The sequence below is a fragment of the Psychrosphaera aquimarina genome, assembly GCF_032461525.1.
Taxonomy (GTDB): Bacteria; Pseudomonadota; Gammaproteobacteria; order Enterobacterales; family Alteromonadaceae; genus Psychrosphaera; species Psychrosphaera aquimarina.
Genome location: NZ_JAWCUA010000001.1, coordinates 1 through 115,343 on the forward strand (window position 1 = coordinate 1; position 115,343 = coordinate 115,343).

A 115,343-nucleotide genomic window follows, 5' to 3' on the forward strand; every position below is an offset into this window, starting at 1 on the left:
GAGTGTAACGTATCATTTCATCGTCAAAGCGAACATTGTTATACCCAACACAGGTTGTATTAGCTTTACTGATCTCTTGATGAATTCGTTTAATAAACTCAGGCTCTATTAAGCCTTCTTGCAGTGTTTTTTGCGGTGTAATACCTGTGACTAATGCAGCTTCAGGATGAGGTATATAATCGTTAGGGATCTGACAATATTCTACTAAAGGTTCACCAATTATATTTAGGTCTAAGTCGGTTCTTATCCCCGCAAATTGTGATGGTTTGTCTTTTTTAGGGCTTGTCCCCCAAGATTCGAAGTCGTACCAATATAAAGTAGATGAAGGATCAGTCATGATGTTTAGGTCTGCAAAATATACAAAGTACATGACTTTAAAGGGTTACAGTCGGTTATGTCAAAGTGATTCTGGAGATAGTTTAACAAAAGCCCAAATTTACAGCACTAAAGGCATTAGTTAGCAGATTTACATTTATTACAGCTCGTTTCAAAAGGGTTTTTGCTTAATGATTCCGCTTCTATAGGCAACTTACATGTCTGACAATACCCAAAACTACCGTGTTCTATTTCATCAATTATTTTTTTAACTTCATGCAATTCAATCTTGGTTTGATGAGCAACCGTGAAAAGTACATCGTCTACTGGGGATTCTGCACAAAAATCCTGCTGTATATTGGTTAGACGTGCACTGAGTTCGTCGCGTTTATACTTCATTAATTGATATATCTCTTGGTGCATCATAGTTCAGTAATTTGGTTATTAGTGATATTGATAGCATAAACCTTCGTTATTTTTATTACTTGATCTAAGACAACTTAGTTGTAATTCAAATGTTTCAGATTAAGCGAATTCATTTTGAAGTGAAGATTTAATTAATTGAAAAAAGTTTAATAAAAACAAGGCAAAGTTAGGATTTTACTTCTAGTCTTACAGTAAGGGATATTCATCACTTCAACATTATTCATATCATTGAATTAGAAGACTATTAAGGTATTCATCTTGTTGATATACCAGAATAGAAATAACGTTGTATTGAGTAACCTTTAAAAAATCCAAATAAAAAGAATAACTGCAGGGGAATTGGATGGAATCACTAAAAATCGAAGACTATATGAATCACCGACCGGTCTTTTTTAAAGGCTCAGAAAGCGTAGTAGAAGCCGTTGAACGCTTACTGCAGTCCCAAACCACAGGTGGGCCAGTAATTGACATTAATCGTAATATTATAGGGTTTATTTCCGAACAAGATTGCATCAAAGCTATGTTGTCCTCTTCTTACCATAGCGGTGAATCTTCAAAAAATGTCGCTGACGTAATGAAAACGGACGTACTAACCAAAAAGCCATATGAGAGTATTTTAGAGTTAGCGGATGAAATGTCTGGCACTAAACCGAAAACGTATCCTGTGGTTGATGATGATAACCGACTCATAGGTTGTATCAATCGTATTAACGTTCTAAAAGCATTAGATATGCACTTACATTCAATATATGAACAAGGTACTCGGTTTGTGTAAACACGTTTATATTATTGAAGCCTCAATCTACTCTAGTTTGGGGCTTTTTTGTATGTGCGTAAAAGTGGTAGAATACAAGTAATTACACTCCAATCTTGTTACCTACTGTGTCTGAATTAAAAGTGCCTGAAATTAAAACATCAAATATTAAACAAGTGTTAAAACAAGATCTTCATTTGTTATCGAGTCGTTTACGTCGAATTCAAAAAATTCAAGATCTTGATAAACAAGCTAAAGCATTAGATAAATTACAAATTGAAATAGACAAGTCTATTGCTCTTAGACAACAGAGAATAGACGGTTTACCTAAGATAGAATACCCGGAACAATTACCGGTTAGTCAAAAGCATTTAGAGATCAAAAAAGCCATTAGTGAAAATCAAGTGGTGATCATTGCGGGTGAAACGGGTTCAGGTAAAACAACTCAAATACCAAAAATGTGTATGGAGTTGGGCAGAGGTATTGAAGGTAAGATTGGCCATACACAACCTAGACGTTTAGCTGCCCGAAGTGTGGCAACACGTATATGTGATGAGCTCGGTTGTGAAATGGGCACGGCTGTTGGTTACAAAGTCAGATTTTCGGATCATGTGGGTGACAATACCTATGTGAAGTTAATGACTGATGGTGTGTTGTTAGCAGAAATGCAACACGACAGATATTTAAATCAATACGATACCATCATCATAGATGAAGCCCATGAACGCAGTTTAAACATCGATTTTATTTTGGGTTATTTACGTGAGCTGTTACCCAAACGTCCAGATTTAAAAGTTATTATTACGTCTGCAACCATAGACCCACAAAGCTTTAGTAAACATTTTAATGGTGCGCCAATTATTGAAGTAACGGGCAGAACCTTTCCGGTTGAAGTGCGCTATAGACCTTTAGATGAAATGTCATCAGAATATTTAAACGACGATTCGCGTAATAATTCAGATAATGACAGCGATCAAATGAATGCGATCTTTGCCGCGGTTGATGAATTGGGCCGCGAAAGTAACGGTGATATTCTGTTATTTATGAATGGTGAACGTGAGATCAGAGATACCGCGGATGCACTATCCAAACGTAAAATTGGTAACACTGAAATACTGCCGTTGTATGCTCGACTATCTGCAACGGAGCAGAACCGCATATTTGCGCCACACCACAACAGACGAATCATATTGGCAACCAACGTGGCAGAAACCTCGTTAACCGTGCCAGGTATTAAATACGTCATAGATACTGGTACTGCACGTATCTCTCGATACAGTTATAAATCTAAAGTACAACGTTTACCGATTGAAGCAATATCACAAGCCAGTGCCAATCAAAGAAAAGGACGTTGTGGTCGTACTGAGGCGGGTATATGCATCCGTTTATACAGTGAAGACGACTTCTTATCCCGTCCTGAGTTTACAGCGCCAGAAATATTAAGAACTAATTTAGCGTCTGTTATTTTACAGATGATGTCGCTTAATTTAGGTGATTTAGAGAACTTTCCGTTTATCCAAAAGCCAGATAGTCGATTTATAAATGACGGTATTCGATTGTTAGAAGAACTACAGGCGATTGCGCCTAATAAAGATAAAAATGCTCGTAGCCGTTATAAATTAACACCATCGGGTAAAAGCTTGAGTCGGATACCTGTCGACCCAAGGTTAGCTAAGATGATCTTCACGGCAGGTAATACTAATTGTTTACATGAGATTATCGTCATCGTTGCGGCGTTAAGTATTCAAGATCCAAGAGAGAGACCATCCGATTTTAAACAAAAATCCGATGAACTACACAAACGATTCAAAGACAAAGATTCGGACTTTGTGGCTTACCTTAATCTTTGGGATTATTTAATCGCTAAGAAAAAACAAGTATCTGGTAGCCAGTTTAGGAAACAATGTAAACAAGAATTCCTTAACTACATGCGAATTCGTGAGTGGCAAGATTTAGTTTATCAAATTGAACAAAGTGTGTCTGAGTTAGGGGTTAATGTAAAAGCGGCTAAAGCGCAAGCCATTGCACTGAATAATGCCATCGATGAAGATAATCATGACGACGAATTAAATGACATACCTACCATAGAGCGAGATTACCAAGGCATACATCAAGCCTTGTTATCAGGCTTATTAAGTCATATTGGTCAAAAGAAATAAAAGACGGCGATAAAAAAAGTAAAGAGAAACGTCCCGGTTTACCAGGATTTGAAGGGGCAAGAAACAGTTTGTTCCATATATTTCCAGGGTCGCATTTATTTAAAACGTCAGCCAAGTGGGTAATGGCCGCTGAGTTAGTAGAAACGTCTAAGTTGTTTGCTCGTTATGCAGCTCGCATTCAACCTGAATGGGTTGAGCCACTAGCACAACATGTTATTAACAAAAGTTACTCTGAGCCTCATTGGAGTGCCAAACAAGGCACAGTGCAGGCGTTTGAAAAACAAACTTTATATGGTTTAGTGATTGTCCCTAAACGCCGCGTGGTATTTGGTAATATCGATCCAGTTGCAAGCCGCGAAATATTTATCCGTGATGCGTTAGTTGCTAATGACTTAGGTCAAAAGTTACCGTTTTTAACGCATAACAATGATTTAATGGAAGAGATTCAACGCCTTGAAAACAAAGTTAGGCGCAGAGACTTATTAGTTGATGAAGAAGAATTAATTGCGTTTTATGACAAAAAGTTACCGGCCAATATCGTCAGCAAAGCCGATTTATTAAAATGGATAAAGAACAACGACCAAGAGCTGCTTAAAGCCAAAAAAGAAGACTTTATGTTGTCGGATGGCACTGAGCTATCATCTATCTCGTATCCTGATTATTGGCGACAAGGTAATTTACGTTTACCGATTGATTATGACTTTGAACCGGGTGAAGAGTTTGCCGACGGTATATCGGTACGTATTCCTTTACCGTTATTAAATCAAATAACAGATGTTGAATTTGATTGGCATATCCCTGCTTATCGTCATGAGTTGATCATGGCGTTAATTAAGTCATTACCAAAAACATTAAGGCGTAACTTTGTCCCAGCGCCAAACTACGCTGACGCCTTATTACAAAGATTAAAAGACAAACATGATGATCATACTCTGCCATTTATTGACGTGATCACAGAAGCCTTATTTAGAATGACAGGCGTTAAACTGAATAAAGAAGATTGGGTCTTAGACAACTTACCTAAACATTTAAAAATTAATTTTAGGGTGGTGGATGATAAAGAGAAGATCATAGGTCAAGGTTTCGACTTAGAACAAGTTAAAGCATCGTTACAGCAGCAAGTTAAAAACACCATCAAAGCCGTAGCAACAGACGATATTGAGCAAACGGACGTAACTGATTGGGACTTTGGTGACTTACCAACAAGCTACATGAAAAAGCAGGGGAGTTATCAAATAAAAGCGTTTCCAGCTTTAGTGAAGTCAGGTAACAAAGTGAATGTAGAGTTGCTTGATCATCAAGAAGTGGCAGAAGCCAGTCACTTGTCCGGCATAATAGAGCTGATTTTTAAAACTTTGCCATCACCAATAAAACACTTACAACAGAAGTTACCAAATAAGTCTAAATTGGTGTTGTACTTCAACCCGTTTGGTCAAATAGATCAGCTTATTAATGATTGTATTCGTGCTGTTATCCATAAAGAAGTTGAACAAACTGTGCCGCGTAGCCAAGACGCATTTAACCAATTACGAGATAAAATACGTGCAGAGTTAAACGACACGGTTTTAGACGCGGCACTGCAAGTTGAAAAAATCCTGTTGGTTGGCCACAAAATATCCAAACAATTAAAAGGTAAGGTAAGTTTGGATATGATCCAAGCTAATGCGTACATAAAAGCACATTTAGACTCACTTATTTATAAAGGTTTTGTTGGTGAATGTGGAATTGACCGCCTGTCAGATATATATCGTTATGTATTAGCGCTAGAAAAACGTCTAGAGAAAATCAAAATAGACGCGAACAAAGACAGAATGAACCAAATTGAGTTAGACAAAGTTTATGACTTATACGACAAGCTAACGGATAAATTGCCAAAAGAATTACCAGTACCTTCTGCAATTACAGATATTTACTGGATGATAGAAGAACTTAGAGTCTCCTTGTTCGCTCAAGGTATAGGGACTAAGTATCCAATATCGATTAAACGCATTAAGCAGGCGATTAATGAATTAAGTTAGGATTGTTGTTAGTTGTTGTTTTTAAGTGAAGAAGGAACCTTAGGGTTCCTTTTTTGTTTTTTACTCGCAACTCGCAACTCGTATCTCGTGACTCGTAGGTCTTCTGATACATCGAATTTAGATGCACTCTAAGGTTTCACCTTGACGGCGACCATACCTTTTTTCAACAGCCAAAAAAGGTAGGCGAAAAAGGCCGCTTCCAACAAAATCGAATACTTCATTAAATAGTTATTTTTGTTTATAAAAAAAGGATTGGAAAATCGTCCCTGAAAACCAATCCTTTCTCAGCATCCATGCTTCGAATTTTATAAAAAATAATATTTAACAAAGTGATTTTGTGATGGAGACTTAAAAGCAAAAAGCAAAAAGCAAAAAGCAAAAAGCAAAAGCGCGAACCTATGGTTCGCTGGTACTCAATAAACTTATCTGATTGTGCAAATTAGAGTGGGTGTCCATGTTACTTTTCGGAACCGTCGTTGTAGCTAGGCGGCTTTTTTGACTTTAGGAAGTCAATTACAGCTTCATCAACAGCAATCCGTAACTTTTCAATTAATTTAACTTTTATAAAAATATACAGGTTCTATATAGCTATGCGAATGATCAACATATACGTTCCCTACATATTCCCTTGCTGAAGTTTCCTTATTAAACATTTCAAAATGAACTTTTAATAAATACACTGGTTTAGGAGTGTTATAACAATCAATAATGACCACTAAATAAACGCTTTCTTCATACCTAAAAGTAAATTTACTTTTAAGATTAAAATTACTTGATGTGCTTTCAATGATTTTGTTAGGCAAATTTCCAGATATGTCACATTTTTTTGAGACCCAAGAGTTGTAAAGTAAAGTGTTACCTTTTAATTTTTTTGATGATGCACTCAAAGTAAGTGCAGTGAGAGTGAGGATGAAAAAAAACGAAGCTGTAACTCTCATTGTATTTAATCCCTATATCTACAGTTACCTTATATTTTTAACAAAAAATAAGAAGTTTGGGAAGCCGAATAATAGTGACTACCATCTTAACTTTTTCTGTAAATCCAAAGAATCCCGAATGTGCGGTTCTCTGCTAATCAATTGACTTATCCGATCGTGCAAATTGTAGTGGGTGTCCACGTTAAAGCTTTTTAAGCTTTTTTAACTCGTATCTCGTGACTCGAAGTTTTGCTGATACATCGTATTTACATTAACCGTCTTTTAAATCTTTAAATCTTTAGCAATCATCAATTAAAAATCCCTAATTCAATATAACTAGAAACTATATTAATTTAGAAAACGCTAATATAAGTTATTTATAAAGTAGAAAAATCTAATGTATAGTGAGTGTATTAGAAAATCCTAATGTATGCAAAAGCATATAGTTTATTAATTTTGAATATTGGAGTGATCGTTATGTCTTTAGAAAAAGCGTTAAATGCATTTGCTGGATTTATGGTGTTATTGTCGGTTGTGTTAACCGTAAACGTACATGAAAACTTTATGTGGTTTACTGTGTTTATTGGTGCCAATTTATTTCAGCAAAGTCTCACTGGTTTTTGTCCAGCGTCAATTATTATGAAAAAAGTGTTAGGGTTTAAAACCGAGCGTGAGCTTGCTTTAGAAAAATAATCGTAATAAGGCTACAGCGTACTGGAACGGCCAATACGCTGTAGTTTGTATCTAATTAAATAATACTAATGGCTTTCAAATGCGGCTAGTTTTGCTTGATATAAATTAACCTCGTTCACTTTAATCGGGGCGTTGAGCGCGGCATTTAGCTTTTGTTTAACCAGTTGCGGATTATTTCCTTGTTTAAATATTGCTTTTGCTTGTGCCAAGAACACTTCATCTAGATAAGGTGCTAGTGCTTCTGCTTTTTCAAAATAACTGAGTGCCTCATTATATTTTCCTTTTTTATAAAGCTCATCACCCAGTTCTAACCATTGATACGGATTATCGTCTGTAATATTTTTAATATCATTGCTTATTAATGTCGCTTTCTCTTTATCACCTTTAGCGAGTAAAAAGCTTTTATAATTGCTCATTAAATTTAATGAGGTGATCCCTTTTTGATAACTTTTATCTAATAAATTAATCGCATTATCAAGGCCTTGAAGTCGTCTAAGTACAAGGGCATGTGTATTGATGTTTTCGGCCGAACTCGGAAATAAGAACATGGCGTTAGATGAATATTCATTTGCTAATTCAAAATCTTTATTTGCATAAGCATCAGCCGCAAGATTGGCATAATACATAGAGGCAAATTCATCATGAGCAATTTTTCTGCCGGGTAAGTCTACTTGGTTTTTGTAGTAGTCAATTATTATATGAGTGCGTCCAAAGTAAATAGTATCTTCGTCTATGGGTTCATCTTTTGCGTAAACCTTGGTTCTTATATGTTGCGAAACAACCACATTTTCTCCTTGTTTATAATAAACCGGTGCTGTATTGATAACTTGATAACTAATATCTAAACCTGCAAGTTTTGCCAGTGACGTAGTAACGAGCGCAAGTGACATACAATTGCCTGTTTTTTCAGTTAACGCTTGGTTCGATGATAAAGTTGTATTTTGGTAACTGAAGTTATCAACAAAGCGACTTAGGTATGTATAAAGTCTTTGGTGAGGGGCAATGCCCTCGTTATAAGTTGAATTATAAAAGGTTAAAAAGTGCTGTTCTTGTTCCGGACTTAGTTTTACCGCTTGTTCAAAGCTGAGTTTGCTAAATGGGGTTATATTCCAATCCGCTGGTTGTAGAGAAATTGGCTTTTCTATTTTAACGGGTGTTGTTTCAGTATTTGCACAAGAGCAAAGGCAAGCAGCAAGTAATAAGAACATCGACGTTCTTAATAAAGTAGGTACGTTCATACAGGTCCCATATTATGAGTTCAAATTAAAATTAAGCATCAAAGCCTAAAATATTTTTTCGTTTAGCATAAACAGGTATTCAGTTAGTTGCATTGATTTTATTAGTTTTTTTCATTATGGGGGATAACTAAAGGCAGAGGTTAAAGTGGGTTACTTGTTTAAAATGTTGACTTCCTTTGTGTCGACAAAAAAGCCAGCTTGTATGTATGCTTTTTTTATTCTGCCTTGTTGGCGCAGTATTGCCATGCCTTTTTCAAGCGCTTTTATCGCGCTTTCACCTAAAGGGTGGTGTTTACTCACAACAAAATGCCTTGAACCATTCAGCATGATGGCAATGTTAGGCACAGGAACAAGATGCACTTTATATATTTTATAGTCTTGTTTGGTATCTTGATGGAATGGCATTAACATAAAATCAACCCAGCCTTGGCTGACTAATCTAGCCATACTAATCCACTGGTCTTCTTGAATTAATTCGGCGAGATTAAGACTGGTCATGGTCTCCCAATCGGTACGCCATTTTGGGGTAGAAACGCCGGTTAATTTATGAAAGTCAGTTAATCTCTGTGTCGCTAAGGTTTTAACATTATTGGGGCTGGTATAAACACCGGCAACGTATTCGCCTTGTCTAATAACCGGACTAGAAATATATACATCTTGCTCAATAGCTTTAGCATCGGTTAGCCAATAACTGTCTAAGCTAATAAGCAACTCACCGCTTTGTAACATTTTGGTATTTCGAAAGTTGACGTTACCTGAAGAGATATCGAAATTGTGTTTAAAGCCTCCTAAGTGCAAGCTTTGCAGTGCAATAATGATATCGGCCACATCTCGTCTTGCGTTTTTGCCACTGTAGTCTTCAATATTTATGACATTTCTATCGTTTAAAAACTCTATATAGTCATTAAAAACGTCATTACGAATATAGATTGGAACCTGTGCAGCGTACACCTTACTAAACAAGGTAAAGAGTATGACTGCACAGATGTAATTTAACAATCTGCTTGGACTCATTTGGTTGTTTGGGGTCATATGGAAAAGTACACCGAATACTGAACTAGTTTAAGATTAGTCATAATTCAGTGCTTTCGCCAAAGCTAAACGCTTTTGGCTACTTCCCATGTGTTAAGTGCTTCAGATACGGTAAATTTACCTTCTAACAATGAGCGACCTAATATGACACCACTAGGTGTTGCGTTATCTGTTCCTGAGCCGATTAACGATGGTTTAAGCTGTGCTATGTCATCCAAGCAACTTATGCCGCCAGAGGCTTGCCAGCTGATGGTAGGGAATTGTGCCGCGAGTTCTTTATAAAGCTGTTGATTTGGACCTTGTAACGTACCGTCTTTGTCTATGTCGGTACACAATACATGTCTTAAACCTACTGTTAAAAAGTCGTTTACTAAAGGCTCAAGCTCAACGCCCGAATCTTTTTGCCAACCGTGCGTGGCTATGCACTTTTTACCGTCTTGATTGATGTTAATATCCAGCGCTAACACTATGGCTTCTGAACCGTATGTTTCAATCCAACTTTTAACCAGTTCAGGTTCTTGTACCGCAAGTGAACCAATAACCACACGGCTGACACCAGAGGCTAATAACTGTTTAACATCGTCTTCTGTTCTTACACCGCCACCGGCTTGGAACTTCATACGTTTGCTGTCGGCCATTGCTTTGATTAAAGTAAGCTGACGTTTGCTAGTGTCTTTTGCGCCCGTTAAATCAACGATGTGTAACCACTGTGCGCCTTCGTCTGCGTATTGGTTTACCAGTGTTACAGGATCGACACTGTATTCCGTTTTTTGGGCATAATCACCTTGGTAAAGGCGAACGACTGAGCCGTCAATTAAGTCTATTGCAGGTATGATCATGAATTACATCTCTATGAAATTTTGTAATAAGGTAGAGCCTGCTTCACCACTACGTTCAGGATGAAACTGTACACCGTAAAAGTTTTTGTTATGTATAGCAGCAGAGAAGGGCTGACCGTACTCACAACTTGCTAATGTATAGTCAGACATAGGTGCACAAAAGCTATGGACAAAGTAAAAATAACTACCATCTTCAATCCCTTCAAACAGAGGGTTATTTTTTTCTACTTTAATTTGATTCCAGCCCATGTGTGGTAATACTAATTCGCCGGCATCCATTCGTGTAATTTCGGTAGGGATCAAATCCAAGCAGTCTACATTTTTAGTTTCACTGTCAGCAATGTGGCTACCAGGTACTTCATGGGAGAACTTAGTCATTAACTGCATTCCCAAACAAATACCCAAAACTGGATTGGTGATTTGCTGGATAGTATCAACTAATAACTTTTGATTAATGTTGTTCATGGCCGAAGAGGCAGAGCCAACGCCGGGCAAAAAAACTTTATCAGCACTAAGTATTACACTTGGATCATCAGAGACAATGACCTTTACACCAAGACGTTCAACGGCAAATTTAACCGAAGATATATTGGCACAGCCTGTGTCTATTATGACGATTTTCTGGTTTTTAATCTCAGTTGTACTCAAGGGCATTTATAACGCTCCTTTGGTTGAAGGTAATACATCACCTTCTACTTTAATGGCTTGACGTAAAACTCGTCCAAATACTTTAAACAAACTCTCTACTTGGTGATGTGCATTACCTTTAGACGTGCTTAAGTGCAGAGTAATAGCCATAGTTTGAGTTAACGAATAGAAAAAGTGTTCAACCATTTGAGTCGACATTTCACCTACACGTTCTTGGGTGAATTCCGCATTAAATACTAAGAATGGACGACCTGAAATATCTAATGTTGATTCTGCTTTACACTCATCCATTGGCAGGGAAAAACCAAAACGGCCGATACCACGTTTGTCACCAAGGGCTTGTTTTAACGCTTCACCTAAGGCAAGAGCGGTATCTTCAACTGAGTGATGATCGTCAATGTGTAAGTCGCCGTTGGTGGTTAAGTTTAGGTAGAAACCACCGTGTGTGGCGATTTGATCTATCATGTGATCAAAAAAGCCCATGCCAGTGTTAATAACCGGTTTTTGTGTAGAATCTAAATCTACAAATACATTAATGTCAGTTTCAGAGGTGGTACGTACCACTTTGGCGGTACGGCCTTTTTTGCCAAAGCTTTGTTCTATCTTCAACCAGTTGTTGTCAATTGGGTCGTATTTAATACCAACAATACCCATATTTTCAGCAAGTTGAATGTCTGTTTCACGGTCGCCAATAACAAATGAGTCGGTAAAATCAATTAACCCTTTTTGCAGGTACTCTTTTACTAAACCTAAGTTTGGTTTACGGCAACTGCAGTTTTCGTGATCAAAGTGAGGACAAATCAGTACGTCATCAAAAGTGACACCTTGGGTTTCAAACAATTCCATCATTTTGTTATGTGGGGCATCAAAGTCCGCTTGTGGGAATGCATCTGTGCCAAGACCATCTTGGTTAGAGACCATTACTAATTTATAACCTTTGGCTTGTAAGCGAGTAAGAACTGGGATCACCATAGGTTCAAAAACGAGTTTTTCTAAGGTATCCAATTGCTTATCAATTTTAGGCTCTTCTACTAAGGTGCCGTCACGATCGATAAATAAGATTTTTTGTTTTGTTGTCATAATGTTTGTTCAACCTTTGAAAATATTGAAATGACCTGTTCCATTTGTTGTGGGTTACCAATAGATACTCGTACGGTATTGCCCAACATTAATTGTTTGGATTGATCTCTTAATAATACGTTTTGTTGCTGGAATGTCTGCATAACTGAACTTGCCGTTAAAGGCTGTTTTAGCTTTAACAATACAAAGTTAGTTTGTGATGGATATACATGTTCAACAAAAGACCAAGTGGCCGCAAGTTTGATGAAGTCATCACGTAATTGGTTTAATTCAACAACTTTGTTTTGCATCCATTTAATACCGTCTGCTGACAATGTTTGTGTGGCTATTTGCGCGACAGGCACAGGAATAGGGTAAGGCGCAATCACCTTTTTTAATGCTTGAATGATATTGTCATTGGTTAAGGTAAACCCACAACGTAATCCAGCTAAACCAAAGGCTTTAGACAAAGTACGTAATACCACAACGTTATTGAATTGGTTAATCAGTGACATGCTGGTGGCGTCTGCACAAAACTCAATATAGGCTTCATCTAATACCACAATACAGTCATCAGATACGGACTCGATAATATTAATGATATCCGCATTCTTGGCCAAATCACCCGTTGGGTTATTAGGGCTACAAATGAAGATTAAGTTCGCTTTTTGTTTATTAGCTAAGATACCTTTAACATCTAGTTGCATACCGTCTAACAGTGGGATATCTATAACGCCGCATCCGTGTGTTTTAGCACTGATGGCGTACATACCGTAAGTTGGCGGACATATAATAATGTTGTCGTTTGAGCTACAAAAGGTACGAATTAATAACTCAATACCTTCATCAGCGCCACGTGTGGCTAAGACTTGTTGAGCAGACACACCTGCATAACTCGCATAACCATTTATTAATGGCTCTGGCTGAAAGTCCGGGTAACGATTATACATTGATGGATCAATAGAAACGTTAGGCACATATGGATTTTCATTGGCATTTAACCAAGTGGTTTCCACTTCACTGCTACTGGCCATTGAAAATAGACGGCGAGCAGATTCATAAGGGACTAACGCTTTCAGTTCCGTTCTGATCAATTTATTTACTAAATCAGTCATTGTTGTTCTCTTTAAGTGAAGCTTGTTCTGTTTCTAATTGATCTAACCTGACCTTCACCGCAAGTTTGTGAGCATCTAAACCTTCGGCACTGGCTAAGGTCATAATGGCTGGGCCAATATTTAACATGCCTTGTTTTGATACTTCTTGCACCGTGAACTTACGACTGAAGTCAGCAAGATTAAGTGAACTTAGTACTTTTGAATACCCATACGTTGGTAATACGTGATTAGTACCACTGGCATAATCACCCGCGCTTTCAGGTGTATATGCACCAAGAAATATAGATGCTGCATTATCTAATTCAGGTAATAACGCTCTAGGTTGCTCTGTCTGCACAATTAAATGTTCAGGCGCATATAAATTACTGACCAAAACAGACTCAGCTAAATTATCAGTTAAGATTAATTGGCTGTGGGCTAAGGCTTTTCTGGCAATGTCAGCACGTGGCAACAATGTTAACTGTTGCTCTAATTGCACTTGTACTTGTTCAATAACATCTTGGTTATCACATACCAAAATCACTTGTGAGTCAGGACCATGTTCAGCCTGAGACAATAAGTCAGCAGCAATAAAACTAGGATTAGCAAACTCATCTGCAATAACTAAGACTTCAGATGGACCCGCTGGCATGTCAATAACCGCGCCATAAGGGTCTTGATTGACTTGCTGTTTTGCTTCGGTAACAAAACTGTTGCCAGGTCCAAATATCTTATCGACTGCACTTATAGATTCTGTGCCGTAGGCAAGAGCTGCAATCGCTTGCGCACCACCCACTCGATAAATCTCAGTGATGCCACACAATTTAGCGGCGTATAATATCTCTGCCGTAATACCACCAAAGTTATTTTCAGACGTGTCTGGTGGCGTACATAATACAACTCGTTTACAACCAGCAATTTGAGCGGGGACACCTAACATCAATACAGTAGAAGGCAGTGGCGCACTGCCGCCAGGTATATATAAACCTACTGATGTTATAGGTTTAGTGATTAACTGACATAACACACCGCTGCTCGTTTCTACTTCGATGTCTTTGCTAACTTGTGCTTGGTGAAACTTCAAAATGTTGCTGTAAGCTAATTCAATTGCTTGTTTTGTATCGTCAGTAAGTAAACTAATTGATGTTTCAAATTGCGTTTGTGATAACGCAACTTGGTCAAGTTTAATACCATCAAACTTTTCAGTTAGAGATAACAAAGCGTCATCGCCATTGGTTTTTACTTGCTCAATAAGCGTTGATACTGCCTGCGACAAGTCTTGTTTATTACTCATGGCTGGTCTTGCTAACACTTGTTGTTTTTCTAACTCATTGAGTTGTTGCCAAACAATCATGAGGTTTACCCCATCATTTTTTCAATTGGCATAACAAGTATTGAAGTACAACCAAGTTGTTTTAATTGTTCCATCGTTACCCAGAATAAGTTTTCTTTACTTACAACGTGGATAGCCACTTGGTCGTCATTACCAGATAATGGTAGAACCGTTGGGTTTTCAGCACCCGGTAATAAGTCTTTCACTTGCTCTAGTTTTGCTTTTGGCGCGTGCAACATGATGTATTTAGACTCTTTTGCTTGCATAACACCATTTATTCTAGGAAGTAGGGTATCAACAAGTTCTTGTTTGTTTTCTTCTAATGCACCATCTTTTTGAATTAATACGGCTTTTGATTGGAAGATTTCAATTGCTTCATATAAGCCGTTAGCTTCTAAAGTGGCACCAGTAGAAACTAAGTCACATATTGCATCCGCGATACCTGCTCTTGGTGCAACTTCAACAGAACCGGTTAACATAACCGGAGAGGCATTTACGTTATTTTCTTGTAAGTAACGTTTTAGAAGCTGTGGGTAGGTAGTAGCAATACGTTTGCCTTCAAATGATTCTAAACCTTTATAATCGAACTCATTTGGTACTGCGATTGATAAACGACAACCACCATACTCTAAACGTTTTAATAATTGATATTCTGCAGGTTCATTAGCCGCTTGTCGCTCTAACATTTTTTCTTCTAACTCGTTTTCACCAATGAAACCTAAGTCAGCAATGCCGTCCATTACAAGACCTGGAATGTCATCGTCACGTACTAATAATAAATCAATAGGAAGGTTAGTTGAGTGTGCGATTAATAAACGGTCACGAATAGAAAGTTTTACGCCAATCGCTTTTAATAATTTAAGTGACTCATCACTTAATCTACCTTTCTTTTGTACTGCAATTCTTAGTCTTGTTGAGTCTGTCATTTGATTGTCCAATTTTTTATATGTTTAAAACGAAAAAAACCCCGAAGATTGGCCTCCAGGGTTTTATTTTATTTTTGCGTGGAGGCTTCTAATTTCAAATAGCCACCAGCGAAATAAGCTGAAAACTATCTCGATGGAAAATGATGATGATGCCAGTTCATGTTAGTTTTCATAATGTTTATTTCTTTTGCTTATTTAGAGTTATTATTCAAATTATGCCGAGAACGAAATTATTGCAACCATTTTTTTAGAACTAAACTGAAATATATTAAACCAAATAGTATATTGGTCGATAAATGTACAATAATGCGAGTAAAAGTATACTATCTATAAGATAACAGTTTGATTTGTTTTACACAAAAGTTTGAGAAGAGAGATGGTTGATATTTTATACAATGTAATGGCAAGGCCAATACCTAACGAACCCGACAAAAAAGATGCCTATCATGTCGATAAGGCACCTAAAGATGCAGGGTTAAAACGTGTAGAAGATGACGATCCAAGCTCAGCCAAACAAGAAAGCAAAAATCAAAAGGGCAACGAGCAACAACAAAAGGAAGAGAAAGAAGAGCCAAAAGGAAAAGGTAAATTTAAAGACAAAGATGGCGTAGAGCATCTAGACATCTTTGTCTGATAAAAATTATTACAGAGAGACCCCTGCATCTTTTAATTTATTTGAGATCTGTCCTGTTAAAAAGTCTTTTAACATTACCCAATCCCCAATGAAGCTATAAAACGGGTAAGTGAAAGTTGCAGGTCTATTTTTCTCGATAAAAAAGTGTCCTACCCAAGCAAAGCCATAACCTATAACTGGTAATAGCCATAATAACTTATATTCACTCGTGGTTAGTGCAATATACAGCACTACAAGTACAAGAAAACTACCGATGTAATGAAGCGCTCTGCATACAGGATTACTATGTTCTCTTAAGTACATTGGATAAAATTCGTTAAACGAATTAATTTTAGTATCAGTCATATTATTTATCTCTAAACATTAATGTACCGGTAACTTCACCCACCTTGATGGTATCTAACTTTTTGTAATTATCGTCATTAAATAAAGCCTGGTTCTTTTCTTTAGTGACAAACACAGCAACACCTTCGGTGATAGGATTTTCATCCACAATTGTATCTACCGCTTTAATTAAATAATGGCCTAAACCATGTTGCTGGTGGTCTGGGTGGATCGCGATAAAGGTTAATAAATGATAATGCTCATGTGGAATAGCAGCCGCGACACGCTTTTCTTTTTCAATCATACTCTGGGTGCTTAAGTAACCCGCATTTAACATCATTTTTAAACGCCAGTGCCAAAATCGTTCAGGTTCCAATCCGGTTTGCGGTTCGATTAGACAAGCTACGCCTAATAAATGTTTGCCTGAGAATAAGCCAATCATAGGTTGTTGAGTATTCCAGAATGTGGCCAGTTCTTCTCGAATTGCTCCACGTAATCGTTGATCATAATCGGGTTTGCTATGTTGAAAGATATCTAAAAATACAGGGTCGTCATGATATGAGACAAATAATAGTGATGCAGCTAAATTAATATCTTCAGCGCTAAGCAGTACCGCTTTAATTCCATCAATTTCTGTCATGTTTTGAGTTACATCCATTAATAACCACCTTTTTTTATTGTTATTATTTTAGTAAGTTAACAAGTGCTGAGTAAATATCCAACAAATTATTTATATCTTATGTGTTTTTTGATCACCACAATAAATCGCATTGTTATTTGAGTGACTATTTTATGTGAGGTTTGGTGGTAAATAACGTCATTAAACTTAAAAGAGGTTACTAATATAAGAGGTATAGAAGGTTGATAATATTATTTATAAAAAAGCCGGCTATAACAGCCGGCAAACCAATCGTCTTTGAATCAAGTATTCAAATAGGAGGGACGAGAAGAGGGTTAGTTAACTAACATATTCGTTACGTAATCAATGCCGTTAACTCGTAAAGGTTTAGATAACTCAGAGCGTTTAGCATCTATCAAGCTAATACCTTCAACGATTAAATCATATGCTTTCCATTCACCTGTTTTACTGTTTTTGCGTAACTTGAAGATCATATTAATAGGTTGAGCGTCGTTAGAAACTAATTCAGTTTTAATGTCGATCATACTTTTATCACCCACATTTCTATCTGCTTCGTATCTAACCGTTTGGTTATTGTATTGAGATAATGCAGATGAATAGGTTTTGATAAGGTTAACAGTCATCGCTTCAACAAAACCTTCACGTTGTTCTTTGCTGGTCTTTTTTAACTGTGGGCCCAGAATTTTATATGATGCAAAAGTAACATCAATGTAAGGCATCAAGGTTGATTCTATAATGGCTTGCATTGTTTTTTCATTGATTTGGGCTTTGGCTTTAGCTTCGCCAACGGATTGAAAAACTTGTTCGCCAACACTCTTAATCATTAAATAAGGAGAGCTTGAATCTATCGATACAGCATGACTTGAAGTGGACAATAATGTCGTAGCCGTTAAGCTAAATATGAATGTTAGAGTTTTTAACATGGAGCCTCCTTCGTTAATTTAATTCTGAATTTAAGTGCGTTTTGAAAGTGTGTGGAGTATAAAACCGACCGAGCGGTCTGTAAAGTGTATTATCGATTATATCGTTAAAGAAAATAACCGATTGTGAATATGATTTATCGCTGTAACGTGTATTTTTAAAGGAAGGGCTAGGTTTATAGTTTTATTTGATGGATAATTGCATCAACAGATATTTTCCAATTGGTTATGAATACGATGCAATTAATAGACTCTCATTGTCATTTAGACAGAATAGACCTTGAAAAAGAAAAGATAAATTTTGAACAATTAATCAAAAATGCCGAGCAAGCAGACGTACAACACTTATTATGTGTTGCGATTTCAATGGATCAATTTCCTTCTATGTTTGAAAAAGCACAGGGGTATAATAACGTATCGTTCTCTTGTGGGGTTCACCCATTACATGTTGGTGAAGATAAAGAATACACACTCGAGCAATTAAAAACGTTAGCAGACCAACCTAGAGTGGTAGCTATTGGTGAAACTGGTTTGGATTATTATTATTCAAAAGACAGCATTAAAGAGCAACAAGCTTCTTTTGAACACCACATAGATGTAGCGAATCAGTTAGATAAGCCGCTCATTGTTCATACTCGAGATGCCCGCAAAGACACAATAGATATTTTAAAAAGTAATCATGCAGATAAGTGCCAAGGCGTTTTGCATTGTTTTACTGAAAACTGGGAAATGGCAAAAGCCGCATTAGATATTAATTTTTATATATCTATTTCTGGCATTGTGACGTTTAAAAATGCAGTAGAACTACAAGATGTAGTGAAAAAAATCCCACTGGATAGATTATTAATTGAAACTGACTCGCCTTATTTAGCGCCTGCGCCGCACCGTGGTAAACAAAATCAACCTGCCTATGTGAAACATGTAGCTGAGTTTATTGCTGGGTTAAAAGGTGTCTCTGTAGAGGAAGTGGCTGAAGTGACGACCAATAACTTTAAACAGTTATTTAAAACCGCTCAGGTTTAACTTTAATTGTTTGTATGAAATAGCCTACATAAATAAACAAGTAGGCTATTCCATATAAAACCTCAATACTTTACAGGCTTATAGCTCAAACCTTAAAGCCTTCAAACTATCTCGGTTGCATACGAATAGCGCCATCGAGTCTAATCGCTTCGCCATTTATATAAGCATTACTTGCAATATGTACCACAAGATCACCAAACTCTTTTGGTAAGCCCATACGTTTAGGGAATTGTATGTTTGAAACTAAACTTTCTTGAACATTATCAGGCATGCCTAACAACATTGGCGTTCCCATTATTCCAGGTGCAATCGCATTGACTCGAATCCCGGTTTTAGCGAGATCACGCGCCATAGGTAAACTTAAAGATATAATGCCACCTTTACTTGCAGCATAGGCCGCTTGACCCATTTGACCTTCATAACCAGCAACAGACGCTGTATTGATAATAACCCCACGTTCGAGTGCTTCACCCATTACTTCATTTTTAGCCATGTAAAATGCAGCAAGACGAGCAACATTAAAGGTGCCAATCAAATTAATGTTAATGGCTTGTGCAAATTTTGATAATGGCATAGGGTCGCCATCACGGTTTAATACTTTAGCTGCGGGGGCAATACCTGCACAATTCACACAAATGTGAATAGCTTGATAATGTGCTATTACCTTTTCAAAAGCTTGTTCAGTCGATGTTTCGTCGGTGACATCCACAATTTGATACATCGCATTGTTTTCACCTAATTCGGCAACCGCTTGTTTTGCCGCGTCTTCATTTAAGTCAAATATCGCAACTTTAATGCCTTGTGCTACTAATTGATCACAGGTTGCTCTTCCAAGACCTGATGCTCCACCGGTAACAACCGCAACTTTATTTTGTAAATCCATAATTTATCCTATGAGTATTCAATATTTTAATTAGGCAATTTCTTTTAATAATTCTCTAGCGATAACAATACGTTGTATCTCGCTGGTACCTTCATAAATTGAAGTGATTCTGACATCACGAGTTAACCGTTCTAGTGGGTATTCTTTAATATACCCGTAACCACCCAACATTTGTAATGCATCGTAACAGGCGATATTGGCTTTTTCTGATGCAAATAACTTAGCCATGGAAGCTTGTTTAGAAAATGCTTGGCCTTGTTCTTTCAGGCAAGCAGCATTCATTAACAATAATCTTGCCGCTTCTAAGTCGGTATAGCGGTCTGCTAATATCCATTGTAACCCTTGGAATTTAGATAATTCTTGGTCGAATTGTTTACGCTGTGAAATATAATCACGGGCATAATCCATCGCAGCCAAACCAATGCCTAAGGCTAAAGAGCCAATTCCAATTCGACCGCCAGCTAATTCGGCAACCGCAACTCTAAAGCCATCGTTTTCTTTACCCATTAACGCGGATGCTGGAATACGACAATCTTCAAAACGTACTTCATTGGTGGCTGATGCCTTTTGTCCCATTTTATGCTCAGCAGGCCCCACGATTAATCCCGGTGTACCATTCTCCACTAAGAAACAAGAAATGCCTTTGCCTTTTTTCGCCGTTGCATCAGTCACTGCCCAGACAACAAATACACCTGCATATTCAGCACTGGTGATAAACATTTTGGAACCATTTAAGATGTATTCGTCACCGTCTTTGATTGCGCTTGTTTTCATGCCAGCAGGGTCGCTTCCGGCTTCTACTTCGGTCAAACAAAAGCCTGCTGCTGGGTATTCACCTGAGCATATTTTGGTGATGTATTTTTGTTTTTGTTCTTCATTACCAACAGCCTGTACTACTTCTGCAACCATGTTTGTTACTGATGTAGTAACCGCAGTCGAAGCACAACCTTTGGCAATTTCAGTGATGGCTAAACTAAATGCAACACTACCAGCTTCAGTGCCACCATACTCGCCATTTATACTTAACCCCATAAACCCTAACTCAGCCAGCTGTTTAAGGTTGTTTAATAAGATATCTTGTCCATCACCTTGATCTAATTTGGCTGCGTTAGGCAGTAATTCATTCTGTGCAAATTGACGAGCCGTGTCTTGGATCATCTGCTGTTCTTCAGTAAGAGCCGTATTCATATATTTTCCTAACGATATTAGAAAGACAAAAAAGAGGCGTAATGTGCATTAAATCACTGGTAAATAAAAGGATAGGGGATTAAATAACGAGTTGCATTATGTATGGATATTTTTACTAATTGTAAATCGTCGTTAGTGCAAAGTACTATTGAATCGGTTGGTTTAGAACACTAATCACAACGCATGAATGTAAAGAATATCATTTACTAATTAGAGTGTAATTGAAATTAGTGGTTGGTTTAAAATAGATGGGCGCTGCTCTTGGATTAGCGGGCTCGAACCATTTCGAATAATGTTTTTTAGAATTTAGAAAGTATTGACTAGTTTGAAAGTGGTGGGGCATGCTGTGTTAGCGTGCTCGAACCAGTAATTCTTGAAGTAATAATATAGTTAGGATGTATTAAGTGAAAGTGGTGGGCGCTGCTTTTGTATTAGCGGCACGAACCATTTCGAATCGTATAAAAATATAATTTTATAATGGGTTAGTTGTATTTTACTTTTTAGAGGTATCGCTTAGTTTGAAAGTGGTGGGCGCTGCTCTTGTATTAGCGGCTCGAACCATTTCGAATCGTATAAAAATATAATTTTAGAATGGGTTAATTGTATTTTACTTTTTAGAGGTATCGCTTAGTTTGAAAGTGGTGGGCGGTACTGGGCTCGAACCAGTGACCCTCGCCTTGTAAGGGCGATGCTCTCCCAGCTGAGCTAACCGCCCACTTTCAGGAGTTCTTTTTAGTTATTTGGGTTAGTGTCTCTTGGGTAGAGGACTAATAGCCAAAACAACTATTTTATTTAGATTGGTGGGCGGTACTGGGCTCGAACCAGTGACCCTCGCCTTGTAAGGGCGATGCTCTCCCAGCTGAGCTAACCGCCCAACCTAAATACTGATGAAGCTGATACAAATTATTCGGGAAAATAATTTGGTGGGCGGTACTGGGCTCGAACCAGTGACCCTCGCCTTGTAAGGGCGATGCTCTCCCAGCTGAGCTAACCGCCCAACTTCATCGATACATAACAACTAACTGCGCTGCTTCTGTGGGGGCGTATTATAGGGAGACCTTAATTAGAGTCAACTATAATTTAAAACTTTTTTACTGTTCGGTTAAATCTTAGACAAAGCGTTTGATATTTATAAAATATGTTTGAAATTTAGACGAGCTTTGCCATTTTCATAATGATATTCCACTCCGCCTCAGTGACAGGTTGAATAGAAAGTCGGCCTCTTTTGACTAAAACCATCTCCTCTAATGCTTTTGTGGCTTTAATTAATGCTAAAGGTACAAACTTAATAAACTCTTGCTGATATTGAATATCCAAACTGACCCAACGTGGCGATTCAGGTTTTGATTTAGGGTCGTAATATTTTGATTCAGGATTAAATTGTAATGGGTCAGGGTAAGGGCTAGATACCACTTTAGCCGTTCCTGCCACTCCAATGTTTTTACAACTAGAGTGATAAAATAATACCTGATCGCCCACTTTTATTTCATCTCTTAATAAGTTTCGAGCCTGATAGTTTCGGATGCCATCCCAACGTACTGTGCTGTTTTTATCATTTTTTAAATCAAGCAAGCTGTAATCGTCAGGCTCAGATTTGAATAACCAGTAGTTCATATTCACCTCATTTATAGAATTTCCTACTGTTTATAGTAGGAAGTTTTCTATAGAATACGCGCAAATTTATATCATTTCATTTTTGTTGGAACATTCTATGTCTGTTGTCACTCGTTTTGCTCCTAGCCCAACTGGTTATTTACATGTTGGTGGTGCTCGTACTGCTTTATATTCTTGGTTATATGCTAAACGCAATAACGGTAAATTTATTTTACGAATAGAAGATACCGATTTGGAACGCTCAACTCCTGAAGCGGTTCAAGCTATTTTAGATGGTATGCAATGGTTAGGAATGGAAGGGGATGGCGAGATCTTTTACCAAACTAAACGTTTTGACTTGTATAAAGAGTATGTACAAACGTTAGTTAACCAAGATAAAGCATATAAATGTTATTGCACTAAAGAACGTTTGGATGCTTTACGTGCAGAACAAGAAAGTAATGGCCAGCGTACAGAGTATGATGGTAAATGTAGCCATGGTGCAGAAGCTCCATCAGCAGATGCACCTTATGTTGTTCGCTTTAGAAATCCAAAAGATGGCTCAGTTAAATGGACTGATGCAATTCGTGGTGAAATGGAAATTTCAAACTCTGAAATGGATGACATGATCATTCTACGAACTGATGGTAGTCCAACCTATAATTTCTGTGTTGTTATTGATGATTGGCAAATGGGTATGAGCCATGTCGTTCGTGGTGAAGATCATTTAATTAATACTGCTAAGCAAATTAATATTTTTGAAGCGTTTGGTGCAACCGTCCCAACTTATGCACATTGTTCTATGATTTTAGGCGATGATGGTAAGAAATTATCAAAACGTCATGGCGCAGTAGGGGTGATGCAATACCGCGATGATGGTTATTTACCTCAAGCGTTAATTAATTATTTAGTTCGCTTAGGCTGGTCTCATGGCGACCAAGAAATATTTACACAAGATGAATTGTTTAATTTGTTTGATATTAAAGATATCAACAAATCAGCATCTGCATTTAATACTGAAAAATTAAATTGGATGAACCAAGAATACATGAAAAACTTGCCAGCTTCTGAAGTAGCAAGTCACCTTGTTTGGCACTTTACTAATCAAGGTGTTGATACAACTAATGGTCCTAAATTAGAGTCTATCGTTGAAATTCAAGCTGAAAGGGTTAAAACCCTAAAAGAAATGGCAGAGATCAGTACCTATTTCTACCAAGACTTTGCACAGTTTGATGAAAAAGCAGCGAAGAAACATTTACGTCCCGTAGCGAAAGATGCGTTAGTATTAGCTCAGCAGAAACTAGAAGCGATTGTTGATTGGACTGCTGATAATATACAAAGTGCAATTAACGCTACCGCAGAGGAACTGGAGGTTGGCATGGGTAAAGTTGGGATGCCACTTAGAGTTGCGGTAACGGGAGGCGGTAACTCACCATCACTTGATGTCACTTTGGTTTTGTTAGATAAAAGTAAAGTGATTAGTCGAATTAGTGATGCATTAGCTTATATAGCGGCACGTGAAGCGGCTCAATAGGAACAAGTTAAATTAATAAATAAAAGCCAGCCTAAAAGCTGGCTTTTGCTATTTAAAGGCATAAATTCACGTATTTAGAATTAATTTTAACCTGTTTGTAAAAAAATAGGCAGTCAGTCCAATAAAATACATTTTTATTAAAATAAGGGTTGACGCATTCATAGTGAATGCATAGAATGCGCCCCGCGTTTGAGGCAATATATTGTTTCAAATGCATATCAAAACAGCGGGGCTATAGCTCAGCTGGGAGAGCGCAACACTGGCAGTGTTGAGGTCAGCGGTTCGATCCCGCTTAGCTCCACCAACGTTTTGATATTTAATAAGTCCATAGTGCTCCCATCGTCTAGAGGCCTAGGACACCGCCCTTTCACGGCGGTAACAGGGGTTCGAATCCCCTTGGGAGTACCATTTCTTATAAAAGTTTTAATTGTCCTGTGCTCCCATCGTCTAGAGGCCTAGGACACCGCCCTTTCACGGCGGTAACAGGGGTTCGAATCCCCTTGGGAGTACCACTTTTAAGAAAAGATGCTTTCGAATCCTTGGGTTCGCAAATACAAATCTGGCCTTGGGAGTACCACTTTTAAGTTAAGAAAATTGCTAACCTTAGGGTCGCTAATTTAATTTTGATGTTAAAAGTGTAATTATTAAAACTAATTTGAAGTACCTAGTGCTCCCATCGTCTAGAGGCCTAGGACACCGCCCTTTCACGGCGGTAACAGGGGTTCGAATCCCCTTGGGAGTACCACTTCAAGTTTCAGATGCTTTCGTACCTACGGGTTACTAATATTAATCTGAACTTGAGAATACAGCTTCAAATGGCCAAGTTCAGTTACTTGCCTTACATAAGTAGGGGAGGTGACAACAAGACGCTCCCATCGTCTAGAGGCCTAGGACACCGCCCTTTCACGGCGGTAACAGGGGTTCGAATCCCCTTGGGAGTACCACATTTAAGTTCAGATATATCGAACCCTAGGGTCCATTCTTATAATCTGGCCTTGGAAGTAACATTAAAGAAACCAGCTTATGCTGGTTTTTTTTCGTTTAAATTTTATGATGTTTTTTTTCTCGGCGGTAACAGGGGGTCACTCTTTCAAACATTGGCCTTGGGAGTACCACATTAAAGAAACCAGCTTATGCTGGTTTTTTTCGTTTAAATTTTATGATGTGTTTTTTCACGGCGGTAACAGGGGTTCACTCTTTCAAACATTGGCCTTGGGAGTACCACATTAAAGAAACCAGCTAATAGCTGTTTTTTTTCGTCTAGAGTTTAGGTTTAAGCTATTAGGTGATTAGTTTTCACGGCGGTAACACGGGTTCACTCTTTCAAACATTGTCTTTGGGAGTACCATATTTAAATTTAGCTTTTTCACCTATATGTCATAAAAAAACCAGCAATTAGCTGGCTCTTCAATTTAACAATAAGATTAACCTTTAAAACCAACGTCATCGATTAATTTACTAGATTCGGCCGCATCTCTGGCTAAATCATCAACAAGTTCATTTTCTGGGTGTCCTGAGTGACCTTTGACCCAATGCCATGAGATCGTATGGCCTTTTACTTGTTCATCAAGCGCTTTCCATAAATCTACATTTTTAACGGGTTGTTTGGCGGCCGTTTTCCAGCCATTTTTTTTCCAATTAATAATCCACTTAGTAATGCCATCTTTAACGTAATTACTGTCTGTTGTGATATCTAATGTACAAGGTTGCTTTAACGCTTCTAAACCTTTAATTACAGCAAGTAACTCCATTCGATTGTTGGTGGTTTTTTTATAGCCTTGGCTGAGTTCTTTTTTACTGCCGTTATAAATTAGCAGGGCACCGTATCCGCCTGGACCTGGGTTGCCTAAACAAGAGCCATCTGTGAAAAGTTGAACTGATTTCATAAGGAAGATTTTCCAAATAGATGATATTCATAAGAAATAGGGGTTATACTCCATAATGAAGTTAAAGAACAATAAAATGAAAAGAAAATGGCAAAACGACAAATAATTTTAGATACAGAAACAACAGGTATTGACCCAAGACAAGGGCACAGAATCATTGAGATCGGTTGTGTAGAAATGATAAACCGTCGTTTAACAGGTAATAACTTTCATGTTTATATTAATCCTAGACGGGCGATAGAAGATGAAGCCATTGGTGTCCATGGTATTACCAATGAATTCCTAAAAGATAAACCATTGTTTAAAGATGTAGCGGATGAGTTTTTTGACTATATCAAAGGCGGAGAGTTAGTGATCCATAATGCACCATTTGATATTGGGCATATGGATAACGAGTTCGGTACTTTGTGGCAAGACTGGACTGGAACTGAAGATTTTTGTCCAGTGGTCGATACATTAGTAATGGCAAGAGAAAAACATCCGGGCCAAAAAAATAGCTTAGATGCATTATGCCGCCGATATGAAATTGACAATACTCACCGCATGTTACATGGAGCACTATTAGACTCGGAAATATTAGCTGATGTTTACCTTCAAATGACAGGTGGACAAGTGGCGATGGATTTGGCTCATCAATTATTAAACGCAAATAATGCGGATAATACCCAGACAATAGTGAAACAAAGAAATTTAAATGTGGTTTACGCAACTGAAAGTGAAATCTTAGATCACGATGCAAGATTAACTTTAATAGAAGAAAATGGTGGAACAAGTTTGTGGCGAAACATTCAATAATTTATGCCTGGTTAATTTTAACGCTTATAGCGGCATTACCTAGTTTCGCTAATAATATCGATCCAGTTAATCCAACCAAAACATTAAATGTACCAAAGCTCGAGTTCCTAAAGAACTATGAGGGCCAAAATGAAATAAAAATATTAAATAACCGCTTTCGTGTGGATTACCACGTTAAAGAGGTTATGTTACTTTTTTTAGAAAACACGGCTCTAAACCTATTGTATTAATCCAACCTGATGGTTCAAAGATATACCCTAAAGATGCCAATGCTAAAACCATAGAATGGCACGCTGATATCAGTTATGACTTAATCAAACTTCAAGACCCAATGCCAGGACCGTGGCAAGCGGTTGGAAGAATCTTAGCGGACAGTAAAATTCTAGTTTTATCAGACATTGAACTTCAAGCTGACTTATTTCCTTCACTCATGTTTCAGCACGAAATCATCAAAGCCGAAGCAAGAGTCATTAATGCCAATGAAATGATAAAAGCAAAAAGTTTTAATGAAGTGATCACCCTTAAAGCAAGTTTATACCCTAGTAAGGACCCTGAAAAAGAAAACTTTGGTTCAGACATATATCAGTTTGGGGAGTTTTTAGATAATGGTAAAGGTCTCGATGAAAGGCCTCGTGATGGTGTATTTACAATAGAATATAAAATTGACACTGGTTATGGTGAGTGGATACCTAATTATCGAGTTAACGCGCAGTTATTTACGCGTGAGTTAGAACAAGAGCCTGTAATAATATTGCCTTCACCAGTGTCCTTTACTGCTATACCAGCTGAAATTAATGAGGAAAGTGGTGAAGTAGGGCGTTATCACTATGTCACCTTTAATGTCGATGATACATATGTGGACAACTTAAGTTTGTTATTTCAAGGGACTATTAAATTTCCGAACGGCGATAAACAAACATTTAGTATTGATGGGTTACAAGAACGTCGTTTAGAAATATTTAATGGTGAGTTTGGTACGTTTAAAGTTGAAATGGATGTGTTTGGGACGACAAAAGATGGCCGTGAAATATATTTAGATTTACCTGAATTTCAATTTGTGACGGTTGAACCTGAAATTGAATATATTGAATTGCCTGAAATGACCGAGATGGATACGGTAGTAAAAAAAGTTGCACCGCCTGAGCCAGATTTTCCATTACCTTTAATTATATTAATGAATGTGTTGATTTTGGCATTTGGTTTCTTAGTGATCTGGTTATTTGTATTAAAAAGAAATATTAAAAATCCATTTGCTGGCTTAATAAAGAAAAAAGAAAAAACGCCAGTTGAGCCAGAAACTGTCGAAAAACCAAAGAAAGAGAAGCCTGAGAAAAAATCGCCAATAGTGGATGAATCTGATGATATTTTAGACTTAAGTCTGCCAGAAGATTAGAAATTGACCACTTGAACAGATATCTGAAAAAAAGGGTTGACGGTATGGACTTCAGACTTTAATATCCGCGCCGTTGTTTAGCAAAGCTAACGACATGTAAGTCAGGGAGCGGTAGTTCAGTTGGTTAGAATACCGGCCTGTCACGCCGGGGGTCGCGAGTTCGAGTCTCGTCCGTTCCGCCACTTATATTGTCATTTGTTAAAAAACACTAAGTTGTGATTAGTAAGAAACATTAAACTGGAGCGGTAGTTCAGTTGGTTAGAATACCGGCCTGTCACGCCGGGGGTCGCGAGTTCGAGTCTCGTCCGTTCCGCCATTTAATGTTAATGCTAAAAGTTTTCAAAAGCTTGAGCGGTAGTTCAGTTGGTTAGACTTTTTATTACGAGCAGCGGCCTGTCAGGTCGGGGTTTCGAGTTAGGGTCATGACTGTTCCACAACTTAATGTTTATGCTAAAAGTGTTCAAAAGCTGGAGCGGTAGTTCAGTTGGTTAGAATACCGGCCTGTCACGCCGGGGGTCGCGAGTTCGAGTCTCGTCCGTTCCGCCACTTTTGAATTAAACTGATGTGTTTAAAAGTTACGAAAAATATGAGTTAGTTTTCAAAGCTAACTCGCGACGAAGTCGCACTTTTTTTGGTAGATCAGGAGTCTCGTCCGTTCCGCCACTTTTGAGACATTATTGAAAACATCTAAAATTGATTAATACCCCTTAATCACATTTTCAACGGATGTAAAACCTACCACTGTGGAGCGGTAGTTCAGTTGGTTCGGCTTTTATGAAGAGCAGCGGCCTGTCAGGTTGGGTTCCGAGTTAGAGTTTCGTTTGTTCCGCCATCTTCAACGGATGTAAAACCTACCACTGCGGAGCGGTAGTTCAGTTGGTTAGAATACCGGCCTGTCACGCCGGGGGTCGCGAGTTCGAGTCTCGTCCGTTCCGCCATCATTTCAAAGTTATCTCCTTGTATTAAATTCACTCTCAAAGCTAACGTTTAAATCAGATCATATATTTCATTCTCAAAAATAAAATCCGTCATCTTTAACAAATGTGAAATCTACCAATGCGGAGCGGTAGTTCAGTTGGTTCGGCTTTTATGAAGAGCAGCGGCCTGTCAGGTCGGGGGTCGCATTCTTTGCGGCTAAGAGTGAGCCTCGTCCGTTCCGCCATCATTTTAAAGTTGCCTCCATAGTTAAACATACTCTCAAAGTATTTAGTTGCGAAAGAACTCGCGACGTAGTCGCACTCTTAATATAAAAAGCCTGAGTCTCGTCCGTTCCGCCATCATTTCAAAGTTACCACCCTGCATTAAATTAACTCTCAAAGCTAACGTTTAAATCAGATCATATATTTCATTCTCAATAATAAAATCCGTCATCTTTAACAAATGTAAAACCTACAACTGCGGAGCGGTAGTTCAGTTGGTTCGTCTTATATCAAGATCATCGGCCTGTCACGCGGGGGCGCGCATTCTTTGCGGCTAGAGTGAGTCTCGTCCGTTCCGCCAAAATTTCAAAGTTACATCCATAAAAATCGTAATATCAAGATTTATCATTGCCATAAATTCGGATAAATTTTATTTAGCCAATTTACTCCTATGAAACCTGCAAACTATCGACATTCTCTTGTAGCTAACGCATATAATTTTAATTATTGTATAACAACAATTTAACCTGCTGTTTTAGTCAGGAATATTATAATAAAAAGAGGATGTCGTTATGCGTAAATTCGCATTAAGTTTCACAGCCATATCATTGGCTGCGCTGTTGTCTGGTTGCTCAGGCAATGAAGCTCAAGATCCACATGTCAGTATCAATAAAAATCCATACCCAAGCACTTATAAACCAATGGAACAATTAACCATATTAATCAAAGGAGCCACAGTATTAACGGGCACCGGAGAAATGTTGTCTAATTCAGACGTATTAATGGTTGATGGTGTGATTAAAGCCGTTGGTTCTAAAATTGAAAACGGCAGCGCCACAGTGATTGACGGGACTGGCAAATTTGTCACTCCAGGTATCATTGATGTGCATTCACATCTAGGTGCATACCCAAGTCCTTCAGTTGAGTCTCATCAAGATGGCAACGAAATGACTAACCCTGTTACGGCAGAAGTGTGGGTAGAGCATTCAATTTGGCCACAAGATCCTGGTTTTGAAGCTGCACGAGCTGGTGGTATTACGACGTTACAAATCTTACCAGGCTCAGGTAACTTAATTGGTGGCCGTGGCGTCACGTTAAAAAATATCCCATCACCAACTATGCAAGGCATGAAATTCCCTGACGCACCGTATGGTTTAAAAATGGCCTGTGGTGAAAACCCTAAACGAGTTTATGGCAGCAGAAAAATAACGCCATCAACTCGTATGGGTAACATGGCGGGTTACCGAAATGCATTTGTTGATGCTACTGAATACAAACGTGAATGGGAAAAATACGAACGTGATTACGCAGCAGGTAAAAACCCGGTTGCGCCAGAACGTAACTTAACCCTGGATACATTAAAAGGGGTTTTAGACGGTGATATAAGAATTCATAATCATTGTTATAAAGCAGAAGAAATGTCGATGATGATGGACTTAGCCAAAGAGTTTAATTATCACGCAGGTACATTCCATCACGCAATTGAGGCGTACAAAATCGCCGATGACTTAGCTAAAAATAATGTGTGTGCGGCAATGTGGCCAGAATGGTGGGGCTTTAAAATGGAAGCCTTTGACATGATCCAAGAGAATGCTGCCGTGGTCGATTCTTACCAAAACTCATGTGCCATCGTTCATTCTGATTCTGACACTACCATTCAACGACTAAATCAAGAAGCGGCAAAAATCATGTATCGTGCGAACGACGCAGGCTTTAAAATTGATGAAGCAAAAGCAATAACTTGGTTAACGTTAAATGCGGCTAAATCATTAGGCATTGATGATAAAACAGGTTCATTAGAAGCCGGTAAACAAGGTGATGTTGTGATCTGGAATCAAAACCCATTCAGTGTTTATGCAAAAGCTGAACAAGTATTTATTGATGGTGCAAAAGTGTTTGATATCAATGACGATGCATATCAAGCTAAAAGTGATTTTTTACTAGGTCAAGACTAAGGAGTATATGATGAAATTATTAAAACCATCTCTAATTGCTTTATCGTTATTAACTTCTTGTTCTGTTTTGGCAGAAAAAATAGCGATCACTAATACCACCATTTATACCGCAGGAAATAGTGGTGTATTAACCAATGCCAGCGTTGTATTTGAAGACGGCAAAATCATTGAACTTAACCCATCATCAATCAAAGCCGATGTGGTTATAAACGCTGAAGGCAAAATTTTAACACCGGGTTTGATCTCAACCATGAATCAATTTGGTTTAGTTGAAGTAGGTGCGGTATCAGGTTCTCGTGATGGCAGTGCTAAAAAAGCGGATATCAACTTTGATCCATTATATGCATACAATGCAGAAACAACCTTAATTCCATTTGCTCGTAAAGGTGGCATCACTCGCAGTTTAATCGCGCCTAGTTCTTGGGACAGTGTATTCCCAGGTCAAGCTTTCACTATATTAATGAACTCTGAGTTTGACAGTGTGATTGATACTAAGACGGCGGTCATTGCTAATTTTGGTGGCGCAAGCAAAGATTCAAGAGCAAGTAGCTTAATTGAATTAATTGAAAAGCTTAAGGGGCAGCAGAAAAAGCTAAAAGACGCAGAACAAGCATCTGCTAAAGAAGAAGGTGATAAACCTGCTAAGGCAAAAGAACCGTCTGATGAAGAAGTGACACTAACGGCATTATTAAACGGTGAAAAACCATTAATTGCATCAGCATCAAGATCGTCAGATTTATTACAGTTGATTAAAATTAAACAACAGTATGGCGTTAACATTCTGATTTCTGGTGGCGAAGATGCAGCCAGAGTGAAATCTGAATTAGCTAACTCTGAAATTCCAGTCATGATCAAAGTGGTCTCTAATTTACCTGGCAGTTTTGATTCGTTACACGCTTCATTAACGACAGCCGGTGAGTTAGAAAAAGCGGGCGTTAAAGTTATCCTGTTTAGCAGCGACAGCCATATGGCTAAAAACTTAAGGCTAGACGCTGGTAATGCCATCTCTTATGGCATGTCTGAACAAGGTGCATTAAAAGCAATGACATCAAATGTTGCAGATGTGTTTAACATGGACGCTGGTGAAATAGCAGTTGGTAAATCCGCTGATTTGGTTTTATGGAGTGCAGATCCATTTGAGATAAGTTCTAAAGTAGAATCGCTATGGATCAATGGTGAACAAGTTTCAACTGAATCAAGACAAGATAAATTACGTGATAGGTATATCTCTAAAGAGAATAAACCTAGAGGGTATATAAAACCTTAAATCATGGTTAAATGATAAATAAAAAAAGCTTCTTTATAGAAGCTTTTTTATTTTCGTTATTAGATTTTATTACTTACTGGTTTTTAACATTTCCCAGTACTTGTTATAAATCTCAATGGCTGGGCCAACGTCCGTCTGGAATTCACCTTGTTCAACAATGCGTTTTGACGGGAATATAGTCGGGTTATTTTGCGTGGCTTGATCTAACAAGGCAATGCCGGCTTTATTTGGTGTAGCGTAACCTATGTACTCAACTGTGCGTTTAGCCACGTCTGGTCGTAACATAAAGTTAATAAACTTATGCGCATTTGATTTATTTTCAGCACCTGTTGGAATAGCAAAACTGTCTACCCATATTGCCGCACCTTCAGTTGGGTAAATGTATTCAATTGCGCTGTCTTCTTCCTGCGCCATGATCACTTCACCATTCCAAATCATACCTAGGTTAACGTCACCAGCTAAATACGGTTCTCTTGGTGCATCAGAGTTAAATACCAATACATTTGGCATAAGTTTGGTTAACAACTCATAAGCTTGTTTGATTTCAGCTTCTGAGGTTGAGTTTGATGAATGACCATTAACTCTTAACGCCATATGAAATACTTCACGTACATCATCGGTTAACAATAAACTGTTTTGCCATTTTTTATCCCATAAGTCTTTCCATGACTTAATGCTTTTTGGATCAACTTCATTAGTATTAATACCTATGCCAGTACTGCCCCAAACATATGGCACACTGTGTTGATTGTTAGGGTCGTAAGACTTGTTTAATAACGCAGGATCTAAATGGGTAAAGTTAGACAGTTGTGCGGTATCAATTTTGGCTAACAAACCTTCTTTCGCCATTTTTGAAATGTAATAGGTAGACGGAATAACAATGTCGTAACCTTTACCGTTTTGCAGCTTTAATTTTGAATACATGACTTCGTTACTTTCGTAAGTATTGTATTCAACCTTAATGCCGGTTTCTTTTGTGAACTCAGCTAATACACCGTCAGGAATGTATTCGGTCCAATTATAAACAACCACTTTTTCAGCGGCGACAACCGAAAAGGTTACCGCAAACAAAACCGATAAACCGGTCGCTAATTTGTTCAGTGTTTTAAATTTCATTATTGTTTCCTTTTAATAAGCAATGAAATTACAGCAATTGCTGATAATGATATAACAAGTAATATTGTTGCTAATGCGTTTACTTCTGGTGATACGCCTACTTTCACCATCGAAAAGACACGTATCGGTAAAATTTCAAACCCAGGTCCAGTGACAAACGAGCTAATGATCACGTCATCTAACGACAAGGTAAAACTTAATAACCAACCGGATAACACCGCAGGTAAAATCATAGGTAAGATAATCACTCTAAATATTTTACCTTCAGACGCCCCTAAGTCTTGCGCGGCCTCCAATATATTATTATCAAAGCCTTTTAGTTGGGCATAAACCGTGATCACCACAAAAGGCAAACAAAACGTAATATGTGCAATTAACAAAGACCAGAAACCAAGTTGAATGCCCAACGCGATAAAAATAATTAAAAACGTAATGGCCAATACAATGTCGGGAGACATCATCAGGATAAACAACATACTGCTGGTGGTGCTTTTTAAGCGGAATTTATAGCGGTGAATCGCCAACGCCATTAACGTTCCCAATAAGGTGGCAATAAAGGCAGTTAATACTGCAATGGTTAACGAGTTAACAAAGGCATCCATCAGTCCTGTGTTGTTCCACAGTTTTTCGTACCACTTCCAAGAAAAACCAGCCCATTTGTGTCCGTATTTAGACTGGTTAAAAGAATTAGTGATCAAAACCAACATTGGCAAATATAAATACACAAACACAGATAAAATAAATAAAGGCTTAAAGATTTTCATCGTCCAAACCTCCTTTGTATTGAATGTAGTTATTGGCTTTATTATAAATAATCAATAAGCCAGCCATAAGTAAAATTAAAAACACACTAAAGGCCGAACCAAACGGCCAATCGCGTACCACCAAAAATTGATTTTTAATGACATTCCCTAACAATAAACTTTTAGCGCCACCTAAAATGTCAGCCACATAAAACATGCCCATAGCAGGTAAAAATACAATTAAACAACCGGCTATTATGCCGGGAGCCGTTAACGGCAATAAGATATGAATAAAACGATAAAACGGCGAGGCACCTAAGTCTTTACCAACTTCAATTAAACTTGTATCTAACTTGGCAAAACTGGCAATCAGAGGTAACACCATAAAAGGCAACAAGATATATACCAAACCAATAATGACGGCAAAGTCGGTATAAATCAGTTGGACAGGACTATCAATGACGTCTGTGAACATTAAGAAACTGTTCACTATGCCTTTTTTACCTAAGATCATTTTAATGGCGTAAATACGAATTAAACTATTGGTCCAAAAGGGCACCACCATTAAAAATAACAACACCACACGCATCGTTGGTGACATGTTGGCTAACAAATACGCAAAGGGATAACCAATCAGTAAACAGACTAACGTAGTAATGCCAGACATTAATAAGCTGTTCCAGAATACCCCTGCGTAAATAGGTTCAAACACCTTTAAATAGTTATCAAAGGTAATCGGCCATATCACTAAGTGTTCAGCATCAGGGGTTAATACGCTGGTCAAAATCACCATCAAATGCGGCAACAGCACAAATAACCCCAACCAAGTTAAGGTTAAAGTGATCACTAATCGGCGAAAATTAAGGGGAGAGGAGTACCTATTCATTTTTTAAGTTCATCAGCCTTAATAACGTGTTCCCAACCATGTACCCAGTTAACCCAGACTTTTTGATTTATCTTATAGTCAAAATCAGGATCGTCTTCGTTAAAAAACTCACTCGCGACTAAGGTATGTCCATTATCAAGTTTGATCACAGAATCTAATGTTTTACCTGTGTAATTACGTTCAATAACTTGACCTAAAAAGCCAGACTCTTGTGGCGCATCTTCAATGTACATAACACGTAAATCTTCAGGGCGTAATATGACATGCACCATATCGTCGATATCAAATTTGTGATCAGCAAATATTTTCCACTCAATACCATGAATTTCAGCCATGTATTGAAAGTCTTCTAAACGTTCTGTGATCCTAGCTTTAAATACATTACTTTCACCAATAAAGCGGGCAACAAATAAGTTAACTGGAGATTCATAAATTTCACGAGGGGTGCCAACTTGTTGCGGCTGTCCGTTATTAATGACCAAGACACGGTCAGACATGGTTAACGCTTCTTCTTGGTCGTGAGTAACGTAAATAAAGGTAATGTTTAATTGGCGTTGGATGCGTTTTAATTCGTTTTGCATTTTTTGACGCAATTTGTGATCAAGGGCACTTAATGACTCGTCTAATAACAAAACTTTAGGGCGATTAACGATGGCGCGGGCAATGGCCACACGTTGCTTTTGACCACCTGAAAGTTGATGTGGCAATCTTTGTTCAAACCCATGTAATTGCACAACCGCCAAGGCATCTTCGACTCGTTGTTTTATTTCGCTTTTTTTACTCCTGACATCTTTAAGCCAAACGCGACATTGTCAAATACCGTCATGTGAGGGAATAAAGCGTAACTTTGGAATACGGTGTTGGTGGGTCTGTGTTCAGCGGACAAATGAGCAATATCTTGCCCGTCTAACACCACTTGACCTTCATCGGGTTTTTCAAAGCCAGCAATTAAACGTAATATCGTGGTTTTACCACAACCTGACGGGCCCAAAATAGTAAAAAATTCACCATCATTAATGGTTAAATCAAATTCACGTAATACATCTTGGTTTTGATAACGTTTAGTGACATTGTCCAAAGACAAAAAAGCGGAATTAGTCAATCATTCAATCTCATTGTTAGCCGAGGGCGTTAACCAATATCTAAGTGAAAAAACTCACTCGTCCTGGTTAATTTATCGACAGCCATAAACAGGCAATATTAATCGCACAATCCAGTCAGTGCAACCATTGTTAAACGCTTATGCATTAAAAAAATTCACTAATTATGCAGATAGTTTTGTTAATGATGGTTAAGGTAATGTAGCATTCGGATATAACGTATTTATCCTCATAAAATTCAATCAACATGCGCTGGTATTAAAAGCCAAATGTTAAGTTAAAAACAAGCGTGTTATTTCGAGTTAAATTAACCATTATGAGTGAAATTAGTAATGAAGGCGGCTATGAATAAAACATCACAATATGATGTGATCATTTCAGGTGGAGGATTATCTGGACTGTTAACAGCGATTGGATTAATTAACGAAACCCCAGAATTATCCATCGCGATAATTGAGCCTGTTAAGCCAATCACTGTAAATTCAACCAATAACACGCAACAGGCTACTAAAAATTTTGACGATAGATGTTTAGCCTTATCTTATGGTTCATTACAACTGCTTAATCATTGGCACGTTTGGCCACAATTAAAGCCTCTAGCTTGGCCAATAAAAACTATTATCACTTCAGACCGTGGTCATATTGGCAAAACCATCATGCGCGCAGCTCAATACGATTTAAACGCGATGGGATATGTGGCAGCCATGAGAAACATGGGGGCAGCGTTTACTCAAAGTTTAAATACGCTAATACAAGACAAAAATAGTAATTTAACTTGGTACACACCCAACAACATCAAACAGGTTTCTCAGCAGCCAGAGCAAATACAGTTAGTATTAGATGATCAACAAACCATAACAGGCAAGTTACTCGTTGTGGCCGAGGGTGGAAATTCCCCAACACGTCAAACATTAAAAATAAGCACCAGTACACAGGCGTACGAGCAAAGTGCCATTATTGCCAATATCCAAGTAAATAAAAATAATAAGATAAATGATGTATTGTCGCTAGACGAAACACATTCACAAAACAAACATAATGGTGAGTCTCAACAATTAAACGGTCATACTGCCTTTGAACGATTTACCACATCGGGGCCAATTGCATTTTTACCCATAGATAAAGATCAATACTCAGTGGTATGGAGTGTAAAGCCTGAACAGGTTGAGCAAATAATGGGCTTGCCAGACACCGACTTTTGTCAGCAGTTACAAAGCGCATTTGGCCACGCAGGTGGCGTTATTGTTAAAACATCAAAACGAGAAAGTTACCCACTTGGTTTGACTAAAGCAGAATCAATTATTAGTGACCGAGTTGTATTAGTAGGTAACAGTGCCCACACCATTCATCCAATAGCAGGACAAGGTTTTAATTTAGGCTTGCGTGATGTGGCTTATTTGGTCAAACAGATTAAACACGGCGTAGATAATAATGTTGATATTGGTGCCTTTTCTGTGTTGCAACAATACCAAGCCGGCCGAGTGAAAGACATTAGCCGCATTACCGGTTTTACCGATTTATTAGTTAAAATGTTTGCACTAGAAGGGCGTTTACCGGCATTAACAAGAACATTAGGCTTGTTAGCGTTACAAAAAGTAACCAGCTTACAGCAATGGTTTGCCCTGCATTTTATGAGCAGCAAAGTTTAACGATATGACACATAACCATGAATTCTGGTTTTAAATAAGAGAAATATACTTTTGATTTCAACAGATATAACAATTATTGGTGGTGGTTGTGTTGGTTTAACCGCCGCAATTGGGTTAGCCAACAACGGCTTTAACGTAACTGTGGTCGACGCTGCAACTGACCATACCGAATTAACCACACCTGAATTACGAGTAAGCGCGATTTCGGCTGCCAGCGAAAATATTTTTCGTGCGTTAGGCAATTGGCAACATTTAGATCAAAGCCGATTTGCGCCGTACACTAAAATGTCGGTGTGGGATAAAGACAGTTTTGGCAAAATAGAGTTTGATTCAGCGCAAATATCTGAGCCTCGTTTGGGCCATATTATTGAGAACAATAATATTAGAAATAGTTTAATTACCCTTGCTCGCTCTCACGCCAATATTCAGTTACTTTTTGATAACAAAGTAAATAGTTTACACACCACCAACAACCAACAAAATCAGACTCAGCAGGTTTATATAACCTTGGAAGACGGCACACCTATTATTAGTAAATTGCTGGTGGCTGCCGACGGCGCACACTCTTGGGTAAGAAAACAACTTAAAACCCCAATGGTGTTTTCTGATTATGACCATCATGCATTAGTCGCCACAATACAAACCACAGAGCCACATCAAGCGTGTGCCAGACAAGTATTTTTAAACACTGGGCCATTAGCCTTGCTGCCATTACAAATAACTGGGCAAGATCAAGAACAGAATCTTGAGCCAAACCAGTGCTCAATTGTGTGGTCTAGCTCACCAGAGCATGTGCAACAATTAAAAGACATGACAGAACAAGAGTTCAACCAGTCAATCACCGCTGCAACCGACAGTGTATTAGGCCCAATCACATTAACCAGCCAACGTGTGAGTTACCCATTAACCATGCGTTATGCCAAACAGTGGATTAATCAAGGTGTAATATTTATGGGCGATGCCGCGCACACCATTCACCCATTAGCGGGATTAGGGATGAACTTAGGGTTGCTAGATGCCGCCAGTTTAGTGCAAGTTTTGGCAACACCTACGTTATTAAGTGCAGAAAAATCCGGTGAGTTAAATAAACAATTACGTAAATACCAAGGGTGGCGAAAGGCAGAAGCGCAAACCTATATAGCCGCTATGGCAGCATTAAAATCTTTGTTTGAAGGTGACAATAAATTCAAAAAACTAATTCGAGGTTTTGGCTTGTTAATCACCAATAAAACCGATGTGGTTAAACATAAGATCATCCAGCAAGCTATGGGTATTACAGGTGATCTGCCAGATTTAGCCAAAGTAAAAGATACCATCTAATACCGATTGTTAACTGTTTTTATCCTGTCTTTGCCATAACGGGTTTTATCTTTAACATTAAAATTTCTAATGGTAATTGGATGGTCAAATGTGCTTGTATCCGTTATACTTCGTCGCAATTTTTAAGTGGAAGAACTTGAGTTACCACTTTGTTTTATAAATTGTGGCAACGACTTATTCTTATCACCTTGTTCGTAACTATTTAACGCAGCAAAGGTAAAAATATGACAAACAGAACGGTTTTATTCGACAAACACATAAGAGTCAGGCGCCAAAATGGTAGATTTCCACGGTTGGGAAATGCCTATTAATTATGGTTCACAAATTGAAGAACATCATGCGGTTCGTAAAGACGCTGGTATGTTTGATGTGTCCCACATGACTATTGTTGATATTGAAGGTTCTGATGCTCAAGCATTTTTACGTAAATTAGTTGCCAACGATGTAGCAAAATTAACCGTACCAGGTAAAGCCCTTTACACAGGTATGTTAAATGAAGAAGGCGGCGTGATTGACGACCTTATCATTTATTACTTCACTCCAGAATCTTATCGTTTAGTGGTTAACTCAGCGACACGCGAAAAAGACCTAGCTTGGATCAACAAACAAGCAGAATCATTCTCAGTAACGGTTAGTGAACGTCCAGAGTTCGCTATGATTGCCGTTCAAGGCCCAGAAGCAAAAGCAAAAGTAGCAAGCATTCTTCATGCAGAACAAACCGTTGCTGTTGAAGGCATGAAACCATTCTTTGGTGTTCAAGCGGGTGACTTGTTTATTGCAACGACCGGTTACACAGGTGAAGCAGGTTATGAAATTGTTGTTCCTGCGGTTCAAGCGGCTGACTTATGGCAAGAATTATTAGATGCGGGCGTTAAACCTGCTGGTCTAGGCGCACGTGACACATTACGTTTAGAAGCTGGCATGAACCTGTATGGCCTAGATATGGACGATTCAGTATCGCCATTAGCAGCAAACATGGCGTGGACCATTGCTTGGGAACCAGAAGACAGAAACTTCATTGGTCGTGAAGCACTTGTTGCACAAAAAGCCGCTGGCACAGAAAAACTTGTTGGTTTAGTCATGGAACAAAAGGGCGTATTACGCTCTGGTTTAAAAGTGATCACTGCTAACGGCGAAGGCGTGATTACGTCAGGCACTTTCTCTCCAACGTTAGGTTACTCAATTGCTATGGCTCGTATTCCTGCTGGCACCGCCGTTGGTGATACAGTGCAAGTTGAAATGCGTAAAAAACTAGTAGACGTAAAAGTAACCAAAGCAGGTTTTGTGCGTAACGGCAAATCAATACTTTAGTTAATACGTATTTCTGGATTGGGTCGATGAATATTTATCATCGGCCAAAACATAAAAGAATTATAAAACTGGGTTGATCAATCAGACACTTACATTTATCTTTTCTAAGCGACATAAAATGCGGTTAGAAATTGAACATTAAGTGATTGAACATTAAGTGATTGAACAATCAAAGTAATACAACATATTTGACAATAATTTATTAAATAATAGCTCCAAAGGAACATAACTATGAGCAACATTCCATCGGATTTAAAATACGCTTCTTCTCATGAGTGGGTACGTAACGAAGGTGACGGTACTGTAACTGTGGGAATTACTGAGCATGCGCAAGGTTTATTAGGTGACATGGTATTTGTTGATTTACCAGATGTTGGTGATGAATTTGCCGCAGGTGATGACTGTGCCGTTGCTGAGTCAGTTAAAGCTGCTTCAGACATTTACGCGCCAGTAGCCGGCGAGATTGTTGCGATTAATGAAGAGTTAGAAGACTCTCCAGAAAAAGTAAACGCTGATCCATATGGCGACGGTTGGTTGTTCCGCATTAAATTAGAAGACGCTGCTGAGTTAGACGATCTTCTTGACTCTGAAAGTTATGAAACGTCAATTGACGAAGATTAATTTCTAAGAGCATAAAAAACCTCGCATTGATAACCAATGCGGGGTTTGTTCGTTTTAAAGGACTAAACACTGTTTCAATTTCAAAACACGCATAAGTTATTTGCATGTTTACTGTTTAAAACCGCTATAAATTAGCAATTTTAGGAAGTCTAGTAACATGACCGAAAAAACAAGCTTACAACAACTAGAGCAACACGATATCTTCATTCGCCGCCATATTGGTCCAAGCGAATCAGAGCAGTTAGAAATGTGTAAGACCCTAGGTGTAAGTTCTGTTGCAGAACTGATTGGCCAAACGGTACCGGGTTCAATTCGCTTACCAGCAGAAATGAATTTAAACGATGCCAAAACAGAAGAGCAAACGTTAGCGTATTTAAAAAACGTTGCAGGTGAAAACAAAATCGCTAAATCTTACATAGGTTTAGGTTATCACCCAGTATCAGTTCCTAACGTAATTTTACGTAATGTATTAGAAAATCCAGGCTGGTACACCGCTTATACGCCGTACCAACCAGAAATTGCTCAAGGTCGTTTAGAAGCCTTATTAAACTTCCAACAATTAACTATCGACTTAACCGGTTTAGACTTAGCCAGTGCATCGTTATTAGACGAAGCCACTGCAGCCGCAGAAGCGATGGGGCTTGCCCGTCGTGTTTCTAAAGCAAAAAAAGCCAACAGCTTTTTTATTGCCAACGACGTATTGCCACAAACTATCGACGTGGTGAAAACGCGTGCTGAAATGTTTGGTTTTGACATCATTGTTGATGCGCCAGAAAAAGCAGCAGAATACGAAATATTTGGTGCCTTGTTCCAATACACAGGAGCTGAAGGTCAAGTAAACGACATCAAGCCGTTAATTGAAGCAGTACAAGCGATTAAAGGCGTTGCAATTGTTGCTGCTGACATTATGAGTTTATTAATGTTAGAAGGTCCGGGGCACTTAGGCGCAGACGCTGTTTTAGGTTCAGCGCAACGTTTTGGTGTACCAATGGGATACGGCGGTCCACACGCAGCATTCTTTGCAACCAGTGACAAACATAAACGTTCATTACCGGGTCGTATCATAGGCGTATCTAAAGACCGTCGTGGTAACCCTGCATTACGTATGGCAATGCAAACACGTGAACAACATATCCGTCGTGAAAAAGCCAACTCAAACATTTGTACTGCGCAAGTATTATTAGCCAATATGGCGTCGTTCTACGCGGTTTATCATGGTCCACAAGGACTAAAAGTTATCGCAAATCGTATCAATCGTTTTGCTGATATCTTTGCTGCCGGTCTTAAAGCTAAAGGCGTTGCATTAGTAAACAACTCTTGGTTTGACACAATTACCTTTACTGCGGATAACAAAGACGAAATTTTAGCGCGCGCTAAAGCAAAATTAGTTAACTTCCGTACTGATTTAGACGGCAAGTTATCAGCCACCATGAATGAAACCGTAACACGCGAATGTGTTTTAGAGTTATTCGACGTAGTGCTTGGTGAAGGCCATGGTTTAGACGTTGCCGCATTAGACGCTCAAGTAGTTGCAGGCGAAAGCTCTATACCTGCGACTTACGCACGTAAAACTGACGTACTTACTCATAAAGTATTTAACTCGTACCACAGCGAAACAGAAATGTTACGTTATATACGTCGTCTTGAAGGCAAAGACTTATCATTGAATCATTCAATGATCTCTTTGGGTTCTTGTACCATGAAGTTAAATGCAACGGCTGAAATGATCCCAGTAACATGGCCTGAATTTGGTAACTTGCACCCATTCTGTCCTGCTGACCAAGCGCAAGGTTACAGCAAGATGATTGGTGAATTATCTGATCAATTAATTGAGATCACAGGTTACGACAACATCTCTATGCAACCAAACTCGGGTGCTCAAGGTGAATACGCAGGTCTAATCGCAATTCGTAAATACCACGAAAGCCGCGGCGACCATCATCGTAACATCTGTTTAATTCCAAGTTCTGCACACGGTACTAATCCAGCGTCGGCACAAATGGCCAGCATGAAAGTTGTGGTAACGGCTTGTGATGAAAACGGTAACGTAGACATTGCTGATTTACGCGCTAAAGCAGAAGAACACAGCGAGAACTTATCGTGCATCATGATCACATATCCTTCTACTCACGGTATCTACGAAGAAACCATTAAAGAAGCGTGTGACATTATCCACGAACACGGCGGCCAAGTTTATATGGACGGCGCGAACATGAACGCACAGGTTGGCTTAACGTCACCGGGTTCAATTGGTTCTGACGTATCACACTTAAACTTACACAAAACCTTCTGTATTCCACATGGTGGTGGCGGCCCAGGTATGGGACCAATTGGTGTTAAGTCGCATTTAGCGCCTTTCTTACCAAACCATGCCGTAACTAAAGTTGAATTCATTGGTGATAACGCCATTGAAAATGTAGGCATAAACAACGGCGCAGTATCAGCAGCACCATATGGTTCAGCAGGTATCTTACCTATCTCTTGGGCATACATTGCCATGATGGGTAAAATTGGTTTACGTCAAGCAACCGAAGTGGCAATTTTAAATGCCAACTACGTAGCAGAACGTTTAAGTGCACATTACCCAATCTTATATCGTGGCCGTAACGACCGTGTTGCTCACGAATGTATTGTTGATTTACGTCCACTTAAAGACGCATCAGGCATTTCAGAAATGGATATCGCTAAGCGTTTGAACGACTACGGTTTCCATGCACCAACTATGTCGTTCCCTGTTGCAGGCACGTTAATGATTGAACCTACTGAGTCAGAAGCCAAAGTAGAACTCGATCGTTTCATTGATGCACTTGTGGCTATCCGTGGTGAAATTACTAAAGTTGAAAACGGCCAATGGACGTTAGACAACAACCCATTAGTATTTGCACCTCATACAGCAGAAGACGTTTTAGACCCAACGTGGGACAGAGCGTATGCACGTGATTATGCGGCATTCCCATGTGAGTCGGTTAAGCAAAACAAATTCTGGCCAACGGTTACTCGTATAGATGATGTATACGGTGACCGTAACTTAATTTGTTCTTGTCCGAGTATTGATACTTACAGAGAAGACTAGTTCCTAGTCTTTATAAGATATTGAAGTGTTGAAGTAGTGAAGAGAGGTGACTTAGGTCACCTTTTTTTATTGGCTGTTTTTTACTCGTAGCTAGTTATTCGTAACTCGCAGTTATTGTTGTTTCGCCCCTCGGCGCAGGTTGTTTATTTGTTTGGAGTTTTAACTGTTTCATCTTACTTAGCTGAACTATATGTTTCACCTTGACGGCGACCATACCTTTTTTCAACAGCCAAAAAAGGTAGGCGAAAAAGGCCGCCCGTCACCAAATATCTAATTGTATTAAATACTAACTTTTATCTTCAAATACGGAAAAACATTCGTCCCTGAACATTTTCCTCAATCGGGCATCCATGCCCGACCGATTTGAGAAAAGTTATATTTACTACAGATATTTGAATCGGGAGATAAAGCAGAGCAAAAGCAAGTCGAACCTTACGGTTCGCCAGCAACAAATTGACTTAGTTGTTTTGGCAAATTAAAGTGGGTGTCCTCGTAAATTTTGATTGGTGTTAATATATAAAAGGACTCAAACATGGATAGTAATAATGTAAATAGAGATCTCCCTGAGTACTTATATCATTATACAAACATAGAAAGTTTGGCGCATATTCTCAAATCTCAACAAATTCGTTTCTCTCGATTAGATCTTGTAGATGACATGACAGAGGGGCAATCTAATGATGCTGTAGATTGGCAAAAATACTTTTTTATTAGTTGCTGGACTGATGACCCAGTGGAATCTATTCCTCTTTGGCATATGTACACAAAAGAAATGTCAGGTGTCAGATTAAAGTTACCTACAAGCATGTTCAAGTTTCACACAATTAACCCAGATGAACTACCCACTGGCCTATCGTTAGTAAATAAAAGTATAATTCCGGAAGGTAAAAACTATTCTATTAAATCACTTTTACCATATGACCGGCTCCATGGTGAAGACTATTTAGTTATGTCCCCTAGCTTTAAAGAAGATCTTTGGCCTTGTAAAATTGATTATACCGATAACGAATCTTTATTAAATCAAGAACTAATTAGTTACAACAGCAAGAATGACAAAACAATTCTCAGCCCATACGAAATTGCCAAATATAAGAAAAAAGTTTGGGGATTTCAAAACGAATGGCGTTTTAGAATTTATTGTTTAAATGCACCACCAAGAGAGTTAATGCAAACTATGCCTGAGCGCGAATATAATGAGTTAATGGAGAATGAGATGAAAAGTTTTTGGAAAGGGGTATCTCAAGAATACTTTTTTGGACTTGGATCCAAACGCTCTGAAAAATTTAGAAGTGGTTTTGGGGCCAAAAGCTGATGAATCACAAAAGATTATAGTTAATTCACTAATTAATACATATTGTCCAAATGTTAAATTAGTAGAGAGTTCTTTAACTGGTCAGATTCGATAACAAACCAATGGGTGACCCCATTGAAACCACAAATAAGTCATTACAATATGGCTGAAACCTTTGCCATGATTGAAAGCTTATAAAACGCCTATAAAAAAACTAGGCTTAAACTTAAGCCTAGTTTTTAAATTATCTTAACGATACATGTTTTTTACAGAAAGGAACTATAGTTCGTTTTTATGGAATGCTCTGTTAATTCTATCTTCTAAATAGAAACGGTGAACTTTTGTAGCGCGGTCACCACGTGAACTATCCAAACGATCAATGATCTCTTTGAGTTCATAAGTTGCGGTTGCTTTAGAGAAGTTGTCATAAGCACTAGTTTTTTCCAAGCCACTGATCTTAATTAACCTTTCAACGTACTCTGTTTGTAAATTTCTACGAAAGCTGTTGATTTTGCTATTTTGATCTACTTTGAAAATAGCATCCGATAAATCTGCAACCATTTGCTCAACGGTATATTCATTACCATACAAAGCGGTATCGCTTAAGCGCATTAGAACAGCAGGGTGTAATATATGATTTAATACATTTTGTTGTGCCCCAAGTAACATTTTATGTGCTTTGGGATCTTCATTTTTACCAGCATGATCAAAGCCTCGACGTTGACGCTGTAAGTAAGCAAATAACGGCTCCATGTTTTCTATTGCATCCGGCGCAAATACAAATTCACTTAATGTTTGCATTGCTCGTTTTTGACGGCTCAACTCTACTGGGGTAAATGGTTGTTGATAACCTTCTTGGCCAACAAAAGTACGGTCAACGTATAGACCACCAATATAACGAGAAACGACATTAGCTTGTCGTGCAAACTCACCAAATACGACATTGACACCAATAACGAGATCGTGGTGTGAGCGTCCATCAGTTAATGTTTTCTGCTTTAATTTAGATGACATCGTTTTAATTAAGTCGAATCTATCACGGGCATATTCAATCGCTTTACTCGACATATCAAAAAGATTGATTCTAGGATCAAGGTGACGACCCGCTGAACGCATATCATCGGCGTCGTTACCAAAGGCGAACCAATGGGGTCAGAGTCGTTGATATTTACAAATATTGAAAAATAGCAATGAAAAGCTATTGTTTATAATTTGATTAGTCAATGAGGCTCAAGGATGGCAAGACTACCGAGATTAAACCTACCAAATATACCCCAGCATGTAGTACAGCGCGGTAATAATAGACAGGTTACTTTTGTAACGGATACTGACTATATTTTATATTTAAACAAGCTAGAGCATTATGCTAAAGAGTTTCAAGTCAAAGTCCACGCTTATGTTTTAATGACAAACCACGTACATTTATTGATGACACCAACGACCAAAACTGGCATTAGTCAATTAATGCAAGCCTTGGGACGTTATTATGTAAGGTACTTTAATTACACATATAAAAGAACTGGGACGTTATGGGAAGGACGTTATAAATCAACACTAGTTGATAGCGAAGGTTACTTTTTACTTGTGAGCCGATATATTGAGTTAAATCCAGTGAGAGCTAACATGGTAACTCATCCAGCGGAATATCCATGGTCAAGTTACCAACATAACGCGATTGGAAAACAGATAAATTTAATTACTGAACATGATGTCTATATTGAATTAAATCCTGATGTAAAGAAAAGGCAAGAATGTTACCGCTGTTTATTTAATACTGAAATAACAGACAAAACCTTAGATGAAATAAAGCAGTCAACAGATAAAGCATGGGTTCTAGGCAGTTGTAAATTTAAAGAAGAAGTTGAAAAACTATCTGGCCGAAGAGCAGAACCTTTAGCCACAGGTGGTGATAGGAAATCTAAAAAGTTTAAAAAGAAATATTGAGGTAAATCAACGACTCTGACCCTATTGAAACCGCAGACGCAGCGGTGTAAGTGGCGGTGGCTGGCCCACCACATTTAATGATGTTAAGGCTGGAATGTTAGCGGCCAACAAATACAATAATGGTGAGCTTGCCGACACGGTTGTTATTGGCCACTCGTCAGGCGGTCATTTGGCACTTTTAGCTGGAGGTGAAATTAGTCAACTTAAGGGCGTAATAGGCTTAGCGCCGATTACCGACATAAAACAATATGCAGTAGGTGGCAATAGCTGCCAAAAAGTGACAAAGGATTTTATGCAAGGATTGCCCAACGATAAACCCAAGGTATACACCCAAGCAAATCCTAGCGAGCAAGTTCTTCATCCTCACAGTATTATTTTACAAGGTAAACAAGATAATATCGTCCCTGCTTTTAACCTCAAGCAGCTTAATCGCCCAGTGGTCATGCTCAAAGGCGTTGGCCATTTTGATTGGATACACCCAGGCTCTAACGCATTTAATGTACTAATACAAAATTTGAATGAGATGTAATAATGAATTTTAATGAGATTGCAGCGCTAGATAAAGCGGATCCGCTAGCCAACAAACGTGATGAATTTGATTTACCCGCAGATACAATTTATCTCGATGGTAATTCATTAGGGGCCTTGCCTAAAACCGTTAAATCGCGTGTGGCAGAAGTGGTAAGTCAGCAATGGGGCTGCCACTTAATTAGAAGTTGGAACGACCATCAATGGATTGATTTACCAACCCGAGTCGGTGAAAAGATAGCGCCTCTTATTGGCGCCGCCAAAGGCCAAGTTATTTGCTGTGACTCTATTTCAGTTAACTTATTTAAATTGTTAAGTAGTGCACTGTCCTTAAACTCACAACGTAATATGGTTTTATCCACCGAAGATAATTTCCCTACCGATTTGTATATGGTGCAAGGGTTAAGTAATTTATTGGGCCCTGAGTTATGTCAGTTAACGCTTGTGGCAGAACAAGATATTGAGCAAAGCCTCAACGATAAGGTCGCGGTATTATTGCTCACTCAGGTTAACTTTAGAACTGGGCAACTGTTGGATATGCAAAAACTGACCAAACTTGCCCATGAAAAAGGTATTTTGGTGATTTGGGATTTAGCCCATAGTGCTGGTGCGATAGACGTTGAACTCGATAAGTGTCATGCAGATTTTGCGGTTGGTTGTGGTTATAAATATTTAAATGGAGGGCCAGGTTCACCTGCCTTTTTATACGTAGCCAAACGCCATCAAGCTAATGTTAAACAGCCTTTGGCTGGCTGGATGGGGCATGCGAAACCATTTGCTTTCGATGCTACCTATCAAGGAGCTGATAATATTAATCAATTTTTATCTGGCACGCCAAGTGTGATAGCCATGAGTGCGCTAGATGCAGCATTAGATACATGGCAAGACGTAGACATGGCAAAAGTCAGAGAAAAGTCGATAGCACTTGCGGATGTGTTTATTAAATTGTTACAGGCACACCCAAGTTTGATTGATTTACGGTTATGCTCGACTGAAGATTCAAGCCAAAGAGGCAGTCAGCTTGCGTTTGCCCACACGGACGCATTTGCTATATGCCAAGCGCTAATTGAACGTGGTGTTATTGCTGATTTTCGAGCGCCTAATATTTTACGCTTTGGTTTTACGCCACTGTATACCTCGTTTGAAGATGTATGGAATGCAGTAACTATTTTAGTAGATGTGGTTGAAACTCAGTTATATAAAGAGTCACGCTTTAATCTAGCTGGAAAAGTGACGTAGTTTTATAACAAAGTATTGATCAACTAACAGAGGCTGCCACTTAAATCTGATCGGGCTTTAATGTCTGTAAAGCGCTTTGAAAAATATAATGGGTGGCTCTGTTCAGACTTTTTTACAGTTTTAAAATCACCAGATTTCTGGGTGAGTTATTCAAATTATCTATTGTTTTAAAAGCGCTAAGGCACTTTGGTTTCCTTGGTTTGCGGATTGTTTAAGGTATTGTTGAGCAAGCTCGGTGTTTTTTTCAATCCCTTGGCCCTTTAGGTACATTTCTCCTAAGTTATACTGCGCCCAAGCATCTCCTTGTTCAGCTGCTTTTTTAAATAGCTCAACAGAAGCTAAGTATTCCCCGTTTTGATATAAAGCAATCGCTTCTTGGTTAAGAGGATTAGCTTGGTGTATAGGTTTTATACTAGGTAACGTAGTTGGCATCATGACTAGTCCGCCAAAAAGCGATAGGTTTTTGGGTCGGTGCGCTGAATATATAATTTCATTTGTTTTTAATTTAACTAAGTTGTCTTGGTTAAAAATTAAGGGCTTCTTGTTAAAGTAGGCGTCTAACATTAAATTATCTAACCTAATCGCTTTGATGGCGCTTCCTAACGAGGTGTATGTAAAGCGCCCATTTTTTACTATTACTTGGCCAGAATTGACACTTGTAACCTGTAATACTTTATAACTAGTCTGTTGACTCTTTTCGTTTGTCAGCTTTGCTTCATTGACAATCCAAACGTCATGGCGCTTCGGTTGTAGCAGAAACTCCATTTCTAACCGCTTTTGTTTCAGCTCACTTGAAAGCCAAAAAGCTAAAACAATAACACCTAGAAAAAGCCCAATGAACTTAGAAAAATAATGGATGTTGGGGATCACTTTTTGCCTTAGTTGGCTTCGCTCAATTGGTTTACGACAACGATTACAATACACCTCTTCAAAAGTTGAAAGCGGTATAACAGGAAAATAAAAAATCGTAAAAAAACGTAAACCTGCTCTTTGTTTTAATTTCCCTTTATTACATTTAGGGCAGGTGACTTGCTCAGCTTCTTTTGATTTTTTTAATGCGTAATAATCTATTTCTATTTCCATGAACCGCACTTATGTTTTATTAGATGAATGACTTTAGGCTAATATTTTGATTAATTTAAAATTTAAACGAACGGTATTAACAATAGCCGTCTTTTCCAGCGATTTCTCGCCTTTAATCTATTTTTATTATATAACTATGTGGTTAATTTATAAGGGACACCTACGCACGCTCGATTTTAATAGTAAATATATCAGATACCTATGTGCGTAATGATAATAATAAAAAAGTAACAGGAATACGCATGCTACAAGTCAGTAATTTAGAAAAACACTACCAATCCGTCACCGCCGTGAATGGTTTAACGTTTGACGTTAATCCCGGTGAGATTTTTGCGTTGCTTGGGCCTAATGGTGCAGGTAAATCTTCTTTAGTTAAAATGCTTGTGGGTTTCACTCAAGCCGACAATGGCAGTATTACGCTAACGGATGGTGATGAAACGCACGATTATATTCCTTCCCATTTATTGGGGTATTTACCGGAAGATAGAGGTTTGTATCCAGAAAAGTCGGTGAAACAAAACTTAGCGTTTTTTGCCACACTTCATGGCGTAAGCAAAACAGACTTTGAGGGGCGTTGTTTACATTGGTTGGAAAAGTTTAATTTAACTGATCGTATTGACGAGCCATTAAAAGCGTTATCAAAAGGCAATCAGCAAAAGGTCCAACTAATAAGTGCTATTTTGCATCAGCCTAAGTGGGTATTGTTGGATGAGCCGTTTTCGGGTCTAGATCCCATAAACCAAGAGCTTGTAGTGACCTTTTTGGCAGAGCTTAAACAACAAGGCATGACGGTGATACTTAGTGCTCATCAAATGGCAATGGTTGAAAAATTAGCCGACCGAGTGTTGTTACTTAATCAAGGGAGTGCAGTGATTTACGGTGAGCTTGAGGAAATATTGCTGGCTAAACAAGCTGCTGTTATTCATGTTAGGTATGCAGACCAAGTCGATATAACTTCACTGGATGAATTAAAAAATAACTATGTTGTTGAAACCGTGAAATCCAATCAATTGTTAATCACCTTACAAAATAATCAAACACTAAATGGACTTATGCCTTTGTTGGCATCGTTAGGCCAAGTGGTTGAGTTAAAAAATCAAGCCCAGTCGTTGCATACCATATACTTGAATGCGGTGGCCGCACACAACTCGGAACGTTCAAGCTCAGAAGGTTCAAGCGTAGAGATAAGCCAGTAGGGAGAAATATCATGAGTCATAACACGTCATCAAACTTTGATCAGGTATGGACGGTTGCTAAGTGGGAGTTTTTACACTTTTTTAAATTGAAGCAAGAAATTATCGGCAAGCTAATTATGTTGGCGGTGGGGTTAACTATTTATTATATTGCGACACAAACTCAAAAACTAGACGATGTTTATCACATAGCCACAGATCAAGAGTTTGTTATTAAGTCAGTTTCAGCAGACGCCAATGTATTTAAATTTACCAAGGTAGAAGACATGGCGGAGATCATTGACGGCTTAGCCGATGATAATGATTTTGATGCAGCTTTGGTTTTTAATAGCCTTAACTCCTCTAATATCCCAAATGCTCAAGCGACCAACAAGAAAGATGAAAATTGGGAAAAAGCGCAATCAAGTCCAACTTTAATTACAGCTGAAAAGTCTACATGGCAAAATCAGCTAGTTTCTCTTATTAGTTCTGAGCTTAATATCATCAGATTTAATCAACTGAATTTAACTGCTGAACAACAAGTTGCGCTAAGTACGCCTATACATATTGAGCATAAAATACTGGATGATTTATTAAAAAACGACGCAGATTACAATCAGACTATTACTGCGTTTGGTGTATTGTTTTTATTAATTGTTGCCGTATTTAGTGTGTTTGGGCAGTTATTTGTCAGTATTACCGGTGAAAAACAAAATAGGGTAACTGAGCAGTTAATGGCGGCGATGACACCACAAACTTGGATTGATGGAAAGTTACTCGGTCAGATCTTATTTGCTTTAAAAACCATGGTCACCACGTTAATTTCCATTATTTTGTCTTTTTTATTTTTCTCAGTGATCATTAAACAACAGGCATTAGATTTAACAATAATTCATTGGTCTTTATTACCTTGGTTATTTGCTTTCGCTATTGCAGGTTTAGCAATTTGTGCCGCTTTTATGGCTGCGGTTGCATCAGCGATTGATGATCCTAACCACAGCGGTAAAAGTGGGTTGATGATGTTGCCTTTAGTTCCAGTTATTATCACCTTTCTATTAATAGACTCACCAAATGGTGTGCTTACTATTTTGTTAAGTTATTTACCTATTACTGCATTTGCCGTGATGCCAGTGAGAATGTCACTGGTAGACTTACCGGCTTGGCAACCTATATTGTCGTTAGCCTTAAGTGGTCTTTGTTTTTATTACTTTAGAATTGTGGCCGCCAGAGTGTTTAAAATGGGCATGAACATGTATGGCAAAGAACCCAGCATCAAAGATATGTTTAAAGCCATGTATAAAGGCTAAATTAAACAACAGTTTTACACCAGATACGCATTAAAATTGGACGCGTATCAAAATGAATAAAACAAGGTGGCATAGGTTACCGCTTAATGTTTGTTAAACAGTACAAACACTAAAGAAGTTAAATCTGTGCCGTAAGGCCTAAACCTTTAAGAGCATTAAACAATTTGTAATAGTTAATTCTCATTTCATAGCTTATAACTATTGAGTGGTTGTAAGAAATCCAAATAGGCAACTTAAGGGTATAAAATGAATCTTGATGTAAAAGTAAAACTAAATGAGCCGCTAAAACTAGAATCTATCATTAAAAGAACCGCTCAAAACTATGGCCGTATGTTGGGGACGTTTCGTCCATTTGCTAAAGGTGGCGAACTGAATGAACGAAACTTAACCACCCAATTTTTGATTGAGATTAAAAATAGCCATCCTAATGCCATTATCTGCCAAGAGTTCCATATCCCTGAATACAGTACCAATAAAGATTCTGCGTTTGTTGATGCTGTTGTTATTACCAATGACACTGTGCTTTTTATAGAAGCAAAAAGAAACGCTGCGATTATGAGTAATTTTGATGCAATTAACTTGGATATCAAAAAGCTCAACAGTGCAGCGCTAAAAAAACAGTTTAAAGCAGTTTGTGATGTCAGAGAAGTTGGTCTTCCACAATCTGCTTATGGGGTGGTGTTGGCAGACGCTTGGAAGAAAAGTTTGACGGATAAGTGGCTTACTGAATACGTCAATGATTCAGAGGTTGCGTTAAAGCCAAACTTCCAAAAAATAGCCAGTTTTCCTGATTACTCAGAAGATTATGACTTGCTCTATGGTGTGTTTAAACTTGATTTAAGTGATTAGGCTTCGCATGACTTTGATAACTTAATCCGCTAGTGCAAAAAACTAGCGGATTAAATTCAATGTCAGATATATCTGGCTGTTTAGTTTAATTATTGCGTTCTACGTGTTCGAGCGCGGCTTGTAATGCTTCACTTCTGTTTTTAAATTCATTGCGGCTTAATTGACTGTTTGCAGAAATTAACTGCGAGATATTAAATTTCTCTAATTGTTGGCGAGTTTGTACATGTTCGCACAACAAAATGACTTCACAATTTGTGTCCAATGCATCTTTAACTGCATTCTCTAATGCTAAGCCAACCGTGACATCTATCATGGGCACGTCGGTTAAATCTAAAATCATAACTTGATAGTCCGATATGCTTGAATGTTGGCGTGTAATTGCTTTGGATACACTGAATATCATTGGCCCAGACAGATAAAAGAAAAGTACGTTGCCATTGGCTTTATCTAACAATTGGCGTTCATCATTGGTTAAAGGCACGTCATTTTCATCTGCGTCACTGATGGCTTTGATTTTACGTGCTTGTTCTTTACTTAATTTCTCAATAATGATGATGTTTGAAATAAACACCCCCAAACCAACAGCTGCAATTAAGTCAACAAATACGGTTAAGAACATAACGCCATACATGATGGCCATACCATGAATACTGACTTTATGAGCCCGTTGTATAAAACTCCAATCTAGAATGTTAAAACCAACGTATACCGCAATACCTGCTAATACCGACATAGGAATAGGTTCGGTTAATCCACCGGCCACAATCACGACTAACGCCAGTACACCAGCACGGACTATGCCGGATAACGGTGATCTTGCACCCACTTGGATGTTGGTGACTGTGCCCATAGTGGCACCTGCACCTGGAAGCGCGCCAAACAAACCTGAGATCATATTGGCTAAACCTTGTCCTCTTAACTCTTTGTCAGAGTCGTGTTCTTTACGAGTCAGTGAGTCGCCAATAACGGCGGTTAACAAGGTATCAATACAACCTAATGTTCCTAGTACTAGAGCATCAATCACCATAATGGTAAACATGTCGGCGTTAAAATGAGGGATGATCAGTGACGGTAAACCTGCTGGGATTTCGCCAATTCGTCTAATGCTATCGGTATCAAATAATATGATTGAGATAAGCGTAACCACAACTAACGCGACTAATTGTGCTGGTACGTATTTTCTATAATGTTTTGGAAAATAAAATAAAATCCCTAAGGTTAGTGCACCTAAAAACAGTTCACTAAATTTAAAATTGTATAGCGTGTTTGGCAATGCCGATAGAGTGCCTAGTACGCCGCCAGAAGGTGCTGAGTGACCTAAAAGGGGTGACAGTTGCAAGATGATTAATATGACGCCAATCCCCGACATAAAGCCGGATATAACGCTGTAAGGCATTAAGGTTACGTATTTACCTAACTTAAGTGTACCGAGTATTATTTGAAAAGCACCGGCCATCATGACTACGGTGAATGACATGGCAACGCCAGTCTCAGGATATTTAGCCATCATACTGGTTAATATTGCCGTCATAATCACGGTCATAGGGCCAGTTGGTTCTGAAATTAGGGTTGAAGAACCGCCAAAAAGAGCGGCAAAAAGGCCAACCATAATCGCGCCCCAAAGTCCCGCTTCTGCGCCAGCTCCGGATGCGACACCAAAGGCTAACGCAAGTGGTAAAGAGATTATTGCAGTAGTAACACCACCAAAAATATCGCCTTTTAGGTCGATACTGTCAAAACGATTTCCAAGCATATTTACAACTACCTACATCAGAATGAAAAGACTGGATTATTTTAACAGAAGTTAAAAACCGTGAGTATATGGAAGCCTGCTGTTTAGTAAATAAGTTATTTATTGGTAAGAGGTGTTGATGTGTAAACTCGTTAAAAAAATACACTTAACGGGAAATGATATTATTAACCAGTTTGCTGTTTAGACAAAAACAAACATCTTACTTAAGTCGCTAAATATTTGAGTTAATTAATAGAGTTAATTAATAGAGTTAATTAATAGAGTTAATTAATAGAGTTAATTAAAAGCGCCATAGTAATGAAATTATTTCCTTAATCGATCATGCCTTATTAAGTCCGTTAGGTTATTGAGCGGTTCTGGTTTATGAAAGTGGAAACCTTGTAAATAGTCCACACCTATATCAATTAAGTAATCTGCTATGGCCTTTGAACCAACAAATTCAGCTACGGTTTGAATGCCTAATGTTTTACCTATGTCTGCCATTGATTTGACCATTGCTTGGTCAAGTGGGTCTTTATCTACGCTTCTTATAAAACTACCATCAATTTTAAGATAATTAACCGGTAGGTTTTTAAGATAGTTAAATGAAGATAAGCCAGCACCAAAGTCATCAAGGGCAAACTTAAAACCTTCTGCTCGTAATCGTTCGATAAACGCAGACGCTTTTGAAATGCTGCCTATTGCGGCCGTTTCAGTAATTTCAAAACAAATATCTGCCGGATTAATGTTAAATTCTTTTTGATAAATTTCGATCTCTTCGATGATCTCGGTTTTATCTATGGATTTACCGGATAAGTTGATAGCACATTTTACTTGATGATCAGCCAGTATTTTTCTTTGTTTATTTAACCATGCAAACGTGTGGCAAATGACCCAGGCGTCAATTTTGTGAATTAATCCATAACGTTCAGCCGCCGGTAAAAATGCATTAGGGGGTATGATTAATCCATCGTCTTCTTTCATGCGGATTAAAATTTCAAAGTGTAATGGCGGCTTTTGTCCTGCAATAGGTGCGGTAGAAGGGGTAATAAGTTGGAAGAACAGTTCAAACCCATTTTCTTGTGTAATAGCACCTTGCAAGCGTCCGGCCCAATGGGCGTCTCCACTTATCTGTTCAATTTCTGCATCTGTTTTTTTGAATACGGATACTTGGTTCTTACCTCGTTTTTTAGAGGTGTAACAGGCAGAGTCAGCTTGAATTAAAACGTCTTGCACGTTGGTTGTTTGTTCATTGATCTCGACAACGCCAACACTAGTGGTGACTCTAAATTCTTTTTTGTCTTGAATGTACTTGTACTCAGCTATTTTCTCTCTGATCTTTTCTGCTATTAACAAGCTTCGGTCAATAGGGCAGTCGTGTAATATGATGGCAAATTCGTCGCCGCCCAATCGGGCTAGGGTGTCTTGATGACGAATGGTTTCTTTCATTATATTACTGACGTCTTTTAATAAAGTGTCTCCTGCGGCATGGCCACAAATATCATTTACAAATTTAAACTCGTCTAAGTCGATAAAGATTAAGCTGTGTTCAATGTTGGAATGCGTTTGAACGTCATTCACTATTTGCTGCAATCGGATATCAAACTCACGACGATTAAACAGGTCGGTTAAAGGATCATGGGTTGCTTGATGGTTTAACTTTGACTGTATTTGTTGGGATTGAGTTATGTCTTGGAACACGATAACAATCCCCGAGAGTTTGTTGTCTTTATCAAAAATGGGGGAGGCGGTATAACGTATGGCGTATACATCGTCGCTGCGACTAAACAATAGTTGGCTTTTTTGGGTGATAATGGTTTTTTTATCTTGATTTATCAGCTTAATTAATTGGTCATTAGGGTGATCTGTGATTTTATCAACAGCACAAAATACTCTATGTAAAGGTTTGCCAAGTGCATCTTTATCTAACCAACCAGTAAGTTTGGCGGCGGTTCGGTTAATGTATTGAACGTTTCCGTTAGGTGAGGTTGAAATAACCCCATCGCCGATGGAGTCTAAGGTTTTCTTAGCCTTTTCTTTTTCTTGAAATAAGTCGTTCTCGGCTATTTTTTGTAACGTAATGTCGTGCACAAAACAGATAGTTTCACCTTGATTATGGCTACTCTCCGACGCAGTCATATTGAGAAATATAGGTTCTTTTGATGTTGTTAATTCCCCTTCGACTGAAACGGTTTCAATGGTGTCAAAAATAGCAACCCAAGGTAAGTGTGTAATATTAACTAGTTGTGGCAACGCTAATGCTTTTTGTCGATGAATTAATTGATTGAGTGGTAAAGGGAAATGATGGTTGTCGGTAATGCCAAAAATCGCTTTTGCTGCAGGGTTTGCATTAATGACATTTGCGTCTTTGTCTAACGTTAATATGCCAGCTTGAACGTCTTTAATAATGGTTTTTGTTTTTTGCACAGCATCTTCAGCACGTTCCATTAATTGATTATATTTTTGTGCGATTTGTCCTACTTCAGTGAAAGGTTCAACGGGTAAACGTTTGGATAAGTCTTTATCTACATTGGCATCATTTACAGTTAACAAAAAGTCGATTAAGTCGGTGCGCGCCCCATGTTCTGACACATTTAACCCTATCTCTTCTTGCTCGGGAGTGACTCGTAATCGGAAGAAGTAACGAGCGGTTTTTAATAAACACCAAGTCAGTGTAAACGTCCAAACTGCACAGGCTATAATCCCAATTAATTGTGCTTGTAACTGTTCCCAACGGCTCAGTCCAGTACCTAACAGGGATAGATCAGCAAATATGGCTACTGCTAACGTACCCCATATTCCAGCAAATAAATGAGCCGGGATCGCGTCAATGGCATCATCAATTTTATAACGTGCTAATAACGCCGAACCATAATAAACAATTACACCACCCACAGCGCCAATAACTATGGCGGCAGGTTGTCCAACGGCATGACAGCCAGCTGTAATAGATACCAATCCTGCGATTATACCGTTAAGAGGCGCAACGCTGGTTTGCACATACTGATTTTTAGCAAAGATGCTGAGTAAATAACTGCTAATGCCTCCAGCCATTGCGGCCATAATAGTGTTGACTATGATCGTCGGCACTAAGTTGTTGAATTCTAAAGTACTGCCGGCATTAAATCCTATCCAGCCTATGATAAACAAGATAATAGCTAAGGTAGCTAAAGTAAGGTTACTGGCGGATATATGTTGGCGTCCTTTTTCAAACACTCCGGTTCTTGGACCAATAATTAATATGGCAGCCAGTGATGCCCAACCACCTAAACTATGCACCACAGTGGAACCTGCAAAATCAACAAAACCAATACGGCCTAAATAACCTTGCTCACCACCTAAAGCTCCGCCCCAGGTTAAATGGGTAAAGATAGGATATATAAGGGCTGCGACAATCACTGCGATAAATATATAGGCCGAGAATCGAGTTCTTTCTGCAATAGCACCAGAGACGATAGTGATCGCTGTGGCGCAAAACATAGCTTGGAATAAGAAAAAGCTGCCCAATTCTGGTGAGTTTTCATCTATGGTAACAAAGAAATAATTAGTGCCTAATGTACCGCTCCATGAGTCACCAAAAGAAAGCCCAAACCCTACAGCCCACCAAACCATGAAGGTGACGACTAAATCGGCTAAGTTTTTCATGGCAACATTGATTGAATTTTTAGTTCTGGTCAGCCCCGATTCAAAACAAAGAAAGCCCGCTTGCATGATAAGCACCAAAATGGTGCCAAACATTAGCCATAATGTATCAATTGTCACTGTAACTCCTTTTGCTAAATAGACGTTAAAAACTATCTAACTAAAATACAATTTATTGATTTATATATATTTATTTTCATTCTATCAATGCTAAATATAATTAAAAAGGTGAGGGTTAAACATCTAAAGAGCAATAAACTTGCCATCAAGTAATATGTGAATTTTTATGTTAATTAAAGGACTAAAAAGGTGAGTGTAATTGGGTAAATTAATCAATGCCAATAAGTGGTCAAAATAACCAACTTGTGGTTTTTGTAATTGAGCGAAAAGCAGTTTGAATTTGCTAGTTGATGTTAAGTTATTGTAATTGTTATATAAAATATATTGGCATCGCGGTTGCAATTCCATATGTAACTTAACAAGAGGATGACAATTATGAACACTTTCACAAAAACTATTACAACTATCGCTTTAACTTTATCAACAATCGGCATGGCAAACGCAGCTAATCGAGTTGTTGCCGCAGACGACTCAGTAACCAGTAAATTATGTGTTGTTGCCGCTCAAGGTAGTCGTGTTGAATTACACAATGCTATTAAAGAGTCGGGATTAAGCAAAAAATATATTGCTCAAAATGTAAATTGTAATGACCAAAGTATTTTAGAATTTGTACAAACACATTCTGACTCACCAGAAAAAATCCACAATGTATTAACCAATGGTCGTTACAATACTAATGTTAACATTACTGATTTAGCATCAAACTAAGACTAATTCGTAATACAAATTAGACATTAAATTAAAGCAGCTTAGGCTGCTTTTTTTTGTGCTTATGTTTGTCGTTTTAAGTGAGCTTGTAACCGTTAAGTCTGATGCAGGGTGCTGATTTTTGAATAAACAGAGATGACGAAAGCTTCTATTTAACTTTTATCAGACACGGCTATTTTATTTTTATAGTTCAAATATATAAATCCATACCACTGTAAAAATTAATGATGTTTGCTAGTATCAAGCTATAGGAACCGTTATTTGGTGTGTTCTTAATCTCGTTTAATTGGAGCAGTTTGAATGAATTTAACCTTAGTGCCAAATCATATTAAGTTTTTATTAGCTTTGGTTGCACTAGGTGTATGGGGTGAACCTTGTTACAGCCAGGATAAAAATGAACCTTATATTATTAGTTATGTTGAACATGACGGTATCATTAACTATTACGTTCCCTTATTAAAAAAAGCCTACAAAAAATTAGGCATCACGCCTGAGTTTTCCCAAATCAACGATCAAAGAGCGTTAAGGTTACTCAATGATGGTGTGATTGATGCCGATACTGCTAAATCTCTCGAAAGTATTGATAGTTATGACGCTATTACATATTTACCTACCCCAATTAGCCGCATTGAAGTATTCCTGATTTGTCAGAATAACGAGGTTTGTGATCTTTCACTGCTCGCTAACCCAGAAAAAAGTATGGCCCTTATTGGTGCTAATGAGTTTTATTCGGAGTTATTAACCGATAGCGAAATTAAACAAGTTGAACTGGTTAGCTTTGATACTCTGTTCAAAATATTTGATCAAGTAAAAGTAGATGCGGCGATTATCGTATTAGATGCCTATACAAAGTCGAAACTCCTAAAATACCCCAATCACTTTTTGATCCAAGAAAAGTTAGGCTTCCACCTAATAAACCAAAAACATAAAGCATTGATCTTACCCTTAGAGAAAGCGATTGCCGAAGTGTTGGCCGAGGGGAATTTTGCTATAAAGCAGTAAAACTTAATTATTATAGTGCTTGTTTGAGTATCGAGTTCAATAGTCTATTGTAGATTATTTTATAACAAGCTCTGGTCTAAACTAGGCACGCAAAGTAACGCCAGACGCGCCGTATTTAATAGAATTAGTATTACGCCCAGCAGAGCGCGAGGATGATTTGGATAAATTTGCTTATGGTTATCAATGGTGGGAGCTATTGAATGTGACCCATATTTCTTAGTTATTGTTATATATGGGCAGTGTATTTACATCAACTGAAAAGCCAATGTAGTGCCCGTGGAGCAATGTTTAGATAGCAATTTTTAGTTCATTACTAATTAAACGTTTGTTTAATCAGCCAGCGGAAAAAACCAAATTGACTGGGGAGGTAAAACAAGTATTCGGGATGCCATTGTACACCAATAATATTGCGGTTAATGTCTTGCTCACCATTGTTTGTCTCAACTGCTTGTACAATTTGATCACGGTCTTTACCTACCACACGTAAACAGGTTGCGACATTATTAATTGCTTGGTGATGCAAACTGTTCACCCATATTTTCTGTTTGCCGCAAATGTTATAAACCACCGAATCTGTGTTGAGATAAACTTGTTTAGTGGGTAACAGGCCCGGGCGGTTATACGTGAGGTGACGAATAGTTCTTAAGTCATCGTGTAAATCGCCATCAAGTACTACGTTAATTAATTGTGCACCGCGACAGATGCCTAACAGTGGTTTATGTTCGGCAATGGCTTTTTGAATCCATTGTATTTCTAATTTGTCCCGAGCTGGATCGGATTTTACCTTGGCTTTTATATCACCGCCGTAATGTTCTGGGCTAATGTCACTGCCACCACTTATAATAAGAGCGTCGAATTGCTCATTAATGGGTTGGTGCCTTGTGGTAATTCGCATAGGCACACCACCAGATAAGCGAATGGCCAATGAAATACACCACCAACTTGGTGTCCACCGCCTAGCGTTACCTGTTACGCCAATTCTTGGTCTTTTAGCCATGCGTCAATATACTCAGTCCACGCTTTGCGGCGACCGCCAAACCAGCTGGATTTTTGTGAAACAAATGCCTCGCAAAGTTGGTTTAACCCGTGTTCATTGTTGGCTAATGTTTCAACTACAAGCCAAAGTTCCCAAACTTGCTGCAAAGACCAGTTGGGATCATCAATTAAACAGTTAGGTAAACGATAGTGAAAAGCGGGGCGGGCTTTTATTTTTGGATCGTCAACCACCGAAAAAACCCGTTCTTGGTTAATCTCGGCTAGCATAGGTAGCATGTCTAACGCGCGGTTTCGAGTTGGGTTATGAGCTAAATAATCGTCAAACAAGGTATCCATATCGACAGTCGTTTTAGACATTATTTCCAACAAGTATTCTTCTGAAAAAAGGTCAATGTAGGGACTCAGTTTTCGACTGAAATTAACTTCGTTAGACTCGACCAACCACCATTGTAATAAGCCAAACGCACGTAGGTAATTGTGAATTAGGGTGGGTTCCAGTACAGTTATTTCAGTGTTGATGTGCACGCCATAAGCGGCAATAGGTGACTCTTCTGTTCCTTGTGCGCCTGCTTCACGCAACTGTTCAATTAAAGTTGATAGCTTGTCTAGCGAAGCAACCTCTATAGGCGGACACACGATTTCCATCGGAACTAACCATTCAGAAGCCTGTGCTAATTGCGATAACCATTCAGGTGTTTGGTCATTATTATTGTCTTCGGACGCTTTACGTTTAAGGAAGTTCCAGTCTAGTTCTATATTAAATTCACCTAACTCGGGTACGTTAAGTATTTGCTCGGCGACGGAACCTTGACCAAACTCTCCGCCCAAACATTGTTTCATAACAGATTGAGTTTTGTTAAAACTTAGATTTGAGAACTCAACTTCAAAGCCAACTCGTCGTGGTTTACCAGCTTTCGTGTTTTTGGTGGGCAATGATTGAAACGTTTGTGTCATCTTTCCTCCTTGCATTTACCGAACTGCTAACCAATTGAATTTTTGGTTACTAGGTGGTGATAAAACGTTAGATGCAATTGCAAAATAGCAAGGCTACCTTGATATTACAGTTTTGTTTTAATTAAGAAAATACGATTAAACACTCTGTCAGGAATAGATTAAAAATACAAGTTAGATCCGATTAACTGAATAACATTAGAGTGTAGTTTTAGTTACAGCTAAGTTTACGCCAATCGGTTACGGTTGAATTGGTGATACCTAGACGTTGGTAAATATCTTCTATCTTTCCTTGGCTAGCTAATGTGATTAAGCCTTGTTTTAATGCTTTATAAAGTAGCTGTCCTTGTTCTGTTTTGGTATTTACAGCAAAACTCAAGGCGTCGTTAAAAGAGATCTTAATCCCCTCTATTGGGTAGAGGCTAGTACCAAATACCGTGCGTTTCATATCGGGCTCGGCATTGAAGGTCAGTGGCACAAAATCAGCTCTACCTAATTCCAAAATTTTAAACATTTGTTCGTATTGATTCACATGCAATAAATTTAGGCCAGAACAACTAAGTGCAGTCCAATCTAACTGCCAATTTTGGTTTGCAACCGCGATATATTTTGCAGGTTCAAATAGCTTGCCTTTTAACTTATCTCGCAGTAATTGAGTAGTGTACAAGCCTTTGCTAAATTGATTGTTTGACAATAAGTTTGGCGACCCTTGTAGTTTGAATTTTTCTATTTCGTTGTGCCAAACACCATAACTAGAGGCTAGTACATCGTTTTTTTGTATCGCTTGTAAGGCTCGTATTGAAATTGGATAGGGGACAAGTTCAAGTGTTTCTTGGTAACCTGCCAATTTTAGCGCATTACAAAAAATTATATACTCTGCGAGCATTTGATTGTCATCGAATTGGAAAGAATCTATCGAAGGGCAGGCGTTTTTTAGAGTATAAGGGTAAATTGTTGAATAATGATCTTTAAATACAGCAATTTTTATCGTGCTAGCAAAGCTAAATTGAATCACAAAGCCTAACGATATAATTAAGAGTGTTATAAGTCTTTTGGTGTTTTGCATTTAATCAACTTAGGGCGAATAACGTAATATAAATTATACAGCCTTTCATTTATCGTACAATCTCACTTGTTGATATTTAATTCTAGGTTAACGATGGGGAGCGGGTGAACGTAATGTTAAGGTTACAGTTACAGGTATATATTTTACAAACCTAACCCGCAAGTTAAACAGCCAAAGTCTCATCCAATAAAGCAAAGGATTTTAGCCAATCATTATGACCTCAGCGTCATCGTCACCATCACAATGCCATGGTCAGTACTTTCACCATCATGTTCAAATACAGGGTTGATTAGTTGTTTGTCGTAGGTTGTGTAGTTGCTGACTTGATAAAGGCTATTGTGGTGACTCGCATCAAATTCACTAGATAATAATATGTAATCCAATACCGAGCCTTTACCATTAAAATAATGGGTTGGGGCTCGTTGTGGCGCTTTTTGTAATTGTTCATTGATATCATCTGAGTCTGGGCTTTGCTTTATCTCATTCATATAAACGTTATTAAACAAATTCCAAGCGTCGTTTAAACAGTATTTAGCAAGGTAGGTGTTTTGGTCAAAGGCCGAAACAAACCTTAGGTTATCGATGAGTAAGTGGCTTAATACACCGTCATGTAAAGTATTATTAAAATCGCCCATTAAAATCATAGGGTAACCGGTGGCCTGACGTCGTTCTATCATATCAACCATTAACAACGTTGCTTCGTTACCACGTTGTACAGTTGAGCCCCAGCCACCTGCAATTTGTGCTTTTAAGTTTTCGATTATGACTTGTTCTGGTGATAAATTGGAATTACTGTCATCAAACTCTATCATTGAGCGCTTAGATTTAAAGTGCACTACATAACAGTCGCAACAGCCTAAATGAGGAATCTCTATGTTTGCTCTTAATACTTTACGGCTAAAAGAAAATTCAGTATCTACGCCAAGAGCTTGAACTAAATCGACATTAGGCTCTACGGCCACCACGTCTTTAATCGGATAACGTGATGCAATGGCCACAACAGGCCGACGGTAAATGAAGTCATCGATGACTTCTGGCTCATCAACAACGGCAAAATAATCGTAACCTTGTTGTTTAACGAGCTGCTTTAATGACTTAGTGCTGAATACTTCTTGAAAGCCAATAATATCAGGCTGATATTCGGTCAAGTAGTTACTGATCCAGTTTTGTTTTTTCTGCCATTGCTCAGCACTATATATACGCTCAAATTCATAATAAGCATTAGGCGGTTCAAGGTAATTAAACAAGTTGAACGTGGCAATTTTGAGTTGCAAGTTTGATGTTGCTTGATAGGAGGATAAGTGCTTGATGAGTTTATATCTCTTTGGGTAAATATGATTAATGTCTCACCATTAAAAGTATACCTTAAGCCAATATTGTTTAAAAATTAATATCGCTGGGATAATAAACACTTCCGTTAATTTAGTTTTCAGTGCTGACGGACACTAGTGTTCTAAGGTAGGATACCAAGTTCAATAATACAGTCCCTATTCCTCAAGAGTTAATAATATATAACGTATGTTAAATACTTCGCCTTTAGTACAATACCAAAATCTAGTTAGCTCAAAACAGATACGTTTTGACGATTCCCAGCAACAGGCGGTGGAGTTGTTACAGCAACTTTATTTAGATTTACAGCAAACAAACGTTCGTGGTCGAACATTAAAAGGCATTTACTTATGGGGCAAAGTAGGACGCGGCAAAACGTTTTTGATGGACTTATTTGTAACCAGCTTGCCAAACTCTATATGCAGAAGACAACATTTTCATCATTTTATGCAAGATGTACATCAGCAATTAAAAGCCTTTTCAGGTAAACCTGATCCATTAAAATTAATAGCCAAGCAGTTTAGTCAGCAATACAAAGTACTGTGCTTTGACGAGTTTTTTGTTTCTGATATTGGCGATGCCATGTTGTTAGGTAACTTGTTGCAATACTTGTTTGCGCTGGACATAGTGGTGGTGAGTACCAGTAATTGTGCTCCTAATGAGTTATACAAAAATGGCTTGCAACGACAACGGTTTTTACCTGCAATTGCCGCAATAGAACAACATACACAAGTATTACATTTGTCTGGCAAGCAAGACCACAGACACCGTTCGTTAACCTTTGAGCAAAACTACTTTGCACTCCCTAGTTTGGAATTAACTAATGGGAGCAATGAGCAGATATCCTTGCACCAGAAGTTACTTAGCAGATTTAACTTAATGCCATTAGATCAAACTAATCAAAAGTCTAAAAGTAAGATTGATCTTAAAATCAACATATTAGGCCGACCCATCACTTTCATCGCTAAAAATACAGAACATGCTAATTGTGTCATTTGTTTTGAATTTGCCGAGCTATGCCAAGGGCCTCGTAGCCATTTTGATTACGTTGAAATTGCCAAACAATTTAACACTATCTTGTTATTTAATGTTCCGCCTATGAGTGGTCAAGCCTACGAAAGAATAAAAGCCAGAGGCACAGAAGATAATGGTTCTAACATTAATGTATCCGCAGGAGAGACCGGTGAGCGTGAAGTTGTGTTAGCACCAATGGATGATGCCGCTAGACGATTTATCGCATTAGTTGATGAATGTTACGACTGTCATATAAATTTAGTTATCACCGCTTTTGTGCCACAAAACGAGCTTTATAATAGTGGCACATTAATGTTTGAATTTGAACGGACTAAAAGCCGATTAGTGGAAATGGCATCGTTGGAATACTTAGCCAAAAAAACAACGATAAACGTGAGTTGATGCTTATTTGCCCTGTTTATTTAAATTCGTACCTAATCAATTAAAATACTTTTTTTCACCACACATTATTATGTTGATTTACATAGGTTTAAAACTCCATCCTGCCCCCTTAAAATCGACATTTAACGCCTAGTTAGAACTTCAAAAACAACCCTATTTATGGGCTTGATTGTTGATATTTTGCAATGTTAGTCTTGCCTCGAAATTTACTAGTAGGCCACTTTAGGACACTGAATGATCAGTAATCAAACCTTTCAAGAACATGACTTTTCAAAACAAGACTTGCAAGAGTCAACCTTTGAAAATTGTCATTTTTATCATTGTGACTTCAGCCATGCAGATTTAAGAGATGCAAAGTTTATTAATTGTAAATTTATTGAAAGTGGCGACAGTCTCGGTTGCCAATTTAAATACGCGGATATGCGTGATGTTAGTTTTAACTCTTGCAAGTTAGGAATGGCAAACTTTCTGGGCGCTAATGGTTTTGGTGCTGAGTTCAGGGAGTGTGATTTACAAGGAGCTAGCTTTGTAAAAACCAGTTTTGTGAATCAAATATCCCGTCAAAGTTATTTTTGTTCAGTTTATATAACGGGCTGTAATTTGGCTTATAGCGACTTTGAGCGACAATGTATTGAAAAGTGTGACTTATTTGAAAATCGTTGGACGGGGGCTAACTTGCAAAATGCATCGTTTAAAGGTTCGGACTTAAGTAGAGGTGTGTTTTCACCGGACAGTTGGCGACAGTTTAATATGGAGTATTGTGATTTAACTAACTGTGAATTAAATGGTTTGGATATCCGTCGTGTTAACTTAAATGGCGTGAAGATTTGCGACTGGCAGCAAGAACAATTGTTTGAACCGTTAGGGATCATTGTACTGCCAAATTAATAAACTAAGCGTACTTTTGCTAAACCATTATTTAATTTTCTAGAAATAAATAATGGTTAACTTGATATTTCACAACAGCGCACTCATTTCAGTACAAAACATATCACTTAAGTTCATTATGTTACCTTTTCTATCACTCATCGTTATTGCAGTTTTACTTATTGGTTATATTGTCGCTAAACCATCGTGGCGTGAATATCAGCGTGATAAGGTAAGGAAACTACCTTTTAAGAAAGGCTGGCGCGTTATTATTCAACAACGTATGCCTTATTTTAGGCAAATGCCTGCGGATTTACAGTTACAACTTAAACAACATATTCAAGTGTTTTTGGCAGAGAAAAAATTTGTCGGTTGCAATGGCGTTGAAATTACAGATGAAATAAAAATAACCGTAGCAGCGCAAGCCTGTTTGTTATTGCTTAACCGTAAAACGGATTATTACCCCAAATTACATACCATATTGATTTACCCGAGTGCCTTTATTAAAGAGCAACAAAGTATGCACGCTGGTGGCGTATTACATCATCAAAGAGTGACGTTAGCGGGGGAATCGTGGGATTCAGGAACCGTGGTATTGTCTTGGCAAGATACAATTGACGGTGCTGATATTCCAGATGATGGTCATAATGTGGTTATCCATGAATTTGCCCATCAGTTAGATCAAGAAAAGGGCAGTGCTAACGGTGCGCCAATATTAGGCAAAGATCAGAATTATAAAGATTGGTCAGATGTTTTTTCTAGTCAGTATGAATTGTTAAGAAAACAGAAAAAAAGCGGAATACCGTCATTGTTTGATTATTATGGCGCGACAAATCCGGCTGAGTTTTTTGCAGTAACCAGTGAAGTGTTTTTTGAACAAGCACATAAGTTCCATCAACATTATCCAATGTTATACCAACAACTAAAGTTGTATTACAAAGTTGATCCTATTTATTGGTAAGTAAGGCCGTTAGAACTTAGTTTAATCGGCAGAGATAATAGGTTAATGTTAAAAGCAAAAATCGCCTATATATAATAAAGCTATGGTTGATCAATAACTTATGCTGTTTGGAGTAAAACTTTTAATGAAAATGGTCTTTAAATTTATATTGTTGTGTGCAACGTTATTAGTATCTACTTCCAATGTATTAGCCTTTGATGAAAAACAGAATGAACAAATAACTAAAATTATCAATGCTTTTAAAGTTCAAGATAAAGCGCTTATTTCAACGTTAATAACTTTTCCTTTAAGTCGTCAAACTCCTGTTCCTGCCATCAATAATCAACAAGAATTAGTTAATCGATTTGATGAAGTGTTTGATCAAAACTTAATAAATCTAATCGCTAACTCTGACGTTGAAATGACTGGCAAGCTATGGGCTGGCGCGGCATTATGTTTCTTAATGGTAAGTTGTGGTTAGATGGAGGAAAGATCAGAGGTATAAATCATCAGACGGCAAAACAAATACATTTAAAACAAACTTTAGTTGAACAGCAAAAGCTAACTTTACATGAAAGTTTGAGAAACTATAAACAGCCGATATTGCAATGGGAAACGACTAAATTTCGTGTTCGAATTGATGATTTAGGTGAAACAAAGTTTAGATATGCTTCTTGGCGTTTGGATAAGTCAATCAGTGATAAACCCGATCTGGTTTTATTGAATGGTAAACGGGACTTTGCTGGTAGTGGTGGCAATCATTATTATTCTTTCATCAATGGCAAGTATACTTATCGTTGTGACGTGATTGTTTTGGGCACAAGTAAAAGTCCAGCAGGAAGACTTTCTGTTATTAAAGATCAACAAATATTGTTAACGGATGATGTTGTTGAAGTACTGAAATAAATATTGGAGTTCAAATGAAATTAGGTGCATTTTCAGTGAGTTTAGCGGTTAAAGATATTGAACAATCAAAGCTGTTTTATCAAAAACTAGGTTTTGAAATAATTGGTGGTGATCAAACTCAGAACTGGTTAATCATGAGGAGCGGCGAATATACCATTGGTTTATTTCAGGGGATGTTTGACAGTAATATCCTGACGTTTAATCCCGGTTGGGACCAAAGCGGTAAAAAGCTTGAATCATTTACAGACATTAGACAGTTATTAAAGGAATTTGAAGCTCAAGGTGTTGAGATCACACATAAGTCAATAACCGGAGATTCTGGACCTTCAAGTTTTTCTATTAAAGATCCAGACGGTAATGCCATTCTTATTGATCAACATGTGTAACTAATTTAAATATAGCGCCAGAATTGGATTTAATTTACTGGCGTTGTTAGCTAGCCTTTATTCACTTTTGCTTATTTCGTTTTTATTCATCAGCCAAACCCCAGCAATAACAACCCCAAAAAACATGATATGCAGCCATAACTTTGGCCCAATCTCGGTATTTAAAGCAGACAAGGTACTTAAGTCTGGAAACTGTAAGCTGGTGATAAGCTTGACAACAAATTCATTTGCGGGCGTCGCAGTTAACGTTGTTATCCAGCCTAAAGCAAAAACTTGTGTGATGTTGACTAGCCAAGTGCGGTTAATGTTAAAAATAATGGTGGAGAGCAGAGCGTAAAACACAGAAACACTCATATGCACTAACCATGATAATAATAATGCCGTCGAGGCATCGTATTCACCAAGTTTAACGTATGCCGCAGCATGTCTTGAGGTTAAGGTTAACATCCCAAATAAAGGTTGAATGAAAATGAATGCAACACTGGCGAAAAGCCCAACGATTAAGGCGGTTAAAATAACTTTTTGATTGATAACTTTTTTCATTTAATGGGTCTACTGGTTAGATGAATAATTATTACGGGGAAGCTTACGTTCCCCCACTGGTATTGGTTAATTTACTAACGTAAAGTGGTTATTGTTGACTAAGTTTACTTGCTAACTGTTCTAGATTTTGAACAACAATATCCGGCTTCACTCCCCAAGGATCAAACACGTCACAGTCATTACGTTTAACCCAAGCGCTCTGCAGTCCAAATGCTTTAGCACCAATCACATCAAAAGAATTACTGGAGATAAGCCAAGTTACTTCGGATGTGGAATCAGATTGTGTTAATAAATATTGGTAAATGTCTGGATTTGGTTTAAATGTTTTTATTTCGTCAGCACTGACGATTTGTGCAAAGTATTTGTCTAAACCTGCGGAAACTAATAAACCTTTTACAGAGTTATAAGTCCCATTTGAAAATGCGATTAACTTATGGTCTTTCATCAATATTGATAAACCGTGGGCAACGTCGTTATAGGCAGGTAAGGTTTTATAAATATCAAGCAGTTGCTGCTGTTGCTGTGTTGTCAGCGACGTTTTTAAATACGCACAAGTAAAAATTAAAGACTCTTTGGTACATACCGTAAAATCCTCAAAACATTTCATTAACCCGCGACGAAACGAATATTCTAATTGTTTAGCTCGCCATGTATCAGCAAAACGCTGAGCCCTCTCAACCCTTTGGTTTTTATCAAATCCGTCCACTTGATCAACTAACATGGTTTCTAGTAGAGCAGTCACACCGTTGGTGTCTATTAACGTTCCGTATACATCAAAGGCTAATGTTTTTTTCATAATGAGTCCCTGTAATTTTTTACTAAACACCTTCTTTTACATCGGAAAGTATTTTATTTATTTTGCTATTGACAGAATTGTACTAGTCAGTACAATTCCGGTCAAGATAAGTTGTACTAGTTAGTACATTATTAATTTACCGGAGAATAAAATGACTACTTTAACCATTCATACTATTGAATCAGCACCTGAGTTAAGCAAACCAATTTTAGAAAAATCAGTTAAAACTAATGGCATGTTACCTAATTTACATGGTGTATTAGCTGGTGCGCCAGGCATTTTACAAGCATACCAAAACTTACATGAACAGTTTGTTAACTCGTCGTTTGATGCTGAAGAGTTAACGGTAGTATGGCAGACAATCAATGTAGAACACGGTTGTACTTATTGTGTTCCTGCCCATACTGCGATAGCTCATTCAATGAAAGTTGACCCTGAATTAACAGAAGCATTGCGTAATGATGGTTTGTTAACCACGCCAAAATTACAAGCATTACAAGATATGACGTTATCTATTGTTCGTAATCGTGGTCATGTAACTAATGAAGAATTGTCTGCGTTTTATGCTGCTGGTTACGGTGAACAACAAGTATTAGAGATTATTCTTGGTCTGTCACAAAAAGTGATCAGTAATTATACCAACCATATTGCTAATACGCCTGTTGATGCACCATTCCAACCTTTCGCATGGAATAAATCAGCGTAATTAATTTTAGCTAATTTAATTGATATTTTTTAAAATGGCTGGGTTAATAACCCGGTCTTTTTTATATGCCGTATATTAATTTATCTCTAATTATTTGATTAACTTATGAAACTAGGTAACATATTAAGTACTAACTTAATCTGGTTATCAACGTTATTGACAGGTTCTTTGTGATATTAAACTTATCTAAAACATTAATGGTATTGTTTATTTGTTTGGCCTTTATTGGTCAAGTGATGGCGTCTACCGTTATGTCTTATAATATGATGAGTATGCAAGGAATGAGTCACGATCGCCAAATGTCACAATCAGTTCAACATGATATGCCAATGATGGATCATTCATCACATACTATGTCTGATACAGTAAAAGTAAGTGATTCAAATTCAGATAATGGCGATTGTTGCCCTAGTATGTGTAAGTGTTTTACTGGTGGTTGTTCTAATATCGCCACGTTAACGAAAGATATTAATACTGTTGTTTTTACTGAATTTTCATCAAAGATACATTACATTTCAAATCTGGCCTTTAGCCTACAACAAACATCGTTATACCGACCTCCCATTATTAGCTAATACAGAATAAGTGTGTCCAAAATTCGGCTCATTTAAAAGAATATATTCTGTTTTAGGTTCTCTGATCTTTAAATCAAGCAAAGTTAATGCGTCATTAATTTAAAGATTAAAATTAACCTATTCAATCCATTAATCATTGAAGTCCCTTTGGGGTGGTTATGTTTTCGAATAAAAGTAATGTAAACATTGTATTTGTTTCTGCGTTGATCAGTTTGGCGGTTAACGCGACGGATACATCAATCACAAATGTTCATGCCTTAACAATTGAACAAGCAATTAAAACAGCACAAACAATCGATCCTTGGTTAGCTGGCAATATGCATCAACAACAAGCGCTTGAATCAATGGCTCAAGCCTCAGGTTCGTTACCTGATCCTAGTGTATCTATGACTTTGGCTAATTTACCAATGGATGGTTTTGATTTTTCACAGGAAGCCATGACTCAAGTTAAAATTGGCTTAACTCAAGTGTTTCCTCGAGGCGATTCGTTAGCGCTAAAAAGTAAGAGATTTAAGCGTCAAAGTGAAGCCTTTCCTTTTCAACGGTTGGACCGTAAAGCCAAAATTGCGCTGACGGTTGGCAGCCTGTGGTTAGATGGGTATAGAGTACAAAAGAGCATTTCGTTAATAGAACAAAATAGAGCTCTGTTTGAACAATTAGCCGATGTGGCAGAAGCCAGTTACTCATCGGCACTAGGTAAAACGCGTCAACAAGACATCGTTAGAGCGCAATTAGAATTAAGCCGGTTAGACGAACGGCTAGATATACTTCGCCAGCAAAAACACCAATTTGAAGGCTTGTTATCTAAGTGGTTAGTTGATTTTGATGGTCAATATCAATCGTCTAAGTACTTTGAGGAAACTTATGATGTCATTTTAAATGGTATCGATTTTGGCGAACGGTTACCTCAAATTGAATTACAAATTCCATCGAATGAACCTCATAAATTGCCTGACCTGAATAGGCTTACATCAAGCCGTTTGATTAATATATTTAACGCTCATCCTGGGGTTATCGCTATCGATAAAAAAGTCAGTGCCAGCAAAACTGGTATTTTCATAGCGCAGCAACAGTATCATCCACAATGGGGCGTAAATGCGAGTTACGGTTACCGAGATGATGCCCCGTCGGGCATAGAACGTTCTGATTTCTTTTCAATCGGTGTCACGTTTGATTTACCGCTATTTACTGACAATAAACAGGATAAGGAAGTAGATGCTGCAATATCTAAAACTGAAGCGGTCAAAACTGAAAAGTTAATATTACTCAAGCAACACCTTTCAGCCTATACAACAGCCATTGGGCGACTGGGGGGCATTAAACGCCGACAAGCATTGTACAAGTCTAAATTACTGCCACAAATACATGATCATGCAGAAGCCACATTGTCAGCATACACCCATGATGACGGGGATTTTTCTGATGTCGTCCGTTCACGAATTGCTTTATTAAATACGGTTATTGATGAATTAAATTTAAACGTTGAGCAGCAACAATTACACCTTGAATTAAATTACTTATTTATTGGTAACTCTTATTCAATCAGCAGTGACTTCGTTCCAATGGAAGCCTCAGTAATGACCACGTTAAACAAAAATGACGATGGCCGTGTTACAGAATTAAATGTTACTAACCGTGGTCAATTTGGGTCGGTAAAGGGAGATAACTAATGAATCCAGTTGAAGATAAAATAAATAAACATAAAGCGGAGCAGAATCCTAGCCGTCCAATAATGTCACTGGTAATGGCAGCATTAACCGGCTGTGTATTAACGGTTGCAGTTTATAGCTGGTTTATACCTAAGGTAACCGATGCCGAAATAACTCAAAGTGTTAAAGATAAACCTTTGTATTGGGTTGCGCCTATGGATGCAAATTATCGACGAGATAAACCCGGTAAATCCCCTATGGGAATGGATTTAGTTCCAGTATTTGATGATGTTTTAAGTAAAACTAATAATGGAAATGGCGCTGATGAAGGCGTTGGTACTATTAGAATCGCAGCGAATGTTGTTAATAATTTAGGTGTTCGTACCGCTAAAGTCAGTTATAAGTCGTTAAAAACTGAAATAACCACAGTTGGATATATTACCTACGATGAAGACAAGTTAGTGCATATTCATCCAAGAGTGCAAGGCTGGATCGAAAAGTTACATGTTAAAACGGTGGGCGACCCGGTCAAAAAAGGCCAAGCATTATATGAGATATATTCTCCGGAGTTGGTCAATGCGCAAGAAGAGTTTTTATTGGCGTTAGAGCGAGATAATGATCGTTTGATCTATGCCGCTCAAAATCGATTGGTGGCACTACAAATACCAAAGTCGACGATAAACGAACTTAAAAAAACGCAACAAGTGCAACAACGGATTATCTTTTATGCTCCACAAAATGGCGTTGTTGAAAACTTAAAGATTCGGGAAGGTTTTTTTGTAAAACCCGGATCAACCATAATGTCTATTGGCGATTTATCGGAGGTTTGGGTTGAAGGTGAATTATTTGAGCGCCAAGCTGGGCAAGTAAAAACCGGTACTGCGGTTACCATGACGTTAGATTATCTGCCAGGTCAGGCTTGGCAAGGGCAAGTGGATTACATTTACCCTATGTTGGATCCGAACACACGTACCGTTAAAGTTCGATTACGCTTTAATAATGAAAAGGGATACTTTAAACCCAATATGTTTGCTCAGTTAGTACTGCATACACAAGGGGATGATAATACCTTACTGATCCCAAGAGAGGCTTTGATTAGAACCGGTACTCAAGACCGAGTCGTGCTGGCATTAGGGGAAGGCAGTTACAAATCAATAGCGGTGAAAGTGGGACGGTATGACAGTGAAAACGTTGAGATTTTGGCTGGGTTAAACGATGGTGAATATGTGGTGAGTTCGGCTCAGTTTTTACTAGATTCAGAGTCGAGCAAGTCATCTGATTTTAAACGTATGGAAAAAATGAGTACAAGTAAGGACGAAAGTACTAAAGATCAAAAGCCAGACACCGCAACAGTCAAAGGCAAGGTTAATTCATTAATGGCCGAACATGGCATGATCAATATTAGTCGAGATGCCATTAAAAAATGGGGCAGGCCCGCTGCAACCTTAGACTTTATCGCGGATGAAGATGTCAGCTTAATTGGCATTAACGTTAATGATGAAGTTGAATTTACCTTTGAAATACATGACGGTAATTTTGTCATTACCAGCATAACGACATTAACTCCTGACATGTTTAATAACAAATCAGAAGTTCATCCGTCGTCTGTTGATCACTCAAACCATTAATTTAGGAGTTAAAAAATGATTGCTTCTATTATTCGTTGGTCGGTGATGAACCGTTTCTTTGTATTGTTAGCCACTTTTTTGTTAGTGGGGGCTGGTATTTATTCGGTAAATAAAACGCCAATTGATGCCTTGCCAGACTTGTCCGATGTACAGGTAATAATTAAGACCAATTATGCCGGGCAAGCACCACAAGTCGTTGAAGAACAAGTTACCTATCCACTGACAACAGCCATGTTATCAGTGCCAGGGGCGGTTACGGTACGTGGTTATTCTTTTTTTGGCGATTCGTATGTTTATGTCATTTTTGATGAAGATACGGACTTGTATTGGGCTCGCTCACGGGTGCTGGAATATTTATCCCAAGTCACTCCCAACTTACCAACCAATGCCAGACCGCAATTAGGCCCTGATGCAACTGGAGTTGGTTGGGTATATTTATATGCCTTGGTCGATAAAACCGGACAACATGATTTAAGCCAATTACGAAGTATACAAGATTGGTTTTTAAAATATGAATTACAAACGGTGCCAGGTGTATCGGAGGTTTCAGTACTTGGAGGCATGGTTAAACAATACCAAGTCAGAATTAATCCCGATAAATTAAGGGCTTTCGGTATTCCTTTATCCCATATTCAAATGGCGATCAAACAAGGCAATCAAGAAATAGGGGCATCCGTAATCGAGATGGCCGAAGCCGAATATATGGTCAGAGCGACTGGTTATATAAAAAGTGTTGATGATTTGGAAAATATACCACTTGGCGTTAATGAAAATGGTACGCCTTTATTATTAAAAGATGTGGCTGATATTGGCACTGGTCCGCAAATGCGTCGTGGCATTGCCGAGTTAAACGGTGAGGGTGAAACCGTTGGTGGCATCGTAGTCATGCGTTTTGGTGAAAATGCACAACAAGTGATAGAACGAGTTAAACACAAGCTAGAACAACTTAAAAAAGGGCTACCGGATGGCGTAGAAGTGATCCCAGTCTACGACCGCTCCGCATTAATTGAACGTGCGGTTGATAACTTAACCTTTAAGTTATTGGAAGAGTTTGCCGTTGTTGCTCTGGTTTGTATTGTCTTTTTATTTCACGTTAGGTCTTCGTTGGTTGCGATCATTACATTACCTGTCGGTATTTTAACGGCTTTTATTGTGATGCATATACAAGGGCTTAACGCCAATATTATGTCCTTAGGCGGGATTGCTATCGCCATTGGAGCCATGATAGATGGTGCTATTGTCATGATTGAAAACATGCATAAACATATGGAAAAATTGACTTCAAACGGAGAAACGCTCACCAATGAAAATCGCTGGAAAGTGGTTATATCGTCAGCTTCTGAAGTCGGTCCGGCATTATTTTTTAGCTTATTGATCATTACCGTGAGTTTTGTGCCTGTTTTTACATTAGAAGCTCAAGAAGGAAAAATGTTTGCGCCACTGGCTTTTACCAAAACGTACGCCATGGCTGCATCTGCCGCGTTAGCAATTACCTTAGTACCAGTATTAATGGGCTACTTTATAAGAGGAAAGGTGGTTGCTGAACATAAAAATCCTGTAAATCGTTTGTTAACTTTAATTTATATGCCGGTGTTAAAAACAGTGCTAGGTTTTCCTAAAAGCACCTTGTTAGTGGCGTTTATCGTGTTTTTAATAGGTTTATTGCCGCTAAACAAAATTGGTAGTGAGTTTATTCCGCCACTTGATGAAGGTGACCTAATGTATATGCCAACCACTTACCCAGGCATATCTATCGGTCAGGCTCGGCAGTTACTGCAACAAACGGACAAACTGATAAAGACAGTTCCAGAGGTAAAAACGGTATTTGGCAAAATAGGTCGCGCTGAAACGGCTACCGACCCAGCCCCGTTAACTATGATTGAAACCTTTATTCAATTTATACCGCAAGATCAGTGGCGAGAGGGCGTAACACCTGAGAGTTTAAAAAAGGAATTAGATGGGTTAGTGCAACTTCCTGGCGTCACCAATGCTTGGGTTATGCCAATAAAAACTCGAATTGATATGTTAGCCACAGGCATCAAGACGCCTTTAGGCATTAAGATCGCGGGAGCGGATTTAACCGTTATTGAAGATATTGGTAAACAGTTGGAAGATATCTTGAAAGATGTGCCCGGTACAGCTTCAGTCTATTCAGAACGCGTAGCTGGAGGTCGTTATGTGAAAGTTGATATTCAACGTGCTAAAGCGGCAAGGTACGGTTTAAACATAGCAGAAATACAACAAGTGGTTGCTACGGCGATTGGCGGAATGAATGTAACTAATACGGTTGAAGGGTTAGAGCGTTATCCTGTGAGTTTACGTTATCCGCAAGATTACAGAGATTCCCCTGAAAAGCTGTCATTGTTACCAATAGTGACACCTAACGGACAGCGTATTTCTTTAGGCGATGTGGCCAATGTGTTTATTGAAGATGGTCCGCCGGGGATCAAGTCTGAAAATGCACGATTAAATGGTTGGGCGTTTGTTGATATTAACAATGGTGGAGATAACGGTGTTGATATTGGTAGTTATGTAGTTGAAGCTCAAAAGGTCGTTGCTGATAAACTTGTGTTGCCTGCAGGTTATTCCATCACTTGGGCTGGTCAATATGAATATATGCAAAGGGCAAAAGCTAAGTTAGCTTATGTTATTCCGCTAACTTTATTCATTATCATGATTCTGCTCTATCTGAACTTTAGAAATGTAATTGAAGTGGCCATGATCATGGGGACTTTGCCATTGGCGATGGTGGGCAGTATTTGGTTAATGTACTTGCAAGGTTTTAATTTTTCAGTGGCAGTGGGCGTGGGTTTTATTGCGCTTGCGGGCGTTGCGGTAGAAATTGGCGTGATCATGTTAGTGTATTTAAACCAAGCTTATAAAGAGATGCTTGCTGAACATCAAGATAAAGGTATAACCACGACCAAATCAGACATATTAGAGGCGGTATTACATGGCGCGGGTATGCGAGTACGGCCGGTAATGATGACAGCGGCGGCAATAATAGTTGGTTTATTACCTATTTTATATGGCACAGGAACGGGCTCTGAGGTGATGAGTAGAATAGCGGCACCTATGGTTGGTGGCATGTTAAGCGCGGTGTTACTCACCTTATTGGTATTACCGGCATTATTTTATTTATGGCGTTGTAACAGCCTCAAATAAATGTAGTTAGGTTACTCTGCATTTAGTTGGAATTTACCGTATGACCTATTTCAATATGGTAAGGAATAACAACGGCGTTGGTGGCTCGGTTAATAAATAACTCAGCCGCCATATTGCCTTTTTCTTCACTATTTTGGTGTACGGTTGTTAATGGGGGCGTTGAACGGCTGGCTTCGTCTATGCCGTCAAAACCAACCACTCTAATGTCGTTAGGGACGTTCAGTCCCATCGCGCAGATCTCTTGTAATACGGCTAACGCAATAAGGTCACTCATACACAGAATAACATTGGGACGAGGAGTTGATGTTAATGCTTCTCTGGCGGCAATTAATGCAACTTCATGGCTGCTTTTTGGAATATTCCAAATTCTGTCGTTTCTTAGCTCGGCACCATGTTCTTTTATGGCTTTTTGGTATCCAGCTAACCGCTTATGTGCAATGGAAGGTGTGCCTTCATCATCTGGTAATTCATAAACACGGCAGGTTAGATTTGAGTCGAGTAAACGTAAACCTAAAATAGCTATGTCGTCATTTTTAGACTTAATCGCTAACTTAGAAATATCATAAGCTGCTTGTTCGTTATCAATACCCACAGACGCTTTACGGTCTATGTCAAAATCGGCAGTGACCACTTTTTTAGCTGTGGTTCGTAATTGTTCAACGAGGTTAGGATTACGTGGGCTGCCATAACAAATAAAACCATCAACAAAATCTGATACGGCATTAATGTTTTCCGATGCCCCTGAAAATAATAATAAATTGACGTTACTTTTTTCTAAAACTGAAGAAACCCCTTTAACAAAATCACTTGCCACAGGATCGGAGATCATATATTCGACACTATCTGGAAGTACTAAAGCAACAATATTAGATTGACCTTTTCTTAATGATTGAGCGGCTTTGTTAGGGCCTGAATAACCAAGCTTTTGACATGATTCGAGGATCTCTTCTCTACGTTTTTTAGAAAGTTGATCGGGCCGATTAAACGCGTTAGAAACCGTGGCATTAGAAATACCTAATTCCTTAGCAATACTTTTAAGTGTCCATGATTTCTGTTCTGACATACGACCCTATCTTATTGACTTTGAAATACTAAATAGCGAACAACCATAACTGTTAGATTGTTAGTATACTTTGTTGTTTTAAAAAGGCTTGTTAACTTTTTAATGGGTTAGACCAAGGCTAATTAAAAACCAATATTAATTAATATAAAAGGCTTTGTAGCGAAATTGAATATGTTCTACTAGCCTCTTTTATTTCGATTGAAGATGTTCGATCTGTTAAGTCTATAACCAGTACGGCACTGCTATGTGCGTTATCCCAACTCATGGTTAACATACTTTCTTCACCTTTAACGTTGAAATTACCATTAAACGCATTACAGGTGTTTCGAATATTAATTAATTCAATCATCGCTTTAACAAATGATTTTTCTAATGATTCGTCAATATCAGAAGGTGTTAAATAGGGACGGTTAATATCTCTACCAACGTTTGTTTTTTCTAATAAGGTCATATCATTCTTTTCACCCATTAACCCTGCATAATATACCTGAGGCGTACCTGGAGCAAAAAATTGAATGGCTCTGGCTAATAAATAGTCGTAGTCATTTTGAGCCAGAGCATCGTAATAAGTGCAATTGACTTGGTATAAATCCACATTACTTGCTGCAGCCCCCGTGGCTTTTTTACTTTCATTAACACTATTAAAGTGGATGGTTTCAACTAAGTTGTCGATTTCGCCATTGGTCAATAACCCGGCCTTGCCTTCCATAGGGCCAACATCAATGATGCCAATGCCATCGTGTGTATCTAAAACGGTGATGCAATTACGAGGTGAAATCGTTAACCATTTCACTAACGCCGAGACATCTTTTGTAAAGAGGCTGTGGAGAATTAGAGGAGGAAGCGCAAAGTCATAAACTTGATCAACCCGTTTGGCAATTTCTATTTGGGTTTGATAATAAGAGTGAATTTCGACTAACGTTTCTATACCTAAAGCATTGGCTTTTTTTGATAATTGATCAATGAAGTCAAAGGTTTCATCAAGCATAAAACAACGAGTACCGGCTTTTTTAATAGCGTAACCTGCGGCATCTAAGCGGATCATCTTGATATTGTTGGCAGCAAACGTGTTCAATATTCGAGACAAATACTCTTGACCTTTATCTGACATGACATCTATATCAATTTGAGTGTCGGTAAAAGTCGTCCAAAACTCAGCCGTTTCTTTGTTTGCAAATTCAAACGTTGTAAAACAACTTCCTGGTCTAGGTCGGTAAATTTTATCAGCTAATTCGTTGGTTAACCCATCAGGAAATACTTTGTCTTTGGTTAAAAACAGCTCCCAGTAAGTAGATTGTTTACCATGAGTGAGCACGTCTTGAAACTCTTTAGATTGCGCAGACATGTGATTAACAATTAAGTCTGCCATCAATTCATGGCTTCTGCCTAATTGTTTTATATCCTGCCAATTTCCTAGACGACTATCCACTTGAGTATGATCTATCGGGTCAAAACCAGCATCACTCCCATCAATTGGATAATAGAAGGGTAATAAGTGCACACCAGAAAATAAATCAGAGAACTGTTGGTTAAGTAAGTCTGTTAGCTCAGCGATTCCTGACCCAGTTAATCTGTCCACGTAGGTGATTAATTGCACTTTGTTTTTCATGGTTTTACCTATTTTACAACAATAATTATTAAGTATTGATTTACTTAATCGATTAAGTTGATATTCGTATACAATCAAATTTAAATCAAGGATAAATGTAAATTTCTTTTTATGACCTAATAAAAACAGGATAGGAAAACTTTATGTGGGGTAAATTTAATAAAAACTTTCAAAGGGGATTTGTAATTTAATTTAAGGATTATAATTTTTTCGAAATCGATTAAACTAAATTCGAGTTAGCTACGTATATTCTACAAACTCATCAAAAAGTAGCGTTATGTTAGTTAATATAATTGGTTTTAATCTTTCTTGGTTTGGGCTCGTAATATACGGTAACCAATTCATCCCCTTTACTTTTGTTTGGCTAGTTTATCATTTTTATCAATGTTCAAATCGACAAGCAGAACTGAAAGTCTTTTCATTTGTGGTTGCAACCGGTGTAATTGCAGACTCAACGTTAGTTAGCCTAGGCGTGTTTTACTTTCCAGAACAAAGCCAACTGCCTTTTTGGTTAATATGCTTGTGGGCTTCGTTTGCCGCAACTGTGTCTCATAGTCTTACATTTTTAGCAAAATCTAAACCTTTACAATTGGCCGCCGGGTTTGTTTTTCCGGCTTTTAGCTATTTAGCTGGTGCTTCATTTGATGCGGTTGAATTACCACTCGGTTCTTATGTCACGTATTTTATTTTAGCACCACTGTGGTCGGTGTTAATGGTGGTGTTTTATCAATTTCATCAATACGTAAATTTCCCTAGGGGGAAAATGAAAACATTACGAATTAGTTTCATCATATTTATCTTAATGTTCCACTCAACATTTGCCCAAGCTAATGTAGTTGAGAAGTCCGAAATGAATAGAGGTAATGACCTGTCAAAGTTGTTCAGTAAATTACCAGACGATTTGACGGAAATTGACTACCTTGAAGTTGGTAATGCAACGTTTACATTTTTGTTTTGGGATATCTATAACAGTCGTTTGTTCACAAAGACTGGAGAGTATGATGAAAACAGCGATCAAGATTTATTATTTAAAATTAAATATTTAAAAGATATTAGTGCAGATGAATTAATAAAACGTACTGTCGAGCAATGGCAGCATCTTAAGTACGACGAATCTAAGTACCAACATTATATTCCTAAAATGAAAGCGATTTGGCCAGATATAAAGTCAGGTGATTCATTAACCTTATACAGGAAAAATCAAACAACACTCTTTTATTTTAATAATGAAGAAGTTGGCAATATTAACGACAAAAGTTTTAGTAATTTGTTTTTAGATATCTGGTTATCAAACAATACAAGCCAGCCTAAATTAAGAAAACAACTCATTGGGGAATAAAATAATGATGGTGTTAAACATAAAGAAAATAGGTAAAACGATAACCTATTTATTTGTTTCTATTCTGCTGATTAGTTGTAGTACGGACATTTCAACCTATAAAAACAAGGCGCCGGTATTTGATATAAAACAATACTTTAATGGCGAAATGATTGCTTGGGGCATGATCCAAGATTATTCGAGTAAAGTTACCCGTCGGTTCTGTGTTGAATTATCGGCAAATTGGCAACAAGAGCAAGGCACCTTAGCCGAAACGTTTTATTTTGATGATGGTGAAATTAGCTATCGGACATGGAATTTAATTAAACAAGGCGCAGGGAAGTATTCCGGTACCGCTGAAGATGTGGTAGGTGTAGCAAGTGGTCAACAGTCTGGTTTTGCCTTTCAATGGCAGTACACACTCTCAGTACCGATAGACGACACGGTTTATCAATTTGAAATGGATGATTGGATGTATCAAATTGATCAATATAGAGTATTTAACCGCACAAGTATGAGCAAATTAGGTATTAAAGTGGCTGAAATTACTTTGTTCTTTGATAAAGGCCAACAGCAAAAACAGTGTCAAACCCCGACGTCATAACTCATATATTAACAACCGCCACGGATAAGTGGCGGTTTAAGTTAACTCATAGTTAGTGATTTTTTCGGTGTAAAGTCATAACCAAAAGTTTGGATATGAGTAGAAAAACCTTTGGCGGACAGTGGTTTTGAAAAATAATACCCTTGGAATTCTTTGCAGCCCATTTGGGCCATGGCATTAACTTGCTCAGCGGTTTCAACCCCTTCAGCAACACATTTAATATTTAACTCTTTGCACATGGCATGGACGGCTTTAACAAGACTTTTTTGTCTCGGTGAATCGGTTATTTGACTGATTAAAGAGCGGTCGAGTTTTAACTTATTAATCGGGTATTCCGCCAGCCTCGCTATGTTGGAATATCCGACACCAAAGTCATCGACAGAAATCGTAAAGCCCCAAGATTGTAGGGATTGCATTAAGCTTAACGAATGGTCTTTGTTTGCATCAAGTGAGGTTTCTGTTAGCTCTAATTCAATTTGTTGAGGTTTAACATTAAAGTCTGCCAGTGACTTGACTAATTTTGAGACAAAATCTTTCTGACTAAAGTCTATAAGTGAAATATTGATAGCGACGGGCAGGGTAAGGTTTGTACCTTGTGACCAATATGCGATTTGTGCGCACACTTTTTGGATGATTAAATCCGTTAAATGGCTGATCATTTTGTACTCTTCAGCAATGGCAATAAACACATCAGGTGATACAGTGCCGAGGGTTGGACTGTGCCAACGAGCAAGGGCTTCAAGCCCAATACACTTACCTGTTGATGTAACTTTAGGTTGATAATGTACATCCAATTCAGCATTTTGAATTGCTTCATCTAATAACATCGAAATTTCGTATTTCTCTACAAAATCGTTTGAGGTCTGTTCGTCGTAACCTGTGAATGGCTCATTAATGTTGGCCTGTTTTAACGCACTTATGGCGTTTGCAATTAGGGTAGTACTGCTTTTCAAATTACCATCGGAATGCGCGAAACCAAATAAGAATGAGAGGTTAAACTTACGATCTTCTAAGGCATAATCTTGATCAAGAATGTGTTTTATTTCTACCAGAAGTTGACGTTTTAAAGTATGGGCTGAAACATCGGTAACAGCAAAGGCTAATTTGTCAGAGCTAATATGAGAACAAAGTAGGGGGCCTTGAACATCATTTTTTAACCGTTTATACGCCGCTGTTATTAGCGATTTCACATCATTGGCATTGAGTTTTAAATTTAAATATTCATTATTCGCCGTTTGCATTACCACGACATAAAAAGGTTTAGAATATTTTTCTCTAAGGCGTTCGCATTGTAATTCAAACCAATCTCTATTTGGTAATTGAGTTCGACTGTCACAGTACTTTAATCGTTTATTTTCTTGTTCAATGTTGATGAGGTTTTGCTTTATGGTTTGTTCTTGTGTGAAATCTATAAACTCGAAAACTTTATAGGTGGAGTCATTCACGTCTTCGCACATGACTTGAAAATAGACATTGTTTATTTCAATTAACTGTTTGTCGTCTTTATTCTTGGGCTCCGTTAATTGAGGGAACGTATGAAATAAGCCTGCCCCCGAGGTTTTTAAGTTATCTGTTAAATTAAATAAGGTTTTTGCATGCTGATTAAAGTCTGTGATTGTGAATGTATTATCTACGATTATTTTTGCTTTGTTCGACTCCACAAAAAATGTTCTGTACAGATCATTCTTTTGAGCTAGGTGTGTATTTGAGTCAATAATGCTTTGATTTAATCGTTTAGCGGCGACAGTCGCACGAGCAATTGCTAGTGGGATACAGATATTAAAAAACAGAAAAATGAGTCCAATGATGTACCAGCTAGCGTTAGGAAGTTGCTCTGGAATTCCCAACTGGCCAGTAAAATCAATATCATTAAGGATAATATAAAAAGGCACTAGGTTTAGCACTGAATAAAACAATGAGGCTCTGTAACCTAATAAGAGTAACGCTATGATAGGGCAAACATATACATAGAACCAACTTGCGCAAGTTTTAAGTTGATTAAGAAAAAGTTCATACAAACACTGGCAAAAACAATGGCGAGTAATAAAGTATGGGCGGTAAAATGATAGAACCGAGCACTTAAAGAAAGTAAAGCGGATGTCGTGATAAAAAATAAAGCCGGTAATATCAAAACGGTAATAAAATTGTATTTCAGACCTAAACCGAAAGTATGTAGGGTTATCGCAAAACATAACAACATGCCTAACGACAAAAGAATACGTAAAACACTGATCTGCCAGTTTGGCGCATTACCTATAGGCGTTTGTTCGTCGGACAGTAAAAAGAACTTAGATAAAAAATGCATTGTTTACAATAATTTAAGCCGTTAAATAGCGTATTGGCATTAGATATTGAAAATTATCAAAAATCAATAGAGCTCAGGAAGTTAACCCCTTTTTTTGAGACCGATGGCTGTATAGGGGGGACGAATTTATCAAAACCTGTAATTGATGAGGGTGTTGTTTAATTTAACTAATAAATGATTTTTTATAATGTAACAAGTGAAGCTTTTATGTTTAGGTTTTTATCTTATGGATATTTGATAACAAGCTTTAAGGTTAGAAGGCAATAAAGCGATAAGGCTTTAAGGCTTTAAGGTTGTAAGGTTGTAAGGTTGTAAGGTTGTAAGGTTGTAAGGTTGTAAGGTTGTAAGGTTGTAAGGTTGTAAGGTTGTAAGGTTGTAAGGTTGTAAGGTTGTAAGGTTGTAAGGCGATAGGCTGAGGGCTAAAAGGCTGTAGGGTTATAGATCTTTAAGATTATAAGGAGATTAGGTGTAAGGTTAAAGGCGGTAATCTTGAAGAAGTTTACCGCCTTAGTTTGATGGGGTGAGTCAGTATCAATTACTAGCCGGAACCTCTTCATACCAATCTGTCATATCGTCATACATTTCACCTTTTAATAAATGATATGGCGATTTATGGTAAATTTTAATGTCATGAAACGGGTCCGTTAGAATTTTGGTAAACCAGACTAACCCTGACTGAACTCCCATTAATTTAAATAAATGCAAGGTTCGGAATAACACTGCACCGATACCGATGAACAACCAAGTTATTGCGATGTTATTAATAAACTCATAACCATTGGTATGCGCTTCAAATAAGCCAAATAAGCCAAATAAGCTAGGTTCAAAATAAAGGACTAGCGGTACTAATGCCCAAATCGATAACAGCACCACTTTACGTTGTAAGTTGTACCCAACTTTAACTTCCTCTTTGTATTCGTGGCTTACGTCATTTACTTTGTCATAGGTTAATGGTTCAAAGAAGAAATGACCTGACTGCCTTAAAATCATCGACAATAACCAGCCTACAAGGGCAGCCGCTGCTGGGTAATAAAATACCAAAACATAACTGACAACAAAACACATGGCGCTGAGTAAATGTAAAAACTGGTTTATGCGATTGTGATGATAAAAGCGATGATCATCCCAACGTTGTTTTTTTAGTTCTTGTAAAAATGTCATAATATTTCCTGAGTTTTTAGTAATATTTCATTGTTTAAATTTATAATTAATTAACGGGATGTCCCTGTAGCAATGGATTTCCTACATTCACACGTCCCCCTTTTTGTAACTGTTCACAAAATTTATAATTAGCACTGGCAAATAAAATGATGGTAGAGCCATGTTGGAAATACCCCATTTCGTCGCCTTTATTAAACGACTGTTGGCAGCCAATTTTGTTTGGACCTTGGTATAACATGTCTAAAGTTGGCTCAATAAAATGAAACTTCATTGAGGCGACTAAAATTGCAGCCACAGGAACTAAGGTTAAATGATGTTGTTCGCTGCCTGTATGCAGGTCTATAACGGCACGTTCATTTTTACAAAAAAGACGTTCCACTTTTTTTAATGCAATGGGATTTACATTCCAAGTATCGCCAGAAATGTAAGTTACCTGGCTGACAGCACAGTCAATCGGGCTGTGAAATCTGTGATACATGCTGGATTTTAATCTTAGAGTGATGAATTTCCCGTTTTTGTATTTGTCACTGATGTTTACCTCGGGGATCAGATCATTGATTTGATAGGGAAAGCCTTTTGCTTGGTATAACTTACCGTTAATAACTTCACCAAACTCACCAACAATGGCATCACAGGGGCTTGTCACGACTGAAGGTGTATTGTCGATTACCCTCGCTCCGTCTTTTAACTCACGGGTAAAACAGTCGTGTAAGCTGGTAAATGTAGATTTTTTAGCTTCATCTAATCGTAAATCTTCAGCAAACCATCGCCATACAGTGATGGATAGCTTAGTGACAATTGGATTTTCAATTTTGCTGAATCGACCAATAAACAGGGTTAACCAACGTCTAGGTAATCGGTTGGTAACTAAAAAGTTAACTTGTTCACTAAAGGTTAAAGAATCCGTCGCTTTATTCATTATGATTGCCAATTACCTTATACAGTTAAGCTGGTTGCAGCTTTGTTTATGGGCGATAACGGTGAAGTGGGATTGGCTTTTAAATCCAACGTCGACTCAGACATTCCTTTTTGAGAGGTATCTGCATAGAGTGGACTTTGGTTATAACCTGCAGGTAAATCTAATCCCATGTTGGTTAAGAACTCAGCCATAATAGGTTCAGCTTGATATTGTTTGGCACGGATAAGTGCCTGAACTTTCATCTCATCTTGTAATGTTGGATTGGTAAAATACTCAAGGACTTTGTTTGTCATTTGTTCTTTATTATCAACTAAAAAGCCGTTAATGCCGTCTTCTATGATGTCTTTAGGGCCTTTACAGTTATAGGCCAGCACTGGCATACCATGGGTAAAGGATTCAAGAATGACGTTACCAAAAGTGTCAAATTTAGAAGGAAAGATAAATAAATCTAAACTCAAATACAGTTGGGCTAATTGAGTCTTATTTTGCCAACCTACAAAAGTAGCATCTGGTAATGCTTGTTTTAATTCTTCAGTTGCAGGGCCTGTGCCAGCGACCACGATTTTTAAGTCAGGTAGCTGTTGTTTGGCCGCCGTTAAAATACTGGGTAGATCAAATAACCCTTTTTCTTTACTGACTCGACAAGCAACCAAGAGTATCGGTGTAGATTCCGTTGCGCCTTTCACTATGCTTGATTTTGTAATGGGTAAAATAGAATGATCTCGCTTTTGAGCGTGATGAGCAGTTAACTTAACCTGTTGTGGATTTAACTGCATTTCAAAGCATGTTAACCAGTCTTTATGATCGTTATTTAATACAAAAATGCCATTGTATTGTTCATATAAGGCTCTAATTAACCGTCGTATGCGGTCTCGCTCATATTGATTTAAGTTGGTTGTGCTTTTGATAAAGTCAATCCAATCGGTATGCATAAAGAAGTAACTTGGCACGTTAAACATTTGTTTGATAAACAATGAAACCACAGCCATTGGTCCCTCAGTAGAACAGATGATCCTATCGTATCCGCCTTTATAGAAAATACGTGTTATTTCCATTAGATCTGGAATTCGTATTTCTTGCTCTCCATATTTGGGAATATCGAAAGTGGCGACCGGACGGACAACATGAAGGTGAGATTCCGGTTGAACGTCGTTGTGACAAATTAAAAAGTCTACTGGTAAGTTTGAGCGTTGAACTTCAGCCAGTTTGCCACTTAATGAATTTGAGACGCCATTTTTATCTCTTAAAGTATCAGTTAAATACAGAGCGCGTTTTTGATGGGCATTTTTTCCTACGTAATGAGCAAATTCGTTTAACAGGTCTCTGTTTTGATATAACACTCGAGTTGAGGCCAAAGTGGCGCCTGCTAATATCGAGGAGATCAATACTGGAAAAGAGAGATTATCTAATATTTGCCCTACTTGTATGTTACTGATGTTGTCTTGTTTTTTACCATCACCAAAAAATAAAGCGGTTAATTGGCTTGGCATTTCAAATTTACGGGTTAATTCTTCGGTGGTTAAATCGGATGGAATAAAACCATTATTCTTTTCTAATGCATGGCTTACACGTTTTTTGATCAATTGATTTAAAAAGGTAAATAACTCATTAATCGACTCAGTTACGGTTTCGACAAATACTTCGTTAGACTGGTTTCTACTTTCAGCGATACGCTCTAAGTATTCGATGCAAAAACGATAATCTTTAGAAATTTTCCATTTAACTAATAAGTTAGGTTTTTTACCTTGTAGGGCGTCATGCACACATTCAAAAAACTTCATCGTTTTTTTGTTTTTTTGCATTTCAAGTAAAGCATTACTTAAAACAAAGCATCCTATTTTGTCCCAAGTACCACCACGGTGCAGTAAAATACGTAACAAACCAGGGTCTTTAATCTTAGTGGCAACTTGAGCAAAATAATCTAATAGGGTGATGCTTAACTTTTCATTTTCACCAACGGTACCAAAGGGGCGGATATTACCTTTTTTAATAGCCTCTAATGCCAACTCTGAAGGTTTTTGTGTTTTTAACCTTTGTTCTAAATCTGGGATATAAAGATAAGATCCACATAAGCCGGCAAACAGTCCGGTGTGATCATCTGAACCGCCAGTCATAATCTTTTGTTGACTTGGGTCAACGTTAAAATCGGCTGGATTTAGATTGTGTTTTTTAGCGTATTCATTGATTTTCTCTGGCGTTAATCCTTGTGCCCAATTTAACGTCAGTACGCTTTGCCATAAGTCTCGTTGTCCATTTAATACTTCAAAACGGGCGAACATTACTGCCATTTTTTCAAATAAACTCACGTCTATTTTGTCGTTTTTGGTATAAAAATATAATGGGTGAGGAACAATTAACGCAATATCTTGTTGTGCAGCATATTGAACAAATTCATATACATTTTGACGTTTTTGGTTAAGTACTTTCTCTTGCTCTTGGTCAAAACCGTAAGTCAAAATATGGATATACAATTCGTATTCTGGAAAGTAACAAGTGAACTCAGCGGCAACCAATACATCAATGTTTTTTTCTTGCAGCGCCCAACATGAACGAGCGTTATTGTGGTTGGTGACCGTAATAACATCACAATCATTGGCTTGCAGGTGTTTGACTAACTTTTTCGTTTTTAGCCAGGTCTCTGGTAAGCGTAATATCCGCCCCCAAAGTTCATCAGGGATATCGCTGTTGTGATCGTGACAATGTAAGTCTATTTTCAAACAATCAGTAAGTGGGAAACGTTTTTCCTGCTCACTAATAAATTGGCCAAATTCATCCTGTAATGATTGTCTAAATCCTTTCTCCGACATTTGCGGGTCGCTAAAAGATTGAGTTAAACCAAGATATGACGATTTATCTGCATGTAATACGTTCATGATCCATATACCTTATCGCTGTTTGAGTTTTTAGCGTGAGTTAAGCTTGTTGGAGATTGTTCATTTTCGTTGGTTTTACCTTGGTGTTTATTTTTGCCTTTAACCTTGAAAGGCAGACTTGCACTTAACATGTCTTTTAAAAATTGTTGTTTAATGGATGAATTGCTTAACGTTGGGGAGTACCACCACCAGCCATCATTTCTCATTTGAATAGCGGACTCGATGAATAAGTGGATCACTTGATTAAAGTCGTCGTCGGTATAATCAAAGCTCATGATAAATCGACCTGTTCCAAGCCAACTAAGCTCTAAACCATTGGATCTTAGATAAAACTGTAACATCCAGTTATAGGCACAGGGTTGTAAGTAATTGACGGATAATATGCTGTGCATATTGTCAATTTTGATTGGAATATCAGATTCTTTAAGTAGTTGATTAAAGTGGGCAACCCTTTCTATCCAAGTTTGTTCGATGTTTTGATATAGCTTTTGGATTTCAGGCTCTGCAATACGTTCAAGAAATACATTCATTGCCCCTAATACATAAGGATGTGAATTGAATGTGCCTCGGGCAAGGGAGACATCTACTGGTTTGTCGTGTTTAAACCGTTTCATCAACTCGTGTTTTCCGGCTAATACGCCAACAGGTAAACCGCCACCTAAAGTTTTGCCATAGGTCACCATGTCGGCCTGAATACCAAAGTAACCTTGGGCACCTCGATATGAAAGCCTGAATCCTGTGAAAACTTCATCAAAAATAAGCACTATATTGCGGTCTGTGCATATTTTTCTGATGCGTTTTAGCCACCTTGTATAGGTTGTTTTGTCAAAATGAGTGTTTCGGTCGCTGGCAATTAATGACGCATCGGACGCTGAATCTGCATTAGGATGGAAAGCTTGTAATGGATTGATTAACACACAGGCAATATCGTGACGAGTCGAAAGGACTTTTAAGGTTTGTTCACTTAAGTCTGCTAATGTGTAAACATCGTCAACTTTGCGTCGATTTCCAACCCCAGGTTGAACGCCGTCCCACCAACCATGATACGCCCCACATAGTCTGACTAAATGGGTCTTTTTAGTATGATATCTGGCCATTCTAACGGCTTGCATCACGGCCTCTGTCCCAGACATATGGAACGAAACCTCATCAAGTTGTGAAATCGCTTTTATTTTAGCAACATTGTCTGCAATCAACGGGTGGTATGAGCCTAGAGCAGGGCCTAAACTTTCCACTCTTGAACTGCCTTGTTTTATACAGTCTTTATAAAATTCATAACCAAAAACGTTAACCCCATACGAACCTGATAAGTCATAACGCCATTGGCCATCTAAATCTTTAACTTTAACCCCTTGGCTAGCATCTATCATGGAACCTAATTTAAAAACATCTGGAAGGTGGGTTCTAAATGGAAACGGGACTCGATACAAACTGGTAAATTGAACATCAGAAATGTCACCGGATATTTGTTGGTATTGGTCAATTGTTTTGGCCGATTGTTTTTTTACCTTATTGGTGAGTGCGTTAAAACCATTAATGCGTTGTTGTGCCACTTCTTCAGGTGCGCCATCTACACAAAAATACTGCTGTGGTGAGTATTCAAAAAACTTAATCCATCCTGCTATTCTGCGAGACCATTTGCTATGACCTCGCATTGATTTATGTTTGGCTTTTGACAGTCGAAGTCGAATAGCAAATTTTCTGAATAGTAATAGGGTGGCAATGCAACCTAATATAGACACGATCCATAATTCATTCATAAATAATCTCATTTGTCGTTTTAAACTAAGTTAACAACGACAAATGACAAATTTGTTGCAAAATTGTGTTGGTTCAATAACAGTAAAGCGTCATTAATATTTCACAGCTATTCTTGTTTTACCCTTATTCCAAAACTCAGGTTGGCAATGCGGTGCAGATATTAAAGGTATGACTTATGGTTAACAGTTGTTAATATCCAACGAGTCTCCCCAATATCGTGATCTTTAACCGCGGATAGATTAAATGTGAGCATTTTAGTTTGAAACAGATTTTATTAGTTATTTTTTCTTTTTGTTTACACTTCGTTTTAGTGAAGTTTGGCTCGTTGTTCACATTACCTTTTGGCTATGCGAGTATTGTTTGGCCTGTAACCGGCGTCATTTTAGGCATGTACTTTTTATTTGGTCGTTGGATCTTAATTGGTGCATTACTTTCGTCTTTATTAGTTTTTTATCAAGACAATCATTTAGCATTTTTGCCATATTATCTAACGTCGACGTTGGTGATCATAAACATAATCCAGTTAGTTTTTAGTAAATACCTTATAGTTCGATTTTGTAAACTACCGATCAATATTAATAAACCTTACAATACGATTAAGTTTTTAATTCTGACCGGGCCCTTTAGTTCATTCATATTTAGCGTTATTTTTTTTGTGATACTTTGGTTCGGAACCGAGCTGGAATTAGATGTCTTAATATACATCAGTACGATTAAGTGGGTTGGCGAGTTTTTTGGAATTGTATTTTTAACGCCAATATTTTTGTTCTTGTACAAAAATGATTTTGTCAGAAGAACAAGACGAGGCAAGGCCGCCATTATTACAAGTGTGTTTAGTTACATATTGATCACCACCTTGTATTTAGTTGTTAGTAATATTGATTACAAAGAAAAACAGCAAAATTTTATAAACACCACTGAGCCATTTATTGAGCAATTTAATATTACTCAAACCAAAATCAAACACCATATAAAATCTTTAGATGGGCTGTTTCAAGCGAGTACATATATTGGTCGAGAAGAGTTTGAATTGTTCACCAATAAGATTAACAGCGATGATACTAAAATTAGAGCACTAGCTTGGCTACCTCATATTACCCACGAACAAAGAGCTGAATTTGAACAATCGTTAAAAGATGAAGGTATTACCAATACTCAAATTAGCCAATTAACCAATTTAGGTATGATCACCGCCTTAAAACAACCTTATTACCTACCCGTGTTTTATATAGAGCCAATGCAAGAGAATCAATCGGCTATAGGATTAGATGTGTCTACCCATCCGGTTGTCAGTGATAGTGTGATGAAAGCGATACACAATAAAAATTATGTCATCTCGCCATTATTATCCCTAGCTCAACAACAAGATAAACTGACCGGAATTATTGTCTACTACCCCATTTACATAAAAAATGAAATTGGCTTAGAGCAATTTACTGGACTGGTGGAAGTGATATTTGAGATTGATGTCCTGCTGTCTGACATTTATAAACAATTAGGTGAAGGGAATTTCACTTATCAACTTAGTTATGATGATAACAACAACCTATTCAAACAAGAAAGCCATCACGAAGACAGTATATTTACCTATTCATTTGATATTACTATGTTTGATAAGAATGGGTCGTTAACATTTGATAGTACAACAGAATTTGAATATAAACTGATCAACTGGGCGCATTTAAGCATCATGGTGGTGGGCCTAATTATAGGTGTTATCTGTGTCATGTTTGTATTTTTTATTGTTAGCTTTAATTCAAACTTAACCCGAAAAGTAACAGAAAGTACCGCTGAGTTATTAAAAAAGAACGATGAATTAGAAGCGGCTAATCAGGCTAAAAATTTATTTTTAGCCAATATAAGTCATGAGTACCGCACACCACTTAACGCAATTATGGGTTTTACCGAAATTGCAAAACGTGAAACAACGGACGAAGTTGCAAAACAATACCTTGCTAAAATAGACAATGCGTCTGATATTTTATTGAACATTGTTAATGACGTATTAGACCTAACGAAAATGCAAGCCGGTGAGATGGCTTTGGAAAGTATCGCTTTTCAACCTTCTGCCGTTACCACCTCAGTGGTTGAAATGTTCAACAGTAAAGCGAAAGAAAAGTCCATTAGTTTAACCTGTGATTTTGCGCCATCTTATGACCTTTGGGTTCAAGGGGATGAATTAAGGTTTAAACAGATCATTATTAACTTACTTAACAATGCGATTAAATTTACCGACAATGGCGGCGTTAGTATTTGGGGGGAGTGTATTGATAATGATGACAGAACAAGAACCCTTTTATTAAAAGTAATTGATACCGGCATTGGGATTAAACCAGAAGATCAGGAAAGATTGTTTTCTTCTTTTGCGCAGGCAGAAAGCGCCACAACTCGTAAATATGGTGGAACTGGATTAGGTTTGTCTATAGTGAAGCAGTTATGCGGGTTAATGGGCGGAGACATACAACTAACCAGTGATGTTGCTAAAGGAAGTGAGTTTACGGTGAAACTAAACTTACCTAAATCCGTAACATTATCCAAAGAAAGTCGTGCTGGTCAGCAACTTGGATCGTCTAAAACTGGTGCCATCAAAGACATGAATGTTTTGGTTGTAGAAGATAATAAAATCAATCAAACCATAGTTCAAAAACAGCTTGTATCGCTAGGAGCCCGTTGTGATCTTGCTGATGATGGGCAACAAGCGTTGAATTACCTTAAACATAATACGCCAGATTTAATCTTGATGGATATTCAAATGCCGGTGATGGATGGGTTTACCGCGTCAACTAAAATTAAACAAGATCTGCGTTTACAACATATTCCAATTGTTATTTTAAGCGCAAGTGTGGGTAAAGAAGACCGAGATAAAGCGTCGTCATTAGGAATAGTTGATTTTATTTACAAACCTTTCAAACAAGCTGATTTATTCAAGGCGTTAAGCAAATATTCCACGATAGATAAAATATAACTATTTCAATTGACACTGTATACATAAACAGCACTATGTACTAAACTAAATGTTAAATAGATTATTATAAAAGTAACCGTTTGAAACTCTATATTGCAGAAAAACCAAGTTTAGGTAGAGCCATAGCTGCAGCATTACCCAAACCACATAAAAACTTAAAAACCCATATTCAAGTGGGGAATGGTGATGTAGTTACTTGGTGCATTGGTCATATCTTGGAGCAAGCCGACCCTGAAAAATATAATCCAGAATTTAAAAAATGGAATATGGTGCATTTACCTATTGTGCCTGATAAGTGGTTATTACAACCTAAAAGCCAAACTCGTTCTCAGCTCACAGCCATAAAAGGGTTATTAAAAAACGCCAGTCAAATCATACACGCCGGAGATCCGGACCGTGAAGGCCAGTTATTGGTGGATGAAGTCATTGATTATTTAAAAGTGAGTAAAACCAAAAAACAACAGGTTCAACGATTATTAATCAGTGATTTAAATTATTCTGCGGTACAGCGTTCATTACAAAATTTGCAACCTAATTCTGACTTTATGCCTCTATCTATTTCAGCTTTAGCACGTTCTAGAGCCGATTGGTTGTACGGTATCAACTTAACTCGTGCCTATAGTTTACAAGGCCAAAAAGGTGGTTATAACAGTGTATTATCGGTAGGGCGTGTGCAAACGCCTATTTTAGGGTTAGTCGTCAATCGCGATAGAGAAATAGATGAATTCACCCCACATGATTATTATGAAGTTTATGCGTATATTCAAAATAAAGACGTAAGTCAAGAGTTTGGAGAGTCGGTTCATAGCTTTAAAGCAAAATGGAAACCGAGTGCAGCTTGTTTACCACACAGTGATAATCAACAGCGAGTTATAAACAAAGCGTTAGCGCTTAATGTTGCTAAACGTATAACGGATCAAGATGCGGTGGTCACCGAGTTAACAAAACAAGATAAAAAGCTCAATCCTCCTCTGCCATATAACTTGTCGAGTCTGCAAATTGATGCTGCTAAACAGTTTTCATTAAATGCCAAAATGGTGTTGGATGTATGCCAAAGTTTATACGAAAAACACAAACTTATTACTTATCCTAGATCTGATAGTCGTTATTTACCTAATGAACATTTTGCTCAAGCGCCAAGTATCATTAAGCACTTAAAGTCTTGTGAAGAAAAGCTGAGCCTGATGGCAAATAACGCAGATGCAAGTTTAAAAAGTAAAGCGTTTAATAGTGCGAAAGTCACAGCACACCATGCCATCATACCCACTGAAAAATCATCACAAAATATCAGTTTAAATCCATTTGAGAAAAGCGTGTATTTTCTTATATGTCGTCAATATTTAGCGCAGTTTTATCCGGTTTATAAATACCAACATTGCCATGTTGAATTAACTATAGCTGGTGGAATATTTGTTGTTAATGCTAATGAAGTTCAGCAGCTCGGTTGGAAAACGTTATTTCAATACAAAGATAAAGTAAAAGATAAAAATAAAAGTGACGAACAAGAATTACCGCCTTTGGCGTTAAACGATGTTCTGCATTGTGTTAAAGGTGAAGTGGTAGAAAAGCAAACCCAAGCGCTGGCGCCATTTACCGACGCCACATTATTAGCGGCAATGACAGGTATCGCTAAGTTTGTTATAAATAAAGAAATTAAAAAAGTATTAAAGGAAACCGACGGGTTAGGCACAGAAGCTACTCGTGCCGGTATTATCGAGTTGTTATTTAAACGAGGTTTTTTAGTCCGAGTGGGTAAAGCAATTAAGTCGACCGACGTTGGCAAAACGCTGATTAATGCGTTACCCGAAAAAGCGTCAACCCCAGACATGACAGCACAATGGGAAGCCACTCTTAATGATATATGTGAACAAAAAGTAAATTATCAAAGCTTTATGCAGCCTTTGTTGTCAGTATTGAACACTATGGTTGCTCAAGCACAGCAGCAAGACTTCTCGTCGTTACCTAAAGTGGCCTTTAAGCCAAAAAGTAAAAATAAATATACGAGTAAAGCAAAAGCTGGCAAGACAAATCATAAATCTAAAAGTAAAGTGGCTTAACTCGATTTATATTGTGAACATAAACAATAAAAAAATGTAAAACAAAGAGTAAAATGATTGGCGTCAAGTTTACTTCGTGGTAAATTTCGGCAAATTTTTTAGGAAGTTAATGATATGCCAAAGGCAAGTGATATAAAGAAACATGCAGCTATCGACTTTAATGGTCGAGTAATGATCGTCAAAGATATTGAGCGTTCTGTACCTCAAGGTCGAGCTGGCGGAAGTTTGTATCGTATGCGTATGTACGATGTGGTGACTGGTAGTAAAGTAGACGAAACCTTTAAAGACAGCGATATGTTGAACTTTGCAGACCTTACTCGTCGTGCCGCTATGTTCTCTTATATAGATGGCGATCAATATGTGTTTATGGATAACGAAGACTATACGCCGTATAACCTTAATGCGTCCGTTATTGAAGAAGAAATTCTATATATAAATGAAGACACAGTTGGCCTGCAAGTTATTTTGATTGAAGGCACTCCAGTTGCACTAGATTTACCTGCACATGTTGAATTGGTGATTGAAGAAACGGCACCAGCTTTAAAAGGTGGTTCTGCCACTGCTCGTACGAAACCAGCAACTTTATCGACTGGATTAGTGGTGCAAGTACCTGAGCATATTTCAACCGGTGATAACATTAAAGTGAGTACCACTGAGCAACGATTTTTAGGTCGAGCGGATTCTAAATAATCATACGTTCCAATAAAACATTGATAAAAAAGCAGACTAAAAGTCTGCTTTTTTGATTTTAACGTTTTAAAAACTTGTTGTTTATTAAATGTTTGCCAAAGGTTACATATTTACGTTACTTTTATTTAATTGAATATTGCTTTGTCGAACATACACAGCACTTACATATACGAGAGTAATAAATGTTAAAAAAAGAATATGATTTTATTGTTGTAGGTGGTGGATCAGCAGGGTGTGTTTTAGTAGCAAGGTTAACAGAAAATGCACATTTTAATGTTTTGTTAATTGAAGCCGGTTCTGATGATAAAAACGTCGCCGCGGTTCATGTGCCAGCAGGCGCGGTGGCTATGGTGCCTACTAGATATAAAAATTGGGCATTTAATACCACGGAACAAAAACAATTAAACAATCGTCGTGGTTATCAACCAAGAGGTAAGGTACTAGGCGGCTCTAGTGCAATAAATGCAATGATTTATACCCGAGGTCATCAGCAAGATTACGATGATTGGAAAGACTTAGGTTGGGGCTGGGAAGAAGTGCTGCCTTATTTTATCAAGTCGGAAAATAATTTAGCAATCAAGGGAGAACTTCACGGCAATCAAGGCCCTTTATTTGTCAGTAACTCTCGTTCTAATCATCCTATTGCCAATGCCTTTATTAAAGCTGGCGAATTGCTAGGTCATAAGGTTAATCAAGACTTTAATGGCACTGAGCAAGAGGGAATTGGCCGTTATCAAGTTACTCAAATAAATGGCAGACGTTGTAGCGCAGCTAAAGCGTACTTGACTCCAGAAGTGAGACAACGTGGCAACTTGACGATTTTAACGGACAGTCGTGTAACCAAATTGTTATTAGATAACAAACAATGCACTGGTGTAGAAGTTATTTCAAATCACCAGTTATTAACGGTGATGGCGAGCAAAGAAGTCATTTTAAGCGCCGGTGCCTTCATTTCCCCACAAATATTATTATTATCAGGCATCGGTGATAAACAGGATATTGTGCCTTTTGGCATTGAACATCATCACCAACTTGCTGGAGTAGGTGAAAATCTTGAAGATCATTTAGACTTTATAACCAGTTACAAAGCGAATACTCATAAGATATTTGGATTGTCTGTTAAAGGTATCGGCTTTTTTACTAAAGAAATTATTAAATACTTATTTAAACGAAAAGGGATTTTAACCTCCAACTTTGCTGAAACCGGCGCATTTTTTAAGACAGATCCAAATTTATCCAGACCCGATGTTCAATTGCATTTTGTAGTAGCGGTAGTGGAAGATCATGCTAGGAAAATACGTTCATCGTTAATACATGGCTTTAGTAATCATACCTGTGTGTTGCGCCCTAAAAGTAAAGGCACCGTAAAATTAGCGTCAAATGATCCAATGACTGACCCTGTAATCGATCCTAACTTTTTATCTGATGAAGCAGATATACAGACCATGTTAAAAGGGGTCCGTTTATCTAATGAGATAATGCAACAAAACCCACTTAAACAATACACTAACGCGTCATTAGATAATGAATACCATTTGTCAGACGAGGAGTTAATAGAAAAAATTAGAGCCAAAGCAGATACCATCTACCATCCAGTCGGTACTTGTAAAATGGGTATGGATGATATGACTGTTGTGGATACTAAATTGTGCGTACATGGCATTCATGGGTTAAGGGTCGTAGATGCTTCTGTTTTCCCAAATTTAATGGGGGGAATACCAATGCACCCACGATAATGCTAGCAGAAAGGGCCAGTGATTGGATAAAACAGGACTGGGATAGTTAACGACTTAAGTATGAAAATGGTGATAATAGAATGTTTTTTATTCGAATTGTTGATCAATACAAGTCTTATTTTTAAAATTCCTGTATACTCCGCCATCCATTTTTATCTGTAGCCCTGCATAAAGAGTAAATAGACTCATTTGTGCACATTTAGTCATTAGGACAAGTTAGCATGAATTTTTCATCTTTAGATTTAGCCCCAGAATTGCAACAGGCAATTGATGCATGTGGTTACAGTAAAATGACGCCTATCCAACAGCAAGCCATTACCCCGGCTCGCAGAGGTAAAGATGTATTGGCGAATGCTCAAACGGGTACCGGTAAAACCGCGGCCTTTTCAATCCCAGTGTTACAAAAATTAGTAGATAGACCGCGAACAACAGACTCTAAACGACCGAGAGCATTAATATTAACGCCAACACGTGAATTGGCAGAGCAGTTAGCTCAGACTATAGGTGAGTATGCTCAGTTTTTACCGTTTAACGTGACTGCCTTGTACGGCGGCGGAAAAATGAGTGGCCAAGCGGCCAAACTTAAAAAGGGTGTCGATATATTAATTTCTACCCCTGGACGTTTGTTAGAGCATATTGAAGTTTGTAACGTTGATTTATCAGAAGTTGAATTTGTTGTGTTAGATGAAGCCGATCGAATGCTTGATATGGGTTTTATAACTGACGTACAAAAATTAATGAATTTTACTGCTAAAACCCGTCAAACCTTATTATTTTCAGCAACTACCTCACATGCGGTTAGTGAATTAGCTAAAAAGATTTTAAAAAATCACACAGTAGTCAGTGTGGCAAAACAAAATGTTACGGCCGATACCATTGAACATGTTATGTATCCGGTTGAGGAACGTCGTAAGGTTGAATTATTTAGTGATTTACTAGAAGAGTTTAACTGGTTCCAAGTATTGGTTTTCACCAGCACCAAAGAACAAGCCGATAGATTGTTAGCGTCATTACAATCAAAGCGTATAGAAGTTGCGGTGTGCCATGGCGATATTAAACAAGGTGCAAGACGTAGAGCATTAGCGGATTTTAAATCGGCCAAAGTACAAGTGCTTATTGCAACAGAAGTTGCAGCTCGCGGCATCGATATTCAAGGTTTAGATTGTGTGGTTAACTTTAATTTGCCTTACTTACCAGAAGATTACGTCCATAGAATTGGTCGTACAGGTAGAGCTGGTAATAAAGGTCGCGCAATTTCGTTTGTTAGCCGTGAAGAAGAGCAGGTTGTAGATAAAATCCAACGTTTGATTGGCACGAAAATCAAACGTATTTCTAGACCTGGTTACGAAGTGAGTAACAGAAGTAGCTTACTTAAAAATATTGAATCGCAAGTAAGACCTAATAGAGCAAACAAAGCAACAGAAACTCAAATTGAGCGAGTTGGACGATTTAAAAAAGGCCGTTTAGGCGGTGTGGTAAAAAAGAACAAACCTGCTAAATAACCCCAATTAGCTACGTTATTGGCTGTATTCGAATGAGTACGGCCAATTAATGAATAGTTATGCGAAATTTCTGAATCTTCATTATTTCTTATAATATTTAAACCTCAAAGATTCTATTGATACTTAACAAGTTTTTCCTCTACTATAGCCTAATACCAATTCTATTAAGTATTCAATCACTCAGCGTTATATCAGAGCTTTTAGTTCGAGACGTTCGAATGCAGTAATACTGGACGTCTTTCAAATTCGAGCAACAAAGAAATAGAAGCTCTGAATGACGTCTTTGATGGGGCTAAAAGGTATTAATACGGCTTCACAAGATTTTGACGTAGGATAACTATGCCTTCTATCTTGTTTCTTGTCTTAATACCTTTTAGTTCCCACTGAGAGACAGAATGCTTAATAGAATTGGTATAATAACAAGACTATAAAATTTAATGTCTACGCTATCAAGTGAGGGAAAAATGAGACGAGCTACATCAATTATCCGCAAACATCGCGCGGCTGAAAAAGTATATGTATCAAGCAATTCACGTGACAATCAATACATTCTTGCAGAAATGCCATTAACCGATAAATTATTAGAACTCGTGGTTGGTGATGTTGATTTAACAAGTAAAAGTCCTTACCAAAAGTTTTATCAAAAACTATCTAAAATTGCGTTTGAAGTGATTGAAAAACACGGTATAGAACACGCTAACTTTGTTGCTAATAGCCGTCTTGTACGTGTTCGTTATAACGACGAACAGCAAGTGATACATACAGCACAACAATCATTTTTCTTTTATAGTCCTAAACATAACAGTACCTTTAAAGGTTACTTTGACGGCAGCAAACGTTCGAATAAAGTTAAGTTTTTATTTTTAGCCACAGGTGATGAGTTACGAGTTCACTCTGCAGAATTTCATAAAAAAATATATGCTGCGGTGCAAGAGATCTCTGAACGAATTGGTTTGGAACCGGGTGATTTAAAACTTAAAGATCACCAACATCTTACTTTCGATATTTATGCGAAAGAAAAAGGCAATAAAGGCACGATTACTCATACCTTCAGAGAAATATCAGACCGATATACACGTCAAGGTCACCCAATTGAAGGTGATCATACAACCATTACTTACGCTGTAGTTAACATTCCAATGGCCAGACGTTTACTAAAAGGCGTTGATATTGATTATGATAACAGCTTACCATTTGAAGGTTTTTATCAGAATTTTGAAAAGGTATTTAAAGATGCAGCCATCAAACATGATGTGAAACATGCCGCTATGATCGCCAATGGCTTGTCTCCAATTGTTCGTTATGACGAAACAGAAAAAGCGATTTTAAATGGTGAATTAATCTCGTTAGGTTTTAACCCTCACAAAGAAGAAGGCAGCATTGTATGTCAGTGGGAAGGGGATAAGTTAGTAGATAACATTCGACTGGTCTTCTTTGCCGTAAATGCGGATGAAACCAACAATACGTACGGTAAATTTGCTAACCAAGTTATTGATGCCACTAAATCATTAACAGAACAGTTAAACTGGAAAAAATCGAAAGATGAAGTGGTGATGCGATTACATCAACATATTGTTAGAAAGGTATAAGGGTACTTTTTACACTCATTTTTGATAATACGAAATCGTTTTAAAAACGGCACTTTATATAAGTGCCGTTTTTTTATGCGAAGGCTTTGTGGTCTTGATTGTCTTGCAAAAATGTATGCAGTTTAGCAACCGGTAAAGGACGGCTAAAGTAATACCCTTGTATCTCCTGACAACCCATGTCTTTTAATATATTTAAATGTTCGAGCTCTTCAACACCTTCTGCAATTAAGGTCAGTCCTAAGTTTTTACCTAAGTCGACAATGGCACTCACTATTGCTTTATCAGCTTCATTGGTATTTACATTAAAAATAAACGACTGGTCTATTTTTAACTTATCAATAGGGAACTGTTTTAAATAACTTAATGAAGAATAACCGGTACCAAAGTCATCAATAGATAACATTAAACCGACGGCTTTGAGTTTATGTAATAAATCAATGGTGTCGGACTCGTTATACATGATCACACCTTCTGTGATCTCCAGTTCAATGTTTTTAGCGGGTACTTGAGTAAAGGCTAAAGCACCAACGATCATGTCGTAGAAATTTGGGTGTTGGAATTGTTGTGGCGATATATTGATGGCGACAACGATATCTTTATAACCTTGATCGATTAGGTATTTAGCTTGTTTACAGGCATTAATAGTGATCCATTCTCCTAACGGAATGATTAATCCTGACTTTTCAGCCAAAGGTATAAATTCGGCTGGGGAAATAAACCCGTCTGGTGTAATCCAACGAATTAAAGTTTCCAATCCAACAATTTGACCATTTTGAATATTTAATTGAGGTTGGAAATATAATTCTAACTCTTTGTTACTTATTGCAACCCGCAGTTGCTCGGTCAATGCGAGCTCTTTTGAAATGGTTTCACCTAGCGATTGAGAATAAATAATTAACGATGAGTGTTCCGTTGCAATGGCTTGATCAAGCGCAATATTTAAACACTTAATGATACTGCTTTTATCTTTTGCGTGTTCAGGAAAACAACAAAATCCAAAATCTAATTCGATATGTTTTGCGTTGCAAAACGCTTCACGTTCAATTTTAGTTTCTATTTGATGCACTATTTTGTGTAAACGTTCAGTGCAAAAGTCGGCTTCTATAATAATAGAAAACTGTTTTTCAGAGGTTTTATAAAAAGTGAACGGGTAATCATCAATAATATCATTTAACAAAGGTTGCAATAACTCGGCAACTTCTTGTAATACTTTGCCCGTTTGCTCTATCCCTAGCTGTGATACTAACTTACTGTAATTTCTTACCTCAATGGAGCCGATTACAAAGTGAGCGTTAAGCTCACATTGATCGTTTAAAATTTCATAAAATTTATTTTTGTTATACAACCCAGTAGATTGATCGTGATAGGCCTGATAATTCAACTTATCTTCAGCCAGTTTTCGCTGAGTAATGTCCGATAAATGCAGATCCCAAGTTTCCATATCTTCTAGCCAATGAATTTCACAATCAAGTGTTTTGCCACCAATGATGAATTCAAAACGTCGATGGGGTTGTTTGCAATTTAATATATGTTGTTGTGAAGTCATTACTTGGTTTTTAAGAGATTGATAAAAAATATCATCACTTAAATTTAGAGCTGTAATCAATTTTTTGGTGGCTGGATTGGAAAATACTAGGTTATTGTTTTTATCTAAGCTAATGATTGGATTTGGGTTTCGTTGAGGGAATAAAGCTAAACGTTTATTTTTCCCCGACACCAAAATATAGCTCTTAATATAACGGCCAATAAAAGTGGCTAATACCAATATCAAAACACTGTAAGCTAATACAATATATGAGGTTTGAGCCAAATTTTGTTTAGTATTTGTATACTGCTGCATAACACGTTTGTCGGTGTCTGCGGCGATACTTTGGACAATAGGTTTGGTTTGCTGACGATACATAGAAAACATTTCTAGATGCTCTCTTGCAGTATCCCATTTACCGCTTGCGCCAGATTGCATATTTTCATCGAATATTGCCGCAAGATCTGTAATTTTCTTTTGTGTTTTGGATAAATCAGTAATTTGTTGCGGGGCGACGTTGTGTTCTTGTAGGTCTTTTAACAGTTGATTAATATTTAATGAAGCTTGTTTGAAATGCTCACTATATAAATCACTATCTTGGTTGGCGTAATATTCATTTAAATACAACTCTTGTTCGGTTAACGACGAGTCTAATTTTTGTAGTTGGCCAAAAATAGGGATCTCATGTTCAATCAGAATTGACGCACTGCGTTCAATTTTATCGGTTGAGTAGTATACAAATGCCGATAGTAAAATGCCGAGCGATACAATAACGCCATAAATACGGTTTGCATTTCGTTGTAATGATGCGCTATTGATTTCCAAGTGTACTTTTCCCATCTCATCTAACCGTTTAGTATTTGAGCCTCAACTTAATAAGACCGTGTGTTTAAAATAAAATTACAACGCTGTGAACAAAACCAATAAAACCAGCGTAAGCTGGTTTTATTAAATCAATGTTAGTGGTTAATTCACTATTGAGATAAATTCAGGTTTTGAATATGTTCATGAGTATGATCGGGTTCAACTTCAGTAACATGATCATTTCTGATGGCTTGTTCTATGCCTTTTTTATCAGATAATACACGATGAAGTTTTTGTACCGCACTGGTTACCGCTTGAAACATGTCGTCTTTGGTTTCTTTAATAGTGACTTTTTGAGAATGAAATACCGTATCCATTTCAACCATGGCAACTTTTTTGTTGTCGATTGATAGAATAACGTTAACTGCAATGATGTCTGGGAAGTGCTCGCTTATTTTTGTAAGTTTTTCAGAAGTGTGTTCTTTGATTGAATCTTTGATTTGTAAATGGTGACCGGAAATATTAATTTTCATAAACTACCTTAGTACAAATGTAACAGTGGAAAAATTAAAGCTTACATCTTTATATTAGTCAGAATTGAATAAGATGCAATGACTAAAACAGATTAAATAAATTAACCTGAAAAACGATTGGTTTATTTGGTAAGATCTTGTTTTGGTTAGAATATGAGCGTTTCAAATTATGTCGTTTAACACTTTAGGTTTACACTCGTTATTATTAGATGCGTTAACTGAAACTGGTTATGATACTCCAACGGATATTCAAGCTGAAGCCATCCCTCATATTTTAAATGGGGGAGATGTGATGGCCGGTGCACAGACCGGTACAGGCAAAACCGCCGCGTTTACTTTGCCTATTTTGCACAAGTTACTACTATCTGAAGACGACGGTTCCTCAAATGAGTCTTCAATTAAAAGAGTCAAAGCACTTATCCTTACACCAACCCGTGAGTTAGCCCAACAAGTTCACAAAAGTGTAAATACGTATGCCAACAAAACAACTCTCAAAACGGCCTTAGTGTATGGAGGTGTCAGCATTAAAAATCAAATTGATGATTTACAACAAGGTGTTGATATCGTTATTGCGACCCCAGGACGTTTATTAGATCATCTTTATAATCAGAATATTAGCCTAGAGCATGTTGAATATGTGGTATTTGATGAAGCCGACAGAATGTTAGATATGGGTTTTAAGGACGAAATTAGCCGCATCACCAAAAAACTACCTAGTATTAGACAAACGTTATTATTTTCTGCCACCTTTGATGAGTCCATTTTTAAACTAAGTAAACGTTTATTAAATGATGCGGTATTAGTTGAAGTTAACCAACGTAATGCCGCTGCTACCACAGTTGAGCAAGTGGTTTACAATATTGATGAAGACAGAAAACGTGAATTGATATCTCACTTAATAGGCTCAAAAAACTGGCATCAAGTGTTAATTTTCACACGTACAAAACAAGATGCGGATGCGTTAGCAAAAGAGATGAAACTTGATGGTATTAAAGCAGAATCAATTCATGGTGATAAATCGCAAGGTGCAAGAGAAAGAGTTTTAGAACAATTTAAAACGGGCACCATTAGAGCCTTAGTAGCAACGGATGTTGCGGCGCGTGGTTTGGATATTCAAAACTTAAATTACGTGATCAATTATCAATTACCCTATATTGCCGAAGATTATATTCACCGTATCGGCAGAACAGGCCGAGCAGGTAATAAAGGATTGGCTATTTCCTTATTAAGTGTTGGTGAAGAGTACTTGTTGGAAGAAGTTGAAGCTGTGTTGGATACTCGATTGTTACAACAGTGGTTGCCCGGTTATGAGCCTGATTTAACTAAGAAACCAACGAATAACCGTAAAAACACTAAAAGTGCACAAAAACAAAGAGCTGGGCGCAGAGCGGCAGGAAAACGAACAGGCAATCGTTCACAGGCAAAAAGATAGCAATAATTGTTAAATTAACAACAAGATTTCAAATACATAAATTTATTAAGAACTTAACAAATTAGGGTAAAATTAACATGTTTGATGCCAATAATAAGCCAAAAGGCTTGGTAAGGATTTATAGGGCTACGTTAAATTCGGCACGTGCATTTAGGTGGCTGTTTAAGAATGAATCGGCGTTTCGACAGGAGTTATTATTGTTAATTCTAACCGTGCCGTTGACGTTTGTTTTTAACATAAGTATTAAAGAACAAATAATTTTAATATTGGCGGTACTATTTGTGGTGTTCACTGAAATAGTAAATACCGCTATCGAAGCGGTGGTTGACAGAGTTGGATTAGAAATTCATCCACTATCTGGGTTAGCCAAAGATTTAGGGTCTTTAGCCGTGGGATTGAGTTTGATCATGGCTACGTTAGTTTGGATAGCGGTTTTACTGTAATAATTCTTTAACGATAAGCTCTAATAAAAAAGTTTCTCTTTCAATAGACATGCCTTTTTTATCGCTATGTTTTATGGTTTGTTTGTTGTGACTGATGGCCTCATGAATATTAATCCATTGGGGGCGCATTCCATTGTTAATTTCATGAGCTTCAAATTTAGGTTTAAGTAAAACGTCATCAATATTACAGATAAAACAATAAGACTCCATATGCACCAAATCGAAGTCTGGTTTATACCAAGGACGAAACTCTTCGTATAAGCCAAACTCCTTAATATCGGTAACATTCTGAGCACCGGTTTCTTCTTCCAATTCACGGATTAAACCCGCGATAATATCCTCACCTTTTTCAATACCGCCTCCTGGCAAACTATAATCGTCATATTTTTGTGTGTATAACAACAAAATATGGTCACCGTTTAATACAATAGCGCGTGCGGCTTTTCGGGTAAAACTTGAAACATGGATATCTTTAACATCGGGATGAACGGAGGACTTTAATAAACGCAAAATGAATAACTCTAATCAGGTAATGAAGTTTCATAAGAAACAGAAACTTGTATATGAAACACAAAATTAAACGGGGAGTTTATCAGTTACGAGTATTAAAATTAACTTTTGAATTTAATCATCCCTTTACAAGGCTATTCAGTAATTTATTATTCTGCTTATAAACATCCATTCATCTATTAAGAAGTTTAAATGATCATTCATAATCAGGTTCATGATATTCCAACGCCTACTGGTGTTATGCGTACTAAAGTATTTAAACCACAAGAGCAGGGCACTTATCCTGCCATCGTATTTTATTCAGAGATATTTCAATTAACGGCGCCTATTGAGAGAACGGCGGCAATGATGGCAGGCCATGGTTTTGTGGTGCTAGTTCCAGAGGTCTTTCATGAGTTAAACCCAATAGGTACTGTTTTAGGTTATGACGATGCGGGAAAAGACAAAGGCAATCAGGATAAGTGGACTAAGCCGCTTGAACATCACGATAGTGATACGCAAGCAATGGTGGAATTTATTACATCACAAGATTACTGCACGGGTAAGATTGGCGTAATGGGAGTATGTATTGGTGGCCATTTGGCGTACAGAGCTGCATTAAATGAACATGTATTAGCGGCTTGCTGTTTATACGCAACGGATATTCACTCAGATAAGTTACCTTGTGAGAAAGGGAACGACAGCTTTACTCGTACTAAAGATATTAAAGCCGAATTGCAAATGATTTGGGGCAAACAAGATCCACATGTTCCAGATGAAGGAAGAATGAAAATACATTTGAACTTAATTGCTAGTGGTAACACTTTTACATGGCATGAATTTAACGCGCAACATGCTTTTATGCGTGATGAAGGCGACCGATTTGATCCTGCATTAGCAATGCGAGTTTATGGTATGGCGGTGGAATTGTTTAATAGAACCTTGAGTTAGTTGATTTCCTAACTAACCATAGTGTTGATAACAATGTAGGAGATATGTGTTATCTCCTGCATCCTTATATAACGACAGTGATCGTTATTTTAGTTATATTTTTATAGAATTTCTTTCACACGGCCAACTTCACCAGATTCAAGTATTACTTTAATACCATGTGGATGCGTTGGGCTATTGGTAAGTATTTTTCGTACAGTACCTTCCGTTAATTCACCTGTACCTTGATCTAACTTTTGTTCGATATTGACTGCGATTCCAATGAGGATGTTTGACCTGTTATTTCCGTTCATTTAATTACTTCTTTTTAATTATGAGGTTCAGTTATAAACGCCTAACGCGCAATATGCCAGCTATATTTTGCTGGTTAAAAAATAAACGCTTGTGGTTGGTCAAACTTGTGTTATGATGCGCCCCGCCTTTAGAGGCTATATTTATTTTGTTACCCGCTTTATGTTATATAAATTTTAATCATTACCTTGTTATTTGATTGTAGATTTCCATCATAAGCTCTAATCAATTAAGTAAATTCTAAGGCTCCACCGGTGAATACTCACCGTAATTAAATTTTATATAAGGTTACAAACATGTCAAAAACTACTGGCGTTGTTAAATGGTTTAACGAAGAGAAAGGTTTCGGATTTTTAACTCAAGACGAAGGCGGTAAAGACGTATTCGTTCATTTCCGTTCAATCGCTTCTGAAGGTTTCAAAACGTTAAAAGACGGTCAACGTGTTGAATTCAACGTTGAAGACGGACAAAAAGGTCCTCAAGCTGCTAATGTAGTAGTTCTTTAATTAGTATTTAACTAATTAAACGAAAGAAAAGCTCGGTTTATCGGGCTTTTTTTGTGCCTGTATTTTGTTACTATTACGTCCAGAAGCTTATGATTTACCTTTAAAAGTTATAAGTGTATTTAGTAATTAAGGTATTTAATGACGTCTCATCAACAGTATAGTATTGGCACTCCAGGTATTCCATGGGGGGAAGCTGAAAAGTTAACATGGTATAAAGCTCAAAAAATTAAACGTTCTTATCAAGAGTTCGTTGTTCGTAAGATCCAATCCATTCATCAATCTTTATCAGTTACTCTTGAACTTAAAAATTATGGATCGTTAAGCTATAACGCAGGCGATTATGATTTGTGGTTGTTCATGTCCAAACAATGGCAACATGATAAACCAACTATATTGGTGACTGGTGGCGTACATGGTTACGAAACCAGTGGCGTGTTTGGCGCATTGCGCTTTGTTGAAACAAAGTTAGCTGATTACAGCAAAGCATTTAATTTCATCGTTGCCCCTTGTATTAGCCCATGGGGATTTGAAACCATCAATCGTTGGAATCCAAATGCGGTTGATCCTAATCGTTCGTTTTATCAAAACAGTCCAGTTCAAGAATCAAAAAATATCATGGACTTTGTGTTGGGTCTCAATGTGGAAATATTGGCGCACATTGATTTACATGAAACGACAGACACAGATAACTCGGAGTTTAGACCTGCATTAGCAGCCAGAGATGCCATCCCGCAAAAGTCGTGGAATATTCCAGATGGCTTTTATGGCGTAGGTGATACGTTAAAACCAGAACCTGAATTCCAAAAATCTATTATAGAGTCTGTTGCTCAAGTGACACATATTGCGCCAGCGGATGAAGATAATAAGTTAATAGGTTCAGACTTAGCTCAATTTGGCGTTATAAATTATCCGACCAAAGAGTTAGGTTTATGTGCTGGTTTTACTGATGCACCTTATGTGTCAACCACAGAAGTATATCCAGACAGTCCTTCATCAAATGATGAAAATTGCATAGTAGCTCAAGTGGCAGCAATTACAGGTGCATTAACGTATCTAATAGGGAACAAATAATATGACAGCAACACAACAACCATTACGCATTGATATTGTCTCTGACGTTGTTTGCCCTTGGTGTATCGTCGGTTTTAAACAACTTGAACAAGCGTTAAATGAGTTAGGTTTAGTTGCCGATATTCATTGGCAACCGTTTCAACTTAATCCGCAAATGGGATCTGAAGGGCAAGATCTTCGTGAACACGTTATTGAAAAATATGGCGTCAGCGTTGAAGAGAGTATTAGCACCAGAGAACGAATCAGTAGCATAGGCAAATCATTAAATTTTGAAATTAACTTTACTGACAACTCACGCATATATAATACGTTTAGCGCTCATAAATTACTGCATTGGGCTGAGCAGAAAGGACAACAAAATGAGTTAAAACAGGCATTGTTTTCTGCCTATTTCACTCAAGGTATCGATGTTAGTAACCAAGAACGTTTATTAGAAATTGTTGAGTCAGTGAATTTAGACAAAAACGAAGCGAAACAAATCCTATTATCGACTGAAGTTACTGATGAAGTTAATCAAATCGCTCAATTTTGGACATCACAAGGTATTTCAGGCGTGCCTGCGATGATATTTAACCAAAGGCATTTGGTGACAGGGGCGCAAGGTACGGAAAACTATACCTCTATCTTAAATCAAATTATTTCATTAGCCCAAACGGAACAAGAGTAAGTTATGAACTTGAATATATTACTTAATAAATTAGAAACGGAATCTGACACGGTTAATTTCAGTGATGTGATCACTGTGATAGATAATAATTATCATTATTCACCTACGGGCTTTATCAATGGTGACGTGGTAAATACCATAGGGACCAATGAAGGTTCTTGCAAAATATTCGCTTTTGCGAAACTACATGAACTTAATGAACAACAAACCTTAGCGTGTTTTGGTGACTATTACCGCAAAGATGTATTATTAAATCCTGACGGGACAGATCATGCCAATATTAGAAACTTCATGTTAACAGGATGGTCGGGTGTTAAGTTTGAAGGTGAGGTGTTACGTTTACTTAAATAATTAAAAATAAGAGGGTTTTTCTATACCTCACAGGTCAAACTAGTTAGTATGATTTACAGTTTTTAACGGATTAATAAATGAAGCATCAAGATGAAAAGTAAATTAGTAAGAATATTTTCTGCAATTAGTTTGGCCTTATTAGTATTGATTGGTGTGTATAACCAGCAACTGATCCAGCTATTTCATACCATCCGTTTATTCAATTCCGATGTCATCGTACATAATTTTTCTCATATTCCTGACCTAGTGCAAACCAAAGTTATTAAACCAACGGGTCCGGTTAATACATTTGATCATTCGCCAAAAGCACTACCTGCAACATTTGACTATTATGTTGACAGAAAAAACACGCAAGACTGGCTTACTGCAACAAACACAACAGCATTATTAGTCGTTAAAGGTAATGACATAACGTTTGAACAATATTATCAAGGTACAGGGGAGTTCGATCATCGAATCTCATGGTCGATGGCCAAGTCTTTTCTAAGTGCGCTTTTTGGAATTGCAGTTGAAGATGGACTTATTCCCGATCTAAATGTTCCGGTTACCGATTATGTTCCACAATTAATTGGTTCTGGTTATGAAGGGGTTTCAATAAAAAATGTCTTACAAATGTCCAGCGGCATTTATTTTAATGAAGATTATGGCGATTTTTTTAGCGATATTAATCGTTTAGGTCGGATAATGGCATTAGGGGGAGCTTTGATGATTTTGCTGCGTCGCTAACAAGCCATAAAACACCGGGCACCGAAATGCATTATGTCAGTATAGATACGCATGTGGTTGGTATGGTACTTCGTGCGGCAACAGGCAAACGTATTGAGCAGTATTTTGCAGATAAGTTGTGGTCAAAACTTGGTACCGAAAGCGAAGCTATTTATATCACGGACAGTACCGGCGAACCTATGGTATTAGGTGGCCTCAATATTATCACGCGCGATTATGCCAGAATGGGTAAACTATACAGAGATAATGGAGTGTTGAACGGTGAACAACTAGTCCCTTTATCTTGGATTGAAGACAGTTTAAATAATAATGAACCACATCTAAAAGCTGAAAGAAGAGCGGATAACTCTGTTAAATTTGGTTATGGATATCAATGGTGGATACCATTAGACGCAGATCAAGAGTTTTTGGCTATTGGCATTTATGGTCAATATATTTACGTTAATAAAAAATTAGATGTTGTCATTGTCAAAAATAGCGCCGATACTAAATTCATGGCCAATGGTTATGAAAGTAAAGTTATTGCAGTGGAAGCGTTTAGAGCCATCGCAAAATCACTTAATTAGGATTGATATTAACAAGGAGAGTTAAATGGAAACTAAAAAACGTTTTTCAATAGGCATGAACCCTATTTTGTTAGGGCTTTGTGACGGTATTTCAAGTTACACATCCGTAGACGCTTGGATAGTCAGAGTATTATTCTTTGTTATCTTATATCTCATCACTGGCAGCCTTATTATAAATTTTCTTTTATATGTATTGATTGCTTTTTTTATGCCTCAACATAAAAGCAGTTATCAAATTGATAGAGAATACCGAGCTAATAATAATAGATAAAGTTCTCCTAAGTATCGCTGGATAAAGAAGGTTTAAATGAAGTATCAAATTACAGTTAAAGATTATGTAATCTCTATTTCAGTATTAACTATTTTTAACCATTATGACACCAATAGTATGGTTAAGAATCTCACTGAAATCATTGACGGTTTTGATGGTCAGCCATTCTATATGCTTATCGACTTATCCATGTCAGATGGCGGTACTCCTGAAGCGTTTGAACAAACTCGGAAGTTTAACCTTTGGTTGGACGAGCAAAATTTAAAGGCCAAGGCCATCGTATGTCCTTCACCTTTGTTAAAAAATATAAATGAGTCGAGAGTTCGTACATCGGATAAACAACTCATAAAATACTTTGAAGATATTAAAAGTGCCCATAGTTGGTTTGATGAATTATCATTACAATACGTAATTTAACGCCGTTGTTACATGTCTATTAACGTGATCTTGTGTATGACTACAGGTGATGAAGGCTGATGAAAAGCAACTTGTTTATTGTCCCCCAACCAAACCTCTTTTACCTGTACATTACTAATTTTTTTAACCACATCCAATCCGTTAACTACTTGAGCAAACACCGTATATTTACCGTCTAAATGACTTCTTGTTGCATCACAAATATAGAACTCAGTACTGCCACTATTTGGATCTTCTGACCGAGCTAACCCAACCGAGCCAAGGATATGTGGGTTTTTATTAAATTCGGCTTTAACCCTACGGTTAATGCTGGTTACGTCGTCGTCATCCCCGCTGCCAGCTTGAATAACATGACCTTTTACGACTCGATAGAAGGTTTTGTTGTTATACCAGTTTTCAGTTATCAAGGATTTAAAGTGCGCCACGGTGGCTGGCGCATCGTCTTGATAGAAGGCAATGGTGATGTCACCCAGATTAGTTTCAATTTTAGCTAATTGTTGTGCCCATGTTGGTAACGTTACAAACAATAACCAGATACTTAATAAGTAAAACCTTTTCATAATCAGCTAAATAATCCCGTTAAAAGGTAAATTAATATAATGCTATCAGAACACCCTTGTTTAAAAAGGAGCTGGGTAGGTCTTGATAACTTGATCGACGGCGCTTAAGGTTTGCTCAGATAATGTTAAATCAAACGCCGCTATATTTTCTTCTAATTGATTTAAACTTGTGGCCCCTATGATAGTAGACGTGACACCGTCAACATTATCACACCAATTAAGGGCTAACTGAGCGGTTGTGATACCCGCATCAGCAGCAATCTTTGCGTATTGTTGTATGGCTAAATCGCATTGTTCAGTGGCTCTAAATAATCCGTTGCGTTGCGCCATAGTCCAACGACTTCCTTCAGGTCGTGCGCCATTTAAATATTTACCGGATAACATGCCTCCAGCTAGGGGAGACCAAGGTAAAAATGCGATATCTTCATGTACACAGTTTTCAATTAAATATGGCCAGTCTTTGTTATGCAGTAAATTAAACTCATTTTGTATGGCCACCATCTTAGGCAAAGCATATTGCTCACTAAGTTTTAAATATTCATTAATGCCCCAGGTCGTATCGTCAGATAAGCCACAGTGCCTAATTTTACCTGCGTCCATACATAATT

At 37.8% G+C, this 115,343-nt stretch carries 95 protein-coding genes, 12 tRNA genes and 5 pseudogenes (1 of these 112 running past the window's edge); 63 read left to right on the forward strand and 49 right to left on the reverse strand.

Annotation, left to right across the window (positions count from 1 at the left end):
- Both RT723_RS00005 and RT723_RS00010 read right to left on the reverse strand, forming a co-directional pair.
- On the reverse strand, nt 1-337 hold a 337-nt coding region (locus tag RT723_RS00005), incomplete at its 3' end, for an exonuclease domain-containing protein (RefSeq protein ID WP_315945403.1).
- Between the two features lie 116 nt (nt 338-453).
- A complete protein-coding gene (locus RT723_RS00010) occupies nt 454-714 on the reverse strand; it encodes a hypothetical protein (RefSeq protein ID WP_216055467.1) in 261 nt (86 codons plus the stop codon).
- Nucleotides 715-1,084: 370 nt separating this feature from the next.
- Between RT723_RS00010 and RT723_RS00015 the strand changes: the two genes are divergently transcribed.
- From RT723_RS00015 to RT723_RS00025, 3 genes and pseudogenes are all read left to right on the forward strand, one after another.
- A complete protein-coding gene (locus tag RT723_RS00015; RefSeq protein ID WP_315945404.1) occupies nt 1,085-1,516 on the forward strand; it encodes a CBS domain-containing protein in 432 nt (143 codons plus the stop codon).
- A gap of 122 nt (nt 1,517-1,638) precedes the next feature.
- A pseudogene (gene hrpA, locus RT723_RS00020) lies at nt 1,639-5,672 on the forward strand (ATP-dependent RNA helicase HrpA).
- A gap of 1,394 nt (nt 5,673-7,066) precedes the next feature.
- Nucleotides 7,067-7,282 carry a YgaP family membrane protein gene (locus RT723_RS00025; protein ID WP_315945405.1) on the forward strand — a complete coding sequence of 72 codons (216 nt, stop codon included), beginning with the start codon at nt 7,067-7,069 and terminating at the stop codon, nt 7,280-7,282.
- A gap of 65 nt (nt 7,283-7,347) precedes the next feature.
- Here the strand turns inward: RT723_RS00025 and RT723_RS00030 are convergent, their stop codons facing one another.
- The 8 genes from RT723_RS00030 to hisG form a co-directional block, all read right to left on the reverse strand.
- The gene (locus RT723_RS00030) at nt 7,348-8,520 is read right to left on the reverse strand and encodes a tetratricopeptide repeat protein (RefSeq protein WP_315945406.1); all 1,173 of its coding nucleotides are present in this window, start codon (nt 8,518-8,520) and stop codon (nt 7,348-7,350) included.
- A 150-nt stretch (nt 8,521-8,670) separates the two neighbouring features.
- The gene (locus tag RT723_RS00035; RefSeq protein ID WP_315945407.1) at nt 8,671-9,552 is read right to left on the reverse strand and encodes a hypothetical protein; all 882 of its coding nucleotides are present in this window, start codon (nt 9,550-9,552) and stop codon (nt 8,671-8,673) included.
- A gap of 65 nt (nt 9,553-9,617) precedes the next feature.
- On the reverse strand, nt 9,618-10,391 hold the full coding sequence (gene hisA / locus RT723_RS00040; protein WP_315945408.1) for a 1-(5-phosphoribosyl)-5-[(5-phosphoribosylamino)methylideneamino]imidazole-4-carboxamide isomerase: 774 nt from the start codon (nt 10,389-10,391) through the stop codon (nt 9,618-9,620).
- A 3-nt stretch (nt 10,392-10,394) separates the two neighbouring features.
- On the reverse strand, nt 10,395-11,045 hold the full coding sequence (gene hisH / locus RT723_RS00045; protein ID WP_315945409.1) for an imidazole glycerol phosphate synthase subunit HisH: 651 nt from the start codon (nt 11,043-11,045) through the stop codon (nt 10,395-10,397).
- A complete protein-coding gene (hisB, locus tag RT723_RS00050; RefSeq protein WP_315945410.1) occupies nt 11,046-12,119 on the reverse strand; it encodes a bifunctional histidinol-phosphatase/imidazoleglycerol-phosphate dehydratase HisB in 1,074 nt (357 codons plus the stop codon).
- The gene (hisC, locus tag RT723_RS00055; protein ID WP_315945411.1) at nt 12,116-13,213 is read right to left on the reverse strand and encodes a histidinol-phosphate transaminase; all 1,098 of its coding nucleotides are present in this window, start codon (nt 13,211-13,213) and stop codon (nt 12,116-12,118) included. The genes hisB and hisC overlap by 4 nt, the downstream gene beginning before the upstream one ends.
- The gene (gene hisD, locus RT723_RS00060; protein WP_315945412.1) at nt 13,206-14,546 is read right to left on the reverse strand and encodes a histidinol dehydrogenase; all 1,341 of its coding nucleotides are present in this window, start codon (nt 14,544-14,546) and stop codon (nt 13,206-13,208) included. The genes hisC and hisD overlap by 8 nt, the downstream gene beginning before the upstream one ends.
- 5 nt (nt 14,547-14,551) lie before the next feature.
- Nucleotides 14,552-15,451 carry an ATP phosphoribosyltransferase gene (hisG, locus tag RT723_RS00065; protein ID WP_315945413.1) on the reverse strand — a complete coding sequence of 300 codons (900 nt, stop codon included), beginning with the start codon at nt 15,449-15,451 and terminating at the stop codon, nt 14,552-14,554.
- Nucleotides 15,452-15,815: 364 nt separating this feature from the next.
- Here hisG and RT723_RS00070 point away from each other — a divergent pair, with 364 nt between their 5' ends.
- Nucleotides 15,816-16,085: a hypothetical protein gene (locus tag RT723_RS00070; protein ID WP_315945414.1), complete on the forward strand. Its 270-nt coding sequence runs from the start codon at nt 15,816-15,818 to the stop codon at nt 16,083-16,085.
- Between the two features lie 9 nt (nt 16,086-16,094).
- Here RT723_RS00070 and RT723_RS00075 read toward each other — a convergent pair whose 3' ends face one another.
- The 3 genes from RT723_RS00075 to RT723_RS00085 form a co-directional block, all read right to left on the reverse strand.
- On the reverse strand, nt 16,095-16,430 hold the full coding sequence (locus RT723_RS00075) for an Mpo1-like protein (protein WP_315945415.1): 336 nt from the start codon (nt 16,428-16,430) through the stop codon (nt 16,095-16,097).
- Between the two features lies 1 nt (nt 16,431).
- Entirely contained in the window at nt 16,432-17,067 is a 636-nt protein-coding gene (locus tag RT723_RS00080; protein WP_216055482.1) for a GNAT family N-acetyltransferase, read from the reverse strand.
- Nucleotides 17,068-17,363: 296 nt separating this feature from the next.
- Nucleotides 17,364-17,972 (reverse strand): MlaC/ttg2D family ABC transporter substrate-binding protein, encoded by a 609-nt coding sequence (locus tag RT723_RS00085; protein ID WP_315945416.1) that lies wholly within the window; start codon nt 17,970-17,972, stop codon nt 17,364-17,366.
- Nucleotides 17,973-18,206: 234 nt separating this feature from the next.
- Between RT723_RS00085 and RT723_RS00090 the strand changes: the two genes are divergently transcribed.
- Nucleotides 18,207-18,992, forward strand: a complete 786-nt coding sequence (locus RT723_RS00090; protein ID WP_315945417.1) for a TatD family hydrolase — start codon at nt 18,207-18,209, stop codon at nt 18,990-18,992.
- Nucleotides 18,993-19,098: 106 nt separating this feature from the next.
- Here RT723_RS00090 and RT723_RS00095 read toward each other — a convergent pair whose 3' ends face one another.
- The 6 genes from RT723_RS00095 to RT723_RS00120 form a co-directional block, all read right to left on the reverse strand.
- Entirely contained in the window at nt 19,099-19,875 is a 777-nt protein-coding gene (locus RT723_RS00095; RefSeq protein WP_315945418.1) for an SDR family NAD(P)-dependent oxidoreductase, read from the reverse strand.
- Nucleotides 19,876-19,905: 30 nt separating this feature from the next.
- Nucleotides 19,906-21,063, reverse strand: coding sequence for an acyl-CoA dehydrogenase family protein (locus RT723_RS00100; protein ID WP_315945419.1), 1,158 nt, complete (start codon nt 21,061-21,063; stop codon nt 19,906-19,908).
- A 639-nt stretch (nt 21,064-21,702) separates the two neighbouring features.
- Nucleotides 21,703-21,778, reverse strand: a tRNA-Val gene (locus RT723_RS00105).
- An 83-nt stretch (nt 21,779-21,861) separates the two neighbouring features.
- Nucleotides 21,862-21,937 (reverse strand) — tRNA-Val (locus RT723_RS00110).
- A gap of 47 nt (nt 21,938-21,984) precedes the next feature.
- Nucleotides 21,985-22,060 (reverse strand) — tRNA-Val (locus RT723_RS00115).
- A gap of 152 nt (nt 22,061-22,212) precedes the next feature.
- Nucleotides 22,213-22,677 (reverse strand): EVE domain-containing protein, encoded by a 465-nt coding sequence (locus RT723_RS00120; RefSeq protein ID WP_315945420.1) that lies wholly within the window; start codon nt 22,675-22,677, stop codon nt 22,213-22,215.
- Nucleotides 22,678-22,774: 97 nt separating this feature from the next.
- On the opposite strand from RT723_RS00120, the gene gltX reads away from it, so the two are divergent.
- The 6 genes from gltX to RT723_RS00150 all read left to right on the forward strand — a co-directional run bounded on the left by gltX (nt 22,775) and on the right by RT723_RS00150 (nt 25,134).
- On the forward strand, nt 22,775-24,190 hold the full coding sequence (gene gltX / locus RT723_RS00125; RefSeq protein ID WP_315945421.1) for a glutamate--tRNA ligase: 1,416 nt from the start codon (nt 22,775-22,777) through the stop codon (nt 24,188-24,190).
- A gap of 228 nt (nt 24,191-24,418) precedes the next feature.
- Nucleotides 24,419-24,494: transfer RNA gene (locus RT723_RS00130), tRNA-Ala, on the forward strand.
- 28 nt (nt 24,495-24,522) lie between these two features.
- A tRNA-Glu gene (locus RT723_RS00135) sits at nt 24,523-24,598 on the forward strand.
- 28 nt (nt 24,599-24,626) lie between these two features.
- Nucleotides 24,627-24,702, forward strand: a tRNA-Glu gene (locus tag RT723_RS00140).
- 157 nt (nt 24,703-24,859) lie between these two features.
- A tRNA-Glu gene (locus RT723_RS00145) sits at nt 24,860-24,935 on the forward strand.
- Between the two features lie 123 nt (nt 24,936-25,058).
- A tRNA-Glu gene (locus tag RT723_RS00150) sits at nt 25,059-25,134 on the forward strand.
- Nucleotides 25,135-25,614: 480 nt separating this feature from the next.
- Here the strand turns inward: RT723_RS00150 and rnhA are convergent.
- Nucleotides 25,615-26,076, reverse strand: coding sequence for a ribonuclease HI (rnhA, locus tag RT723_RS00155; RefSeq protein WP_315945422.1), 462 nt, complete (start codon nt 26,074-26,076; stop codon nt 25,615-25,617).
- 87 nt (nt 26,077-26,163) lie between these two features.
- Here rnhA and dnaQ point away from each other — a divergent pair, with 87 nt between their 5' ends.
- The 8 genes and pseudogenes from dnaQ (at nt 26,164) to RT723_RS00195 (ending at nt 32,625) form a co-directional block, all read left to right on the forward strand.
- Nucleotides 26,164-26,871, forward strand: coding sequence for a DNA polymerase III subunit epsilon (gene dnaQ / locus RT723_RS00160; protein ID WP_315945423.1), 708 nt, complete (start codon nt 26,164-26,166; stop codon nt 26,869-26,871).
- Nucleotides 26,872-27,076: 205 nt separating this feature from the next.
- Nucleotides 27,077-28,264, forward strand: a pseudogene (locus RT723_RS00165) (TIGR03503 family protein); the annotation flags it as partial.
- Between the two features lie 105 nt (nt 28,265-28,369).
- Nucleotides 28,370-28,446 (forward strand) — tRNA-Asp (locus tag RT723_RS00170).
- Nucleotides 28,447-28,503: 57 nt separating this feature from the next.
- Nucleotides 28,504-28,580 (forward strand) — tRNA-Asp (locus RT723_RS00175).
- A 153-nt stretch (nt 28,581-28,733) separates the two neighbouring features.
- Nucleotides 28,734-28,810 (forward strand) — tRNA-Asp (locus tag RT723_RS00180).
- Nucleotides 28,811-29,125: 315 nt separating this feature from the next.
- Nucleotides 29,126-29,202 (forward strand) — tRNA-Asp (locus tag RT723_RS00185).
- A 773-nt stretch (nt 29,203-29,975) separates the two neighbouring features.
- Nucleotides 29,976-31,358: an amidohydrolase gene (locus RT723_RS00190; RefSeq protein WP_315945424.1), complete on the forward strand. Its 1,383-nt coding sequence runs from the start codon at nt 29,976-29,978 to the stop codon at nt 31,356-31,358.
- Nucleotides 31,359-31,368: 10 nt separating this feature from the next.
- Nucleotides 31,369-32,625, forward strand: a complete 1,257-nt coding sequence (locus tag RT723_RS00195) for an amidohydrolase family protein (RefSeq protein ID WP_428983561.1) — start codon at nt 31,369-31,371, stop codon at nt 32,623-32,625.
- Nucleotides 32,626-32,694: 69 nt separating this feature from the next.
- On the opposite strand, the gene RT723_RS00200 is transcribed toward RT723_RS00195, so the two are convergent.
- From RT723_RS00200 to RT723_RS00220, 5 genes are read right to left on the reverse strand one after another with little or no spacing between them, the layout of a single operon-like run.
- The gene (locus RT723_RS00200) at nt 32,695-33,741 is read right to left on the reverse strand and encodes an extracellular solute-binding protein (RefSeq protein WP_216055501.1); all 1,047 of its coding nucleotides are present in this window, start codon (nt 33,739-33,741) and stop codon (nt 32,695-32,697) included.
- Nucleotides 33,741-34,505, reverse strand: a complete 765-nt coding sequence (potC, locus tag RT723_RS00205) for a spermidine/putrescine ABC transporter permease PotC (protein WP_216055502.1) — start codon at nt 34,503-34,505, stop codon at nt 33,741-33,743. The genes RT723_RS00200 and potC overlap by 1 nt, the downstream gene beginning before the upstream one ends.
- Complete coding sequence (gene potB / locus RT723_RS00210; RefSeq protein WP_315945426.1) at nt 34,492-35,370, reverse strand: spermidine/putrescine ABC transporter permease PotB; 879 nt, start codon at nt 35,368-35,370, stop codon at nt 34,492-34,494. Before potB ends, potC begins: the two co-directional genes overlap by 14 nt.
- On the reverse strand, nt 35,367-36,104 hold the full coding sequence (locus RT723_RS00215) for an ATP-binding cassette domain-containing protein (RefSeq protein ID WP_315945824.1): 738 nt from the start codon (nt 36,102-36,104) through the stop codon (nt 35,367-35,369). The genes potB and RT723_RS00215 overlap by 4 nt, the downstream gene beginning before the upstream one ends.
- A gap of 29 nt (nt 36,105-36,133) precedes the next feature.
- The gene (locus RT723_RS00220; protein WP_315945427.1) at nt 36,134-36,472 is read right to left on the reverse strand and encodes an ABC transporter ATP-binding protein; all 339 of its coding nucleotides are present in this window, start codon (nt 36,470-36,472) and stop codon (nt 36,134-36,136) included.
- A 342-nt stretch (nt 36,473-36,814) separates the two neighbouring features.
- Between RT723_RS00220 and RT723_RS00225 the strand changes: the two genes are divergently transcribed.
- The 6 genes and pseudogenes from RT723_RS00225 to RT723_RS00250 all read left to right on the forward strand — a co-directional run bounded on the left by RT723_RS00225 (nt 36,815) and on the right by RT723_RS00250 (nt 45,756).
- Nucleotides 36,815-38,119, forward strand: a complete 1,305-nt coding sequence (locus RT723_RS00225; protein WP_315945428.1) for an FAD-dependent monooxygenase — start codon at nt 36,815-36,817, stop codon at nt 38,117-38,119.
- A 51-nt stretch (nt 38,120-38,170) separates the two neighbouring features.
- Nucleotides 38,171-39,439: an FAD-dependent monooxygenase gene (locus RT723_RS00230; RefSeq protein WP_315945429.1), complete on the forward strand. Its 1,269-nt coding sequence runs from the start codon at nt 38,171-38,173 to the stop codon at nt 39,437-39,439.
- Between the two features lie 224 nt (nt 39,440-39,663).
- Nucleotides 39,664-40,750: pseudogene (gene gcvT, locus RT723_RS00235) on the forward strand (glycine cleavage system aminomethyltransferase GcvT).
- A gap of 231 nt (nt 40,751-40,981) precedes the next feature.
- The gene (gcvH, locus tag RT723_RS00240) at nt 40,982-41,371 is read left to right on the forward strand and encodes a glycine cleavage system protein GcvH (RefSeq protein WP_216055508.1); all 390 of its coding nucleotides are present in this window, start codon (nt 40,982-40,984) and stop codon (nt 41,369-41,371) included.
- Between the two features lie 157 nt (nt 41,372-41,528).
- Nucleotides 41,529-44,444: an aminomethyl-transferring glycine dehydrogenase gene (gene gcvP / locus RT723_RS00245; protein WP_315945430.1), complete on the forward strand. Its 2,916-nt coding sequence runs from the start codon at nt 41,529-41,531 to the stop codon at nt 44,442-44,444.
- A gap of 532 nt (nt 44,445-44,976) precedes the next feature.
- Nucleotides 44,977-45,756: a hypothetical protein gene (locus RT723_RS00250; protein WP_315945431.1), complete on the forward strand. Its 780-nt coding sequence runs from the start codon at nt 44,977-44,979 to the stop codon at nt 45,754-45,756.
- 258 nt (nt 45,757-46,014) lie between these two features.
- On the opposite strand, the pseudogene RT723_RS00255 reads toward RT723_RS00250, so the two are convergent.
- Nucleotides 46,015-46,869, reverse strand: a pseudogene (locus RT723_RS00255) (zinc-dependent metalloprotease); the annotation flags it as partial.
- A gap of 102 nt (nt 46,870-46,971) precedes the next feature.
- On the opposite strand from RT723_RS00255, the gene RT723_RS00260 reads away from it, so the two are divergent.
- The 3 genes and pseudogenes from RT723_RS00260 (at nt 46,972) to kynU (ending at nt 49,446) form a co-directional block, all read left to right on the forward strand.
- Nucleotides 46,972-47,679: a transposase gene (locus RT723_RS00260; protein WP_315945432.1), complete on the forward strand. Its 708-nt coding sequence runs from the start codon at nt 46,972-46,974 to the stop codon at nt 47,677-47,679.
- 34 nt (nt 47,680-47,713) lie between these two features.
- Nucleotides 47,714-48,208 (forward strand): annotated as a pseudogene (locus tag RT723_RS00265) (alpha/beta hydrolase family protein); the annotation flags it as partial.
- Between the two features lie 2 nt (nt 48,209-48,210).
- Nucleotides 48,211-49,446 (forward strand): kynureninase, encoded by a 1,236-nt coding sequence (kynU, locus tag RT723_RS00270; protein WP_315945433.1) that lies wholly within the window; start codon nt 48,211-48,213, stop codon nt 49,444-49,446.
- 159 nt (nt 49,447-49,605) lie between these two features.
- On the opposite strand, the gene RT723_RS00275 is transcribed toward kynU, so the two are convergent.
- Nucleotides 49,606-50,529 (reverse strand): tetratricopeptide repeat protein, encoded by a 924-nt coding sequence (locus RT723_RS00275; protein WP_315945434.1) that lies wholly within the window; start codon nt 50,527-50,529, stop codon nt 49,606-49,608.
- A gap of 242 nt (nt 50,530-50,771) precedes the next feature.
- Between RT723_RS00275 and RT723_RS00280 the strand changes: the two genes are divergently transcribed.
- From RT723_RS00280 to RT723_RS00290, 3 genes are all read left to right on the forward strand, one after another.
- Nucleotides 50,772-51,725 carry an ABC transporter ATP-binding protein gene (locus RT723_RS00280; protein ID WP_315945435.1) on the forward strand — a complete coding sequence of 318 codons (954 nt, stop codon included), beginning with the start codon at nt 50,772-50,774 and terminating at the stop codon, nt 51,723-51,725.
- Between the two features lie 11 nt (nt 51,726-51,736).
- Nucleotides 51,737-53,008, forward strand: a complete 1,272-nt coding sequence (locus tag RT723_RS00285; RefSeq protein WP_315945436.1) for an ABC transporter permease — start codon at nt 51,737-51,739, stop codon at nt 53,006-53,008.
- A 246-nt stretch (nt 53,009-53,254) separates the two neighbouring features.
- A complete protein-coding gene (locus RT723_RS00290) occupies nt 53,255-53,857 on the forward strand; it encodes a hypothetical protein (protein ID WP_315945437.1) in 603 nt (200 codons plus the stop codon).
- A gap of 85 nt (nt 53,858-53,942) precedes the next feature.
- Here the strand turns inward: RT723_RS00290 and RT723_RS00295 are convergent, their stop codons facing one another.
- Nucleotides 53,943-55,610, reverse strand: a complete 1,668-nt coding sequence (locus RT723_RS00295) for a SulP family inorganic anion transporter (RefSeq protein WP_315945438.1) — start codon at nt 55,608-55,610, stop codon at nt 53,943-53,945.
- 303 nt (nt 55,611-55,913) lie between these two features.
- The gene (gene amt, locus RT723_RS00300) at nt 55,914-59,351 is read right to left on the reverse strand and encodes an ammonium transporter (protein ID WP_315945439.1); all 3,438 of its coding nucleotides are present in this window, start codon (nt 59,349-59,351) and stop codon (nt 55,914-55,916) included.
- A 375-nt stretch (nt 59,352-59,726) separates the two neighbouring features.
- Between amt and RT723_RS00305 the strand changes: the two genes are divergently transcribed.
- Nucleotides 59,727-60,059 carry a DUF3718 domain-containing protein gene (locus tag RT723_RS00305; RefSeq protein ID WP_315945440.1) on the forward strand — a complete coding sequence of 111 codons (333 nt, stop codon included), beginning with the start codon at nt 59,727-59,729 and terminating at the stop codon, nt 60,057-60,059.
- A gap of 300 nt (nt 60,060-60,359) precedes the next feature.
- Entirely contained in the window at nt 60,360-61,061 is a 702-nt protein-coding gene (locus RT723_RS00310; protein ID WP_315945441.1) for a hypothetical protein, read from the forward strand.
- A 313-nt stretch (nt 61,062-61,374) separates the two neighbouring features.
- Here RT723_RS00310 and RT723_RS00315 read toward each other — a convergent pair whose 3' ends face one another.
- The 4 genes from RT723_RS00315 to RT723_RS00330 form a co-directional block, all read right to left on the reverse strand.
- Nucleotides 61,375-62,058 (reverse strand): gamma-glutamyl-gamma-aminobutyrate hydrolase family protein, encoded by a 684-nt coding sequence (locus RT723_RS00315; protein WP_315945442.1) that lies wholly within the window; start codon nt 62,056-62,058, stop codon nt 61,375-61,377.
- Nucleotides 62,031-63,011 (reverse strand): amidoligase family protein, encoded by a 981-nt coding sequence (locus RT723_RS00320; RefSeq protein WP_315945443.1) that lies wholly within the window; start codon nt 63,009-63,011, stop codon nt 62,031-62,033. The genes RT723_RS00315 and RT723_RS00320 overlap by 28 nt, the downstream gene beginning before the upstream one ends.
- A 208-nt stretch (nt 63,012-63,219) precedes the next feature.
- Entirely contained in the window at nt 63,220-64,074 is an 855-nt protein-coding gene (locus RT723_RS00325; RefSeq protein WP_315945444.1) for a hypothetical protein, read from the reverse strand.
- A gap of 212 nt (nt 64,075-64,286) precedes the next feature.
- Nucleotides 64,287-65,348, reverse strand: coding sequence for an endonuclease/exonuclease/phosphatase family protein (locus RT723_RS00330; RefSeq protein WP_315945445.1), 1,062 nt, complete (start codon nt 65,346-65,348; stop codon nt 64,287-64,289).
- 244 nt (nt 65,349-65,592) lie between these two features.
- Here RT723_RS00330 and zapE point away from each other — a divergent pair, with 244 nt between their 5' ends.
- The 6 genes from zapE to RT723_RS00360 all read left to right on the forward strand — a co-directional run bounded on the left by zapE (nt 65,593) and on the right by RT723_RS00360 (nt 69,918).
- Nucleotides 65,593-66,819, forward strand: coding sequence for a cell division protein ZapE (zapE, locus tag RT723_RS00335; RefSeq protein ID WP_315945446.1), 1,227 nt, complete (start codon nt 65,593-65,595; stop codon nt 66,817-66,819).
- Nucleotides 66,820-67,053: 234 nt separating this feature from the next.
- Nucleotides 67,054-67,707 carry a Qnr family pentapeptide repeat protein gene (locus tag RT723_RS00340; RefSeq protein WP_315945447.1) on the forward strand — a complete coding sequence of 218 codons (654 nt, stop codon included), beginning with the start codon at nt 67,054-67,056 and terminating at the stop codon, nt 67,705-67,707.
- A 118-nt stretch (nt 67,708-67,825) separates the two neighbouring features.
- Nucleotides 67,826-68,647 (forward strand): M90 family metallopeptidase, encoded by an 822-nt coding sequence (locus RT723_RS00345; RefSeq protein ID WP_315945825.1) that lies wholly within the window; start codon nt 67,826-67,828, stop codon nt 68,645-68,647.
- 124 nt (nt 68,648-68,771) lie between these two features.
- On the forward strand, nt 68,772-69,107 hold the full coding sequence (locus RT723_RS00350; protein ID WP_315945448.1) for a hypothetical protein: 336 nt from the start codon (nt 68,772-68,774) through the stop codon (nt 69,105-69,107).
- Nucleotides 69,080-69,532 carry a hypothetical protein gene (locus RT723_RS00355; protein ID WP_315945449.1) on the forward strand — a complete coding sequence of 151 codons (453 nt, stop codon included), beginning with the start codon at nt 69,080-69,082 and terminating at the stop codon, nt 69,530-69,532. The genes RT723_RS00350 and RT723_RS00355 overlap by 28 nt, the downstream gene beginning before the upstream one ends.
- Before the next feature lie 14 nt (nt 69,533-69,546).
- Entirely contained in the window at nt 69,547-69,918 is a 372-nt protein-coding gene (locus RT723_RS00360; RefSeq protein WP_315945450.1) for a VOC family protein, read from the forward strand.
- Between the two features lie 57 nt (nt 69,919-69,975).
- Here the strand turns inward: RT723_RS00360 and RT723_RS00365 are convergent, their stop codons facing one another.
- Together RT723_RS00365 and RT723_RS00370 are read right to left on the reverse strand one after the other, a co-directional pair.
- The gene (locus RT723_RS00365) at nt 69,976-70,461 is read right to left on the reverse strand and encodes a hypothetical protein (protein ID WP_315945451.1); all 486 of its coding nucleotides are present in this window, start codon (nt 70,459-70,461) and stop codon (nt 69,976-69,978) included.
- Between the two features lie 88 nt (nt 70,462-70,549).
- Nucleotides 70,550-71,257 carry a haloacid dehalogenase type II gene (locus RT723_RS00370; RefSeq protein WP_315945452.1) on the reverse strand — a complete coding sequence of 236 codons (708 nt, stop codon included), beginning with the start codon at nt 71,255-71,257 and terminating at the stop codon, nt 70,550-70,552.
- Nucleotides 71,258-71,408: 151 nt separating this feature from the next.
- Between RT723_RS00370 and RT723_RS00375 the strand changes: the two genes are divergently transcribed.
- The 5 genes from RT723_RS00375 to RT723_RS00395 all read left to right on the forward strand — a co-directional run bounded on the left by RT723_RS00375 (nt 71,409) and on the right by RT723_RS00395 (nt 78,980).
- Nucleotides 71,409-71,963, forward strand: a complete 555-nt coding sequence (locus tag RT723_RS00375; protein ID WP_315945453.1) for a carboxymuconolactone decarboxylase family protein — start codon at nt 71,409-71,411, stop codon at nt 71,961-71,963.
- A 170-nt stretch (nt 71,964-72,133) separates the two neighbouring features.
- Nucleotides 72,134-72,538, forward strand: a complete 405-nt coding sequence (locus tag RT723_RS00380) for a hypothetical protein (RefSeq protein ID WP_315945454.1) — start codon at nt 72,134-72,136, stop codon at nt 72,536-72,538.
- Between the two features lie 158 nt (nt 72,539-72,696).
- Nucleotides 72,697-74,208, forward strand: a complete 1,512-nt coding sequence (locus tag RT723_RS00385) for a TolC family protein (protein ID WP_315945455.1) — start codon at nt 72,697-72,699, stop codon at nt 74,206-74,208.
- A 62-nt stretch (nt 74,209-74,270) separates the two neighbouring features.
- Nucleotides 74,271-75,815: an efflux RND transporter periplasmic adaptor subunit gene (locus tag RT723_RS00390; protein ID WP_428983584.1), complete on the forward strand. Its 1,545-nt coding sequence runs from the start codon at nt 74,271-74,273 to the stop codon at nt 75,813-75,815.
- A 15-nt stretch (nt 75,816-75,830) separates the two neighbouring features.
- Entirely contained in the window at nt 75,831-78,980 is a 3,150-nt protein-coding gene (locus RT723_RS00395; protein WP_315945456.1) for an efflux RND transporter permease subunit, read from the forward strand.
- Between the two features lie 22 nt (nt 78,981-79,002).
- On the opposite strand, the gene RT723_RS00400 is transcribed toward RT723_RS00395, so the two are convergent.
- On the reverse strand, nt 79,003-80,043 hold the full coding sequence (locus RT723_RS00400) for a LacI family DNA-binding transcriptional regulator (protein WP_315945457.1): 1,041 nt from the start codon (nt 80,041-80,043) through the stop codon (nt 79,003-79,005).
- Between the two features lie 139 nt (nt 80,044-80,182).
- Nucleotides 80,183-81,652 carry a sucrose phosphorylase gene (gene gtfA, locus RT723_RS00405; protein WP_315945458.1) on the reverse strand — a complete coding sequence of 490 codons (1,470 nt, stop codon included), beginning with the start codon at nt 81,650-81,652 and terminating at the stop codon, nt 80,183-80,185.
- Between the two features lie 277 nt (nt 81,653-81,929).
- On the opposite strand from gtfA, the gene RT723_RS00410 reads away from it, so the two are divergent.
- Nucleotides 81,930-82,991, forward strand: coding sequence for a DUF2878 family protein (locus RT723_RS00410; RefSeq protein ID WP_315945459.1), 1,062 nt, complete (start codon nt 81,930-81,932; stop codon nt 82,989-82,991).
- 4 nt (nt 82,992-82,995) lie between these two features.
- Entirely contained in the window at nt 82,996-83,574 is a 579-nt protein-coding gene (locus RT723_RS00415) for a DUF3833 domain-containing protein (RefSeq protein ID WP_315945460.1), read from the forward strand.
- A gap of 41 nt (nt 83,575-83,615) precedes the next feature.
- Here RT723_RS00415 and RT723_RS00420 read toward each other — a convergent pair whose 3' ends face one another.
- From RT723_RS00420 to RT723_RS00445, 6 genes are all read right to left on the reverse strand, one after another.
- Nucleotides 83,616-85,490 (reverse strand): putative bifunctional diguanylate cyclase/phosphodiesterase, encoded by a 1,875-nt coding sequence (locus tag RT723_RS00420; protein WP_315945461.1) that lies wholly within the window; start codon nt 85,488-85,490, stop codon nt 83,616-83,618.
- Between the two features lie 29 nt (nt 85,491-85,519).
- Nucleotides 85,520-85,879, reverse strand: coding sequence for a hypothetical protein (locus RT723_RS00425; protein ID WP_315945462.1), 360 nt, complete (start codon nt 85,877-85,879; stop codon nt 85,520-85,522).
- Nucleotides 85,880-86,410: 531 nt separating this feature from the next.
- Complete coding sequence (locus RT723_RS00430) at nt 86,411-87,040, reverse strand: hypothetical protein (protein WP_315945463.1); 630 nt, start codon at nt 87,038-87,040, stop codon at nt 86,411-86,413.
- A gap of 46 nt (nt 87,041-87,086) precedes the next feature.
- Nucleotides 87,087-87,959, reverse strand: a complete 873-nt coding sequence (gene asd / locus RT723_RS00435) for an archaetidylserine decarboxylase (RefSeq protein ID WP_315945464.1) — start codon at nt 87,957-87,959, stop codon at nt 87,087-87,089.
- A gap of 17 nt (nt 87,960-87,976) precedes the next feature.
- Nucleotides 87,977-90,832, reverse strand: a complete 2,856-nt coding sequence (locus RT723_RS00440) for a glycosyltransferase (RefSeq protein WP_315945465.1) — start codon at nt 90,830-90,832, stop codon at nt 87,977-87,979.
- On the reverse strand, nt 90,829-92,592 hold the full coding sequence (locus RT723_RS00445) for an aminotransferase class III-fold pyridoxal phosphate-dependent enzyme (protein ID WP_315945466.1): 1,764 nt from the start codon (nt 92,590-92,592) through the stop codon (nt 90,829-90,831). The genes RT723_RS00440 and RT723_RS00445 overlap by 4 nt, the downstream gene beginning before the upstream one ends.
- A gap of 260 nt (nt 92,593-92,852) precedes the next feature.
- Here RT723_RS00445 and RT723_RS00450 point away from each other — a divergent pair, with 260 nt between their 5' ends.
- The 6 genes from RT723_RS00450 to RT723_RS00475 all read left to right on the forward strand — a co-directional run bounded on the left by RT723_RS00450 (nt 92,853) and on the right by RT723_RS00475 (nt 103,132).
- Complete coding sequence (locus RT723_RS00450; RefSeq protein WP_315945467.1) at nt 92,853-95,558, forward strand: CHASE domain-containing protein; 2,706 nt, start codon at nt 92,853-92,855, stop codon at nt 95,556-95,558.
- Between the two features lie 80 nt (nt 95,559-95,638).
- Entirely contained in the window at nt 95,639-97,615 is a 1,977-nt protein-coding gene (locus RT723_RS00455; protein ID WP_315945468.1) for a DNA topoisomerase III, read from the forward strand.
- A gap of 114 nt (nt 97,616-97,729) precedes the next feature.
- Nucleotides 97,730-98,305 (forward strand): elongation factor P-like protein EfpL, encoded by a 576-nt coding sequence (efpL, locus tag RT723_RS00460; RefSeq protein ID WP_216055545.1) that lies wholly within the window; start codon nt 97,730-97,732, stop codon nt 98,303-98,305.
- Nucleotides 98,306-98,487: 182 nt separating this feature from the next.
- Entirely contained in the window at nt 98,488-100,041 is a 1,554-nt protein-coding gene (locus tag RT723_RS00465; RefSeq protein ID WP_315945469.1) for a GMC family oxidoreductase, read from the forward strand.
- A gap of 221 nt (nt 100,042-100,262) precedes the next feature.
- Nucleotides 100,263-101,543: a DEAD/DEAH box helicase gene (locus RT723_RS00470; protein WP_216055547.1), complete on the forward strand. Its 1,281-nt coding sequence runs from the start codon at nt 100,263-100,265 to the stop codon at nt 101,541-101,543.
- Nucleotides 101,544-102,007: 464 nt separating this feature from the next.
- Complete coding sequence (locus RT723_RS00475; protein WP_216055548.1) at nt 102,008-103,132, forward strand: DUF3083 family protein; 1,125 nt, start codon at nt 102,008-102,010, stop codon at nt 103,130-103,132.
- 73 nt (nt 103,133-103,205) lie between these two features.
- Here RT723_RS00475 and RT723_RS00480 read toward each other — a convergent pair whose 3' ends face one another.
- Nucleotides 103,206-105,482, reverse strand: coding sequence for an EAL domain-containing protein (locus tag RT723_RS00480; RefSeq protein ID WP_315945470.1), 2,277 nt, complete (start codon nt 105,480-105,482; stop codon nt 103,206-103,208).
- 149 nt (nt 105,483-105,631) lie between these two features.
- Nucleotides 105,632-105,994, reverse strand: a complete 363-nt coding sequence (hpf, locus tag RT723_RS00485; RefSeq protein WP_216055550.1) for a ribosome hibernation-promoting factor, HPF/YfiA family — start codon at nt 105,992-105,994, stop codon at nt 105,632-105,634.
- 169 nt (nt 105,995-106,163) lie between these two features.
- Here hpf and RT723_RS00490 point away from each other — a divergent pair, with 169 nt between their 5' ends.
- Both RT723_RS00490 and RT723_RS00495 read left to right on the forward strand, forming a co-directional pair.
- Nucleotides 106,164-107,426, forward strand: coding sequence for a DEAD/DEAH box helicase (locus tag RT723_RS00490; protein WP_315945471.1), 1,263 nt, complete (start codon nt 106,164-106,166; stop codon nt 107,424-107,426).
- A 77-nt stretch (nt 107,427-107,503) separates the two neighbouring features.
- The gene (locus tag RT723_RS00495) at nt 107,504-107,869 is read left to right on the forward strand and encodes a diacylglycerol kinase (protein WP_315945472.1); all 366 of its coding nucleotides are present in this window, start codon (nt 107,504-107,506) and stop codon (nt 107,867-107,869) included.
- Here the strand turns inward: RT723_RS00495 and RT723_RS00500 are convergent.
- A complete protein-coding gene (locus tag RT723_RS00500) occupies nt 107,861-108,379 on the reverse strand; it encodes an NUDIX hydrolase (RefSeq protein WP_315945473.1) in 519 nt (172 codons plus the stop codon). The two genes, RT723_RS00495 and RT723_RS00500, sit on opposite strands and share 9 nt — an antisense overlap.
- A 192-nt stretch (nt 108,380-108,571) precedes the next feature.
- Between RT723_RS00500 and RT723_RS00505 the strand changes: the two genes are divergently transcribed.
- Nucleotides 108,572-109,309, forward strand: a complete 738-nt coding sequence (locus RT723_RS00505; protein WP_315945474.1) for a dienelactone hydrolase family protein — start codon at nt 108,572-108,574, stop codon at nt 109,307-109,309.
- 101 nt (nt 109,310-109,410) lie between these two features.
- Here RT723_RS00505 and RT723_RS00510 read toward each other — a convergent pair whose 3' ends face one another.
- Nucleotides 109,411-109,602, reverse strand: a complete 192-nt coding sequence (locus RT723_RS00510) for a YwbE family protein (RefSeq protein WP_216055555.1) — start codon at nt 109,600-109,602, stop codon at nt 109,411-109,413.
- Nucleotides 109,603-109,896: 294 nt separating this feature from the next.
- Here RT723_RS00510 and cspE point away from each other — a divergent pair, with 294 nt between their 5' ends.
- The 8 genes from cspE to RT723_RS00550 all read left to right on the forward strand — a co-directional run bounded on the left by cspE (nt 109,897) and on the right by RT723_RS00550 (nt 114,175).
- Complete coding sequence (gene cspE / locus RT723_RS00515; protein ID WP_216055556.1) at nt 109,897-110,106, forward strand: transcription antiterminator/RNA stability regulator CspE; 210 nt, start codon at nt 109,897-109,899, stop codon at nt 110,104-110,106.
- Nucleotides 110,107-110,244: 138 nt separating this feature from the next.
- A complete protein-coding gene (locus RT723_RS00520) occupies nt 110,245-111,177 on the forward strand; it encodes a M14 family metallopeptidase (protein WP_315945475.1) in 933 nt (310 codons plus the stop codon).
- Nucleotide 111,178: 1 nt separating this feature from the next.
- Nucleotides 111,179-111,844 (forward strand): DsbA family oxidoreductase, encoded by a 666-nt coding sequence (locus RT723_RS00525; RefSeq protein ID WP_315945476.1) that lies wholly within the window; start codon nt 111,179-111,181, stop codon nt 111,842-111,844.
- 3 nt (nt 111,845-111,847) lie between these two features.
- Nucleotides 111,848-112,195 (forward strand): HopJ type III effector protein, encoded by a 348-nt coding sequence (locus RT723_RS00530; protein ID WP_315945477.1) that lies wholly within the window; start codon nt 111,848-111,850, stop codon nt 112,193-112,195.
- 90 nt (nt 112,196-112,285) lie between these two features.
- The gene (locus RT723_RS00535) at nt 112,286-112,921 is read left to right on the forward strand and encodes a serine hydrolase (protein WP_315945478.1); all 636 of its coding nucleotides are present in this window, start codon (nt 112,286-112,288) and stop codon (nt 112,919-112,921) included.
- Between the two features lie 26 nt (nt 112,922-112,947).
- Nucleotides 112,948-113,487 (forward strand): serine hydrolase domain-containing protein, encoded by a 540-nt coding sequence (locus RT723_RS00540; RefSeq protein WP_315945479.1) that lies wholly within the window; start codon nt 112,948-112,950, stop codon nt 113,485-113,487.
- Nucleotides 113,488-113,512: 25 nt separating this feature from the next.
- A complete protein-coding gene (locus tag RT723_RS00545; RefSeq protein ID WP_315945480.1) occupies nt 113,513-113,758 on the forward strand; it encodes a PspC domain-containing protein in 246 nt (81 codons plus the stop codon).
- A gap of 36 nt (nt 113,759-113,794) precedes the next feature.
- Nucleotides 113,795-114,175 carry a hypothetical protein gene (locus RT723_RS00550; protein ID WP_315945481.1) on the forward strand — a complete coding sequence of 127 codons (381 nt, stop codon included), beginning with the start codon at nt 113,795-113,797 and terminating at the stop codon, nt 114,173-114,175.
- 8 nt (nt 114,176-114,183) lie between these two features.
- Here the strand turns inward: RT723_RS00550 and RT723_RS00555 are convergent, their stop codons facing one another.
- The gene (locus RT723_RS00555; RefSeq protein WP_315945482.1) at nt 114,184-114,735 is read right to left on the reverse strand and encodes a peptidylprolyl isomerase; all 552 of its coding nucleotides are present in this window, start codon (nt 114,733-114,735) and stop codon (nt 114,184-114,186) included.
- 60 nt (nt 114,736-114,795) lie between these two features.
- Nucleotides 114,796-115,343 carry the 3' portion of an aldo/keto reductase gene (locus tag RT723_RS00560; RefSeq protein ID WP_315945483.1) on the reverse strand. The gene runs 505 nt beyond the window's last position, so only the last 548 of its 1,053 coding nucleotides appear in the window; its start codon lies off the right edge, out of view; the stop codon is at nt 114,796-114,798.

What these genes read in the sequence shown, in the direction of transcription:
- RT723_RS00365 (WP_315945451.1), bottom strand. Translation starts at nt 70,461, where the DNA reads ATGAAAAAAGTTATCAATCAAAAAGTTATTTTAACCGCCTTAATCGTT.
- gltX (WP_315945421.1), top strand. Translation starts at nt 22,775, where the DNA reads ATGTCTGTTGTCACTCGTTTTGCTCCTAGCCCAACTGGTTATTTACAT.
- RT723_RS00090 (WP_315945417.1), top strand. Translation starts at nt 18,207, where the DNA reads ATGCAATTAATAGACTCTCATTGTCATTTAGACAGAATAGACCTTGAA.
- efpL (WP_216055545.1), top strand. Translation starts at nt 97,730, where the DNA reads ATGCCAAAGGCAAGTGATATAAAGAAACATGCAGCTATCGACTTTAAT.
- RT723_RS00495 (WP_315945472.1), top strand. Translation starts at nt 107,504, where the DNA reads ATGTTTGATGCCAATAATAAGCCAAAAGGCTTGGTAAGGATTTATAGG.
- RT723_RS00315 (WP_315945442.1), bottom strand. Translation starts at nt 62,058, where the DNA reads ATGGCTAAAAGACCAAGAATTGGCGTAACAGGTAACGCTAGGCGGTGG.
- hisD (WP_315945412.1), bottom strand. Translation starts at nt 14,546, where the DNA reads ATGATTGTTTGGCAACAACTCAATGAGTTAGAAAAACAACAAGTGTTA.
- RT723_RS00410 (WP_315945459.1), top strand. Translation starts at nt 81,930, where the DNA reads ATGTTAGTTAATATAATTGGTTTTAATCTTTCTTGGTTTGGGCTCGTA.
- RT723_RS00360 (WP_315945450.1), top strand. Translation starts at nt 69,547, where the DNA reads ATGAAATTAGGTGCATTTTCAGTGAGTTTAGCGGTTAAAGATATTGAA.
- RT723_RS00400 (WP_315945457.1), bottom strand. Translation starts at nt 80,043, where the DNA reads ATGTCAGAACAGAAATCATGGACACTTAAAAGTATTGCTAAGGAATTA.
- RT723_RS00440 (WP_315945465.1), bottom strand. Translation starts at nt 90,832, where the DNA reads ATGAACGTATTACATGCAGATAAATCGTCATATCTTGGTTTAACTCAA.
- cspE (WP_216055556.1), top strand. Translation starts at nt 109,897, where the DNA reads ATGTCAAAAACTACTGGCGTTGTTAAATGGTTTAACGAAGAGAAAGGT.
- RT723_RS00525 (WP_315945476.1), top strand. Translation starts at nt 111,179, where the DNA reads ATGACAGCAACACAACAACCATTACGCATTGATATTGTCTCTGACGTT.
- hisG (WP_315945413.1), bottom strand. Translation starts at nt 15,451, where the DNA reads ATGACAGACTCAACAAGACTAAGAATTGCAGTACAAAAGAAAGGTAGA.
- RT723_RS00345 (WP_315945825.1), top strand. Translation starts at nt 67,826, where the DNA reads ATGTTACCTTTTCTATCACTCATCGTTATTGCAGTTTTACTTATTGGT.
- RT723_RS00395 (WP_315945456.1), top strand. Translation starts at nt 75,831, where the DNA reads ATGATTGCTTCTATTATTCGTTGGTCGGTGATGAACCGTTTCTTTGTA.
- RT723_RS00390 (WP_428983584.1), top strand. Translation starts at nt 74,271, where the DNA reads ATGTCACTGGTAATGGCAGCATTAACCGGCTGTGTATTAACGGTTGCA.
- RT723_RS00200 (WP_216055501.1), bottom strand. Translation starts at nt 33,741, where the DNA reads ATGAAATTTAAAACACTGAACAAATTAGCGACCGGTTTATCGGTTTTG.
- RT723_RS00075 (WP_315945415.1), bottom strand. Translation starts at nt 16,430, where the DNA reads ATGACTGATACTAAAATTAATTCGTTTAACGAATTTTATCCAATGTAC.
- RT723_RS00100 (WP_315945419.1), bottom strand. Translation starts at nt 21,063, where the DNA reads ATGAATACGGCTCTTACTGAAGAACAGCAGATGATCCAAGACACGGCT.
- RT723_RS00540 (WP_315945479.1), top strand. Translation starts at nt 112,948, where the DNA reads ATGCATTATGTCAGTATAGATACGCATGTGGTTGGTATGGTACTTCGT.
- RT723_RS00545 (WP_315945480.1), top strand. Translation starts at nt 113,513, where the DNA reads ATGGAAACTAAAAAACGTTTTTCAATAGGCATGAACCCTATTTTGTTA.
- RT723_RS00290 (WP_315945437.1), top strand. Translation starts at nt 53,255, where the DNA reads ATGAATCTTGATGTAAAAGTAAAACTAAATGAGCCGCTAAAACTAGAA.
- RT723_RS00195 (WP_428983561.1), top strand. Translation starts at nt 31,369, where the DNA reads ATGAAATTATTAAAACCATCTCTAATTGCTTTATCGTTATTAACTTCT.
- RT723_RS00275 (WP_315945434.1), bottom strand. Translation starts at nt 50,529, where the DNA reads ATGGAAATAGAAATAGATTATTACGCATTAAAAAAATCAAAAGAAGCT.
- RT723_RS00085 (WP_315945416.1), bottom strand. Translation starts at nt 17,972, where the DNA reads ATGTTAAAAACTCTAACATTCATATTTAGCTTAACGGCTACGACATTA.
- RT723_RS00475 (WP_216055548.1), top strand. Translation starts at nt 102,008, where the DNA reads ATGAGACGAGCTACATCAATTATCCGCAAACATCGCGCGGCTGAAAAA.
- RT723_RS00355 (WP_315945449.1), top strand. Translation starts at nt 69,080, where the DNA reads ATGTTTCTTAATGGTAAGTTGTGGTTAGATGGAGGAAAGATCAGAGGT.
- RT723_RS00325 (WP_315945444.1), bottom strand. Translation starts at nt 64,074, where the DNA reads ATGCAAAACACCAAAAGACTTATAACACTCTTAATTATATCGTTAGGC.
- RT723_RS00490 (WP_315945471.1), top strand. Translation starts at nt 106,164, where the DNA reads ATGTCGTTTAACACTTTAGGTTTACACTCGTTATTATTAGATGCGTTA.
- RT723_RS00415 (WP_315945460.1), top strand. Translation starts at nt 82,996, where the DNA reads ATGATGGTGTTAAACATAAAGAAAATAGGTAAAACGATAACCTATTTA.
- hisH (WP_315945409.1), bottom strand. Translation starts at nt 11,045, where the DNA reads ATGCCCTTGAGTACAACTGAGATTAAAAACCAGAAAATCGTCATAATA.
- RT723_RS00260 (WP_315945432.1), top strand. Translation starts at nt 46,972, where the DNA reads ATGGCAAGACTACCGAGATTAAACCTACCAAATATACCCCAGCATGTA.
- RT723_RS00120 (WP_315945420.1), bottom strand. Translation starts at nt 22,677, where the DNA reads ATGAACTACTGGTTATTCAAATCTGAGCCTGACGATTACAGCTTGCTT.
- RT723_RS00470 (WP_216055547.1), top strand. Translation starts at nt 100,263, where the DNA reads ATGAATTTTTCATCTTTAGATTTAGCCCCAGAATTGCAACAGGCAATT.
- RT723_RS00015 (WP_315945404.1), top strand. Translation starts at nt 1,085, where the DNA reads ATGGAATCACTAAAAATCGAAGACTATATGAATCACCGACCGGTCTTT.
- dnaQ (WP_315945423.1), top strand. Translation starts at nt 26,164, where the DNA reads ATGGCAAAACGACAAATAATTTTAGATACAGAAACAACAGGTATTGAC.
- kynU (WP_315945433.1), top strand. Translation starts at nt 48,211, where the DNA reads ATGAATTTTAATGAGATTGCAGCGCTAGATAAAGCGGATCCGCTAGCC.
- RT723_RS00095 (WP_315945418.1), bottom strand. Translation starts at nt 19,875, where the DNA reads ATGGATTTACAAAATAAAGTTGCGGTTGTTACCGGTGGAGCATCAGGT.
- RT723_RS00295 (WP_315945438.1), bottom strand. Translation starts at nt 55,610, where the DNA reads ATGCTTGGAAATCGTTTTGACAGTATCGACCTAAAAGGCGATATTTTT.
- potB (WP_315945426.1), bottom strand. Translation starts at nt 35,370, where the DNA reads ATGAATAGGTACTCCTCTCCCCTTAATTTTCGCCGATTAGTGATCACT.
- gcvH (WP_216055508.1), top strand. Translation starts at nt 40,982, where the DNA reads ATGAGCAACATTCCATCGGATTTAAAATACGCTTCTTCTCATGAGTGG.
- RT723_RS00505 (WP_315945474.1), top strand. Translation starts at nt 108,572, where the DNA reads ATGATCATTCATAATCAGGTTCATGATATTCCAACGCCTACTGGTGTT.
- RT723_RS00465 (WP_315945469.1), top strand. Translation starts at nt 98,488, where the DNA reads ATGTTAAAAAAAGAATATGATTTTATTGTTGTAGGTGGTGGATCAGCA.
- RT723_RS00350 (WP_315945448.1), top strand. Translation starts at nt 68,772, where the DNA reads ATGAAAATGGTCTTTAAATTTATATTGTTGTGTGCAACGTTATTAGTA.
- potC (WP_216055502.1), bottom strand. Translation starts at nt 34,505, where the DNA reads ATGAAAATCTTTAAGCCTTTATTTATTTTATCTGTGTTTGTGTATTTA.
- RT723_RS00530 (WP_315945477.1), top strand. Translation starts at nt 111,848, where the DNA reads ATGAACTTGAATATATTACTTAATAAATTAGAAACGGAATCTGACACG.
- RT723_RS00285 (WP_315945436.1), top strand. Translation starts at nt 51,737, where the DNA reads ATGAGTCATAACACGTCATCAAACTTTGATCAGGTATGGACGGTTGCT.
- RT723_RS00310 (WP_315945441.1), top strand. Translation starts at nt 60,360, where the DNA reads ATGAATTTAACCTTAGTGCCAAATCATATTAAGTTTTTATTAGCTTTG.
- RT723_RS00225 (WP_315945428.1), top strand. Translation starts at nt 36,815, where the DNA reads ATGAATAAAACATCACAATATGATGTGATCATTTCAGGTGGAGGATTA.
- RT723_RS00535 (WP_315945478.1), top strand. Translation starts at nt 112,286, where the DNA reads ATGAAAAGTAAATTAGTAAGAATATTTTCTGCAATTAGTTTGGCCTTA.
- RT723_RS00190 (WP_315945424.1), top strand. Translation starts at nt 29,976, where the DNA reads ATGCGTAAATTCGCATTAAGTTTCACAGCCATATCATTGGCTGCGCTG.
- RT723_RS00080 (WP_216055482.1), bottom strand. Translation starts at nt 17,067, where the DNA reads ATGGATGTAACTCAAAACATGACAGAAATTGATGGAATTAAAGCGGTA.
- RT723_RS00385 (WP_315945455.1), top strand. Translation starts at nt 72,697, where the DNA reads ATGTTTTCGAATAAAAGTAATGTAAACATTGTATTTGTTTCTGCGTTG.
- zapE (WP_315945446.1), top strand. Translation starts at nt 65,593, where the DNA reads ATGTTAAATACTTCGCCTTTAGTACAATACCAAAATCTAGTTAGCTCA.
- RT723_RS00025 (WP_315945405.1), top strand. Translation starts at nt 7,067, where the DNA reads ATGTCTTTAGAAAAAGCGTTAAATGCATTTGCTGGATTTATGGTGTTA.
- RT723_RS00510 (WP_216055555.1), bottom strand. Translation starts at nt 109,602, where the DNA reads ATGAACGGAAATAACAGGTCAAACATCCTCATTGGAATCGCAGTCAAT.
- RT723_RS00035 (WP_315945407.1), bottom strand. Translation starts at nt 9,552, where the DNA reads ATGACCCCAAACAACCAAATGAGTCCAAGCAGATTGTTAAATTACATC.
- RT723_RS00520 (WP_315945475.1), top strand. Translation starts at nt 110,245, where the DNA reads ATGACGTCTCATCAACAGTATAGTATTGGCACTCCAGGTATTCCATGG.
- RT723_RS00250 (WP_315945431.1), top strand. Translation starts at nt 44,977, where the DNA reads ATGGATAGTAATAATGTAAATAGAGATCTCCCTGAGTACTTATATCAT.
- RT723_RS00430 (WP_315945463.1), bottom strand. Translation starts at nt 87,040, where the DNA reads ATGACATTTTTACAAGAACTAAAAAAACAACGTTGGGATGATCATCGC.
- RT723_RS00320 (WP_315945443.1), bottom strand. Translation starts at nt 63,011, where the DNA reads ATGACACAAACGTTTCAATCATTGCCCACCAAAAACACGAAAGCTGGT.
- hpf (WP_216055550.1), bottom strand. Translation starts at nt 105,994, where the DNA reads ATGAAAATTAATATTTCCGGTCACCATTTACAAATCAAAGATTCAATC.
- RT723_RS00375 (WP_315945453.1), top strand. Translation starts at nt 71,409, where the DNA reads ATGACTACTTTAACCATTCATACTATTGAATCAGCACCTGAGTTAAGC.
- RT723_RS00550 (WP_315945481.1), top strand. Translation starts at nt 113,795, where the DNA reads ATGAAGTATCAAATTACAGTTAAAGATTATGTAATCTCTATTTCAGTA.
- RT723_RS00280 (WP_315945435.1), top strand. Translation starts at nt 50,772, where the DNA reads ATGCTACAAGTCAGTAATTTAGAAAAACACTACCAATCCGTCACCGCC.
- hisA (WP_315945408.1), bottom strand. Translation starts at nt 10,391, where the DNA reads ATGATCATACCTGCAATAGACTTAATTGACGGCTCAGTCGTTCGCCTT.
- RT723_RS00030 (WP_315945406.1), bottom strand. Translation starts at nt 8,520, where the DNA reads ATGAACGTACCTACTTTATTAAGAACGTCGATGTTCTTATTACTTGCT.
- asd (WP_315945464.1), bottom strand. Translation starts at nt 87,959, where the DNA reads ATGAATAAAGCGACGGATTCTTTAACCTTTAGTGAACAAGTTAACTTT.
- hisC (WP_315945411.1), bottom strand. Translation starts at nt 13,213, where the DNA reads ATGACTGATTTAGTAAATAAATTGATCAGAACGGAACTGAAAGCGTTA.
- RT723_RS00370 (WP_315945452.1), bottom strand. Translation starts at nt 71,257, where the DNA reads ATGAAAAAAACATTAGCCTTTGATGTATACGGAACGTTAATAGACACC.
- gtfA (WP_315945458.1), bottom strand. Translation starts at nt 81,652, where the DNA reads ATGAAAAACAAAGTGCAATTAATCACCTACGTGGACAGATTAACTGGG.
- rnhA (WP_315945422.1), bottom strand. Translation starts at nt 26,076, where the DNA reads ATGAAATCAGTTCAACTTTTCACAGATGGCTCTTGTTTAGGCAACCCA.
- RT723_RS00340 (WP_315945447.1), top strand. Translation starts at nt 67,054, where the DNA reads ATGATCAGTAATCAAACCTTTCAAGAACATGACTTTTCAAAACAAGAC.
- RT723_RS00305 (WP_315945440.1), top strand. Translation starts at nt 59,727, where the DNA reads ATGAACACTTTCACAAAAACTATTACAACTATCGCTTTAACTTTATCA.
- RT723_RS00445 (WP_315945466.1), bottom strand. Translation starts at nt 92,592, where the DNA reads ATGAATGAATTATGGATCGTGTCTATATTAGGTTGCATTGCCACCCTA.
- hisB (WP_315945410.1), bottom strand. Translation starts at nt 12,119, where the DNA reads ATGACAACAAAACAAAAAATCTTATTTATCGATCGTGACGGCACCTTA.
- RT723_RS00010 (WP_216055467.1), bottom strand. Translation starts at nt 714, where the DNA reads ATGAAGTATAAACGCGACGAACTCAGTGCACGTCTAACCAATATACAG.
- RT723_RS00425 (WP_315945462.1), bottom strand. Translation starts at nt 85,879, where the DNA reads ATGCATTTTTTATCTAAGTTCTTTTTACTGTCCGACGAACAAACGCCT.
- RT723_RS00555 (WP_315945482.1), bottom strand. Translation starts at nt 114,735, where the DNA reads ATGAAAAGGTTTTACTTATTAAGTATCTGGTTATTGTTTGTAACGTTA.
- gcvP (WP_315945430.1), top strand. Translation starts at nt 41,529, where the DNA reads ATGACCGAAAAAACAAGCTTACAACAACTAGAGCAACACGATATCTTC.